This is a genomic window from Campylobacter fetus subsp. fetus (assembly GCF_900475935.1).
GTDB lineage: Bacteria > Campylobacterota > Campylobacteria > Campylobacterales > Campylobacteraceae > Campylobacter > Campylobacter fetus.
The window spans coordinates 516,135-631,477 of record NZ_LS483431.1 but is presented as its reverse complement, the minus strand read 5'-3'; the positions used below and the strand labels follow the sequence as shown (position 1 = coordinate 631,477).

Annotated in this window: 97 protein-coding genes, 10 tRNA genes, 3 rRNA genes and 2 pseudogenes (1 of these 112 only partly in view); 33 read left to right on the top strand and 79 right to left on the bottom strand. The window is 33.9% G+C overall.

The window, feature by feature from the left end; all coding sequences use genetic code 11:
* Positions 1-56 precede the first annotated feature (56 nt).
* The 4 genes from dapE to DQN38_RS03105 all read right to left on the bottom strand — a co-directional run bounded on the left by dapE (position 57) and on the right by DQN38_RS03105 (position 5,947).
* Positions 57-1,154 carry a succinyl-diaminopimelate desuccinylase gene (dapE, locus tag DQN38_RS03120; RefSeq protein ID WP_002849032.1) on the bottom strand — a complete coding sequence of 366 codons (1,098 nt, stop codon included), beginning with the start codon at positions 1,152-1,154 and terminating at the stop codon, positions 57-59.
* A 2-nt stretch (positions 1,155-1,156) separates the two neighbouring features.
* Positions 1,157-1,759, bottom strand: coding sequence for a LysE family translocator (locus DQN38_RS03115; RefSeq protein WP_002849031.1), 603 nt, complete (start codon positions 1,757-1,759; stop codon positions 1,157-1,159).
* A 9-nt stretch (positions 1,760-1,768) separates the two neighbouring features.
* Positions 1,769-3,589 (bottom strand): EAL domain-containing protein, encoded by a 1,821-nt coding sequence (locus tag DQN38_RS03110; protein ID WP_170117933.1) that lies wholly within the window; start codon positions 3,587-3,589, stop codon positions 1,769-1,771.
* A gap of 156 nt (positions 3,590-3,745) precedes the next feature.
* Complete coding sequence (locus DQN38_RS03105; RefSeq protein ID WP_011731883.1) at positions 3,746-5,947, bottom strand: endonuclease MutS2; 2,202 nt, start codon at positions 5,945-5,947, stop codon at positions 3,746-3,748.
* 201 nt (positions 5,948-6,148) lie between these two features.
* On the opposite strand from DQN38_RS03105, the gene DQN38_RS03100 reads away from it, so the two are divergent.
* The 5 genes from DQN38_RS03100 to DQN38_RS03080 are packed head-to-tail and all read left to right on the top strand — an operon-like array spanning position 6,149 to position 10,141.
* Entirely contained in the window at positions 6,149-6,679 is a 531-nt protein-coding gene (locus DQN38_RS03100; RefSeq protein ID WP_038453102.1) for an OsmC family protein, read from the top strand.
* Between the two features lie 17 nt (positions 6,680-6,696).
* Positions 6,697-7,761: an acyl-CoA dehydrogenase family protein gene (locus DQN38_RS03095; protein ID WP_065844108.1), complete on the top strand. Its 1,065-nt coding sequence runs from the start codon at positions 6,697-6,699 to the stop codon at positions 7,759-7,761.
* A complete protein-coding gene (locus DQN38_RS03090) occupies positions 7,758-8,675 on the top strand; it encodes an ABC transporter substrate-binding protein (RefSeq protein ID WP_002849026.1) in 918 nt (305 codons plus the stop codon). The genes DQN38_RS03095 and DQN38_RS03090 overlap by 4 nt, the downstream gene beginning before the upstream one ends.
* A gap of 1 nt (position 8,676) precedes the next feature.
* Entirely contained in the window at positions 8,677-9,414 is a 738-nt protein-coding gene (locus tag DQN38_RS03085; RefSeq protein ID WP_002849024.1) for an ABC transporter permease, read from the top strand.
* The gene (locus tag DQN38_RS03080; RefSeq protein ID WP_002849022.1) at positions 9,398-10,141 is read left to right on the top strand and encodes an ABC transporter ATP-binding protein; all 744 of its coding nucleotides are present in this window, start codon (positions 9,398-9,400) and stop codon (positions 10,139-10,141) included. The genes DQN38_RS03085 and DQN38_RS03080 overlap by 17 nt, the downstream gene beginning before the upstream one ends.
* Here the strand turns inward: DQN38_RS03080 and DQN38_RS03075 are convergent.
* The 9 genes from DQN38_RS03075 to ileS all read right to left on the bottom strand — a co-directional run bounded on the left by DQN38_RS03075 (position 10,138) and on the right by ileS (position 20,556).
* Positions 10,138-11,154 (bottom strand): oxidoreductase, encoded by a 1,017-nt coding sequence (locus DQN38_RS03075; protein ID WP_002849020.1) that lies wholly within the window; start codon positions 11,152-11,154, stop codon positions 10,138-10,140. The two genes, DQN38_RS03080 and DQN38_RS03075, sit on opposite strands and share 4 nt — an antisense overlap.
* Positions 11,155-11,157: 3 nt before the next feature.
* Complete coding sequence (locus DQN38_RS03070; RefSeq protein WP_010403977.1) at positions 11,158-11,499, bottom strand: hypothetical protein; 342 nt, start codon at positions 11,497-11,499, stop codon at positions 11,158-11,160.
* Positions 11,496-12,794 (bottom strand): UDP-N-acetylmuramate--L-alanine ligase, encoded by a 1,299-nt coding sequence (gene murC, locus DQN38_RS03065; protein WP_111738259.1) that lies wholly within the window; start codon positions 12,792-12,794, stop codon positions 11,496-11,498. Before murC ends, DQN38_RS03070 begins: the two co-directional genes overlap by 4 nt.
* Before the next feature lies 1 nt (position 12,795).
* Positions 12,796-13,602 (bottom strand): carbon-nitrogen hydrolase family protein, encoded by an 807-nt coding sequence (locus DQN38_RS03060; RefSeq protein ID WP_002849016.1) that lies wholly within the window; start codon positions 13,600-13,602, stop codon positions 12,796-12,798.
* Positions 13,595-13,792, bottom strand: coding sequence for an exodeoxyribonuclease VII small subunit (gene xseB, locus DQN38_RS03055; RefSeq protein ID WP_002849015.1), 198 nt, complete (start codon positions 13,790-13,792; stop codon positions 13,595-13,597). The genes DQN38_RS03060 and xseB overlap by 8 nt, the downstream gene beginning before the upstream one ends.
* Entirely contained in the window at positions 13,783-14,889 is a 1,107-nt protein-coding gene (metX, locus tag DQN38_RS03050; RefSeq protein ID WP_002849013.1) for a homoserine O-acetyltransferase MetX, read from the bottom strand. The genes xseB and metX overlap by 10 nt, the downstream gene beginning before the upstream one ends.
* The gene (guaB, locus tag DQN38_RS03045) at positions 14,889-16,340 is read right to left on the bottom strand and encodes an IMP dehydrogenase (RefSeq protein WP_002849011.1); all 1,452 of its coding nucleotides are present in this window, start codon (positions 16,338-16,340) and stop codon (positions 14,889-14,891) included. Before guaB ends, metX begins: the two co-directional genes overlap by 1 nt.
* A 4-nt stretch (positions 16,341-16,344) precedes the next feature.
* A complete protein-coding gene (gene gatA, locus DQN38_RS03040; RefSeq protein ID WP_002849009.1) occupies positions 16,345-17,706 on the bottom strand; it encodes an Asp-tRNA(Asn)/Glu-tRNA(Gln) amidotransferase subunit GatA in 1,362 nt (453 codons plus the stop codon).
* A gap of 99 nt (positions 17,707-17,805) precedes the next feature.
* Positions 17,806-20,556: an isoleucine--tRNA ligase gene (gene ileS, locus DQN38_RS03035; RefSeq protein ID WP_065844026.1), complete on the bottom strand. Its 2,751-nt coding sequence runs from the start codon at positions 20,554-20,556 to the stop codon at positions 17,806-17,808.
* Between the two features lie 118 nt (positions 20,557-20,674).
* Here ileS and DQN38_RS03030 point away from each other — a divergent pair, with 118 nt between their 5' ends.
* Together DQN38_RS03030 and DQN38_RS03025 are read left to right on the top strand one after the other, a co-directional pair.
* Complete coding sequence (locus DQN38_RS03030) at positions 20,675-21,289, top strand: hypothetical protein (RefSeq protein WP_167497335.1); 615 nt, start codon at positions 20,675-20,677, stop codon at positions 21,287-21,289.
* 16 nt (positions 21,290-21,305) lie between these two features.
* Complete coding sequence (locus tag DQN38_RS03025; protein WP_002849005.1) at positions 21,306-22,397, top strand: CinA family protein; 1,092 nt, start codon at positions 21,306-21,308, stop codon at positions 22,395-22,397.
* Between the two features lie 28 nt (positions 22,398-22,425).
* On the opposite strand, the gene DQN38_RS03020 is transcribed toward DQN38_RS03025, so the two are convergent.
* The 16 genes from DQN38_RS03020 to DQN38_RS02945 form a co-directional block, all read right to left on the bottom strand.
* On the bottom strand, positions 22,426-25,311 hold the full coding sequence (locus tag DQN38_RS03020; RefSeq protein WP_111738171.1) for a hypothetical protein: 2,886 nt from the start codon (positions 25,309-25,311) through the stop codon (positions 22,426-22,428).
* 36 nt (positions 25,312-25,347) lie between these two features.
* On the bottom strand, positions 25,348-26,505 hold the full coding sequence (locus DQN38_RS03015; RefSeq protein WP_002849003.1) for a GGDEF domain-containing protein: 1,158 nt from the start codon (positions 26,503-26,505) through the stop codon (positions 25,348-25,350).
* Between the two features lie 120 nt (positions 26,506-26,625).
* Positions 26,626-26,700: transfer RNA gene (locus tag DQN38_RS03010), tRNA-Glu, on the bottom strand.
* A gap of 21 nt (positions 26,701-26,721) precedes the next feature.
* Positions 26,722-26,797, bottom strand: a tRNA-Lys gene (locus DQN38_RS03005).
* 37 nt (positions 26,798-26,834) lie between these two features.
* Positions 26,835-26,911, bottom strand: a tRNA-Asp gene (locus DQN38_RS03000).
* An 11-nt stretch (positions 26,912-26,922) separates the two neighbouring features.
* Positions 26,923-26,998 (bottom strand) — tRNA-Val (locus DQN38_RS02995).
* 11 nt (positions 26,999-27,009) lie between these two features.
* Positions 27,010-27,086 (bottom strand) — tRNA-Glu (locus DQN38_RS02990).
* 19 nt (positions 27,087-27,105) lie between these two features.
* A tRNA-Lys gene (locus tag DQN38_RS02985) sits at positions 27,106-27,181 on the bottom strand.
* Between the two features lie 11 nt (positions 27,182-27,192).
* Positions 27,193-27,269: transfer RNA gene (locus tag DQN38_RS02980), tRNA-Asp, on the bottom strand.
* An 11-nt stretch (positions 27,270-27,280) separates the two neighbouring features.
* Positions 27,281-27,356, bottom strand: a tRNA-Val gene (locus tag DQN38_RS02975).
* 14 nt (positions 27,357-27,370) lie between these two features.
* Positions 27,371-27,446, bottom strand: a tRNA-Lys gene (locus DQN38_RS02970).
* Between the two features lie 255 nt (positions 27,447-27,701).
* Positions 27,702-28,076 carry a ComEA family DNA-binding protein gene (locus DQN38_RS09265; protein WP_065844094.1) on the bottom strand — a complete coding sequence of 125 codons (375 nt, stop codon included), beginning with the start codon at positions 28,074-28,076 and terminating at the stop codon, positions 27,702-27,704.
* A gap of 389 nt (positions 28,077-28,465) precedes the next feature.
* Positions 28,466-28,584: ribosomal RNA gene (gene rrf / locus DQN38_RS02960) — 5S ribosomal RNA — on the bottom strand.
* Between the two features lie 303 nt (positions 28,585-28,887).
* A 23S ribosomal RNA gene (locus tag DQN38_RS02955) occupies positions 28,888-31,918 on the bottom strand.
* Between the two features lie 569 nt (positions 31,919-32,487).
* Positions 32,488-32,564, bottom strand: a tRNA-Ile gene (locus DQN38_RS02950).
* Positions 32,565-32,680: 116 nt separating this feature from the next.
* Positions 32,681-34,195 (bottom strand): 16S ribosomal RNA (locus DQN38_RS02945).
* Together the 16S, 23S and 5S rRNA genes with 1 tRNA gene alongside form the textbook arrangement of a ribosomal RNA operon.
* Before the next feature lie 678 nt (positions 34,196-34,873).
* Here DQN38_RS02945 and DQN38_RS02940 point away from each other — a divergent pair.
* Together DQN38_RS02940 and murI are read left to right on the top strand one after the other, a co-directional pair.
* Positions 34,874-36,676: a menaquinone biosynthesis decarboxylase gene (locus DQN38_RS02940; RefSeq protein WP_065844242.1), complete on the top strand. Its 1,803-nt coding sequence runs from the start codon at positions 34,874-34,876 to the stop codon at positions 36,674-36,676.
* 3 nt (positions 36,677-36,679) lie between these two features.
* A complete protein-coding gene (gene murI, locus DQN38_RS02935) occupies positions 36,680-37,441 on the top strand; it encodes a glutamate racemase (RefSeq protein ID WP_002849001.1) in 762 nt (253 codons plus the stop codon).
* 176 nt (positions 37,442-37,617) lie between these two features.
* Here the strand turns inward: murI and yedF are convergent, their stop codons facing one another.
* The 4 genes from yedF to DQN38_RS02915 all read right to left on the bottom strand — a co-directional run bounded on the left by yedF (position 37,618) and on the right by DQN38_RS02915 (position 43,556).
* Positions 37,618-37,854 (bottom strand): sulfurtransferase-like selenium metabolism protein YedF, encoded by a 237-nt coding sequence (gene yedF, locus DQN38_RS02930; RefSeq protein WP_002848999.1) that lies wholly within the window; start codon positions 37,852-37,854, stop codon positions 37,618-37,620.
* Positions 37,854-39,071: a selenium metabolism membrane protein YedE/FdhT gene (gene yedE / locus DQN38_RS02925; protein WP_065844189.1), complete on the bottom strand. Its 1,218-nt coding sequence runs from the start codon at positions 39,069-39,071 to the stop codon at positions 37,854-37,856. The genes yedF and yedE overlap by 1 nt, the downstream gene beginning before the upstream one ends.
* A gap of 137 nt (positions 39,072-39,208) precedes the next feature.
* On the bottom strand, positions 39,209-41,026 hold the full coding sequence (glmS, locus tag DQN38_RS02920; RefSeq protein WP_002848996.1) for a glutamine--fructose-6-phosphate transaminase (isomerizing): 1,818 nt from the start codon (positions 41,024-41,026) through the stop codon (positions 39,209-39,211).
* A 10-nt stretch (positions 41,027-41,036) separates the two neighbouring features.
* Entirely contained in the window at positions 41,037-43,556 is a 2,520-nt protein-coding gene (locus DQN38_RS02915; protein ID WP_081303775.1) for a [protein-PII] uridylyltransferase family protein, read from the bottom strand.
* 109 nt (positions 43,557-43,665) lie between these two features.
* On the opposite strand from DQN38_RS02915, the gene mqnE reads away from it, so the two are divergent.
* The 6 genes from mqnE to DQN38_RS02885 are packed head-to-tail and all read left to right on the top strand — an operon-like array spanning position 43,666 to position 49,573.
* Positions 43,666-44,748 carry an aminofutalosine synthase MqnE gene (mqnE, locus tag DQN38_RS02910; RefSeq protein ID WP_002848987.1) on the top strand — a complete coding sequence of 361 codons (1,083 nt, stop codon included), beginning with the start codon at positions 43,666-43,668 and terminating at the stop codon, positions 44,746-44,748.
* A 9-nt stretch (positions 44,749-44,757) separates the two neighbouring features.
* Positions 44,758-46,089 carry an NCS2 family permease gene (locus DQN38_RS02905; RefSeq protein WP_002848985.1) on the top strand — a complete coding sequence of 444 codons (1,332 nt, stop codon included), beginning with the start codon at positions 44,758-44,760 and terminating at the stop codon, positions 46,087-46,089.
* A gap of 9 nt (positions 46,090-46,098) precedes the next feature.
* Entirely contained in the window at positions 46,099-46,542 is a 444-nt protein-coding gene (locus DQN38_RS02900; RefSeq protein WP_002848983.1) for a phosphoribosyltransferase, read from the top strand.
* A 3-nt stretch (positions 46,543-46,545) separates the two neighbouring features.
* Entirely contained in the window at positions 46,546-47,688 is a 1,143-nt protein-coding gene (locus tag DQN38_RS02895) for an MFS transporter (RefSeq protein WP_065844065.1), read from the top strand.
* Positions 47,675-48,883 (top strand): ArnT family glycosyltransferase, encoded by a 1,209-nt coding sequence (locus DQN38_RS02890; RefSeq protein ID WP_065844064.1) that lies wholly within the window; start codon positions 47,675-47,677, stop codon positions 48,881-48,883. Before DQN38_RS02895 ends, DQN38_RS02890 begins: the two co-directional genes overlap by 14 nt.
* 18 nt (positions 48,884-48,901) lie before the next feature.
* Positions 48,902-49,573 (top strand): prepilin-type N-terminal cleavage/methylation domain-containing protein, encoded by a 672-nt coding sequence (locus DQN38_RS02885; protein WP_002848975.1) that lies wholly within the window; start codon positions 48,902-48,904, stop codon positions 49,571-49,573.
* Between the two features lie 2 nt (positions 49,574-49,575).
* Here the strand turns inward: DQN38_RS02885 and DQN38_RS02880 are convergent, their stop codons facing one another.
* Positions 49,576-50,766 (bottom strand): ABC transporter permease, encoded by a 1,191-nt coding sequence (locus DQN38_RS02880; protein WP_029662474.1) that lies wholly within the window; start codon positions 50,764-50,766, stop codon positions 49,576-49,578.
* Between the two features lies 1 nt (position 50,767).
* The gene (gene secA / locus DQN38_RS02875) at positions 50,768-53,335 is read right to left on the bottom strand and encodes a preprotein translocase subunit SecA (protein ID WP_002848972.1); all 2,568 of its coding nucleotides are present in this window, start codon (positions 53,333-53,335) and stop codon (positions 50,768-50,770) included.
* Positions 53,336-53,468: 133 nt separating this feature from the next.
* On the opposite strand from secA, the gene lolA reads away from it, so the two are divergent.
* Positions 53,469-53,984, top strand: coding sequence for a LolA-like outer membrane lipoprotein chaperone (lolA, locus tag DQN38_RS02870; protein ID WP_002848971.1), 516 nt, complete (start codon positions 53,469-53,471; stop codon positions 53,982-53,984).
* Positions 53,985-54,029: 45 nt separating this feature from the next.
* On the opposite strand, the gene DQN38_RS02865 is transcribed toward lolA, so the two are convergent.
* Together DQN38_RS02865 and DQN38_RS02860 are read right to left on the bottom strand one after the other, a co-directional pair.
* The gene (locus DQN38_RS02865) at positions 54,030-54,500 is read right to left on the bottom strand and encodes a hypothetical protein (protein WP_002848970.1); all 471 of its coding nucleotides are present in this window, start codon (positions 54,498-54,500) and stop codon (positions 54,030-54,032) included.
* The gene (locus DQN38_RS02860; RefSeq protein WP_111738170.1) at positions 54,497-55,804 is read right to left on the bottom strand and encodes an ATP-dependent DNA helicase; all 1,308 of its coding nucleotides are present in this window, start codon (positions 55,802-55,804) and stop codon (positions 54,497-54,499) included. The genes DQN38_RS02865 and DQN38_RS02860 overlap by 4 nt, the downstream gene beginning before the upstream one ends.
* Before the next feature lie 57 nt (positions 55,805-55,861).
* Between DQN38_RS02860 and DQN38_RS02855 the strand changes: the two genes are divergently transcribed.
* A complete protein-coding gene (locus tag DQN38_RS02855; protein ID WP_065844063.1) occupies positions 55,862-57,802 on the top strand; it encodes a bifunctional C40 family peptidase/M15 family metallopeptidase in 1,941 nt (646 codons plus the stop codon).
* A gap of 17 nt (positions 57,803-57,819) precedes the next feature.
* Here the strand turns inward: DQN38_RS02855 and ftsZ are convergent, their stop codons facing one another.
* The 4 genes from ftsZ to DQN38_RS02835 form a co-directional block, all read right to left on the bottom strand.
* Positions 57,820-58,974, bottom strand: coding sequence for a cell division protein FtsZ (gene ftsZ, locus DQN38_RS02850; RefSeq protein ID WP_002848962.1), 1,155 nt, complete (start codon positions 58,972-58,974; stop codon positions 57,820-57,822).
* A 13-nt stretch (positions 58,975-58,987) separates the two neighbouring features.
* Positions 58,988-60,472 (bottom strand): cell division protein FtsA, encoded by a 1,485-nt coding sequence (gene ftsA / locus DQN38_RS02845; RefSeq protein WP_002848960.1) that lies wholly within the window; start codon positions 60,470-60,472, stop codon positions 58,988-58,990.
* Between the two features lie 5 nt (positions 60,473-60,477).
* On the bottom strand, positions 60,478-61,935 hold the full coding sequence (locus tag DQN38_RS02840) for a peptidylprolyl isomerase (RefSeq protein ID WP_002848957.1): 1,458 nt from the start codon (positions 61,933-61,935) through the stop codon (positions 60,478-60,480).
* Positions 61,936-62,055: 120 nt separating this feature from the next.
* A complete protein-coding gene (locus DQN38_RS02835) occupies positions 62,056-62,649 on the bottom strand; it encodes a class II aldolase and adducin N-terminal domain-containing protein (protein ID WP_002848955.1) in 594 nt (197 codons plus the stop codon).
* Positions 62,650-62,757: 108 nt separating this feature from the next.
* Here DQN38_RS02835 and rsmH point away from each other — a divergent pair, with 108 nt between their 5' ends.
* Genes rsmH through DQN38_RS02820 form a run of 3 tightly spaced genes read left to right on the top strand, consistent with a single transcriptional unit; the run spans position 62,758 to position 65,920 of the window.
* On the top strand, positions 62,758-63,681 hold the full coding sequence (gene rsmH, locus DQN38_RS02830; protein WP_002848952.1) for a 16S rRNA (cytosine(1402)-N(4))-methyltransferase RsmH: 924 nt from the start codon (positions 62,758-62,760) through the stop codon (positions 63,679-63,681).
* Positions 63,678-63,959 (top strand): hypothetical protein, encoded by a 282-nt coding sequence (locus DQN38_RS02825; protein ID WP_002848947.1) that lies wholly within the window; start codon positions 63,678-63,680, stop codon positions 63,957-63,959. Before rsmH ends, DQN38_RS02825 begins: the two co-directional genes overlap by 4 nt.
* Positions 63,959-65,920 carry an FUSC family protein gene (locus DQN38_RS02820; RefSeq protein ID WP_111738169.1) on the top strand — a complete coding sequence of 654 codons (1,962 nt, stop codon included), beginning with the start codon at positions 63,959-63,961 and terminating at the stop codon, positions 65,918-65,920. Before DQN38_RS02825 ends, DQN38_RS02820 begins: the two co-directional genes overlap by 1 nt.
* Here the strand turns inward: DQN38_RS02820 and DQN38_RS02815 are convergent.
* Complete coding sequence (locus DQN38_RS02815; protein WP_011731872.1) at positions 65,906-66,412, bottom strand: hypothetical protein; 507 nt, start codon at positions 66,410-66,412, stop codon at positions 65,906-65,908. The two genes, DQN38_RS02820 and DQN38_RS02815, sit on opposite strands and share 15 nt — an antisense overlap.
* Positions 66,413-66,507: 95 nt before the next feature.
* Between DQN38_RS02815 and DQN38_RS02810 the strand changes: the two genes are divergently transcribed.
* A complete protein-coding gene (locus tag DQN38_RS02810; protein ID WP_065844133.1) occupies positions 66,508-67,380 on the top strand; it encodes a D-amino-acid transaminase in 873 nt (290 codons plus the stop codon).
* A 57-nt stretch (positions 67,381-67,437) separates the two neighbouring features.
* Here the strand turns inward: DQN38_RS02810 and DQN38_RS09260 are convergent.
* The 14 genes and pseudogenes from DQN38_RS09260 to rpmH form a co-directional block, all read right to left on the bottom strand.
* Positions 67,438-68,049 (bottom strand): annotated as a pseudogene (locus DQN38_RS09260) (methyl-accepting chemotaxis protein); the annotation flags it as partial.
* A 249-nt stretch (positions 68,050-68,298) separates the two neighbouring features.
* Positions 68,299-68,892 (bottom strand): annotated as a pseudogene (locus DQN38_RS09255) (HAMP domain-containing protein); the annotation flags it as partial.
* Between the two features lie 227 nt (positions 68,893-69,119).
* Positions 69,120-69,401, bottom strand: coding sequence for a metal-sulfur cluster assembly factor (locus DQN38_RS02800; protein ID WP_002848937.1), 282 nt, complete (start codon positions 69,399-69,401; stop codon positions 69,120-69,122).
* Positions 69,398-70,579 carry a hypothetical protein gene (locus DQN38_RS02795; protein ID WP_065844132.1) on the bottom strand — a complete coding sequence of 394 codons (1,182 nt, stop codon included), beginning with the start codon at positions 70,577-70,579 and terminating at the stop codon, positions 69,398-69,400. Before DQN38_RS02795 ends, DQN38_RS02800 begins: the two co-directional genes overlap by 4 nt.
* Entirely contained in the window at positions 70,572-70,916 is a 345-nt protein-coding gene (locus DQN38_RS02790) for a hypothetical protein (RefSeq protein ID WP_002848932.1), read from the bottom strand. Before DQN38_RS02790 ends, DQN38_RS02795 begins: the two co-directional genes overlap by 8 nt.
* 199 nt (positions 70,917-71,115) lie before the next feature.
* A complete protein-coding gene (purH, locus tag DQN38_RS02785; RefSeq protein WP_065844131.1) occupies positions 71,116-72,648 on the bottom strand; it encodes a bifunctional phosphoribosylaminoimidazolecarboxamide formyltransferase/IMP cyclohydrolase in 1,533 nt (510 codons plus the stop codon).
* Between the two features lie 27 nt (positions 72,649-72,675).
* Entirely contained in the window at positions 72,676-73,416 is a 741-nt protein-coding gene (locus DQN38_RS02780) for a DnaJ domain-containing protein (RefSeq protein ID WP_002848930.1), read from the bottom strand.
* Complete coding sequence (gene purL, locus DQN38_RS02775) at positions 73,416-75,611, bottom strand: phosphoribosylformylglycinamidine synthase subunit PurL (protein WP_038453052.1); 2,196 nt, start codon at positions 75,609-75,611, stop codon at positions 73,416-73,418. Before purL ends, DQN38_RS02780 begins: the two co-directional genes overlap by 1 nt.
* Before the next feature lie 18 nt (positions 75,612-75,629).
* Positions 75,630-76,946: a tRNA uridine-5-carboxymethylaminomethyl(34) synthesis GTPase MnmE gene (gene mnmE / locus DQN38_RS02770; RefSeq protein ID WP_038453051.1), complete on the bottom strand. Its 1,317-nt coding sequence runs from the start codon at positions 76,944-76,946 to the stop codon at positions 75,630-75,632.
* Complete coding sequence (locus DQN38_RS02765; RefSeq protein ID WP_011731867.1) at positions 76,943-77,896, bottom strand: Jag N-terminal domain-containing protein; 954 nt, start codon at positions 77,894-77,896, stop codon at positions 76,943-76,945. Before DQN38_RS02765 ends, mnmE begins: the two co-directional genes overlap by 4 nt.
* On the bottom strand, positions 77,886-79,481 hold the full coding sequence (gene yidC / locus DQN38_RS02760) for a membrane protein insertase YidC (protein ID WP_038453047.1): 1,596 nt from the start codon (positions 79,479-79,481) through the stop codon (positions 77,886-77,888). The genes DQN38_RS02765 and yidC overlap by 11 nt, the downstream gene beginning before the upstream one ends.
* A complete protein-coding gene (gene yidD / locus DQN38_RS02755; RefSeq protein WP_223261879.1) occupies positions 79,481-79,849 on the bottom strand; it encodes a membrane protein insertion efficiency factor YidD in 369 nt (122 codons plus the stop codon). The genes yidC and yidD overlap by 1 nt, the downstream gene beginning before the upstream one ends.
* Entirely contained in the window at positions 79,816-80,142 is a 327-nt protein-coding gene (gene rnpA, locus DQN38_RS02750) for a ribonuclease P protein component (protein ID WP_029662475.1), read from the bottom strand. The genes yidD and rnpA overlap by 34 nt, the downstream gene beginning before the upstream one ends.
* 26 nt (positions 80,143-80,168) lie before the next feature.
* Positions 80,169-80,303, bottom strand: a complete 135-nt coding sequence (gene rpmH, locus DQN38_RS02745) for a 50S ribosomal protein L34 (RefSeq protein WP_002848923.1) — start codon at positions 80,301-80,303, stop codon at positions 80,169-80,171.
* A 206-nt stretch (positions 80,304-80,509) separates the two neighbouring features.
* Between rpmH and DQN38_RS02740 the strand changes: the two genes are divergently transcribed.
* From DQN38_RS02740 to DQN38_RS02720, 5 genes are all read left to right on the top strand, one after another.
* Positions 80,510-80,848, top strand: a complete 339-nt coding sequence (locus DQN38_RS02740) for a P-II family nitrogen regulator (protein WP_065844137.1) — start codon at positions 80,510-80,512, stop codon at positions 80,846-80,848.
* Between the two features lie 9 nt (positions 80,849-80,857).
* On the top strand, positions 80,858-82,141 hold the full coding sequence (locus DQN38_RS02735; RefSeq protein WP_002848919.1) for an ammonium transporter: 1,284 nt from the start codon (positions 80,858-80,860) through the stop codon (positions 82,139-82,141).
* Between the two features lie 66 nt (positions 82,142-82,207).
* Positions 82,208-82,681 carry a GNAT family N-acetyltransferase gene (locus DQN38_RS02730; RefSeq protein ID WP_002848918.1) on the top strand — a complete coding sequence of 158 codons (474 nt, stop codon included), beginning with the start codon at positions 82,208-82,210 and terminating at the stop codon, positions 82,679-82,681.
* Positions 82,682-82,720: 39 nt separating this feature from the next.
* Positions 82,721-83,362 carry a uracil-DNA glycosylase family protein gene (locus DQN38_RS02725; RefSeq protein ID WP_065843766.1) on the top strand — a complete coding sequence of 214 codons (642 nt, stop codon included), beginning with the start codon at positions 82,721-82,723 and terminating at the stop codon, positions 83,360-83,362.
* Positions 83,359-84,606, top strand: coding sequence for a hypothetical protein (locus DQN38_RS02720; protein WP_065843767.1), 1,248 nt, complete (start codon positions 83,359-83,361; stop codon positions 84,604-84,606). Before DQN38_RS02725 ends, DQN38_RS02720 begins: the two co-directional genes overlap by 4 nt.
* On the opposite strand, the gene DQN38_RS02715 is transcribed toward DQN38_RS02720, so the two are convergent.
* On the bottom strand, positions 84,546-84,941 hold the full coding sequence (locus DQN38_RS02715; RefSeq protein ID WP_002848915.1) for a YbgC/FadM family acyl-CoA thioesterase: 396 nt from the start codon (positions 84,939-84,941) through the stop codon (positions 84,546-84,548). The genes DQN38_RS02720 and DQN38_RS02715 overlap by 61 nt on opposite strands.
* A gap of 105 nt (positions 84,942-85,046) precedes the next feature.
* Here DQN38_RS02715 and DQN38_RS02710 point away from each other — a divergent pair, with 105 nt between their 5' ends.
* Positions 85,047-85,397, top strand: coding sequence for a hypothetical protein (locus DQN38_RS02710; protein WP_002848914.1), 351 nt, complete (start codon positions 85,047-85,049; stop codon positions 85,395-85,397).
* Here DQN38_RS02710 and DQN38_RS02705 read toward each other — a convergent pair.
* From DQN38_RS02705 to DQN38_RS02680, 6 genes are read right to left on the bottom strand one after another with little or no spacing between them, the layout of a single operon-like run.
* Positions 85,394-85,873: a DUF4149 domain-containing protein gene (locus DQN38_RS02705; protein ID WP_002848912.1), complete on the bottom strand. Its 480-nt coding sequence runs from the start codon at positions 85,871-85,873 to the stop codon at positions 85,394-85,396. The genes DQN38_RS02710 and DQN38_RS02705 overlap by 4 nt on opposite strands.
* A gap of 10 nt (positions 85,874-85,883) precedes the next feature.
* A complete protein-coding gene (gene prmC / locus DQN38_RS02700) occupies positions 85,884-86,669 on the bottom strand; it encodes a peptide chain release factor N(5)-glutamine methyltransferase (protein ID WP_065843768.1) in 786 nt (261 codons plus the stop codon).
* Positions 86,656-87,855: a M48 family metallopeptidase gene (locus DQN38_RS02695; RefSeq protein WP_065843769.1), complete on the bottom strand. Its 1,200-nt coding sequence runs from the start codon at positions 87,853-87,855 to the stop codon at positions 86,656-86,658. Before DQN38_RS02695 ends, prmC begins: the two co-directional genes overlap by 14 nt.
* Positions 87,856-87,903: 48 nt before the next feature.
* Positions 87,904-89,280 carry a sodium-dependent transporter gene (locus DQN38_RS02690; RefSeq protein WP_002848901.1) on the bottom strand — a complete coding sequence of 459 codons (1,377 nt, stop codon included), beginning with the start codon at positions 89,278-89,280 and terminating at the stop codon, positions 87,904-87,906.
* 9 nt (positions 89,281-89,289) lie between these two features.
* Positions 89,290-91,224, bottom strand: a complete 1,935-nt coding sequence (abc-f, locus tag DQN38_RS02685) for a ribosomal protection-like ABC-F family protein (protein WP_011731861.1) — start codon at positions 91,222-91,224, stop codon at positions 89,290-89,292.
* A 3-nt stretch (positions 91,225-91,227) separates the two neighbouring features.
* The gene (locus DQN38_RS02680) at positions 91,228-92,526 is read right to left on the bottom strand and encodes an MFS transporter (protein WP_002848899.1); all 1,299 of its coding nucleotides are present in this window, start codon (positions 92,524-92,526) and stop codon (positions 91,228-91,230) included.
* 201 nt (positions 92,527-92,727) lie between these two features.
* On the opposite strand from DQN38_RS02680, the gene DQN38_RS02675 reads away from it, so the two are divergent.
* The 5 genes from DQN38_RS02675 to gltS all read left to right on the top strand — a co-directional run bounded on the left by DQN38_RS02675 (position 92,728) and on the right by gltS (position 97,483).
* Positions 92,728-93,396 carry a response regulator transcription factor gene (locus DQN38_RS02675; protein ID WP_002848897.1) on the top strand — a complete coding sequence of 223 codons (669 nt, stop codon included), beginning with the start codon at positions 92,728-92,730 and terminating at the stop codon, positions 93,394-93,396.
* Complete coding sequence (locus tag DQN38_RS02670; RefSeq protein ID WP_002848895.1) at positions 93,390-94,262, top strand: sensor histidine kinase; 873 nt, start codon at positions 93,390-93,392, stop codon at positions 94,260-94,262. Before DQN38_RS02675 ends, DQN38_RS02670 begins: the two co-directional genes overlap by 7 nt.
* Positions 94,259-95,581 (top strand): MATE family efflux transporter, encoded by a 1,323-nt coding sequence (locus tag DQN38_RS02665; RefSeq protein ID WP_259459120.1) that lies wholly within the window; start codon positions 94,259-94,261, stop codon positions 95,579-95,581. Before DQN38_RS02670 ends, DQN38_RS02665 begins: the two co-directional genes overlap by 4 nt.
* The gene (locus DQN38_RS02660; protein ID WP_002848890.1) at positions 95,557-96,177 is read left to right on the top strand and encodes a M48 family metallopeptidase; all 621 of its coding nucleotides are present in this window, start codon (positions 95,557-95,559) and stop codon (positions 96,175-96,177) included. The genes DQN38_RS02665 and DQN38_RS02660 overlap by 25 nt, the downstream gene beginning before the upstream one ends.
* A gap of 91 nt (positions 96,178-96,268) precedes the next feature.
* The gene (gltS, locus tag DQN38_RS02655) at positions 96,269-97,483 is read left to right on the top strand and encodes a sodium/glutamate symporter (protein ID WP_002848889.1); all 1,215 of its coding nucleotides are present in this window, start codon (positions 96,269-96,271) and stop codon (positions 97,481-97,483) included.
* Positions 97,484-97,521: 38 nt separating this feature from the next.
* Here gltS and DQN38_RS02650 read toward each other — a convergent pair whose 3' ends face one another.
* The 12 genes from DQN38_RS02650 to DQN38_RS02595 all read right to left on the bottom strand — a co-directional run bounded on the left by DQN38_RS02650 (position 97,522) and on the right by DQN38_RS02595 (position 109,713).
* The gene (locus DQN38_RS02650) at positions 97,522-98,391 is read right to left on the bottom strand and encodes a carbon-nitrogen hydrolase (RefSeq protein WP_002848887.1); all 870 of its coding nucleotides are present in this window, start codon (positions 98,389-98,391) and stop codon (positions 97,522-97,524) included.
* A complete protein-coding gene (locus tag DQN38_RS02645; RefSeq protein WP_002848886.1) occupies positions 98,388-99,263 on the bottom strand; it encodes a cation diffusion facilitator family transporter in 876 nt (291 codons plus the stop codon). The genes DQN38_RS02650 and DQN38_RS02645 overlap by 4 nt, the downstream gene beginning before the upstream one ends.
* Positions 99,260-100,231 (bottom strand): agmatine deiminase family protein, encoded by a 972-nt coding sequence (locus DQN38_RS02640; protein ID WP_065843770.1) that lies wholly within the window; start codon positions 100,229-100,231, stop codon positions 99,260-99,262. Before DQN38_RS02640 ends, DQN38_RS02645 begins: the two co-directional genes overlap by 4 nt.
* A gap of 71 nt (positions 100,232-100,302) precedes the next feature.
* Positions 100,303-100,800, bottom strand: coding sequence for a TlpA family protein disulfide reductase (locus DQN38_RS02635; RefSeq protein WP_065843771.1), 498 nt, complete (start codon positions 100,798-100,800; stop codon positions 100,303-100,305).
* Positions 100,797-101,459, bottom strand: a complete 663-nt coding sequence (locus tag DQN38_RS02630) for an ABC transporter ATP-binding protein (protein ID WP_065843772.1) — start codon at positions 101,457-101,459, stop codon at positions 100,797-100,799. Before DQN38_RS02630 ends, DQN38_RS02635 begins: the two co-directional genes overlap by 4 nt.
* A 2-nt stretch (positions 101,460-101,461) precedes the next feature.
* On the bottom strand, positions 101,462-102,592 hold the full coding sequence (locus DQN38_RS02625) for an ABC transporter permease (RefSeq protein WP_002848871.1): 1,131 nt from the start codon (positions 102,590-102,592) through the stop codon (positions 101,462-101,464).
* Positions 102,579-103,823 carry an ABC transporter permease gene (locus tag DQN38_RS02620; RefSeq protein ID WP_111738168.1) on the bottom strand — a complete coding sequence of 415 codons (1,245 nt, stop codon included), beginning with the start codon at positions 103,821-103,823 and terminating at the stop codon, positions 102,579-102,581. The genes DQN38_RS02625 and DQN38_RS02620 overlap by 14 nt, the downstream gene beginning before the upstream one ends.
* A gap of 4 nt (positions 103,824-103,827) precedes the next feature.
* Entirely contained in the window at positions 103,828-105,192 is a 1,365-nt protein-coding gene (locus DQN38_RS02615; protein ID WP_065843774.1) for a Fe-S-containing protein, read from the bottom strand.
* Between the two features lie 172 nt (positions 105,193-105,364).
* Positions 105,365-105,886 carry an iron transporter gene (locus DQN38_RS02610; protein WP_002848867.1) on the bottom strand — a complete coding sequence of 174 codons (522 nt, stop codon included), beginning with the start codon at positions 105,884-105,886 and terminating at the stop codon, positions 105,365-105,367.
* The gene (locus tag DQN38_RS02605; RefSeq protein WP_002848866.1) at positions 105,883-107,796 is read right to left on the bottom strand and encodes an FTR1 family iron permease; all 1,914 of its coding nucleotides are present in this window, start codon (positions 107,794-107,796) and stop codon (positions 105,883-105,885) included. Before DQN38_RS02605 ends, DQN38_RS02610 begins: the two co-directional genes overlap by 4 nt.
* Positions 107,797-108,093: 297 nt before the next feature.
* Positions 108,094-108,882, bottom strand: coding sequence for a flagellar basal-body rod protein FlgG (gene flgG, locus DQN38_RS02600; protein WP_011731853.1), 789 nt, complete (start codon positions 108,880-108,882; stop codon positions 108,094-108,096).
* An 18-nt stretch (positions 108,883-108,900) separates the two neighbouring features.
* On the bottom strand, positions 108,901-109,713 hold the full coding sequence (locus DQN38_RS02595; protein ID WP_002848864.1) for a flagellar hook-basal body protein: 813 nt from the start codon (positions 109,711-109,713) through the stop codon (positions 108,901-108,903).
* A 156-nt stretch (positions 109,714-109,869) separates the two neighbouring features.
* Between DQN38_RS02595 and rpoD the strand changes: the two genes are divergently transcribed.
* Positions 109,870-111,741 carry an RNA polymerase sigma factor RpoD gene (gene rpoD / locus DQN38_RS02590; RefSeq protein WP_065843775.1) on the top strand — a complete coding sequence of 624 codons (1,872 nt, stop codon included), beginning with the start codon at positions 109,870-109,872 and terminating at the stop codon, positions 111,739-111,741.
* 6 nt (positions 111,742-111,747) lie between these two features.
* On the opposite strand, the gene DQN38_RS02585 is transcribed toward rpoD, so the two are convergent.
* The 4 genes in view from DQN38_RS02585 to DQN38_RS02570 are tightly spaced (at most 56 nt apart) and all read right to left on the bottom strand, a layout consistent with a single transcriptional unit that may run on beyond the window.
* Positions 111,748-112,725, bottom strand: coding sequence for an acyltransferase family protein (locus DQN38_RS02585; RefSeq protein WP_241201342.1), 978 nt, complete (start codon positions 112,723-112,725; stop codon positions 111,748-111,750).
* A 36-nt stretch (positions 112,726-112,761) separates the two neighbouring features.
* Complete coding sequence (locus tag DQN38_RS02580) at positions 112,762-113,514, bottom strand: flagellin (RefSeq protein ID WP_111738167.1); 753 nt, start codon at positions 113,512-113,514, stop codon at positions 112,762-112,764.
* Between the two features lie 56 nt (positions 113,515-113,570).
* Entirely contained in the window at positions 113,571-114,857 is a 1,287-nt protein-coding gene (hisD, locus tag DQN38_RS02575; RefSeq protein WP_111738166.1) for a histidinol dehydrogenase, read from the bottom strand.
* A 23-nt stretch (positions 114,858-114,880) separates the two neighbouring features.
* Positions 114,881-115,343, bottom strand: the 3' portion of a protein-coding gene (locus DQN38_RS02570) for a 1-aminocyclopropane-1-carboxylate deaminase (RefSeq protein WP_065844095.1). 410 nt of this gene lie beyond the right edge of the window; the window shows 463 of its 873 coding nt (coding positions 411-873); the start codon falls outside the window, past its right edge — the gene reads right to left on this strand; it ends in the stop codon at positions 114,881-114,883.

The following is a 115,343-nucleotide window of genomic DNA, read 5'->3' as shown; positions in this document are numbered from 1 at the left end:
GATTAGTATATATCATTTTAATTTAAAAAAATTTAAAAAAATATCATTAAAAAAATTTACTCAAAATTCTCAATTAAATCTTTAAATACAAGATATAAAGACTCCACCTCGCTTTGTAAAACTCTCTCGTTTATGGCGTGAATTCTATCATTCACTACTCCAAACTCTACAACAGGAACTCCAAAAGCCGCAAAATATCTAGCATCGCTAGTACCGCCGCTAGTACTAAGATCAGGTGAAATTTTGCAGATATTTTCAATGCTTTTTTGAGCCTGAATGACTATCTTTGAACTTTCATCTGTTAAAAACGGTTTTGAACTCTCTTTTAGACTTAAAGTAAAATCAAATCCATTAAAAATATGCTCAGTATATCTTTTTATATCTTCACAACTAGTTAATTCAGAGTTTCTTACATTAAACATAATTTTTACGCTTTTTGGCGTAACATTTACAACCTCCATACCTCCTCTAATATCAGTAATAACAATCTTGCTAGCACCAAAATACTTACTGCCGCTATCAAGTTCATATCCTGCAAAATCAGAAAAAACGCTAGCTAATTGATGTACAGGATTTACGCATTTTTCAGGATAAGCCGCGTGACCTTGAACTCCGTTTATTGTTACGACCCCGTTTACCGAGCCTCTTCGACCGATTTTTATAGTATCGCCAAATGTACTTGAAGATGTCGGCTCGGCAACTAAAGCAAAGTCCGGTAAATTTCCTCTGCTTTTTAAAAATTTAAGAGCTTCTAGAGTGCCATAAATACCGTCTCCCTCTTCATCACTAGTAAGGATTATACTAAGAGTTCCGTTAAATTTAGTAGCGTCTTTACATGCGCATAAAAAAGCCGCTACTCCGCTTTTCATATCTTGGGCGCCTCTTGCATAAACAAAACCATCTTTTAATTCAGGTTCAAAAGGATCACTATCCCAGCCGTCTCCGGCAGGCACTACGTCTATATGACCTGCGAAACATAGATGAACGCCATCTCCGAATTTCTTTGTCAAAATAAGATTTTTTATGCCATTTACATCAACGAAATCAGCATCAAATCCATCCATAAACATATTTATAAAATTCATAGCACCATCATCATCTGGAGTAATGCTTTTAAATTTCAAAAGCTCTTTTAAAATTTCTACAACTTCCATATTTAGCCTTTAAAAAATGTGTTAAAAAGTAACATAATAGCAAAAACCGCCATTAAACAGGCAGAAAAATATGCAAATATTTTTGCTACGCCTTGAGAAATAAAACGTTTTGAACGACTTACCGCAAAAGGAAGCCCCAAAATCCAAATTCCTATAGCCGCTATAAGACCCGCTAAACTTAAAGTCGTGCTAGAGCTTTTAGCAGCAAAACTAGATACCGATAGCCAAAAGCCTATTATATAAGGATTTATTAAATTTAAAAAAGCGCCTTTTACAAAGCAGCGGGTAAAAGAGTTCTCTTTTAAATTTAAATCCTGATTAATCAGTTTATCGGCACTTTTATAAGTTAAATACGCTATATAAATCAAAAATAAAGAGCCGAAAATCGCTAATATATTAAATAAAACGGGCTGGTTTAAAATTTGCAACACACCAAAGCTAAGTAGCACGAGATACAAAACATCAACACTCATAGCCCCAAGTCCGGTAGCTACTCCTAACTTGTATGATTTTAGAGCATAAGACATTATAAGTATATTTATAGGACCTACTGGCACGGCTGCGCCCCATCCAAAAAACAGTCCTTGAATAAAACTCTCCATCATTTTTCTCCGCTAATCTATAAATTTATCGTTTGGTTCTCCAAGATAAAATCCTTGAAACTCATCGACTCCTATTTCTATACATCTTTTAAATATACTTTCATTATATACAAATTCGGCTATAGTTTTGATACCTAATTTTTTAGCAAAAGCAACTATAGCAGAAACTACAATATATGAATCTTCTTGTGTGCTTACGCGCTTTATGATAGAGCCGTCTATCTTCAAGTAGTCCGGTTTGATTTTTAGTATATAAGAAAAATTACTATAACCGCTTCCAAAGTCGTCTATAGCTATCCTTGAGCCCATTCTTCTAACTTTATCTATAAAGCTTTTTACTCTATCTGGATCTTCCATATTTTCATCTTCTAAAACCTCAAAAACTATCTGTTTAGCAACTTGCATTTCGCTTAATTTTTCTATTATAAAAGCACTAACGTCCCCATCTATCATATCTCCTATGCTTATATTTACGGATATAACAACATTAGGATTAAGCTTGGCTTGTAAAAAGCATTTTTCAATGATAGTTTTTGTAATGTAAGCATATCTTTTTATCAGTTTTGAATCTTTTATAAATATACCAGGCAACAAAACTCCATCTTCGTTATTTACTATTCTAACTAGAGCTTCATATTTTATGACGTTTTTATCTTTATCGAAAATAGGTTGAAAATACGGAACTACTTGGTTATTCATAATCGCCTTGCTAATTATATGAGAATGTCTTTTGCGCCTTATATACTCTTTGGTAGTATCCATATAAGTAAAATAACAAAGATAATCTTTATGCTCTTGTTTAGCTCTTTTCAAAGCCATCAAAGCCTTTTTAATAGGATCTTTATAATCAAGACAAAAACCTATACTGCAGCAAATTTCTATAAGTATATTTTCACCATATTCATCATTTATACGTATAATATAGCCTTTAAATTTATCTATCAAGTCGTTTGCTATAGCCTCATATCTATCTATATCAAATTCGCTATCTTCTAAAAGCACAAACTTATCAAGTCTAAAATTATAAGCGCTAAGTCCGTTTATCTTTGCAAATTCTTTTATAGCGGACGATACTTCTATCAAAACTCTATTTGCAATCATATCTCCGTAATAGTCGCTTATATTGCTAAAATCATCTATGTCTATGACGATTATTCTTGGATGCTTTAAGTCCGCTATATCTCTTTCAAGCTTATATCTGCTTGGCATATTTGTAAGATTATCTATGTAAAGCTCTTTTTTTAAGGCTCTATTTTTAATCTCTAAAAGTCTATTTATACGCTTCATTTCTATGTTATCTAGTCTCATCGTCTTTTTCAGCATAAAATAGAACTTAAGCATTATACAAACCGCAGTTATCATAAATATAACTCCTGCGATAAGGCTAAAAAGCATATTTGTATAAAACCATTCTAAAAACTCTTTTGAATATATAGTATTTATTTTAAAAGGCATGATCTTTTCATACCCGATAGCTCTATTTTCATCTATTTTTTCAATATATGAAATTTCTACTTTATTATTTAAGAGTATTTTTTTAGCAAAAAACGGATTATTCGTGTTTTTTAACTTATCTTTTGCATCCGGGTACTCGCTTAAAACATCAAATTCGCTCAAATCATTTCCGAATTTATACTTAGTCTCAAATTTAGAACCGTTTATATCTAAAACCACACCTTTTAAATACAAAAAATCAAGACTTTTAAGTCTTTTATTTATACTATCTTCATCATTTGCGCCATCTATATAATTTTTTACGAACTCAATTGTACTTTTGCTATATTTATAGTAATTAGACGTACCGTTCGTATCATAAATTTCTACGAATTTCATATAAAAAAGGGCGAAATTCGCTATTAAAAAAAGAAAAATAATAAGAATTAAAGGCGCTATTAAAACCTTATTTGACATTTTATCCAACATTTTATTTATTAAATTCCTGCATTATATCTAAAAAAATAGGTTTTATTTGTGAAAATATACAAAACATTATAATTTCACGACCTTCGAGCCAAAACCGCCCTCACTTGGCGTACCGTCTTTATAGGCTTTTACGCTAGGATGGGCTTTTAAGAACTCTTTTACTGCGTAAGCAAGTTTTCCAGTACCGATGCCATGCTTTATCAAAACCTCGTCAAATCCCATTACAAGACTATCGGAGATAAACTTATCAAGCCTAGCTATCGCCTCTTCGCTTCTTAGTCCGTGCAGATCTATAACAACACTAGCATTTGTAGGTTTTTGTACTTTTACATTTATATTTTTTTGCGGAATATTAGGCTGATTTCCGCTTCTTTTTAACAAATTTATAGGAACTCGGAGCTTCAATCCATCACTTAATATAGTCGCCTCATTTTTATTTAAACTAAGTATTTCGCCTTTGATTTTTTCATATTTTACTCTATCTCCGATTTTTAAATTTAAAGGTTCAAGCGAGATTTGAGGTTTTTGTATATTGGAAACTAGCTCGTTTGCTTTATTTACGCTTCTTTGCTTATCTTTTATATCTTTTAAATTTATTCCTCTTTTTGCTTCGTTTATCGCTTTGTAATACTCTATTTCAAGATGATTTAAACTGCTTCTTAAAATTTCATCTGCTTTCTCTTTTTGATCTTTTAAACTTTGTAAAAGCGAGTTCAATCTCTCCTCTTTTAAATTTGCATCATGCAATTTGATTTTTAATTCCATTTCTAAATTTATGGTCTTAGAAATAACTTCATTTAAATTTTCTTTATCTTCCCCATAAGACTTTTTAGCTAATGCTACTAAATTTGAAGATATTCCATAGCGAACCGCTGTTTCAAAAGCATAGGATTTGCCTATAGTTCCAGCTAAAAACTCATACTTCGGACGAGAGTTTACTTCATCATAAAGTGCAGCTAGAAGCTCTACATCGCTATGTTTTGCAAGCAGCATCGCAAGACGTTTATGGTGAGTTGTTATGACCATTTTGATATCATTTTCGAGCAGTTTATCTATCATAACGCTATAAAGACTAGCAGCCTCTTCAAAATCAGTTCCCAGCTCTATCTCATCGATGCCTATAAGAAGAGATTTTTTACCAAAAAGTCCGCTAAAATGCAACATTCTTCCTGCAAACGTAGATATATCGTTTTTAGCGCTTTGCGGATCTTCTATAATTGTATCAAACTCTTTAAAAGAACCGATTTTGCTGTGCTGCGAATTTATACTCATAGGAAGTAGATATTTTGCTAAAATAGCTGCACTAAGTATACTTTTTAATAGCATACTTTTTCCACCGGCGTTCACTCCTGTTATGAGCAAAATTTTGCCTTTAAAACTCACGCTAACTCGTTTAGGATTTTTAAGTGCGGGATGAGCGAATTCATTTAAAACGATATCACTACTTCCGTCGCTTAAAACAAAATTTAAATCGCCTAGTTTTGCCATCATAACTCTAGCTATAAGAGCATCAACATGGTCAAAAGCAGAGTTTATAAATTTTAAAAACATAAGATTTTTGCTAAAAATAGAGCTTATTGTTTTCGAATGTTCAAATATAATCTCATCTTTTTTATCAAGCAAATCACGCTGCTCGATTTTTAGTTTTGAGATATTTGCCGGAAGCACGTAAAAATATCCACCGCTACTTCTAGCTATAACGCTGCCTTTTAAAACATGGTTAAATCCGCCGCGAACCAAAAGAGCTTCATTATCGTTTATAAAGTGAATTTGAGTATCGACGAGATATGGAACAATACTTTTTGTATAAATAAGCCTTTTTAATTCGCTATTTATCTCGTCTTTTTTGTTTTTAAAAGCCGCATTTATACCGACTAAACGCTCATCAATGCTCTCTTTAAACTCGCCTTCGTTATCAAAATACGAACAAATTTTAGATATTTGATTAGGAATTTCTATCTTATCTAGATAAGCTTGCATCTTATTTTCAAATTTAAGCTTCTTTAAGTATTCAAAATAGTCTATTATCTTAACAAATTCATAAATCTCACTGATATGCAAGATACCTTGCTTTGCGAGCCTAGCAAGCGCATCATCAAGATTTGCCACTCTATTTGGCGACTTTAAATTTAAAATAGATATTTCAGTTAATTTTTCGTAATTCAACTTGCTGTCTCCGCTCATAAAAAGCGGTTTTTCTCTAGCTAAAAGCGAGTTAAATTTCTCTAAATAATCATTTAAATCTAACTTTCTAAATAGTTCTTTCATTAAAATTTCCAAATTATTAATCATTTTTTTACTGATTATTTTATCATAAAAATACTTATGAAGCTTTGTGTAGCATATACTTTATATTTATATTATAAAATATAGTATTTAACTTTATATTGACAAGATATGATTTTACTGTTATAATTTCAGTATAAAAAAGATAGTATATCTTTTAAATATATTAATAAAGGACACAAAATGGCAAATTGCGCTATCAATTCTTGTACAAGACTAGACCCTATAGATAAGGCCGGTCTTGAAGCTCTTATCAAAGCCGGAAAAGAAAATCCGGATGTTATAAAAACGCTTAAATGTCGCACGGTTGCAGAAGGTAAGTTTCGCCACGCAAACTACATAAGAAATCTACCAGCATACATAGTAGACGAGCCGCCTACTTTACTTGGAGAAGACACTGCGCCAAATCCTAGCGAAGCTGTTTTAGCTGCTCTTGGAAGTTGTATAGCCGTAGGAATTCACGCAAACGCGATAGCGCAAAACATAGTTATAACAAAACTTGAAGTAGAGCTTGAAGGCGATCTAAATATAACTGCAGTTTGGGGAACGGGAGATTTAAGCGAAAAACCTCTTGGATTTACCGATGTTAGAGTAAAAGTTGATCTACAAAGTAATGCAGACAAAGCCGCAAACGAAGCTCTTATCGCTCACGCGCTTAAGTATTCGCCTGTTGCAAATACTCTGCTTAGAAACGTAAATTTAGAAGTTAAATAAATTTAAAAGGATTGAAAATGGCACTACAAAAATTAGCAAACCTTGCACCTCGCATCGACGCGGAGGGAATTTATGCGAAAGATATCATAAATGAACTCGGAACTAGCGGATATTTTAGCGTTTTAGATCAAAGAAATGATCTATTTAAAGCTATACTAAACATATCTAAAGTAGCTGAAATTTGCGGGACGACCGGATTTTGCATGTGGTGCCAATTTGCGCTTATCTGGTATCTGCTAAATAGCGACAACGAAAACCTTAAAAACGAACTTTTACCAAAATTAAAAAAAGCTGAAATTTTAGGCGGAACCGCACTATCAAATTCTATGAAAGCATTTGCCGGTATAGAAAAAAACCGGCTAAAAGCGGTAAGAACTAACGGCGGATATATCGTGAGCGGAACTCTTGCTTGGGTGTCAAATATCGAGCAAGGAAGCGTATTTGGAGCTATAGCTTTAGATGAAAACAAGCCTATAATGGGAGTTATAAGGTGTGATAAGAGAGTAAAACTCGGCGAACATATAAAATACAGCACGCTTGAGGGCTCAGCAACAAAATCAGTAACCCTAAAAGAGTACTTTTTGCCTGATAGCGATATCTTAACAAACGATATCTATAGCTATTTGATCAAGATCACTCCTGGATTTATCTTGCTTCAAGCAGGAATTGCAGCTGGTATCATAAATGCGAGTTTAGAAGTAATAGAGCGCTCAAACAAGACTCACTCTCATATAAACGCGTATTTACCTTTTAGCTATGAGAGTTTAAAACTTGAGCTTGACGAACTACTAAAAAAAGTTGAAAATGCGGCTTTTAATATAAATTTAGTAAACTCGCTTGAAATTTTACAACTAAGACTTGACGCGTCGCTTTTAACGCAAAAAACGACAAACGCAGCGGTTTTATTTAGCGGAACCAAAGGATATTTTAAAAACGCAAAAGCCGCCAGAGTGCAACGAGAGGGAAATTTCGTGCTTATAGTAACTCCTAGCATAAAACATCTTTTAAAAGAGATAGACGACATAAAAAACGGTAGCGGCTGCATAAAAAAATGGAAGCAGTTTTGTAAGGTCGCATCATGACAAGGAGATACGCACTTGGATTTTTGGCGAGTTTTTTGGCATTTCACACATCAAAAACTCTAGCGAGTAAACTTAAAATTCCTATAAAAGTAGGATTTTTGCCTATAACAGATCATCTTATTATCATAGCAAAAGAGCTTTACAAAAACGAAAAATATGAGATTATTCCGATTAAATTTTCAAACTGGGCTGATCTTAGCGAAGCGTTAAGGAGCAAAGCGATAGACGCAGCGTTTTTGTTAGCTCCGCTAGGACTTATGCTAAGAGCAAGCGGAGTGAAGATAAAAGCCGTCCTTGCAGCTCATAAAAACGGTTCGGCGCTCGTAGCAAGAAAAGATATATCAAATTTGGAAGACTTAAAAGGTAAAAATATAGGAATTCCCTCTCGTTTTAGTACACATTATTATTTACTAGATAAACTTTTGGAAAGTTCAAATTTAAAAAACAAGGTAAATATCATAGATATGGCGCCTACCGAGATGCCTTTTGCTCTGCTTAGCGGAAGGCTTGACGCGTACATAGTCGCCGAGCCTTTTGGTCAGCTAGCCGTATCTAAAAAAAGAGCTAAAAATTTGATTTTCAGTAAAGATATAGAAAAATCTCATATATGCTGTATTCTAAACTTTCACGAAGAGATACTAAATTTAAACGGCTTTGATGAAGTATTAGAAAGCTTTAAAAAAGCTGCTCATTTTATATCTAAAAACCATGATGAAGCAGCTGTTTTAGGCGGATCTCTACTAGGACAAAACCAAAAAATTATAAAAAATGTGCTAGATCAGGATATAGCTTCTTATGATGATTTGAGTATTAAAAAAGAGGATTTAGAGCGTCTTAAAGAGTTTTTAATAAAAAATGATCTAGCAAACGAAGCTCTTTTAAGCTTAAACATCGATAGCTATCTGGCGGTATAAAATGAAATATTTTTATCAAATTTTAACCGTTTTTGCCCTGCTTGTATTATGGCAGCTTGGAAGCGACGAGCTTATACCATCACCAAAACAGAGCTTTATGGCTCTATGCGAGATAGTGCAAAAAGGCGTACTTCAAATAGGCATTATAGACTCACTTTACCGCTATTTTTGGGGACTAGTCGCTGGACTTAGCGGCGGAATTTTCGTAGGATTTATTTTTGGATTATTTCCAAAAATAAGCATGGCTTTTGATCCTATCATAAACTTACTGCGCCCAGTATCGCCCATAGCTTGGGTACCGCTGGTTCTCATCATTTTTGGTATAGGAGATAAACCTACTATATTTATCATATCTTACGCAGTGTTTTTTCCGGTACTTTTACTAGCTTCAAAAGCAGTGCAAGACGTCCCAAAAGAGCTAATAATCGTATCAAAAAACTTTGGCGCTTCAAAGTGGCAAGTGCTTAGCGGAGTGATATTTCCCTCTAGTTTTCTTATGCTTATATCCGGGCTTAAATTAGCCGCTTCAATGGCTTGGATAAACTTAGTCGTAGGCGAAATGCTAGGAGCACAAACAGGACTTGGATATCTCATCATAGATGCTAGAAATCAGCTTCGAATAGACATAGTTTTAGCCGTGATCTGCGTCATAGGCGTAGTGGGCTGGGTGATAAATCAGCTGTTTTGTTTGATAGAAAAACAAATTTCAAGAAAGTTTGGATATGATAAAAATCTCTAATCTAAAAAAATCGTTCGGAACTACGCATATTTTGGATGATATAAATTTAAATATAGAAAAAAACGAATTTTGCGTGTTGCTTGGAGCTAGCGGTTCTGGAAAGACTACTTTGCTTAAGATTTTAAGCGGTCATAGCTCTTTTGATAGCGGTGAAGTAGAAATGAGCAGCGTCAAATTTAAAAAACAGATCGCCGCTCATAAATCCCGTCAGATCATAACCCAAAACTACTCTTTAATGCCGTGGATGAAGGCAATTGACAATATCGAATTTGCTCTAAAATGTTCAGGCGTAAAAGACAAAAACGAGCTTAAAAAGACAGCTAAAAAATTCTTAAATTTAGTGCATTTGGGTAGCAAAGAGAGCCTTTACCCGCACTCATTAAGCGGCGGTCAGCAACAACGAGTCGCCATAGCAAGAGCTCTTAGCCTAAATCCCAAAGTGCTATTTTTAGACGAACCGTTTTCTGCTCTTGATCCTATAACCAGAGCAAATTTACAAACCGAACTTAAAAATATAGTCGCGAACTCCACTGTGATATTTGTAACTCACGATATAGATGAAGCGCTGTTTTTAGGAGATAAAATAGTAGTTTTACATAGTGGAAAGATTATAAAACAGCTTAAAAATCCAAAATTTCAGCCAAACTCCGCGAAGTATTTTGAGATCAAAGCTGAAATTTTTAGACTTATAAATGGTGAAAACCAAGAAATAGAATATATTATCTAAAACGCTTTTTTATAAGAGAAATCTATAAGATCATTTAGCCCTGTGCTTGCAGCTGCATATAGGGCAAAATTCGGATTTCTTAAAAGCTCTCTGCCATAAGCTACTAAATCACAAAATCCATTATCCAAAAGATATTCTCCTTGCTCTTTTGTAGTTATAAGCCCGGCTGCGATGACTGGTATATTTATAACTTCTTTGATATCTTTAGCGTATTGCGCTTGATAAAGCGGTTTTATTTTTGGCATATGAGTAGGATTTTCTACTACTCCGCCGGCTGAAACGCTGATATAACTAGCTCCTAACTCTTCGCATTTTTTTGCTACTATTTTTATATCCTCAGTAGTATTGCCGCCATCTTCCCACTCGTCGGCGCTAAGTCTTACACCAAACGGAATGATATCTTTTAACTCTTCTATAATTAAATTTAAAAATCTCATTCTATTTTCTAAATTCCCGCCAAACTCATCTTCTCTTTTATTTGTAAGCGGACTTAAAAACTGATTTATTAGATAACCGTGAGCCCCGTGAATCTCGATTAAATCATAATCTGAATCTTTAGCTCTAATAGCTGCTTCTTTAAATTTAGTCACTATAGAGTAAATTTCTTGAGTATTCAAAATATCAGGAGTGCCGTACTCACCGCTAAATCTAACGCCGCTAGGGCTTATTATACCATCGCAAGTTCCTTTAGCACCTGCGTGAGCCAACTGCACGCTAGTTACTTTACAACTGTATTTTTTAATCTCATAGTTTAATTTTTTATGAGCTTCCACTTGTATATCGCTCCAAAGTCCTATATCGTTTTTGCTTATACAGCCCTCAGGAGAAACCGCAGTGGCTTCAACTATGATAAATCCAACACCGCCAAGGGATCTTGCTGGATAATGAAGCCTATGAAAGCATCTCGGAAGTCCTTGAAGGTCTCTACTTTTATATACACACATCGGAGGCATTGTGATACGATTTGGAATCGTAAAATTAGCTAACTTTAATGATTTAAACAGACTTGACATAACTTACTCCTTTATGCATTTTTGAACAGGAATTATAACTCCGTTCAAATTTGAAAATCCTCTTTTTGCTACAAAACTCTGAGTGCCGTACTCATAATTAAAATGTTTACTATCGACTTCGTATTCACCGCATTTTATGCTTTTTTCTTGCATAAAATCCTCAAGTAAACGCTGAACTCGATCTTGTCTTTCTTGCATTTTTTCATTATATATAAATGCAGCTAAAAACAGCGCTGCGCCGCAAAATAGTATAATAAGTTTCGATTTTAAGCTTAATTTATCTTTTGGAGATGCAAAAACTAATACAATAAATAAAATAAGTACTAAAAAAAGAATTATTTTCATGATTCACTCCTTAACTGATACGTTATATCTCCAGCGCCAAACCCTATTACTAATCCGCTGTCTAACCTATGCTTTACTCCAAAACTATCAAAAAACTCTATAGAATTATCTTTTCGTTCAACTTTTTCGGCAAAAATCGCCTTTTTAAATTCATCTTTCAAAACTATATTATTTGAAGCCTCGCCCGCACTAAAAACAGGTAAAATCACAAGCTCATCTACATCTTCAAAACATTTTTTAAATCCTTCTAAATTTGCTTTTAGTCTAGTATAACGATGAGGCTGAAATATAGCGGTGATTTTTTCTAATCCGAGTAATTTTGCATACTCTTTTGCGCTTTTTAGAGTTGCACAGATCTCTGTTGGATGGTGACCGTAATCATCTATAAGAGCAAAATTTTCATTTGCAACCAATATATCAAAACGCTTTTTAATCCCTTTAAAATTCTTCAAATTTTCCCTAATACTCTCAAGTCCTATCTCGCAATTTGCCCCAAGTATAGCAAGGCTAGCGTCTATAGCTATATGTTCGCCCATTCCCCATGCTTCAAATTTGCCAAGGCCTTTTAAATTAAAACTAGTATATGGCTCATAGTTTCTTAAAACCATTTTAAGATCAGTTATATCTTCTGGATAAAGTTTTATACAATCCATTTTTAAAGATGCCAAAAACTCATCACCCGCATTTATAACTCGAATTTTAGCACGCTCTAAAAATCCTTTGTATGCGGCGTGAAATTTATCCAAATCAAAATCGTAATGTTCCATATGTTCCGGTTCGGCGTTCGTAACTACTGCTAAATACGGATTTGAGTTTAAAAAACTACTATCGCTCTCATCGGCTTCAAATATAACATTTTGACTTGACTCGTATTTCATATTTGAGCCAAACTGTTTGCTTATAGCTCCTATGATAACGCTACCTTCTAAAAGAGCCGCAAGCATAGCCGAAGTCGTACTTTTACCGTGAGCTCCAGCTACTGCAAACACTCTTTTTCCTTCTAATATAAAAGGAAGTGCTTCTTTTCTAGATAAGCATTCTATACCTTTTTTTCTGGCCTCGACAAGCTCAACGTTATCACTTTTTATAGCAGCCGAATATACTACAAAATCAGGATCTTCTATCGCACTTTCACAATGAGGAACAGTGATTTTCATACCGCTATTTCTTAAATTTTTAGTTGTTTTACTCTCTTTTATATCAGAACCGCTTATAATAAAATCTTTCTCTTTCAAAAATCTAGCGATAGCAGAAATTCCTATACCGCCGATACCTATAAAGTGAACTTTTTGCATTTTATCCCTTAAATTCTTGTAAATAGCTGGATTTTTGACTAAATTTCCAAATACTCCTAGCTTCATTTAAGAGTTTTTTATCTAATTCGCAAACCAACATTCCTTCATTCGTATCAAGACTATCCATGATCTCTCCGTGCGGACTAATTAGCATAGAGTTTCCATAAAACTCTGAACTAACCTCATCAAATTTAGCCTTACCAAGTCTATTTGCCCTTAAAATATATACGTTATTCGTAAAAGCTCTCATTTTTAACAGCTCGTTCCATCTGTCTTTTGAGTTTAAAGTGCAAGCAGTAGGCACAAGCACGCAATCGATCTTCTTAGACATCATCTCTTGCCAAAGCCTATCAAAGTGTGTTTCATAACCAAACATAACTCCAAATTTGAACTTATCGTAAGCAAAACTCATAATACCCAAACTATCTTTTTTACTGCTTTTAAAAAATTTACTTTCATTCCAATGAGAATAATCTATAAAAATATTTTGCTCTTCGTACTTCACACTTTGAGGGCTAAATTTAGCTACAACTTTATATATATCTTTACCTTTTAAAAGAATAATCGGAGCAACTATGATGAGATCGTATTTTTTTGCTAAATTTAAAAGAGAAGCTCTTTTGTGTTCGCTCTGCTCTTTTATCATGGATTTAGGCATTTTGATTATTTCGGTAAAAAATGAGTTCAAAACATACTCACCGATCAGCACTAGTCCTGCACCGCGCTCTTTAGCCAACTTTAAATAGTAATCTATCCTAGAGTCGCTCATGGCAAGAGTATTTAGCTGAAGCACGCATATTTTAGCCATTATTTCCACCTATTTCTTGTATACTAAGCTTAGCATTTTCCAACATTTCTCTAGCTTCTTTTACTAATTTTGTACCGCTTTTGTATAATTCAACACTATCTAAAAGAGTCAAATTCTCATCATTTAGCTTGTTTAAAAGCTCATTTAACTTATCTATCTTACTCTCAAAACTCTCATTTTCTATCTGCATTCAAGCGCCTTTTTTATGTACATATCTATTTTATCCACCTCGACTAAAAATGCATCGTGCCCGTAACTGCTATTTATACATATATATTTAACTTGATTTTTTCTACCTATATCGCAATACGCATCATACATCTCTTTCATAAGATATGGCGGAAACAAAATATCTCCATCAAAAGATATTAACAAAACGTTAGCTTTTGTAAGACTCAAGGCCTCTTTTAAGCTATTATAATGACGAGTACAATCGAAATTATTCATCATTTTAGTTATATAAAGATAGCTCAAAGGATCAAATCTTTTTGGAAAATTATGTCCGTTATACTCCATATACCTATCTACTTCAAATCTACCTAAAAGTTCATAAAGACCGTCTGTTTGTACGTAATTTCGCCCAAATTTATCATCCATAGAACTAGGACTTAAAAAACTTATATGACCTGCCATTCTACCGAGCGCCATTCCGGTAAGTCCGTTTTTTAACACTTCATCTTTATCATAGTATCCGTTTTTAAAATCCGGATCTCTTACTATGCCTTCGATGGCTATCTTATTAAAAGCAATAGCCCACGCTTTTGTAGCATAAGTAGTAGCCAACATTATAACGTTTTTAGCGAAATTTGGAAACTCTATAGCAAAACAAAGTGCTTGCATACCGCCAAGGCTTCCGCCTATGACTGCGTGAGCTTGCTTTATACCAAGCCTATCAAATAGCCTCATCTGTGCTTTTACTACATCACTTATCACTAAAACAGGAAACCTTAAACGATACTCCTCTCCTGTGCTAGGCTCTATACTAAGCGGATTTGTAGAACCGAATGAGCTTCCTAAAATATTTACGCATATAACAAAAAATTTAGTAGTATCTATACCTTTATTATCGCCTATAAGAGCGTCCCACCAGCCGGCCTTACTATCGCCCTCATATCTTCCGGCTGCGTGATGACTTCCGGTTAAAGCGTGACATACTACTATCACGTTTGATTTGTCGGCGTTTAGCTCACCGTAAGTTTCATAAACTAAATCAAACTCGCTTAATATACGACCGCTTTCTAAATACAGCGGTTCGTCAAAATGAGCTTTACGAGTACTAATTTCCACTAATTAACTCTATAATTTGGTGCTTCTTGAGTTATTATAACATCGTGCGCGTGACTCTCTTTGAGTCCGGCGCTTGTTATCTCTACAAACTCGGCTCTTTCTTGGAAAATTTCGATACTGTCGCTTCCGCAATATCCCATAGAGCTTCTAAGTCCTCCAACTAACTGATGAACTACTTGTTTTATGCTTCCGGCGTATGGAACCCTACCCTCTATACCTTCTGGTACCAGTTTATCTTGAGCAGTTCCTTCTTGAAAATACCTATCGCTACTACCTCTTGTCATAGCTCCTATGCTACCCATACCACGGTAGCTTTTATACTGTCTGCCTTGAAAAGTAACTAGCTCTCCTGGGCTTTCATCGCAACCTGCAAGTAAGCTTCCTACCATTATACAACTGGCTCCGGCCGCTAATGCTTTTGCGAAATCTCCGCTATATTTGATACCGCCATCAGCTATTACTGGTATTTCAAATTTTTTAGCTTCATCAGCGCAGTCCGCTATAGCAGTAATTTGAGGAACGCCTACACCAGATACTATACGAGTTGTACATATAGATCCAGGACCTATACCTACTTTTATTCCATCGGCTCCGGCGTTTATAAGATCGATAACGGCTTTTGGATTTGCTACGTTTCCTACTATCACATCAACATCTTTAACATTTTCTTTAATGAGCTTTAAAGTATCTATTATACCTTTTGAATGACCGTGAGCTGAGTCCATAACCAAAGCATCAACACCTGCCTTGGCTAAAGCCACGGCTCTATCAAGCTGACCTACGCCCATAGCGGCCGCTACTCTTAGACGACCGAATTTATCTTTATTTGCATTTGGATATTCTTTTCTCTTTTTAAGATCTTTTATGGTGATCAGTCCTTCGAGTCTGCCACTTTCATCTACTATAGGAAGCTTCTCAACTTTATTTGTAGAAAATATCTTTTCCGCATCATCCAAAGTACAACCTTTTGGCGCAGTGATAAGAGGCGGCTTTGTCATTGCATCGCTTACTTGTTTAGTAAAATCATTTTCAAATCTCAAATCTCGATTTGTAAGAATTCCTATCAAAACATTATCATCATCAACTACGGGAACTCCTGATATCCTATATTCACTCATAAGTTCAAGAGCCTCTCTTATAGTAGCGTTTGGTTTTATAAATATAGGATCAATTATAACTCCGCTTTCGCTTTTTTTAACCCTTTTTACCTCTTTTACTTGGCTTTCTATATCCATATTTTTATGTATAACGCCGATGCCTCCTAGCCTTGCCATCATAATAGCGGTTCTATGCTCAGTTACCGTATCCATAGCAGCAGATACAAGAGGTATATTTAAATTTATATTTTTACTAAATTTAGAGGTTATATCAACTTGTTTTGGTAAAATTTCTGAATACTGCGGTACAAGTAAAACATCTTCAAAAGTCAAAGCTCTTTTAATTATCTTCATCTCTTTAGTTTCCTTTAACTAATTTTTCCAAACCAAATGCAGCGTCTAAGACATCTTGTTCTTTCCACGCACCGCCGATGAGCTGAGCTGAGATATTTAGCCCATTTTTATCACTTTGCACCGGTACTGTTATAGCAGGAAGTCCGGCCAAATTTACACCTATAGTATATATATCGCTAAGATACGCACTAAGCGGATCGCTTAACTCTCCAAATTTATAAGCTACACTAGGAGCTACTGGCATTAGCATTATATCGGCTTCATTTAATATCTCCTCATATTCTAGTTTTATAAATGCTCTTGCTTTTTGTGCTTTTATATAATAAGCATCATAGTATCCGCTACTTAAAACAAATGTTCCAAGAAGCATTCTTCTTTGCACTTCTACACCAAATCCCTCGCCTCTTGTTTTTGAATACATCTGCCCAAGAGAGTTTGAGTCCGCTCTCCTACCATATCTAACACCGTCATAACGACTAAGATTCGCACTAGCTTCTGCTGTAGCTATAATATAATAAGCAGCTATATCGTATTTTGAGTTAGAAAGATCTTTATAAATTATGTTATGACCGGCTTCTTTTAGCTTATCAACTACCTTATAAAGCGAGTCCTTAACATCTTGGCTAGCCCCATCAACATAGTTTTTTATAACCGCTATCGTAAGTTTTCTATCGCTGTTTAATTTATCCGAGGTGCTTATATTTTCTAAATTTGAGCTTGTGCTATCTTTTGGATCATGTCCGGCTATAATATCATAAAGAAGTGCGGCATCTTCAACGCTTCTTGTTATCGGTCCTATCTGGTCTAAGCTACTAGAATAAGCTCCAAGTCCATATCTGCTAACTCTTCCGTAAGTAGGCTTAAAGCCGACGCATCCGCAAAACGCAGCAGGTTGGCGTATGCTTCCTCCAGTATCGCTTCCCAAAGCAGCTATCGCTAGTCCAGCCGAAACTGCTGCAGCGCTACCGCCACTACTGCCTCCTGGAACTCTAGTATGATCAAGCGGATTTAAAGTTTTGCCGTAAAACGAACTTTCAGTTGTGCTTCCCATGGCAAACTCATCCATATTCGTACGACCAAACGGTGCAAGTCCGGCTTTCAAAAGCTTTTCTACGACCGTAGCGTGATATGGAGCTACGTAACCTTGCAAGATCTTAGAACAACTTGTTATGCTCCAATTTTTGACTTGAATATTGTCTTTTATAGCGATTGGAACACCTGCATACTCATCACTTATATCGCTATTAGTTAGCTGTTCTATATAAGCGCCTAATTGTCTATTATCTTTTATCTTATCTTTTAAATTTTTACGAAGCTTTACTATATCGCTACTACTTAGCTTTATCGCATCTTTTAAGCTTATCACCTGTTCTCCTTAAATCTATTAACTAAAAATATGCCGACACTTACCATACCGACTAATATAGCGATGGTAAGTACTATTAGCTCCATACTTACTGGTTCACTAAACACGTTTTAACACCTTAGCGCATCTTGGGCATAAATCATTGTCTATTTTAGCAGCATATTTCCAGCATCTCGGGCATTTATATCTATCTGCTTTTACTATTTTAAATTTATCATTACCCACTGCAAACTCAGCCAAACACTCATCACTTTCGATATTTCTTACAAAGCTAACCATATACCAGTCGATTATCTCATCAAGATCATTTGCTAAAATCTCATTTGAGCTAGTTTCTAGTATAACTTCTAACGTGGATTTGATTATTTTATCTTTTTTTAGAACGTCTATTATTTCGTTAAATTTCTCACGGCTGGAAGTAAGAAGCTCATCATCTATTTTAAATTCAAACACAAGCGGCTCATAAACTAGATCAAACGCGTCTTTTGCTCCATTTTTAATGATATCTGGAGCAAACTCTATAGCCTCATCTACCGTATATGTAAGAGTAGGAGCTATAAGGCTTAGCAGAGATTTTGCTATTATAGCCATAGCCGATTGAGATGAGCGGCGTCTTAAACCGTCTTTTTCGTCACAGTAAAGTCTATCTTTACAGATATCAAGATAAATTCCACTAAGATCCGTACTTAAGAAATTTAATAATATATTAAAACCTTTTGAATACTCATAGTTTTTAAAGCACTCAGATACCTCTTTAAAACTCTTAGTAGCACGAGCAAGTATCCACTTATCAAGAGTTCCGAAATGGCTGCTTATATCATCCAAATCATTTATATTCGCTAGTAAAAATCTTATTGTATTTCTTATTTTTCTATACTGCTCGGCAACTTGTTTTAGTATATCATCGCTGATTTTAAGATCGCTTGAATAATCGCTTAATCCTACCCAAAGACGCAAAATTTCAACTCCGTATCTCTTAGCAACATCTGAAGGAGCTATAACGTTTCCTTTGCTTTTGCTCATTTTGTTGCCGTTTCCATCAACGGTAAACCCATGTGTCAAAACACTTTTATAAGGGGCTTTTTCATTTACCGCGCAACTTAAAAGAAGCGAGCTTTGAAACCAGCCTCTATGCTGGTCGCTTCCCTCAAGATACATATCGGCTTGATATCCGCCAGCATCATAATCTCCGCTATTTAAAACTGCATTCCAAGTAGATCCGCTATCAAACCAAACGTCTAAAATATCGGTTACTTTTTCTAAATTCGCAGGATTTAAATTTGTTCCTTTAGGTAATAATTCGGCAATTTCCAAATCCCACCATGCATCAGCGCCTTTTTCATCAAATACCTTAGCGATATGCTCTAAAACATCACTATCGAAAATAGGCTCTTTTGTAGTAGCGTCTCTAAAAAAAGCTATCGGAACTCCCCAGTCTCTTTGGCGAGAAATACACCAATCAGGGCGATTTTCTATCATTGAGCCTATACGTTTAACTCCGGCTTCCGGATAAAACTTTACGTTATTTAAAGCTTCGAGTGCTGTTTGTCTTAGAGTTTTGCCGCTTAGTTTTGGCTCGTCCATAGATATAAACCACTGTTTTGTAGCACGATAAATCACAGGTTTATGTGTTCTCCAGCAAAACGGATAGCTATGCACGAATTTACTAACTTTTATAGCCGCGTCACCCAAAAGCTCTACTAATTTTTCATTCGCTTTAAATATATGAAGCCCTATAAACTCATTTAAAAGATGCTCGGGAAGTAGCTTTTTAACCCTTAAAGTCTCATCATAAAGCCCTGCTTCATCAACAGGCATTATAACCTCTATACCGTATTTCAAACTTGCAAAATAATCATCTTCGCCGTGCCCAGGAGCAGTATGCACTAGTCCAGTTCCGCCATCCATCAAAACATGTTCCCCAAGTATAAACCGAGAATCTCTGCCGTTTAAAGGATTGATAGCGCTTAAACCCTCAAGCTCACTTGAAGCAAACTCTTTTAAAATTTTTCCATTTATGATACCTTGATTTATAAGAGTTTCTTTTAAAGGAAGAGCTATTATATAACCTTCTTTTGTTAGGGCGTATTTTTCATTCGGATTTAAACTAATGGCTTGATTTGCTACTAAAGTCCACGGAGTAGTAGTCCAAATAACAGCTTTTGCGTCACTAACTCCTAGCTTTTTACAAGCAGCGTCGCTTAAGCAAAAAGCAACATACAAGCTATAATCCTCTTTATCTTCGTACTCTACTTCGGCTTCGGCTAGAGCGCTTCTAGCAGCCCAACTCCAAAAAACAGGTTTGCTTCGCTCGACAAGAAGCCCTTTTTTAGCTACTTCGCAAAGAGTTCTGTAAATATTTGCTTCAAATTTAAATTTCATAGTAAGATACGGATCATTCCAGTCGCCTATCACGCCAAGAGACTTAAACTCATCTTTTTGAACAGTTATAAACTCCTTAGCCCAGTTTCTGCACTCTTGTCTGATATCTGACTTACTCATACTCTTTTTTTTATCGCCGAGCTTTACTTCTACTTGCTGTTCGATAGGAAGACCATGACAATCCCAACCCGGAGTATATCTTATACCTTGACCAAAAAAGTAGTGTGTTTTTAGAATTATATCTTTTAAAATTTTATTTAGCGCATGCCCTATATGAAGGTGTCCATTTGCATATGGCGGACCATCGTGGATATTAAAACTAATAGCGGATTTCTCCCTTTTAGCTTTCATTTTTTCATAGACTTTTTGCTCATCCCATTTTGCGTACCGTGCCGGCTCACACTCAGGAAGATTGCCTCTCATAGCAAAATCCGTCGTCGGCAGCAACAGTGTATCTTTATAGTCCATCTAACAACCTTAAATTTTTAAATTTATGGATTTTATCAAAAATTTCATAAAACTAAGATTTATCTTGGTAGAATATGATAAAATAATAAAACCATTTAGCAAAGGAGAAAAAGTCAAAATGATAAAAAAAATCGCCATAATTTTAAGCGCATCTCTTGTATATGCAAGCGAATTTCAAAGTGACTTTTTAAAGCAAAATGGAGATAGCTTAATCCTAAAACCTTTTGAAATCAAAAATCAAATCAGCAGTGAAGTATTAGAAGCAAAACAGAGTAAAATAATATCGCCGAATTTTGAACTAAATAACGATAATTTCGATCTTAAAAGCATAGATTTGCTTAGTATCGACTCTTTAAATTTTAATAATCCGTATCTGGATAAATTTAAACTCAACATAGACAACAAGATAGATAAAAAAGATAAAAATTACTTTTCAAATAACTCCATGGGCATAGAATACGCAACTTCTTTTGCAAACTTTGATATAAAAACCAAACTCAACGCAACATATGAAAAAGATATCAAAAATAGCACAATAACGCCAAATATAGAAATCAGCAAAGAAATTTTCGACAAAACAAAAGTTGGAGCCGTCATAAATCAAAAAAATGGAGAGTATAGCAATGTTCCATATATCGATCTATCGTTAAACAAAAATATGAGTTTCAACGTTTCGTATGATGATTTTGAAAATTCACAAAATATCTATACTAAATTTAAAATTATATACTAAACATTAGGAGGTTTAAATGAGACATATCATCATAATAGTAGGCGAAGAATTACAGATAAACAAGCCTTTTTTAGACTATGTTTTTAGTAGCTACGAATCACATTTTGGTGAGCTTGGAATGGTATATTACATACAAAATAGCGATAAAGAACTGCCGTTTTATATAGAAAATCACTCTAAAAACTTCGATTTTATAACCATAATAGCAAACGATAGCAACTTTTATACTTTAAGCAAAATTCTAGCCACTCTTACTACCGACACTATAGAATTAAAAGATGAAACTCTGATTCCATCAAGAGCACAAATTTATACAAAAGATAGCTTTTTGCTGGATTTAAACTCGGCTTCTATAAATCTCATAAAAGCAGAACCGACAAAAAAACTTCCTCAAATTCTTATAAATATAGACTTAGAATCTCAATTTTTCAATATTTTAGATATAGACAAAGAGAGCGCTAGGATACTTTTAGAACCGCTTGCGACAACTTATAATGTAAATATCAGTCTTACTGAGCTACTATCTGGTCTTACTTACGTGAGAGCTGGAGCAAATAAATACGGTCAGATAAAAGGTTTTATCGATAGCGCTTCAAATTTATTTGCAAATAAAATCATAAACGACAAAAGCATAGTATCTTTTATAGCAAAAAAACTAATACAAAAAAATCAAAAAATTACCTTTGCAGAATCCTGCACGGCTGGGCTTTGTGCCTCAAAGATAGGCTCCGTACCAGGAGTAAGCAGCGCATTTGACGGTTCGGTGATAACTTATGCAAATCACATAAAACATAATTGGATAGATGTAGAAAATAGCATATTAGAAACATTTGGAGCAGTAAGCAAAGAGTGTGTGGAACAGATGTGTTTTGGAGCATTAAAACTTTGCGAATGCGATTATGCTATAGCTATAAGCGGTATCGCAGGTCCTGATGGAGGAAGCAAAGAAAAACCAGTAGGCACTGTATTTGTCGCAGTAGCAAATAAAAACGGCGACGTACAAACCTCAAGACTGCTTTTAGAAGGCGATAGAGACTATATAAGAGAGCAAAGCGCTTTGCACGCTTATGCTTTACTGCTTAGAGCAAATCCGTCTTTATTTATTTAAATTTAAAGCAACCGAGCAGAATACACTTTTACCAATCTATTCTGCTTTTTGATTTTATTAGTTCATTCTGCTTTTCTATACCCATAACATCGCCTTCATCGCCAAAACCTACCCATTTAGTTTTAGAATTTCTTATAAATTTTACTTTAAAACTACTATATTTAGGCTCTCCTCCTATGTAGTCTTTATCAAATATCATATAGTATGGTGTTTTCATAGATATAATAAATATATTTTCCGGATCAGTTTCACTATATTTCAGTTTCATCTTCCATTGGCTTGCGTTTATGGTGCCACGCTCATCTAAGACGCCAAGATCATTATATATTTCTAAGTTAGGACCCGTGTTTTGAGGTGTCGATTCTAATTTAGCAAACAGATCGATATCGGAGTTTAGTTTGTTAAAATACTTTACTCTATAGTAATTGTCCAAACCGCTTATTCCCGCGTAATTCGTATTTGTCGTATCGTCTGTGGTATTTATCGTATCTTTTACGAACTCGTATTCCTCGTCTACGCCTTGCTTGGCTTTACACTCATCACTGCAATATACTCCGTAGTACATATCATTCAAATCATAAATAACATTTTCGGTTTCTTTGATATCCGTGTTATCTGCATAAACTCTTCCGTAGAAATAATCCACAACTCTATTTTTATCATCGGCTAAAACAGTGATATCATTAATTGCACTATTTTTGTAAATACTATCTTTACCGCTGATTTTAAAATCGTTTGATTTGATTCGCAAAGGATTTTTAGTCGAATTATACTCTCTATCAAAATTTATCTTTAAGCTAACATTTGATTCTCCGGCGTAAAAAGAGTTTTTAGCAAGTTTAAATTTGCCGTCGTTTTTCTGCGCCCCGCTAGCATCTGAGTTTACAATTTTTATTAGATATGTTTCATTTTGATCCGGTCCCAAAGTCCTATCTGCTATACCGTAAAAACTCACATTGTTTTTAGCATTTTCAAGAGCTTTCTTTTCATCTTCGGTTTTATCAAGTTCAAAATTTATATCTATATCGTTTGCATAGCAGTTTTTACTATACAAGTTAGGCACGTTATCATCAGCTAGTCTAGCTTGTATATCAAGCTCGAACTTGCCTCCCATAAAATCAGTATAGTCAGTCTCACTCATACTATAATCCTTGCCAAATGCAAAAAACGTTATATTTCCATCATCGCTTATATAGCCATTTTTAAGCTCTTTTTTAGTTATTTGAAATTTTGTCGGTTTAAATTTAAAATAATCCGCTTCTAAAGCAACGTTGCAGCCTATTTTTCCATTTACTTTGTCATTTGAAGCGCTGCCCTTTATGCAGTCGCCTTCCATCTGATCTATCTGAGTCGTAGTGTCGTCTAAAATATATATCTTAGTATGTCCGATATCAGGATACTTGATATAATACTTATTATTCGCAGCTTCATAGTCCGTATATACTTTTCCTACTCCTTTATCAAATTTAGCAGTAGTTACCATAGGTACGTTTGAAAGTTTTTTGTCGTCATCCTCACTTCCGTCATACGAGCACCATGTTTTATCATTTTTCGTACCTCCGGCGCTCCTATCTAGGAAAATCATACCTTTTGATATAAATTTAGTGTTATAAGACTTAGCTGCATTATTTGATCCATCTACTGCAGTAACCTTAGTATACGTATCATTTCCATCTACGGACGCTTCATACTTTTCACCGCCGAATAATTCATTTGATAAATTTGCAGTTTGTAAAACTAACGCAGCAGGTCTAACACTGAAATAGTTTGATCTTATTTTGATATTTGAGTTTGTAATATTATAATAACCTTGAATTTCAAAAAATAGCTTATTGTAGTTTATATCGGTTCTATTCGCAGAAATAGTAAAATCATTTAAATTATAACTTATAGGATTTGTCGGACTAGCTCCTCGCATACCAGTTAAAGCATTAGCAAATTTAAAATATAAAGTTAGATCATCCATTTCCTTTTTACACCCATCATAAGGCGATGTTGGCATTAATAAAGACAAATATGTGCAATCTATGGGAACGATTTTCCCATTATCCAGCTCAGAAAATAAACCTGCATAATGAAATTGTCCTATATTTGCTTGATCAATAGTGCTTATAACTTGCACATTAAAAGATCTACCCACTAACTGAGTATATAAATTTGTATCTCCGGTAAAATCTCCGGCTGCATTAACGGCTCCGGGCGCTTTTACGTTGTATTGATCATTAACTACCATTAGTTTATTACTACTATAATCTGGTGAGGGTACTATCGGGGTTATGGTTATGGTTGCTTTGAATTTATATTTATTAAGAGAAGGTGTGAGCAATTTACTTTTTGCAAGCGCTTGATCTATCTCAAAAAGTATATTTACCGTATCATTGGATTTTACAAAAGTGTAAAACTCATCTTTTTCTTTTGTTCCGCTATATAAATTTCCTGCAGACTTATCAAACTGTTCTAATCTCTTTTTATAGCATACTCCACCATAGTTTTTATCGGTATCTACGGCTATTTCATCGGCGTAATCAGGCTTTAAAAATCTAAAATGAACATAGCTATTATCAATAGTAACGGAGCTTGCTGTTTTTACCTCGGTGATCTTTACTGAAACTTTACTGTTAGAATTTGGTTTTATCCTAAGTGAAGCTTGATCCCAGATATTAAGAAGATAATTAGCCGATATATCATCTACAAAAAGTTCATAAGTGTGAGTATTTCCGTCCGTAATCTCTAAAATCTCTTGTTTGTTAGTTCCGTCGGCATTTGTATTACTTTTAAAATTTTCTAATAAAACAGTAGAACCCTCTTTTAGATATGCGTCTTTTGAGGTTTCATTACAATATATACTGTTAATACCAAACAGCTCCGAATTCCCAAAAAGTATAAAAATAAACACTAAAAATATATTTTTCACAAAACCGCCTTTCTGCATAAATCCACTAATGCCGTGTTAATACATAAAACAGTTTTTACCCGACTGTTTTGCTTCATATACTTTATCATCGGCAAGTTTTATAAGTTTGCTATAATTTTTTATATCAGGAGACATACAGGCCAATCCGATACTAGCGCTTCCGTTCCACTCACAGTTTTTAGTTTTGACTTTTAAACTGTGTATATCTTTTAGCAGATTATTTGCAACTTGAATAGAGCCTTCTAGCATAGTATTTGGACAAATCACTAAAAACTCATCTCCGCCGAGTCTGCAAACTATATCATCAGTACGAACCGACTCTTTAAGAGTTCTAGCTACTAATCTTAATATATAATCCCCCGCATCATGACCGTAATTATCATTTACTTCTTTAAAATAATCCAAATCTATCATCAAAACAGACAAACCTCTATCGCTATCTAAATTCTCTTTCCATAACAAATCAAGGGTTTTCATAGCGTGGCGTCTATTTGGCATCTCTGTAAGCTGATCTGTCATAGAAAGCTTTTCTAAATTTTCATTTGCTTCGATAAGCTCTTTTGTTCTATCTTGTACTTTATTTTCAAGATCTTTTTTTAACTCAAGTAGTTCATTATTTACTATTACTAAGTCTTTGTTTCGTTTAGACATCATTTCTAAAAGTTTATTTAAAGTTCTTACAAGAGGCTGGATTTCTTCTGCTGAAGCTTTATTTCGTACCATATTATAAGCTTTTTTAGAAGCAATACCGCTTTTCACCATTTCAATCTGTCTAGCCATTTTTTTATCTTGTCCAAGAATGTGAAAAGCAAGCCAATTAATTAAAAAATTTAAAATATATTTAGCCGTTTTATCTAAATTTTCTTGATCATCTTCATCATCACTTTGCAATCCTGCAAATAAAATTCCAACTTCTTCTATAAACAATTTATGATTAAATACATGATCTTTTACAAACTCGGAATTAAGCTTATTTTCCGCCATAAGCTGCTCTTCATCGTGAAAATGGTATTTAGCATAGCCAAAAAGCTCAGTAAATAGCCCTATTAATTCATTTTTGCTCAGATTACTATTTGAAAGTTTTTTACTTAAATTATTTATAAGATTGACTAAATGATGATGTTGATCGTCTATTTTATCTAAGTTTGTTTCGAATTTTTTACTCCAGGCAAATATAGACTTATTATAATCCATTATCAACACTCCTAAATATAGCATAACCAACCATTTTTATATTGTATATAAAATAAATATAAAAATACCTTAAAAAGCATATAAATGAAATATAAAGCATGCAAGGAGTATATAGAAATATGGTGACCCCTACGAGACTCGAACTCGTGTTCCCAACGTGAGAGGCTGGTGTCCTAACCGCTAGACGAAGGGGCCGAATAATAAAAAATAACACAGTGGTGCCCCGTGTAGGGCTCGAACCTACGACCCCATCATTAAGAGTGACATGCTCTACCAACTGAGCTAACGAGGCAACATCATAATGGCGCGTATGCGTCGAAATATAAAAATGGCGCGGCGGACGGGACTCGAACCCGCGACCTCCGGCGTGACAGGCCGATATTCTAACCAGCTGAACTACCGCCGCAACCTAAATAATGGTGGTCGCTATAAGACTCGAACTTATGACATCCACCTTGTAAGGGTGGCGCTCTACCAACTGAGCTAAGCGACCAAAAAAATAAATGGCGACCCTTGTAAGATTTGAACTCACGTTTTTGCACAGAGAGTGCAACGTCCTGGGCCAACTAGACGAAAGGGTCTAAACCCTACTTAAAAAAGTGGTGTCCCGCGTTGGATTCGAACCAACGGCCACCTCCTTAAAAGGGAGATGCTCTACCTACTGAGCTAGCGAGACAAACAGTAAAATGGCGCGGCGGACGGGACTCGAACCCGCGACCTCCGGCGTGACAGGCCGATATTCTAACCAGCTGAACTACCGCCGCAACCTAAATAATGGTGGTCGCTATAAGACTCGAACTTATGACATCCACCTTGTAAGGGTGGCGCTCTACCAACTGAGCTAAGCGACCAAAAAAATAATAAATGGTGTCCCGCGTTGGATTCGAACCAACGGCCACCTCCTTAAAAGGGAGATGCTCTACCTACTGAGCTAGCGAGACAATATAAATATTTTTGATGTGAAATCTTTAATCAAAGAAAATAACAACACTTCAAAAAGGAAGTGAAATTATACAAAAATTAACTTTGTTTGTCAAGTAAAAATCATATATTTTAGTGATTTATAGCATATAAAATTGTAAAATAGCTATATTTTGAAACATTATCATCCCTTTTTTAAACTCTACTCAACTCCGCATTTAAAAAATAAAGCAGTAAATTTAATAGTTAATATAGCTGTAATTATTAGTTACTTATTACAGTTCTTCACTATTTTTTTCGGATTTAGTTTTGCTTTTAGTTTTATTAGTATTTTTTACTTTATCTTTATTTGATATTTTACTTTTTTTATCTTTTATATTAGCTTTTGATTTAATACTATTAATATCTGTATTACCTGTAGTTGCAAGATCGGCTTTTATAACATTAAATCTCTTATTGCTTATACCTTTAATGTTTTTTATCTCATCTATGCTTTTAAATTCAGTATGTTTTCTATACTCTATTATAGCATTAGCATTAATTTCTCCTATACCAGGAAGCGCCATAAGCTCCTCTTTAGTAGCAGTATTTAAATTTACTGCACAATAAGCCAAACTAGCAAGTAAAACTATTAAACTAAATAACCTCATAATAAACTCCTTAAATATAATATATTTCATTATAAGCTAGCAACCTAAAAAGCAAACTTAAATGTAATGCAAATATGATAAAAATATATATAAAGAGTATAATGGTAACACTACCTAATAATTTAATAAAATTTATCTATATAAATATATGATATAATATAAAATAATAAACTAACTATATTAAATTTAATTATAAAGATCTTATCAACCCGACAACAATTAGCCAAATTCATAAATATTTATATTGATTAAACTAATATCTGTTATTTGTCAATCATAAAACATTAGAAATAAGCTTTTAATTGATAAAACTTTTAATGAGAATAGATAGTTTGATTAATAATAAGTAGTTGATTGATTTAAATAATAAGAATTAAGCATAAACACAAAGCCCGCAGCGACCTACTTTTCCACATCCCAGTAAGAGAGAGTATCATCGGCCATGAAAAGCTTAGCTTCTTGGTTCGAGATGGAGCAAGGCGTTTCCTATTCACGTATAGCCACGGGCAGTGTTAAATAAAAGAATAAAAAATAGTTTAGCTATTCTCTTATTTAACACTGTTTGTTAAATAATCGTTAAAAGTCTTTTCGGTTTTAACTAGAGTAAAACTATTTTCTTTGCAAGGATCGTTTTAAGTTCTAAGATTAATTGAACTTTTTGCTAACTGTTTTTTTCGCTAGGCAAGGCAGATAAGTAAAAACAAAGGAGCGAACATAAAGTTCGTGACCGAAGTTTGAAACGTAATCTAACGTCGCATAGTAGAAAAAAGACAAAGCAAATTTATCCTTAACAAGGAAGTGATGCTTATATAAAGATAAGCAAACGAGCTATTAGTACTGGTCAGCTAAAGGACTTTCATCCATTACACACCCAGCCTATCAAACTAGTAGTCTACTAGAGCTCTTAAAAGAAGATTCATCTTGGAGTTGGCTTCGAGCTTAGATGCTTTCAGCTCTTATCTCATCCTAGCTTAGCTACCCAGCGATGCTCTTGGCAGAACAACTGGTACACCAGTGGCTAGTTCGACCCGGTCCTCTCGTACTAGGGTCAACTCTCCTCAATCTTCTTACGCCCACGGCAGATAGGGACCGAACTGTCTCACGACGTTCTGAACCCAGCTCGCGTACCGCTTTAAATGGCGAACAGCCATACCCTTGGGACCTGCTCCAGCCCCAGGATGCGATGAGCCGACATCGAGGTGCCAAACCTCCCCGTCGATGTGAGCTCTTGGGGGAGATCAGCCTGTTATCCCCGGGGTACCTTTTATCCTTTGAGCGATGGCCCTTCCACACAGAACCACCGGATCACTAAGACCGACTTTCGTCTCTGCTTGACGTGTATGTCTTGCAGTTAAGCTGGCTTATGCCTTTATACTCTACGAACGATTTCCAACCGTTCTGAGCCAACCTTTGTAAGCCTCCGTTACATTTTGGGAGGCGACCGCCCCAGTCAAACTACCCACCAGACATTGTCCTACCTAAGGATAACTTAGGCTAGTTAGCTACTCGAATAAAGAAGAGTGGTATCTCAACAATGGCTCACCATAAACCAGGGTCTATGGATCAAAGCCTCCCACCTATCCTGCGCATCTTTATCCAAATAGCAGTGTCAAGCTGTAGTAAAGGTCCACGGGGTCTTTCCGTCTTGCCGCGGGTAGGAGGAATTTTCACCTCCACTACAATTTCACTGGATCCCTCTTTGAGACAGCTCCCATCTCGTTACGCCATTCATGCAGGTCGGTATTTAACCGACAAGGAATTTCGCTACCTTAGGACCGTTATAGTTACGGCCGCCGTTTACTCGGGCTTCGATCAAATGCTTCGCATAGCTAACATCATCAATTAACCTTCGAGCACCGGGCAGGCGTCACACCCTATACATCCACTTACGTGTTAGCAGAGTGCTGTGTTTATGGTAAACAGTCGGGAGGGACTCTTTGTTGTAACCTTCTTTGCTTTGGGAGTGAATCTTAATACAAAGTTAGGCACACCTTATACCGAAGATACGGTGCTATTTTGCAGAGTTCCTTAAAGAGAGTTCTTCCACGCGCCTTAGAATACTCATCCCACCCACCTGTGTCGGTTTACGGTACGGGCAATTATTACTAAACTTAGAAACTTTTCTTGGCTCGATAGTATCATGGATTCTCAATCTACTCCGAAGAGCGTCATGAGCCTTTTAGGTCTCGGATAAAGAGTTACGGATTTGCCTATAACTCAACCTACACCCTTAGACTAGCACTTCCATCCGCTAGCTCCACTAACTTTAAGCGTCCTTCCATCGCACATAATAATTGGTATTGGAATATTAACCAATTTTCCATCGCATACCCCTTTCGGACTTTGCTTAGGACCCGACTAACCCTACGATGACGAGCATCGCGTAGGAAACCTTGGGTTTTCGGCGTTGATGATTCTCACATCAATTATCGCTACTCATGCCTGCATGCTCACTTCTATCCGCTCCAGCACTCCTTACCGGTATACCTTCAACGCTGAATAGAACGCTCTCCTACCACTTGCACTTAATTCTAATTACTTCTAATTATTTTAGCTAAACTATTTTCTCATAATTTAATTTATATGAGTGCAATTAAATTATGAGAAATATAACTTAAAAGCTCATAGCCAAATTTATAATTAGAATTAAGTGCAAGTCTAAAGCTTCGGTACTCATTTTAGCCCCGTTATATTTTCCGCGCAGAATCACTAGACCAGTGAGCTATTACGCTTTCTTTAAAGGATGGCTGCTTCTAAGCCAACCTCCTGGTTGTTTCAGTAACTCCACATCGTTTTCCACTTAAATGAGATTTAGGGACCTTAGCTGTTAGTCTGGGTTGTTCCCCTCTTGACGACGGATTTTATCACTCGCCGCCTGACTGCTGTGATTACGTTATAAGTATTCGGAGTTTGATAGGGTTTGGTACATTGGTATATGCCCTAGCCCATTCAGTGCTCTACCCCTTATAATTACGACACAACGCTATACCTAAATATATTTCGGAGAGAACCAGCTATCACGATGTTTGATTGGCCTTTCACCCCTATCCACAAGTCATCAGGAGCCTTTTCAACGGCCGTCTGTTCGGTCCTCCGCTGGCTCTTACACCAGTTTCAACCTGCTCATGGATAGATCACATCGTTTCGGGTCTGCAGCATCTGACTATACGCCCTATTAAGACTCGCTTTCGCTACGGCTCCGGGTTTCCTTAACCTCGCCAGACACCACAACTCGCAGGCTCATTATGCAAAAGGCAGTCCATCACACGTCATAAAGAATCGTGCTCTGAATGATTGTAAGCAAATGGTTTCAGGTTCTATTTCACTCTGATCACCTCAGTTCTTTTCACCTTTCCCTCACGGTACTTGTGCACTATCGGTCTAGTAGTAGTATTTAGGGTTGGAGAGTGGTCTCCCCAGCTTCAGACAGGATTTCACGTGTCCCGCCCTACTCAGGATACTGCTAAGTATAAACGCACTTTCATATACGGGACTATCACCCTCTATGGTCAACCTTTCCAGGTTATTCTATTAGTTTGTTTAAGTCTATGTTGCAGTCCTACAACCCCGTTAGTAAACTAACGGTTTGCCCTCTTACGCGTTCGCTCGCCGCTACTAGCGTAATCTCTTTTGATTTCTTTTCCTGTTGGTACTAAGATGTTTCAATTCCCAACGTTAGCTCCGCATTGCGGTAGTATATATCACTATATACTGGGTTGCCCCATTCAGAAATTCCCGGATCAAAGCCCCTTGACGGCTCCCCGAGACTTATCGCAGCCTGGCACGTCTTTCATCGCCTCTACTAGCCAAGGCATCCACCATTTGCTCTTAGTAGCTTACCTTTTTTAGTCTTCTCGCAAGAGCAAAGCTCTTGTTCCGATGGGAAGTGCAAGCACTCCCCCAACCGCCTAAAATACAACACAATAAAATATTGTGTTCATTTGCCTTAAAGACAAACTTAAATACTAAATTTGGTATTTCGGAATTGAGAAGTTTTTATATTTTTGTTTAGATTATTATTCTAATTTGCATCACTTCCTTGTTAAAGATAAAACAGATATATAAGATAATAAATTATTAAATTTAAAAGCTTAAATATTATGTTTGTTTTACAATATTTAAATATAGATTTATAAGACGGAAAGCATTAACTACTATTAAGTAAGTTTTAAAAGCTCAATAGCTTGTGATGTTAAATTTAATAATTAATCTATTGTAGTTATTGGGATAACAGATTTGGTGATTAATTACTTGCTAAAATTAGTCTATATTTAAAGCTTCAACAAGTCCTGTAAAATTGTTTTATTTTATTAAAACTTGATTGTGACTTTTAACAATGATATTTTAAATAACGTTTAGACTAAAGTCTAATTTAAGAACTAAATTTTTAATTCTTAAATTAAATTTTACCTGGTGGGCCTAACAAGACTTGAACTTGTGACCTCACCCTTATCAGGGGTGCACTCTAACCAGCTGAGCTATAGGCCCTAATAATAGAATAAAAATGTAAAACTTGTCAATCCCTCAAACCTAAACAAGTGTGATTGAGCTATCGTATCTTTCTTTTACTAGTAGCTGTGAGACTTACTAGTATTGTACTCTAGAAAGGAGGTGATCCAACCGCAGGTTCTCCTACGGTTACCTTGTTACGACTTCACCCCAGTCGCTGATTCCACTGTGGGCGGTAGCTAGTTTAGCATTCCGACTTCGAGTGAAATCAACTCCCATGGTGTGACGGGCGGTGAGTACAAGACCCGGGAACGTATTCACCGTAGCATGGCTGATCTACGATTACTAGCGATTCCGGCTTCATGGAGTCGAGTTGCAGACTCCAATCCGAACTGGGACATATTTTATAGATTTGCTCCATCTCGCGATATTGCATCTCATTGTATATGCCATTGTAGCACGTGTGTCGCCCTGGGCATAAGGGCCATGATGACTTGACGTCGTCCACACCTTCCTCCTCCTTGCGAAGGCAGTCTATTTAGAGTGCTCAGCCGAACTGTTAGCAACTAAATACGTGGGTTGCGCTCGTTGCGGGACTTAACCCAACATCTCACGACACGAGCTGACGACAGCCGTGCAGCACCTGTCTCAACTTTCTAGCAAGCTAGCACTCTCTTATCTCTAAGAGATTAGTTGGATATCAAGCCCAGGTAAGGTTCTTCGCGTATCTTCGAATTAAACCACATGCTCCACCGCTTGTGCGGGTCCCCGTCTATTCCTTTGAGTTTTAATCTTGCGACCGTACTCCCCAGGCGGTATACTTAATCCGTTAGGTGCATTACTGCCGTGACTAGCACAGCAACAACTAGTATACATCGTTTAGAGCGTGGACTACCAGGGTATCTAATCCTGTTTGCTCCCCACGCTTTCACGCATTAGCGTCAGTTGAGTTCCAGCAGATCGCCTTCGCAATGGGTATTCCTGGTGATCTCTACGGATTTTACCCCTACACCACCAATTCCATCTGCCTCTCCCTCACTCTAGATTATCAGTTTCTCAAGCAGTTTAACAGTTAAGCTGTTAGATTTCACAAAAGACTTGATAATCCGCCTACGCGTCCTTTACGCCCAGTGATTCCGAGTAACGCTTGCACCCTCCGTATTACCGCGGCTGCTGGCACGGAGTTAGCCGGTGCTTATTCGTTAGGTACCGTCATGGTTCTTCCCTAACAAAAGGAGTTTACGCTCCGAAAAGTGTCATCCTCCACGCGGCGTTGCTGCTTCAGGGTTTCCCCCATTGAGCAATATTCCCTACTGCTGCCTCCCGTAGGAGTCTGGACCGTGTCTCAGTTCCAGTGTGACTGATCATCCTCTCAGACCAGTTATGCGTCAAAGCCTTGGTAAGCCATTACCTTACCAACTAGCTGATACAATATAGTCTCATCCTACACCGAAAAACTTTCCCGACTTAACTTATGTTAAGAAGGAGTATGGAGTATTAGCAGTCATTTCTAACTGTTGTCCTCCAGTGTAGGGCAGATTAACTATACATTACTCACCCGTGCGCCACTAAGTATTAAAAGAGCAAGCTCTCTTAATACTCCGTTCGACTTGCATGTATTAGGCACGCCGCCAGCGTTCACTCTGAGCCAGGATCAAACTCTCCATAAAAAAATCTTCTCTAGCAGTTTAGCAAGCTAAACTTAAGAAGTAATACTAAAGACAAAGATTGCAAAAGCAATCTAAATTTAATGTTTTAGCTTAGAGCTAAAACAGATCTTTAGATAATTAATGATTATGAAGTTTTTAATCTAAAAAACTTTTTAATGTTTTTATATATTAATAAGTATAAAGATAATATAATTACTCTATACTAATATAGAACTAACTTTAAAATTAGTTCTGGCTCAATCGATCACTTGTTTAGATTTCAAAGATTGACTATAAAAATAGTTTAACATTTATAAATTTAAAAAACATCGAAAATAAAAAGGATTTCTAACTAGAAGAGTTAAAAGGTCTTTCCCGTTTCGTGAGTTGGAATTATACAAGAGTAGTGCTTAAAGGAGGCTTAAAATTATGAGTAAATTTGAGAGAGATGAAAAAAGTGGGGGGGGGTAAGTAAGTTAATTATATAAAATTTTATTGATAATAGATTTCATTATTAAGAATAATATAAGTATAATTAAAGTAAAATAAAACAATATCAAGCATAAAAAGGAGTTAAAAATGAAAGACTTTAATAAATGGATTGGTATAAAGACCAAATAAATAGATGAACAAGACCATTTTTAAACTAATACAAATCTATTTTTTGCTAATATAATTTAAAATTTCAGGTTAGGATATATGCAAAAATACATTGATTTATTGGATAAAAATGGTCTTTTAAAAATAATAGATAAACCTTGCGATATAGATATTGAGATAGCTCATCTAAGCTATATAGAAGTCAAAAAAGATAATTCAAAAGCTCTACTTTTCACAAATCCTATCGATAAAAACGGAAAAAAATTTGATCCTGTTTTAACAAATATTTTTGGAAGTTTTAAAGCTTTAAATTTAATATTCGGAAAAGATAGTAACGAAATAGCAAATGAGATAGAAAAGCTGCTAAAACCGACAAAACCTTCTACGCTTAAAGAAAAAATAGAGTTTTTTACCTATCTTTTAAGCCTAAAATCAGTATTTCCAAAACATTTAAAAACTAAAGGCATCTCCCAAGAGTGCGAATTTAAAGAACCGAATTTATATGATCTGCCGATACTCAAAACTTGGGAAGAAGACGGCGGAGCGTTTATCACGATGGGGCAAGTTTATACAAAAGATCTAAACTCAAACACGCAAAATTTAGGTATGTACCGCCTGCAAGTACATAGCAAAAACGAGCTTGGAATGCACTGGCAAATTCACAAAGACGCCGCTCATTTTTTTCATGAATACAAAAAAGCAGGTCTTAAAATGCCGGTCAGTGTAGCAATCGGGGGCGATCCGCTCTACATTTGGTGTGGTCAAGCCCCGCTTCCAAAAAATATTTTTGAGCTTATGCTTTATGGGTTCATCAGAAAAACTCCGGCAAAACTAGTTAAATCTCTCACAAACGACATTTTTATCCCGCACGACTCAGACTACGTCATAGAAGGATTTGTAGATACAAATAGACTAAAAAACGAAGGAAAATTCGGAGATCATACAGGATTTTACACACCGGTGGAGCCGTTCCCCGTTATGGAAGTTACGAAAATAACTCATAAAAAAAATCCTATTTTCCACGCAACAGTCGTCGGAAAACCGCCGCTTGAAGATAAATTTATGGGATATGCGACTGAGCGGATATTTTTACCGCTTTTAAAAACTACGGCTCCTGAGCTGGTTGATTATAAAATGCCTGAAAACGGGGTATTTCACAATCTAATTTTAGCTAAATTTAACGCACTTTATCCTGCTCACGCTACGCAGCTTATGCACGCATTTTGGGGAGTCGGGCAGATGAGTTTTGTAAAACACGCCGTTTTTGTACCATCAAGTGCACCTCATCTTGATGACTACGCAAATCTTACAAAATATATTTTAAACCGTTTTTCGCCGCAAAGCATGTTGATAACTAGCGGTGTTTGCGACCAGCTTGACCATGCTAGTCCAAATGCTTGTTTTGGAGGAAAGCTAGGAATTGACGCAAGTGTCGATAACTCATCAAGCGCACCAAATTTAATAAGTGACGACAAACTTCTATATAAATTTAAAAGCGTAAATCAAAATATCTTAGAGCTAAAGCAGTATTTTTTAGACACGAAAAGTCCTATTTGTTTTGTTAAATTTGACAAAGATAGACTCGTAAAACAGGTTTTTGATGAGCTTAAACCTTTTGATGAGCACTTTAAAATACTGATTTTCGTAGATGTTAGCTCAAGGCTTGAAAATCTATACATGCTTGTTTGGAGGATAACAAACAATATCGATGCAAAGCGCGATATTTTTGTACGCAACGAGCTTGTTTGCATAGACGCTACTAGCAAATTTGAGCTCGATGGCTACACTCGCGGCTGGCCAAAAGAGACAAACTGTTCAAAAGAAGTCATAGAAAACCTCATCAAAAAAGGCCTTTTAGAACGCGACGAAGAATTGTTTGAAAAATTTGAGATATTTGGATAGATGATGAAAATAGCGATTTTTGACTCGGGCATCGGCGGCCTTAGTCTTTTAAATGAAGCTTTGAAGCGCTTTAGAGGCGTGGAGTTTATATATTTTGCCGACAACAAAAATGCACCGTATGGCACAAAAAGTAAAGACGAGATAATCCGCCTTTGTTTGAACTGTGTTCAATTCTTGACTAATTTGAGCGTAGATATGATAGTCATAGCGTGTAATACAGCGACTAGTGCTGCTATAACTGAGCTTAGAAGCAGTTTTTCAGTGCCTATAATAGGAATGGAGCCTGCCGTGAAATTAGGAGTAAATGCTGGTGGCGACATACTTGTAGTTGCCACGCCTGCTACCATAAGCGGAAATAAATTATCGGATTTAATCCATAAAGTAAATTTAGAAAGCAAAACGCATCTCTTAGCCTTACCAAAACTTGTAGAATTTGCGCAAAATATGGAATTTGACAGTCTAGAGGTTTTGAAATACTTGAAAGATGAGATATCTAAATTCGATCTATCAAACATCAGTTTACTTGTACTTGGATGTACTCATTTTAACTATTTTAAAGATAGTTTTAGAGCTATTTTACCAAACAAAACCGGCATAATAGACGGCGTAAACGGCACGATAAATCAAATGATACGTAGACTTGGAGGAGTTAGCGAATTCGGAGATAAAAACTCTATAAGATACATATCTTCAACGGAAAATTTGAATGTAAAAAAGATAGAACCTTATCTAAAAAGGCTAGATATAATGAGAGAAATAAACTAAGTTCAGATTGTAAATATGCAAAAAATAATAAATAAACCGGCATAAAGCGATAAAATTGTTAAAAACAAAGCAGCGTTATACTTATACAAATATCTTACCGCGAATTTAAAAACAAAAACCGCACTACTAGATTTAAAAATTTGAGCTAAGACTAGCCCAAATTTGCTCATATCGATCTACGGTTTTCTTATGATAAATCTAAGAGTCGGACCGTCTTGCTCTACTGATAAAACTTCAAAACCGCGATTTTTCGCATCAACAGGGATAGAATTTATCGCCTGCGGACAGTCGCAAAGCACTTCTAAAACCTCACCTCTTTTCATAGTCGGTAACACTTCAAGCGTAGCAACAGCCGGCATAGGACAAGCCTCGCCTTGTATATCAAGAGTATAAGTTATCTCATAATTTTTCATTAGTATCCTCCTTTTGCAAAAAAGCGTTTTTTATAAAAGACGACCAGCAAGAGTGCTACCACAAATAGACTTAAATTTAAGGCCAAACCTCCAAGAGAGCCGAAAGCATCTAGTAAATTTATTTTCGGGCCGTCTTTAAACCAGTCTGGAAAACGGTCGTAATTAAGCGCCAAGATAGCAGTTCCTACAAAATTTGAGATACCTACTATCATAAAATGCATTTGCCCCTCAGTAGCTCTATAAGTCCAGCCGCACTCGCAGCCTCCTGCAAAAACGATACCAAAACCAAACAAAAACGCTCCTATAGCCACCGCCGGACTAAAACTTATAATTTTAGAGTTATAGCCATTTAGCATAAGCACGAAAACGATCAAAGTTGCTATTATCATACCAAAAAATGCACCTTTTGCGGCCGTATCGCGACCGAACAAAAACAGATCTCTAAAACAAGAAGTAAAGCAGACCTGCCCTTTTGAGATGATAAAACCAAAAGCGATGCCAAATATCAAGGCAAGCGGCGAAATACTGGCTTTTACTTTAAGATCGAAGCTCGGTACGTTTATAAAAAGATAAACTAACCAAATAATAGAAAACACAAGTATAGTAACGCCATAAGCAAAATGTCTATTCGCCCTATTTTTGTCATGTTCTATTCCTTTGCCATTTACTCCACATCTCTCCAGCACGACTTTCGGACGAAAAATTTTAAATTTTCCCACTTGCACTGCGCAATAAATTCCTATCACCATAAACACGGCAAATAACCAAGTATGAAGCGAGAAGTACGGAAGTCCTGTGAAAAAATTAGCTAGATTGCATCCAAAAGCAAGTCTTGCGCCAAATCCAGAAAGTAAACCACCAACTATGGCTTGAAATACACGAATACCGCTTACTGGAAGTCTAAATTTAACTTTATTTGCCATAAAAGCAGCAATTGAGGCACCTAAAAACATTCCGATAAGCATAATGCCCTCAAAACGAGTAAGCGGAGTGCCATTTAAATTTTGCATTTTATAGTATGAATAACTTGATAAATCCATACCAAAAAGCTCTAAAAACTCGCCGCCCCAGCGTGTCATCTCACCAGTAACCGCCCAAACACCACCGAAAATGCCGAAATAAACGGCACTCAAAATAGCAAGTGCTATCATAGCCTTGCCGACACCCCAAAAATTTACAATGTATTTTTGTTTAAAAGAGTTAAGAAGATTAAGCATTATAAGCCTTGTAAATTTGTAACGTGTCCAACTGACACCTTTAAAAGGCAAAATTATAATGCTTTAAAGTTTAATATCTAGTTAAATTTAAAAACTAACTTATAGTTTAAATTTACTCAGCTTGCTTTTTAAAACAATTACTCGACAGTAACGCTTTTTGCAAGGTTTCTTGGCATATCAACGTCGTTTCCTAAACGTACTGAAATTTCAAGCGCAAAAAGCTGTAAAACTATCATCATCTCAAAAAACTCGCTCATAGGATGATCGTATAAATTTGTTTGAATAAAATCGTCGCTAAGTTCAAAAGCTTCAGGACTGATAGCTGTTATAAAAGCGTCTCTTGCGGCTAGTTCTTCGACGTTTGATTTAGTCTTTTCATAAAGCAAAGTTTTTGGAAGCAAAGCGATAGTATAGAGTCCAGTATCTGCTAGAGCGATAGGACCGTGTTTCATCTCTCCTGCTGGATAACCCTCCGCGTGAAGATAGCTTATCTCTTTTAGTTTTAAAGCCCCTTCAAGAGCAAGAGGATAAAATATATCTCTACCAATAAAGAAAAATCCATGGCCATGCAAATAGTGTTTTGCTAATCGATAAATTCTCTCTTGCAAACTACTATCGAAATGCACAACACTAGGTATATTTCTAAGCGCTTTTATCTCATTTTGAAGATTGATTGTATCTATACTTTGTCTTAATTTTGCTAGTTTTAAAACCAGCATCCACAAGCAGATGACTTGGGTAGCAAACGCTTTAGTGCTAGCTACTCCTTTTTCTATACCTGCACGAGTCAATATAACTTCACTAGCAAGTCTAACTATGCTTGAATTATCCACATTACAAATAGCCATAGTTTTAAGTCCTGCATTTTTAGCAATTTTAAGGGCTTCTAAACTATCTGCCGTTTCTCCGCTTTGAGATATTACTATAAATAAAGAACTCTTTCGCAAAAGCGGCTCTTTATATCTAAATTCACTTGCGACCTCAACCTTAGCTCTTATCTTTGCTACTCTTTCAAATAGATAACTCGCGCTTAGCGCGGCGTGATAACTAGTACCGCATGCGCACAATACTATCTCGTCTATACCATCGAAAATAGAGTTATCGATATCAAGATTTATATCATCATCACCCACTCTTCCCATCAAACATTCGGTGATGACTTGACTTTGCTCGTAAATTTCTTTTTCCATAAAAAATCTAAAACCGTCTTTTCTGGCATACCCTTTGTCTTTTGGAAGCGGTGCAAAGCTTAAGTTTAACTCGTTTGCTTCTTTATCAAAAAGCTTTATCTCACCTAATTTTGCTACGCCAAAACTGCCATCCTCAAGATACATAGCATCTTTTGCAAGACCGATAAGAGGAGCATCCGAACTTGAAAAATATATTTCATCCCCGTCTTTTGCTATGATAAGAGGTGCTGCATTTTTAGCAAAGAATATCTCTCCGTAAGCTGCTTTTGTGATAAGAAGAGTCGCGTAAGCTCCTCTTAGTCTTGAAATAGTCTTTTTATATGCATCAAACGGAGTTTGAGCAGTTTTGTTGTAGTATTCAAAAAGATGAACGATGACTTCTGTATCTGTTTGGCTTATAAATTTAATACCTAAAGTTTCTAACTCGTCTTTTAGCTCTTTATAATTTTCGATTATACCATTGTGTATGACAAAACTATACTCGCCAATATGCGGATGAGCGTTTATCTCTGTAGGTTTGCCGTGAGTCGCCCATCTAGTGTGACCTATTGCCACGCCAAATTCTTTACTCGTAAAACTTTCCATTTTACTTACCAAATTTTCTAATTTTCCAACTGATTTAAAATAGTTTATATCACTGCAGCAATTTCCGCTCATTATAGCCATTCCTGCGCTATCATAACCTCTATACTCAAGCTCTTTTAAGCCGTTTATAATAATACTTTTTTTCTCTTTATCACCTATGTAACCTACTATTCCACACATAAATTTCCTTTTAATTTTTGGTAGTTATTAAATTTATAATACTACTATACTTTGTTTCTAAATTTTCATTTTTTTGTATCAAAAATAGATTTCTAGTTCTATTTTTTATAGTTTGAATTCTGGCATTAGCCACCTTTATATCAAAAAGTTCAAACACGCCTAAAATATACGCCATAAGCCCTCTTTGGTCTTTTGCATTTATATTCATTTTAGCATAAATTTTTGAATGATTTAGATCAAAATTTACCTCATTTTCTAAAATGAGCGGCTTTTTCGTAAGTGCTTTTTGTTTGTCACATAAAGCACCTATAATGAGAGTTTCCATATTTTTCATTTCGCTATCGCCGGCTTTTTGATTATATTCTAGTTTTATAAAAAATTTGCTATCAAAAAGCTCGAAAATCTCCATATAAGCAAGATCGAGATGAGCTAATTTATTTAAAACCATAGTTGTATTCCAACCTCTTTTGGCAATGATTTTAACACAGAAATTATCTCTATTTTCTATATCAACTGATATATTAGAGCAGTTTTGAGCCCATAAAAATATACGTATTATCTCGCTTGGCGGGTATTTGATAAAAAGTAAATTCGAAGATATAGAAAGAATTATATTTTGCTCGTCTTTAGATAGTTCCAAAAACTCTTTTTGTTTTTTTATAAGATTCTCTTTTTTAACTCTTCTAGCAGCTTCATCAAGTAAATTCTCATCGCTATTATCAAAACTTTTTAACGCTATTTCATAAAGCTCTCTAAGGAGCTTTGCATTATACGAGTTGTAAAATCCATCATTTGTAGCATTACTTATGCAATAAGTAAGTATATAAAGCAGCTTAAGAGCTTGTTTTTCTCCTATATGAGAGATAAAATTTAAGATAACTTGCTGGTTATAGATATCTTCTCTATTTGCGATATTATTCATAATAGTGTGGTTTTTTATTAAATTTACTCCCATATTTATAGCTTTTTGCGGCAGCCCTATCTTGTTTGCATAAGCTCTAAATATATTTGCTCCTATATTTGAATGATCTCCTACTAATCCTTTTCCAGCATCATGCATCAAAGCCACTAGTTTCATCAAGATTTTTCCATCTGCACAAAGATCGCTATGAAGGCTTTTTATAAAACTATCTTTGATATTTTCAAGATGATACAAGGCAAGTAAACTATACTCATCCACGCTATATTTATGATACCCGTCAAGCTGAGCTAGGTGCCTTGTATGTTCCATAGGTTTTAAAAGTAAAAACAGAAGCTCACTATCTAAAAGTGCTTTTAATATACCAAAACTTCTATCTCTATAAAGTAATTTTTTGAATTCTACCAAGGATTTTTCAATGGACTCTTTTTGGATAATTGTACGTTTTAAGTAAAAAATCGCTCCTATATCAAATTTCAAATCAATATCCGGAAGCATCAAAAGATCTCTCACTAAATTTAATATATCTTTTGGTTTTTTATGAATCGGAGCGTAAATAGTATCATTTATATTATAAAATCCGTTTTCAAGTCTTAAAACTCTTTTTTGAGTAAAATTTAAACCGCTATCAAAGAATCTTCTAAAAACAGTTTTAGCAAGATATCTTGAGTAAATATATATAGTATGCATAGACGATAAAGTCTTTACCATAAGCAAAACTTCGGCGCTAAGCATCTTTTTTTCTTTAGTCTGCATAACACTGCTTACTTCAGACAGATACTCGCTTTTAAGCTCATCATCTCCGCCACTTATTTGCAAAGCCGATCTTAGCGAACTGATAAAATCAACGCTTAAATTTAACTCGCTGATCTCTTTTTCACTTATAAATTTAAGCGCGTGCGACTTTGGACTATTTTCATCAACAGAATTTAAAAGCCAAAAAACTCTTTTAAAGTCATAAAATCCACCATAGCCGTTTTTAATATCTGGTTTTTGGCTTAATAATTTAATCTCGTCAAATGGAGTAAGTTTACTTAAATGAAATTTAATAAAATCATCTTTTTTATACTCTTTTAACTCAAAAATTTTATCTTTAGTCATCTTATAAAGCTGCTTTGATGCACATACATAACGCACTTGATAAAACATAGTTTTAAGTTCTAAATCGTCTTTTATAGCATCAAAAAGCTCGTCTATCTCATAATATACCGGATTAATATCTAAATTTATATCTTTAAGAAATTTAATATAACTTTTTACTATATCTTTTACATTGTAGCCAGCTACGTTTTTATAAGATATAAAAAAATCGATATCACTTCTAACGCTCATTTCACTTAAAGCGTAACTTCCAAGCGCTATAACAGATATAGGAAGCTGCTCATCATCGGGAGCAAATTCACCAAAATAGCTGATCTTAGTAGCCTCAAAAGCGCATTTAAAAAATTTATCTATCTCTTTGCTTTGATAAGCACCAAAGCTTCTACCACCTAATTTTATAAACTGCTTTTTAAGGGCTTTTTTGCACTTTAAAACTCCGTCTTTACAGCTAGCAAGTACGCTATCTTCGTCTTTGGATTTTAAAAATTTAATGCTGCTTACTCTACCCATTTTATTCCTTTGCCAAAATTTTATCAAAAATTTCCAAAAAAAAAGCTTTTTTAAGCCCTATTAGCATATAATTGTCTCTTAAATTTAAAAAAAGGTAAAATAAACATATATGAATCTACTAGATAAACTTCAAAACAAAAAGAGGTTGGGATTCGACGAAGGTTTAATGTTATATGATTTAGATCTTTTTACTCTTGGAAAATATGCAAATCAAATAAGACGGAAACTCAACTCTAACAAAGTTTATTTTAACATAAACAGGCATATAAATCCTACAAATTTATGCGCAGATACATGCAAATTCTGTGCATTTTCAGCTCATAGAAAAAATGATAACGCCTATACAATGACTCACGAAGAGATAATGAAAGCAGTAGACGAATCTGTAAAAAACGGCGTAAAAGAGATACATATCGTATCGTCTCACAATCCTTTTGTAACGCCGCAGTGGTATCTAGAAATATTTAAAATGATAAAACAGAAATATCCGTTTTTGCATATCAAAGCTATGACCGCAGCTGAGATAGACTATCTAAAACGAAAACATGGTCTTAGTTATGAAGAGACTATAGACAAAATGATAGAATACGGAGTAGATTCTATGCCAGGAGGCGGAGCAGAGATATTTGATGAAGATATCAGAGAACAAATATGCAAAGGCAAAGTAAGCAGTAAAAACTGGCTTTTAATCCACTCTTTATGGCACAAAAAAGGTCGTCAAAGCAATGCTACAATGTTATTTGGTCATATAGAAAGCCGCGCTCATAGAATTGATCATATATTACGAATACGGGATCTGCAAGATAAAGCCATCAAAAACGCTAATTCGGGCGGATTTAACGCTTTTATCCCGCTTGTTTATCAAAGAAATAATAACTACTTAAAAGTAGATGAATTTTTAGGTTCGGCTGAAATTTTAAAAACTATAGCTATAAGCAGAATACTTCTTGATAACATTAAACATATCAAAGCCTATTGGGCAACTTCTACTTTAAATTTAGCAATGGTAGCTCAAGAGTTTGGCGCAGATGATCTAGATGGAACTATAGAAAATGAGAGTATCCAAAGTAGCGCCGGAGCAAAAAGCAAACACGGAAAAAGTAAAAATGAATTTATAGAGCTTGTGCAAACAAGCGGATTTATCCCTGTACAAAGAGATAGTTTATACAACGAATTACAAATTTACAACTAAGGAGGCGAAGTGGATTATTTCAAGCTTAAAGAGAGTAACACTTCAGTAAAACAGGAATTTAACGCCGGACTTACAACATTTTTAGCAATGATGTATATAGTGCCGGTAAATATGCTAATTATGAGCGACGCCGGTATGCCAAAAGAAGCGCTTCTTACGGCTACTGCGGTTATAACGATAATATCTTCTATATTTAATGGATTTTGGGCAAATACTCCAGTTGCGCTAAGCGTAGGAATGGGATTAAACGCATATTTTACTTACGGGCTTGTTATAGGTATGAAAATACCTTGGCAAACCGCGCTTGGCGTTGTGTGTATAAGTGCGATTATATTTGTCATTTTGAGCTTTACTAATTTTCGAATTTGGATTATAAAAAATATTCCTATAGATTTAAGACGAGCCATAAGTGCCGGAATAGGTGCTTTCATCTGCTTCGTCGGACTTAAACAGATGGGTATTATAGTAGCTAGTCCTGCTACTTTAGTCGCAATAGGAAACGTATCTGATCCAAAAGTTTTTATAGGTATATTAGGTCTTGTTTTGATAGTTGCTTTTTGGGCTTTAAAACTAAAAGCCGGATTTATACTAGCCGTTGTTGCCACATCGATGATAGCATGGATATTTGGAGTTTATCAAGCTCCAAATGAGATATTTTCAGCTCCGGCTTCTTTATCTCCTATATTTGGCGAACTTGATATATTAAGCGCTCTTAAACTCTCTTTACTTCCTGCTATCATTACATTTTTTATCACTCACCTTTTTGATTCGATAGGAACTTTAACAGGAGTTTGCAATAGAGCAAATTTATTTAACGACCACGATGAGGAAGGAACTAAAAAACTTGCTAAAAATTTAGAAAGCGACGCGATATCTAGCGTAGTTGGCTCCATAGTAGGAACTAGTACGATAACTGCTTTTGCAGAAAGTGCTAGCGGCGTAGAAGCCGGCGGAAGAACAGGGCTTAGTGCAGTTTTTACTGGAATGCTATTTGTATTAACTCTATTTTTGTTACCTTTATTTGGTTCTATACCATCAAACGCTATTTATCCGATACTTGTTATGGTTGGAGTTCTTATGTTTAGTGAACTAGGAAAAGTGAATTATAATGATCCGGCTATATGCGTATCAACGTTTCTAACTGTTATTTTAATGCCTCTTACCTACTCTATAACCGTTGGACTTAGTATAGGTTTTATCTCATATTTTACAGTTAAACTAGTTCTAAGAAAATGGGAAGATATAAACTTAGGCATTATCACATTAACGCTTATAAGTTTTTTAGCATTTCTAGTTACGTCTGCTCCATCGTTTTTTGGCGAGCTTATCGGTATAAATTAAGGAGATTAAATGATATTTTATGACTATGAATCATTTGCAAAAGATATAAAAATAATGGCAAAAAATATAAAAAACGAATTTGATCCGGACGCAATTTTAGGTATAGCTAGAGGCGGTTTAACTCTTGCTCATTCTCTTAGCGTTGCATTAAACAATAGAAATTGTTTTAGCTTGAACTCGGTTCATTATGAAGATACAAAAAAGCTTGATACTATAAATATTTTTAATATTCCGGACCTTAGCAAATTTAAGAAAATTCTGATAGCGGATGATATAATAGACAGCGGTGAAAGTATGATCGCTATAAAAAAAGAACTTTTAAAAAAATATCCGAATTTAGAGATAAAAGTAGCAACTATCTACTACAAAACCAAAGCTCTTTTGCTACCTGAATACAGCGTAAAAGAGGCGCATGATTGGGTAGAGTTTTTCTGGGATATAAAGCTGGATTAAACTATGAATAAAGTAGAACTGTTAATTATGTACTTTTGCACAGGACTTACGCTTTGCGTGTTGTACGCAACTCAGCCTATAGGTCCGGTATTTGAAAAAGAACTGAGCATTACAAGAACACAAGCTACTTTATTTACAACTTCTATGATGGCGCCACTAGCATTTGCTAGTATATTTTATGGATATTTACTAGAAAAAATCGAGATAAAAAAACTGCTTGTAGTCGCATTTTTGCTACTTGGGGGAAGTGAGATAACATTTAGTTTTACAAGCTCATATTTTTGGCTTTTAAATATTCGCGGATTTCAAGGACTTATAGTACCTGTGGTTTTAACAGGAATCATGAGCTACATATCTCAAATTTCTACCAAAGAAAATGTTACAAGCGCCATAGGAGCATATGTCGGAGTCACTATAATAGGCGGATTTTTAGGTAGATTTTTAAGTGGATTATTTACCGATATTTTTGGGTGGAGAATCTTCTTCTTATTGGTTGGAATATTGCTTTTAATGGCTGCTTTTTTGGTTTTTAAATTTAGTAGTAACATAAGCGCTAGCCTTATAAAGCCAAAACTCAAAGATATAGCTCATATTTTAAAAATCAAACACAATTTATATATTTATCTTATGATATTTGGTATATTTTTCTCATTTCAAGCTATACTAAATTTTATACCGTTTGAGCTTGCAAATTTAGGCAATGAATATAGCGGCAGTAAAACAGGTATGATGTATTTTGGATACATCATAGGCGTATTAGTAGCATTTAATTCTAAAAAAATAATCGCTATATTAAAAACGCCTTTAAATGCGATGATAATCGGTATAATCATATTTTTAGCTGCACTTCAGATATTTAGATTTGAAAGCTTTTTAGTAATGTTTTGTGCAATGTTGGTTTTTTGTCTTGGAAATTTTATCATTCATTCCATAGCAAGCGGATTTATAAATAAATTAGCAGATTCGCACAAAGGTATCTCAAACGGTTTGTACGTAAGCTTTTATTACGCAGGTGGCGCTCTTGGAAGTTTTATGCCTAGTTTTTTATATATAGCGTATGGATGGGGAGCTTTTTTAAGCCTTATCAGTGTTATTAGCGCCGTATCGTTAATGTTTGTATTTGCTTTGCGACATGAAAAGTATTAGTATTTTTAAAAATGAGTTATTTTTGCTATTTAGCGCTATTATATTTAATATTTTACTACTCATTTATAGTGTTTCAAATTTAAGCATAAGCTACAACGAAGCAATTATTTATTTCCAAAAAACAAACTTCTTAACCATAGTTACAAATGCTTCTACTATGTTGTTTGGACGCAATGACTATGCTTTAAGACTTCCTTTTTTGATCTTACATTTTTTAAATATATTTTTGATATATAAAGTTTCAAAGCCTATATTAAAAAGAAAATCTGATAGACTTATTTCGGCTATTTTATATATGTTTTTACCAGGAGTATTGGCAAGTGCTATACTGATAAATGAAGCCGGATTTGTGATATTTATAACTTTGCTTATTATATATTTCGAACAAAATAAAATGTTTAAATCTTTTATTTTTACGCTTTTAGTATCACTTATAATAAGCGAACCTTTTATAAGTTTATATATAGCTATAATATTTTTTGGAATATTCAAACGAGATAAAAAATTAGCTATTTTCGGGCTAATATTTTGTTTAGCATGGTTTTGGTTAAACGGTATCGACGCTTATGGAAAACCAAAAGGGTATTTTATAGACACGATAGGCGTATTTGCGGCGGTATTTTCGCCATTAATTTTTATATATTTTATATATACGGTATACAGAATCGCCATAAAAGAGGAAAAAACTTTTCTTTGGTTTGTTGCTATAACCGCTTTTGGAATCTGCTCTATAATATCTATAAGACAACGCCCTAGCCTTGAAATGTTTCTACCTTTTTGCGTGATTTTTATGCCTGTCATGGTACGTACGTTTTTTAGCTCATATAGAGCTAGACTCCCTAAATTTAGAATAAAATACAAATTTATTACAATTATAGTATTGACAACTCTATTTTTGAACTCGTCTGCTACTATATTTCATAACTTTTTATATGTATTTTTAAAAGATCCGAAAGACCATTTTGCCTATAAATACGACGTTGCAAAAGAACTCGCTCAAAAGCTTAATGAACTTGGTATAAGCTATGTAAAAACGGATCAAAATTTAGCCGTAAGATTGAAATTCTATGGCGTATTAAAAGGTAAAGAGTATATTTTAACTAGGAGTAAAAATGATAACTGTGACCAAACCGTTATAAAAATAAAAAAACTCGGCAAACAAATCGACAAATTTTATCTCTGTAAAATAATATAATTATGCTATACTACTACTATGAAAAAAGCATTTACACTAATAGAAATTATTATAGTATTAGTCATAGTCGGTATAATGGCGTCTTTTACGATTCCTAAATTAAACAGAAATGATCTTCGTTTAGCAGCAGATCAGATAGTAAGCCACATTCGATACACCCAACATTTAGCTATAATAGATGATAAATTTGATACAAAAGATACAAACTGGTATAAAGGTAGATGGCAAATTTTTTTTACCAAAACCATTGAAACAAAAAATAAGCAAACATATAATATATTTAACGATATAATAGGCGATTCTGCTGGATTTCCAAATAAAACAGAGCTGGCAAAAAACCCTTTAAACCCATCAAAGTATATGTCATCAGGATACTCTGGTGCCATTGATTCTAATAGCCCAGAAGCTAGTAAAGAGTTAAATTTAGAAGATACATATAATATAATAAATGTTAAACTGCAAGACGGATGCTCAAAACAAGGATCTCCTACTAGAATAACTTTTGATGAATTAGGACGCCCATACAAAGGAAATGTTACAAGCAATACTAGACATTCTCAAGATCTTATTACAAAAATATGTACGATAAAACTCACTCATACTAATAATGATTGCATATTTATAAAAGTCACGCCGATAACCGGTTTTGCGTATGTTGAGCAACCTGCAAAAAAAGCCGATTGCAAATAGCTCTACTCATTCCTAAGAGTTGTTAATATATCTACGTTGCTTGCTTTTTTCGCAGGATAATACGATGAAAATGCGACTATAAAAATAGCACCTATAATTATCATTGATAAATCGCTCAAAGATAGCTCCATAGGTAGTTTGCTACTTCCGTAAACATCTGCTGGTAAATTTATTATATCAAAACTCCCGAGTAGCCATACGCCAAAAAGTCCTAGAGCAAGCCCAAACAAGATCCCGCTTCCGCCTATACATAATCCTTGAGTAAAAAAACTTTTTTTAATCTCATTTTTACTAGCACCAAGAGCAAGCAAAAGAGCTATTTCTTGTCGGCGGTTCATAACAGTCATTAAAAGAGAACTTATGATATTTAAACTAGCAACTAAGATAATAAGCATTAAAACTATAAAAAGTGCCCTTTTTTCAAGTGCCAAAGCACTAAAAAAATTACCGTTTTGCTCCCACCAGCCAACTGCTTTTTGACCCGGCGGCAAGATATCGTTCAACTTTATGATATCTTGTTTTGGATTTTGAGAGTATATATGAATGCCATCAAATTTATCATCATCATACCCAAGAACTTTTCTCAAAGCATTAACATCTGTGTAACTATACGCTTTATCGTAAGCGATAAGTCCTGAACTAAAGTCTGCTACAGCGTTAAATCGCTTCATAGTAGGAACTATAGCTAGTCCAGTGGGGCTGTTTTGCATAAATATAAGAGTAATTTTTTCATTTTCTCCTAGCATAAATTCATTTTTTATGCCTTTGCCGATAACTATCTCAAATCCAGTAGGAATACTATCTTTTATAGCGTCTTTTATAACTGAGTTTATCTCTTTTTCATCATTGAAATCCACTCCAAATACAAGTCCACCCTCAAGTTGAGAACCGTTTTTCAATATAGTTTGAGTGCTTATATATGGACTTAGTTTTAAATTCGGAAACTTTTGCCTTAATTCATCTACGTCTAAGTTTGAAATCGATCCTTTAAGATGACTTAAAATCGTTATAGGATAGTTCATAGTAAAAAGCTTTCTTTCAAACTCTTTATCGAACCCATTCATTATAGCCATAGCGACTATCAACACCATCAAACCTATGCTTACGCCTAAAAACGCCAAAATAGCAGAAAGCGTGATAAATGGCTGAGTTTTATCAAATCTTAGATATTTTAATAGTAGATATTTTACCATACTAGGCAAAAACTCCTTTTTTTGGACCGCTTTTTCCGCAACAATCTTTATATTTTTTTCCGCTTCCACACGGGCAAGGTTCATTTCTTGCAGGTTTTTTTTCAAATTTATTTTGCAAATTTGCTTCGTCTTGCATTTTTTCTAAAGCTCTATCCGTATTTTCATCATCCTCTGTTTTAAATCTAACTATCTGAAGTGTCTTAATACTCTCATTTTTAAGTCTATTAACAAGCTCCATGAATAGATTGTAACTCTCTTTTTTATACTCGGTAAGCGGATCTTTTTGATTATATCCACGAAGCCCGATACCAGTTTTCAATATATCCATTTGATACAAATGCTCTCTCCAAGCACCGTCTAAAACTTGCAAATACAGAACTTTTTCTATATTTTTTCTTTGTTCATCATCTATAACCGACATCTTCTCGTCATAATCTTTTGCAAGTTTATCTATTACTTTATCTGCTAAACTATGATAATCCAGTCCTTTTATCTCATCTTCGTCTATCTTAGTTCCGCTCTCGCCATATACAACTTCGCAAAGTCTTGATATATCAAACTCATCTCCAAGTCCGCCATCAAATATATTGACCTCATCTAGCAGAGTTTTTACGAAATCCTGTCTATTTGATATAATTTTATCTTTTAAGTCATAATCTGGATTTAGAAGCTCATCTCTATACTTATATACTGTTTTTCTTTGCTCATTTGCGACATCATCATACTCCAATATATGCTTTCTACTCTCAAAATGTAAACTCTCAACTTTCTTTTGAGCATTTTCAACAGCTCTTGTTACAAGTCTACTCTCTATACTTTCACCCTCTTCTATACCAAGCCTGTCCATTATAGCTTTTATCTTATCACTACCGAATATCCTAAGAAGACTATCTTCAAGACTAAGATAAAATCTACTAAGCCCCGGATCTCCTTGACGTCCGGCACGTCCTCTTAGCTGATTATCTATACGTCTGCTTTCGTGGCGTTCTGTTCCTATAATATAAAGTCCTCCAAGCTCTCTAACTTCATCGTCTATTCGTATATCGACACCGCGTCCAGCCATATTTGTAGCTATAGTTACGGCGCCTTTTGCTCCGGCTTGAGCTATTATTTCAGCTTCTTTTTCATGGTTTTTAGCATTCAAAACAGAGTGTGCTATTTTCTCTTTAACTAACATTTTGTGAAATATCTCACTCTTTTCTATACTTGCAGTTCCGACTAAAACCGGCTGACCTTTTATGTTTGATCTTTTTATCTCTTCTATAACGGCTTTAAATTTTTCATTTTCAGTTTTATAGATAAGATCATCTCTATCTACTCTTTTAATAGGAACATTTGTAGGTATAGATATAACTTCTAACTTATAAATTTGAGAGAATTCAGTAGCTTCAGTCTGAGCAGTACCGGTCATACCAGAGAGTCTAGAATACATTCTGAAGTAGTTTTGAAACGTAATATCTGCTAAAGTTTGGCTCTCTTCTTGAATTTTTACGCCCTCTTTAGCTTCTAACGCTTGATGTAGTCCCTCGCTAAATCTTCTGCCTTCACTAAGTCGTCCGGTAAACTCATCGACTATAATAACTTGCGAATCTCTTACAACATAATGAACATCTTTCTCAAATAAATTATGCGCTTTTAGTGCTTGGTCAAGGTGATGACTGAGAATAGCATTTTCTAAATTATACAGATTATCCACCCCAAAAAGTTTCTCGGCTTTTGCTATACCTGCTTCAGTTATCATTATCGTACGGTTTTTTTCATCTACTACAAAATCTCCAGTAGCTTTAGAATTCGGAACTCTTGGATCAGCAGCTTCGCCTCTTACTAACTGTTTAGCAACTACATCTGCTTGTATATAACCATCAAGAGTGCGATTTGTAGGACCACTTATGATAAGAGGCGTTCTAGCCTCATCTATCAATATACTATCTACTTCATCAACGATAACGAAATTATGCTCTCTTTGAACTTTTTGACCGACTTCAAATTTCATATTATCACGCAGATAGTCAAAGCCAAATTCATTATTCGTACCATAAGTTATATCGCTATTATAAGCGATTTTTCTTTTTTCATCATCATACTCGCCACTCAGAATTACACCTACGCTAAGACCCAAAAAGTTATAAATTTCACTCATTTGCGTAGCATCTCTTTTTGCAAGATAGTCATTTACGGTGACGACGTGAACACCTTTTTCATCCATAGCGTTTAAAACGACTGGAAGCGTAGCAACTAGTGTTTTTCCTTCGCCGGTTTTCATTTCGGCTATTCTTCCGTCATTTAAAACCATTCCTCCTATAAGCTGGACATCAAAATGGCGCATATTTAAAGTTCTTTTTGAAACTTCTCTGACTATTGCAAAAACATCATTTAAAATATCATCTTTTGTCACTTTTTTTGATAATAAATCGACCTTTAGCTTACTAAATTCACTCTTCAACTCATCATCGCTTAAATTTGAATATTTGCCCTCAAGAGCATTTATCAATGCGACACGTTTGAAATATTTTTTAATCTCTTTATCGTTTCTAGTGCCAAAAATTTTCTTTGCAATAGCTGTAATCATCTTTTAACCTTATTTCAAATTTAATAAACTGTTATTTTATCTAAAAACGGTTAAATTTATGCTTTATGCTTTTGTTAGCTTATTTTAGGTAAAATTATACCTTTTAAAAGTACTCAGACTCTAAGGGAAAAATATGAAAAAATTTATAATCATTTTAGCCATTGCCATCAGCGTTTTTGGAGCTAACGAACTTGATTTCAATACGCTTTCAAGCAACTTCACGCAAACAGTCACGAGTCAAAATAAAAAAATAACGTATACGGGATACTTTGTAGCACATAAAGAAATAGGCGCATTTTGGCATTATAAAACCCCTGCCACTAAACTTATATATTTTAATTACGGAAGAGTTACGATTTTAGAGCCTGAGCTAGAACAAGCCATACTTACAGACTTAAAAGACTCTCCAAATTTAACAGAAATTTTAAGGGCAGCAAAAAAAGTTTCTAACAACGAGTTCAAAGCAGTATATGATGACACTTCATATAATATTAAGGTAAAAAACTCACTGCCATCAGAGATAAGCTATAGCGATAAACTAGGAAATATAGTAAAAATAACTCTTACAAACACGAGGAAAAATGAGCCTATAAATACAGGAATTTTGGAACCCAATATCCCTGAAAACTTTGATATATTAGCAAACTAAGACTAGATAGTTTGCTAAGTTTAAATTTATAAATAGCAAAAATATCTAATTTTCTCCAAAATCTTTTCCAAAGTCTTTATTTAAATTTAAATTATAGTTATCTGTTTTATTCTTTGCTCCGTTATTTGTAGGGCAAAGATCTCTTTCTTTTATAGCTTTTATTATCTTTTCTATATCTATTTCGTTCAAAATCTTAAGACTTATTATATAAATTTCATCGATATCTAAAGAATATTTTTTTGATATATATTTTATAAGAGTTGTTTTAAAGCTCTCTTTTCCTCTAGAAGTCATAAGATCTTCGGCATAAAAACTACCAACTACAACATTCAAAGAATCATAAATAGCAGACTCATTTACATTCTCGTCTCTAGCTATAAACTCTAAACTCATGGAGATTTTTTTCATATTATTTGCTCCTGATTTTGAGTATAAATCGCTCTCAAAATTATCTATACGCAGAGTTCCTGCAATCATAGATACACAAAATAGAACAAAAAGAATCGGTTTTCTCATATGTTATTCTCCTTTATAAATTTGCTATTTCTATAAAAATCACTAACCTCATTGTCTATCTTAACCACTTTTTTTAAATAATCTGCGAAATCTATATTTTTTGTGTATTGTATATAAAGTCCATCTGCGCTAATAGCTCTTGAAAGTGCGACATATAGCTGACCGTTTGCAAATATATTATCCAAGTTACAGGCAAATTTTTCTATACTCATACCTTGAGATTTATGGATAGTAATGGCGTAAGCTAATTTCAAAGGAAACTGCATATAGTTGGCTTTTAAAGTTTGCGACAATTCTTCATCTTTCATATGATAATCATATAGCTCATAAGTATGTGGTTCTACTCCTATGACTTCTCCGCTATCTTTTTGCACTAAAATAATCTCAACTCCGTCATCTCCTTTTACAAACTCTCTTATAATACCCTGCTCTCCGTTATAATATTCACCCCATTTATTAGCTAAAAACATAACTTTAGCTCCCTTTTTTAGCCTAAGTTCACAAGGAGAATTCAAATTTGAAATCCATTTCTGTAAAGCAACGCTGTGCAGTGAGTTATCATAAATTTTAGTTTTAGCCACTATCGTCTCTAAACTAGAGTTTATCTCGTTTAAACGCTGTTCATTTAATCTATCGGCTTCATAATTTCTACCAAAAAGAGCAGTTATATTGTTTGGAATTTCACGCACCATTTTGCTTTTTAAAAAGTCGCAAATTTCATCGTCTATCACTCCTATTCGTATTTTAGATAGTATCTTATAAAAGCTGATATCTTTAGTTCTTTTTGAAACTCTAAGCTCTACATTTGTGAGATTTAGACTATTCCAAGCATTTGAGCTAAATGCGTAATTAAAGCTAAATAATAGATTTTGAACAGATTTTTTTACTGGCGGAAGTTGATAAAAATCCCCTACAAGCAAAACCCTGCCTCTAAATCCAGACCAAATAAGTCTTAAACTTATCATCTCCATAAGCTCAGCGCTTACCATGGAAATCTCATCGATGATTAATAAATCACAATTTTTAAGTATTTTTTTTAGCTCATTTAACTTTGATTTTTGCTTTTTATCAAGAAGTTTTAACTCTTCAAAATTCTCGCTAATTCCAAATTTAAAAAAACTATGACAACTAACACCTCCTACTCCAACAGCGCTTATACCGGTGCTTCCTAGCACAACTACATTTTTAAACCCGCTTTTATAGTGGCTAATTATCTCTTTGATAGTATAACTTTTTCCAACTCCGCCACCGCCGGTTAAAAATAGATTAGAATCATTTAAAATGTTTAAAATATCGTTTAACAAATCAAACCCTATTTTTGTTATAATTACTATATTATACTAAAAATTTGAGGAAATTATATGAAAAGACTTGTTTATTCTGTTTTAGTACTATTTTTTGTCGGGTGCGCTCCCAAAATAGATCAAATTCCGCAACCAGAACCTATACTTAGCCTTAAATTTGAGCAAAACGCAAGTATTTTACCAGATCTTGGTAAAAGTATCAAAGCTAACGAATTTGAGCTATTAAGTAAGTTTTTTAGCGTCTGGAACGATGAGATCAAAGAGAGTAAAAACGAGCTTATGTGGGCTTTTAACATATATAAAAACAGTCCAAATAAGAAGTATTACGGAGAGAGTAAACTCCCAAGAAGCGATGAGTGGTTTTTGGCTCAAAAAAATAATGCAAATTTTGATAAGTTCAAAAGCATTTTGCAGCCTGCTATTACAATTGCAAATACCGAAGTTAGGGATTTTCCAACTATAGAAAAACTATTTTTAGATCCATCTAAAGCCGGAGAAGGATATCCGTTTGATTACTTGCAAGAGTCTGTTTTAGGTGCTTTTCATCCACTTTTAGTATCTCATTTTAGTAAAGACGGTGCGTGGGCATTCGTAAAAAGCGACTCTTTGTGGGGTTTTGTTAGATCAAAAGATATCAAATTGCTAACAAAAAGTGAAGCAGATGAGTTTCAAAGATATAAATTTGCGGTATTTACAAAAGATAATGAAGCGATAAAAGATGAAAACGGTAATTTTCTGTTTTATTCTAGGATAGGATCGATATTTCCGTACGACTCTGAGGATTACTTCTCTTTTAAATTTAAAAATAACTTCACAATAAGCAAAGAGTATGCAAAACAGTTTCAAACAATAAATAGCCAAAATTTAAAAACAACATTAAATGAACTGCTTGGTCAAAATTATGGATGGGGTGGAGAAAACAAGCTAAGAGACTGCTCACTATTTATAAAAGATTATTTTAGCTCATTTGGTGTTTGGCTACCTAGAAACTCAAAAGCTCAAGGACAAATTGGCAGAGTTATAAATTTAAAAAATTTAACAAATAATGAGAAAAAAGATATGATAAAAAAATACGCAATTCCGTTTTTAACACTACTTTATATGCCCGGGCATATTATGATATATGCAGGAGATATAAACGGAACTTTAACATCGGTACATGACTCATGGGGGATAAAAACTAAAGATAACGGCAGGGCCATGATAGGCAAAATCGCCATAACCGATCTAGAGATAGGAAAAGAAAACGAAAGCATAAGCGATGAGGCTCTATTACTTTCTAAAATAACATCTATGAATATAATCATACAAGATGAAAAATCAGCATTTCAAAATGGTTATGGAGTGAAAATAGAAGACAATAAAGTAATTTTTGATGATAATTCTAGTATGATTTTTGATGATGGAAAACAAAAAACATATGATGAACTCATAAAGCGTCCAAGCATAAAAGATATGCTGGCTTATGATTATCCGCTGCTTGAGCCTCTTGATGCAAAACTTATAGATGCGGGGAGATTCAGAAATGAGCAATTTTTCTCAAAAATATATGGAAAAACAAAAAATGAAGTGCAATCAAATTTAATTGATGTCGTATGGCTTAAAAATTCAGTCAATAAAACATTTAAATTTAACTCAAAAAACGGTGCTGCAAAAGCACTGCAGAAAGTTAGCGACGAACTGGATTTTATGGTAAAAAACAATCCAAATTTATTAAAATACTTAGATAATCCAGCAGGAACTTTCAACTATAGAAAAATATCAAAAACCGATCTTTTATCGGCTCATAGCTGGGGTATAGCCATAGATATAAATGTCAATATGAGCGACTACTGGCAATGGAGTAAAGACGGGAAATATCATAATAATATACCAAAAGATATAGTAGAAGTTTTTGAAAAAAATGGTTTTATATGGGGAGGAAGATGGGAACATTTTGATACAATGCATTTTGAATATCGTCCGGAGTTTAGCCAAATATGGCTAAACAAAGGATAATAAGGGGGTTTAATATATTAATCTAATTTAAAACGGCTCACTGTTGGTATATCTAGATCATCTGAATTCACATTTACATCATATCCAGATGCTCTTCTGTAAGCACCAAATATATTTTGTTCTCTTTTTTCTTGAACTGCTTCAGGCACAGGAGCAGCCTCAGGCTGTTTTGTACTGTTTTTATCATAAAAACCAGTAGCTACTAAAGTTACTTGAACTCTTCCTTCTTCCATAGTATCATCAGTAAGAGTTCCAAAGAATATATCAGCGTCTGCGTCTGCACTATCTTCTACTATAAGCATGGCTTCACTTATATCACTCATAGGGCAGCTTGGGTGGAATCTAAAATGCACTAAAACTCCCATTGCGCCTTTGATATTCATATCATCAAGAAGCGGAGATTGGATCGCATTTTTAAGAGCCTCTTGTGCTGCTTCTTCACCATCAGCCTCTCCAACTCCCATAAGAGATAATCCTCTATGACTCATAGCAGTTCTAACATCGGCAAAGTCAAGGTTGATATCGCTTTTTCCAGAACTCAATACTATGGAACTCATACCGCTAACAGCGCGAGCTAATATATTGTCAACCTCTTTAAAGCTATCTTTTATACCAGCTTTTTTGTCTATTATTCCCATAAGTTTTTGATTTGGTATAACAACTATGCTATCGCACTCTTTTTTTAGTTCCTCTATACCTTCAAGAGCCAATCTCATTCTTTTTTTACCTTCAAAAGCAAAAGGAGTAGTAATAACAGCTACCGTTAAAGCGCCTACCTCTTTAGCGGCTTGAGCAATTATGGGAGCTGCCCCGGTACCTGTACCGCCGCCAAATCCAGACGCTATAAAAACTATATCAGAATATTCCAAAGTAGTTTTGATCTCTTCATAACTCTCAAGGGCAGCTTCTTTACCGACTTCAGGAACCATACCTGCACCAAGACCTCTAGTTTTTTTCTCTCCTAACTGTATTCTAGTTGTAGCCGAAGAGTCTTCTAATGCTTGAGCATCGGTATTTGCAGCTATCAAATCAACGGATCTCATTCCGTCTTGATTATTTATGCCTTCTCTTACAATATGATTTATCATATTGCCGCCGCCGCCGCCTACTCCAACAACTTTTATTTTGGCGCCATATATGTTTTTATTCTCTTCTACTGTGAAACCGCCCATATCATCTCCCTTATTAGAATAAATTTTTTAGATAATTAATAAACTTAGAAAACGGATTAATGCTATCTGCCATATCTATCCTTTTGGCTCCAACATCGTTCTTTATAGAATCGTCATTTTCTATCTTTAAATCAATACCTTTTAGGTCATTATTTTGAGTATTTATGCTAATTTCATCTTCAATACCTTCATATATCTCATAATCTTTATCAAATTTATCTTTAGTGTCACTGTGTAATACTTGATCACGCTTTTCATCCATTTCTTTTACAGATATTAAACCTCTATTTTTTATCATAGGTTCATCTTTGTATCTTAGTTTTCTTTCAGAGTCTATCTCATAAGGAGTAAAATAGCCAGCACCATACAAACAAAGCCCTATCGCACACGAATTTGCAGGATCTTTAAATACGTCTATAGAGCTTTCAAACTCTCTTGGTCTAGCTATTCTTACTGGCATGCTATCAAATACGGCTGAGGCTAACTCTCTTAAGCCGTCTAATTTTGTCATCCCGCCAGTTAGCACAACTCCTGCTCCTGCTAGATCTTTATAATTACTCTCGCTAAGCATCTTAGCAAGTATCATCAAAGTTTCTTCTACTCGCATATAAATAACTTTTGTAATTACGCTAATATCAACTTCGTGGCTTGAGTTTTCATCTCCCAAATCAGGCAACACGATAAGCTCGTTGCCTTGATTTTTAAGTGTTCCGTATTTAACTTTTATATCTTCTGCAACTGTAGGAGGAGTATGTAAAATAGTAGATAAGTCAATTGTGATATTTGATGAGCCTACACCTAAAAACTCATTATACCTAATAGAGTTACCAGAATGAATAACCATATTACAACTAGCTCCGCCCATATCTATAAGTACGGCTCCCAAAGCTTTTTCATCTTCATTCAAAGTAGCTATAGCTGAAGCATAGCCGGATAATACTATATTATCAGCTTTTAAACCAGCTTTTTCTATAGCTTTTCTTAAATTCATAACTGCTGATTTTTGTACTACGATAATGTGAGCTTGAACTTCAAGTCTAGTGCCGTTCATACCAAGCGGATCTTCTATATTGTCTTGTTCGTCTATTTTAAAATTATACGGTAAAGTGTGTATGATCTCATAATCATGCGGGATCTTTACCTTATATTCGGCTGAGCTTATAGCACGTTCAATCTGTTTTATATTTACTTCGCGTTCTGGTATGTTTATAACGTCTTTGCAGTCTATGTTTTTAGCATCTTTACCAGATATGGATACTATAACTTTATCAAATTTTGTTCCTGCTATTCTCATTACATCATTTACGACTGCTTTAATAGAGTTTGATGCTAATTCAATATTTGTGATAGAACCTTTTTTTAATCCTTGTGATTTTACAGACCCCATGCCTATCACTTTAATCGCATTATCTGATCTAGTGCTGCTATTCTCACATTCAGCCATAATAGCACAAATTTGTGTGGAGCCGATGTCTATACCAAGTATCTTAGTTCCCACGATTATTACCTTTTATAGTATTGTTCAATTTTGTAACGTTTTTGCAAAGCATCTAATAGATCTCGCTCTAATTGTCCATTTTTTATAGCACTAGCATTTTGAGAGAGTAGAGCATTATACTCTTTTACTTTATCTAAATTTAAAAGTCTCTGCTCTAAAATACTATACACAACAGCCTTTGTATCTAACATAACATATCCGTTTTTATTTGGACTTTCAAATAGCTTCATAATAAACGTTAAATACTCAGTTTCGCTAAGTCCGTCGATACTTTTTTTAGTATCTCTACTTACAAATCCTATATCTTTTCCACTAAAATTATTCAAAGATTGTTTTGCTTTTTCTTCGAGAAGTTTTTTACCTTTTTCATCCATATAAACCTTGGTAAGAGCATCCTTTGCCTCTTCATAGCTCATCACTTCTGGCATATTTTTGCCAACTAATTCTGCTATCATATATCCGTTTTTGTACTCAAACGGCTTTAAAACATCGCCTACTTTAGCATCTCTTAGCTCATTTATAGGAAAATCCTCATTATCTTCTAATACTGTTACTGCAGTAGTAGCGTTTGATTCTCCTTTTTTTATCTTTAAATACTCTTCAAGGGCTGTTTTTCTAGCTTGTTTTAGCTCATAATCGTATTTTACATCATCTTTTGCTTTGTCAAAAGTTAAAAGTTTATCAAAACCGTCTCTATAATTGCCTCTGTTTTCTTCAAAAAATTCCTCTAAAACGGTATCATTCACATCTATATTAGTTTGCGGTATAAATTTTGTTTGTAGCTCAAATTTGCTCTTAGTTAGATATCTATTTTTACTTTTTTCCCATAGATCTTTTAACTCGTTTTCATCTACTGAAATACTGTTTTTATCGGCTTTGATAATGTTTATAGAAACCTTATCTTCCATAAAATAACTAGAAGCCAAAATATCCAAATCCGTCTGATTTGTTTTTAAATTTATAGCATCAAAAAATTTGTTTAATAAAAGTTTATTCGTAAGTTCATTTTCAAAATCTTTTGGAGTGATTCTAGCTCTTTTTAATGTATCTTCATATCTGCTTTTATCGAATTTACCATCTACTTGAAAACCTTCATCCGACGTCAAAGCCGCTATAAGTTCCTCTTTGGAAACCATAAGTCCTATATCGTCAACATAATTTAAAAATAAATTTTCTTGGATTAATCTTTGTAAAGCGATTCTATCAAGCCCCATTTCATCAGCTTGTTCTTGAGTAAATTTACCCTCAGATAAACTCGAATAATAATTATATAAATTGCTATAAGTTTTTTGAAATTCTTGGATTGTAATATTTCTATTTCCTACTTTCGCTACCGAAGTTGCTCTATTACTATTAAGATCATAAGCACCCCAACCAACAAAACCTGCTCCGACAAATGCAATAGTGCTTATCCAAATAGTCACAACCAAATACTTTTTATGCTTCTGCATCCAAGTTAACATAATTTTCCTTTATCATAAATCGCAATAAACATCGCAATTCTACCAAAACTCTGTTTAAATTACCTTAAAATCATATGCTAAAATTAAATTTTGTAAAATTTTACTAACTTTTTTACTAATTCACAAACCTAAATTTAAATTTTGAAATCTGCTTGCATAATTTATCATTTTACAACTATTTTCTAAAAGAGCTACCGTCTTTGCCAGATCATACGCAGTTCTTTCATATACATAAACACCATATCCTTTTATAACCATGATATTGCTGTTTTTTTCTATCATATACCTACATATCTCAGATGGAGCTCTCTCATACCAATCATCAAATTGCTTTATATCATAAATAAATATATTATCAAATTTCATATATCCAAAGTAATCTCGCGGTTCAATAGTTATATGATCCATGCTGTAAGCTGTCAAATAAGGCGGCATCGCGTAACAAATATATTTTGCCTCGCCGATATTTTTATATATATTTAGATGTATATCGCTATCTATGCTAGCATCGTTCCATCTATAATCTTTTTTGGAATAAAGCAAAGTCAGATCATCGTTGCTAAGTCCATCAAATATCGCATCTTTTTTATTGATAACAAACTGATTATGCTCGATTCTAGCCGATATAGATCCATGGAATATACCGAAAAAATTCTTTTTAAACATAGATGCGGATATCTTTTTTATCTCACCCATAGAGTATTCAATATTCATAACTTTTCCTAAATTATTTGTGATAATTATAGCAAATATCCGGCTTTTATTACAACTTCAATAAATTTATGCTAACATACTAAAATAATCTTATATTAAGGAAACGTGTTGGATTCGCCTCATATACCGGTTTTGTTAAAGCCTGTTTTGAACTCTTTTAAAGATATAAAAAACGGTACTATATTAGATTGTACATTAGGGTACGGTGGACACAGCGAAGCTATTTTGATATCAAATCCAAATTTAAAAATCATAGCTTGCGATAGAGATAGCGAATCTTTATCATTTTGCAAAGCTAAATTTGAAAAATACTCAGATAGAATAAAAATTTATAAAAGTAATTTTGCAGGAATTTTAAATAAAATAGACCACGAAGATATAAGAGGTATCTTAGCCGATATAGGAGTTAGCTCACTTCAGTTAGATCTTGACGAAAGAGGATTTAGCATAAATAGCAACAATTTAGATATGAGAATGGATAAAAATCAGACTTTTAGCGCAAAAGAGTTGATAAACTCATATTCAAAAGATCAATTAGCGGATATTTTTTATAAATACGCAGAGCTTCCAAATGCAAAAAGTTTAGCTCAAAAAATAGTAGACGCAAGAGACAAATCTCCTATAAAATCAGCAAAAGAGTTATCTAGTATTATAGGTCGTTCAAATTTAAAAAACAGAAGCGTAAGCATAGCTATTTTGGCTTTTCAAGCGATACGAATAGAAGTAAATAAAGAACTTGACGAGCTAAATAATCTTTTAAATTTAATAAAAAGTTCAAAAATAAACAATGCAATTTTAGATATAATCTCATTTCACTCTTTAGAAGATAAAATAGCAAAATCAACATTTAAAGAGTGGGAAAAAAGCTGCATATGTGATAATTTTGTTATGAAATGCGAGTGCGGAAATAACCATTCAATAGGAAAAATATTAACAAAAAAACCGATAACTCCGAGCGAGGATGAAATAAAACAAAATCCAAGAAGCAGCTGTGCTAAAATGAGAATTTTTCATATACAGAGGAATGTATGAGCGATAAAGACGAACTGTTACAAAGGCATGATGAAGAGCTTAAAAAAGAGCATAATCTAAACTTTCAATCTCTCATGGCTGCATATTTTATGCTGCTCCTAATACTCTGCGTTACGATACCGAAAATTTACATCAGTAATGAGATCTACTACACTAGCCGTGATATAGCGGAATTAAAAAATAAACTAAACGTTCTTTTAGAAGAAAATAAAGTTTTAAAAGCTAAACTAGAAAAAATAAGATATAAAAACCAGATCATCGATAATATGAGCTATTGATGAACATAGCTATTTCTAAATTTATAAAAACATACGATCCGGCAAATTTTGCCTTTAGTTTTGCCCTTAAAGCGTCGATTTCTATGATAGTATGCGGATGTATGGCTTACTATTTTTTCGGTGTTTACGGAGCTATTTTTGCTGCAAATGCGTCTATGAATCTATTTTTTATCAACTCTCTTGATGGAAGCGATTTTACTAAGATTAAATATTTTTTCTTATATGTGGTTTTAGCTTCTATGTTTTTACCGTTTGCAAAATTAGCTTATGAAGCGAGCTGGCTGCTGTTTTTACCTACATTTATTTGGATGCTTTTTGTAGGATTAAGTAGTTTATTTAATCAAAATTTAAACAAAATACTATCTATAGTCAATATCTCAGGACTAGTAGCATTAATAGCTCAAAGCAGCGGTGATTTAGAAGTTAAAAACAGTATTTTCGGGATAATTATCGGCGGAATTATAGCTTCAATTTTTCGTATAATGCACATAGGAACATACGGAAAATTTACTAAAAAAACTTACAATCTTTTACTAGAAGATCTTATGGACATGAGCAAAAACCTATTCAATACAAAGAATTTTGAATACTCTAGCGCCGAGTGTGAGAAACATATAGAAGCGATAAAAAAGATATTTGCAAATCAAAGTTCAAATTTAAAAGACGAGAGGATTATCATACACCACGCAAGGGCGATATTTTATCTATATAAGTCAGAAGATATTTTTCACTCTTTGATCGCTATAAAGAGATACTTTGGAACCATAAAAGATGAAAATTTACTAAAAGAGATACAAGATGAAATCACACATAATTTAAAAGAGTTGAAAAATATATTTAACGACAAAAACGCATATATCAAAACAGATGCTATAGATAAGCTAAACGATACGCAATACCTTATATTTAGAGCTTCTTTGAATGTTTTATACTCCAAATTTTGGCTTATAAAAAATGGAGGAGAAGATAAAATAAAATTAGAAAATGCTAAAGAAAAAAGCATAAAAATGATAATTTCTGATATAAACTTAAAAAACCCGGCCGTACAAAACTCGATCAAACTAGCACTTGGCGTATCTATAGCTATATTAATAGCTCAATTAACGCAGATAAATCACGGAGTATGGATAGCTATCGGAGTACTTAGCGTAAGCAGAGCAAGTTCATATATGACGAAAGTTGTTGGATTTAATAATATAAAAGGAGCATTAATCGGCGTTTGTTTGGGGCTTGTTCTTATATACTTTTTCAAAACAAACTATATTTTTATACCTATTATTATCATTTCGATCTTTCTTACGTTTTATCTGAAAAATTTCCCGACCATATACTTTACATCTATGTTTATGCTGGCTTTTACACTAATTTTTTCTGTGATAAAAACTGATTTTATAGATTTGATAATATTTAGAGTAACGGATATTTTGATAGGATTTTTTGTAGCTTTTGGCGTAACTGTTCTATTTTTCAGAAGATCTACCGAGCTAAAATTAAGTTCAAATTTCGATACACTTATAAAAAAACTAGATATATTGGCAAAATCTATCTATAATCAAAAAGGCAAATTTGTAGTAAAAGAAAACTCGGTTCTAATTGCATTAAGCGGTTATAAAACAGCGGTTTTAGAAAATGACAGAAGTAAAAATTTTAAAATATATTTAGAAATTTATAAAAATCTTTATGAGATAAATAGCTTACTTATAAATTTAAAAGATTACATAAAATCGATACAAAATAAAGATAAATTTGATATCATAGAAGCTCATTTTAACTCAGATATGAATATCATAATAACAAGATTTGAGATGATAGGCAAAAAATTGAACAAACTTCCTTATTATTTCTATGACGATGTAGAGGATAAACTTATATGTAATGACGAAAAAATAAGCTATCTCTTAAAAATTATAGCTGAAAAGCAAGCAAAAATTATGGTAAATACGGAGTTATTTATCAGATGACACTCTAAGAACAAGCTGATCTAAAACATATTTTTCAAGATCTTTTCTTGGTATCTCTTTTTTGATGGCTTCATTATAAATTATCTCTATTTTTTGAGAGTATTTCTCATAAGGAAAATATGGAAAATGTATATCCCAAGCTTTTTTTATAAGTTCATGACTTATACTTTTTCTAGCCCAAACTTTAAAAAAATCAAATCCTATAAAAACAAGAGCCGTCATAATCATCGTGCCTATAATAGAGTAATGAAAGTCTATTTTTTCAAAAATTTTATGCAAAATGATAATCGCCGCAGCTAATATAATAAAGCATAAAATTCCATAAATAATATAAAGTCTACCGTCTCTAAATCTAAAATTTAACTTAGATGGATCAACTAGCATTCCTTCATTAAATAGGCAATTAGCCTCAAGAAGATCTTTAAATAATACAGGTTGCTTTGATACGATAAACAGTTTTTTAAATATAAATTTTCTTAGTTTTTCTAACATCTTTTTTTACTTTTTTTATTTTTTGAATAATATATTATATCAAAAATAAGTGAAATATGGATAAAATACTCGAAATTTTAATAGGAGTAGATATTATGGCAGCAGGTGACGCAGAAAACATCGTATATTTAAATGGGGCATTTTTAAATAAAAACGATGCTAAGATCAGCATATTTGATCGTGGTTTTATATTTGGAGACGGAATTTATGAAGTAGTTCCTATAATAAACTCAAAGCTAGTCGATAAAGAAGATTTTTGGGATAGATTTCAAAGAAGCCTTAAAGCAATCGAGCTTGAGCTGCCTATAGATAAAGATGAATTTGAAAAGATACTTTACGCATTGATAGAAAAAAACAGCGTGAAAGAAGGCGGTATCTATATGGAAGTTACAAGAGGCGTGAGCGAACGTGAGTTTAAATTTATAAAAGGACTAAAACCTACTGTGATGGCGTTCGTTTATCAAAAAGAGATATTTAACAACGAATATGCCAAAACAGGAATAGAAATAATAAGCACTCCTGATATCAGATGGAAAAGACGAGATATAAAATCAATATCTCTCCTAGCTCAATGTTATGCAAAGAATGAAGCGTATAAAGTAGGTGCTTATGAGTCTTTTATGGTAGAAGATGGATTTGTAACAGAAGCAAGTAGTAGCAGCGCATTTATAATAAAAGACGATACCCTTATCACTAAACCTCTTTCCAATGAGATCTTGCCCGGAATAAGACGAAAAGTTTTGCTAGCACTAGCAAACAAAGCCGGACTTAGAGTAGAACAAAGAAAATTTACTATGGATGAAGTTTATAATGCCGATGAAGTATTTATCAGCGCTGCCACTTTGATACTTCTACCTGTTATAAAAGCCGACGGAAAACCAATAAACAACGCAAAGATAGGAAAATACTCACCAAAACTGCGTGAATTATATATAGAGCGTTTGAAAAAAGAAGCCGGACTAATGTAGTCCAAAAGTATCCCCAAACAAATATTTGGAGATACTTTAACTTGCACAAATTTAAAATCAAGTTTTAAATTTGTTAAGATTATTCTCAAGATCCAAAGACACCTCTTTTAGACTTTGAGAAGCACTGATAAATTTAGAAGCTATCTTTGTATTGTTATCAAGTATTGTCACGGACTCTTTGGACTGTTCTAATAAACTCTCAATTTTACTATTTATATCAGTAGTTTTGTCTGCTACTTCATTTGCTAGTCTCATAGACTCAGATGTCGTACTTTGAGTAGTTCTAGCCATATCCATAAGGCTATTTGCTTCATCACTTAAAGATGCTATATGAACTGCATTTTCATTTAAAGATGAGCCTAGATCTCGAACAGCTTTTATCATATTTTGTGCATTCGAATCAATATCTTTTAAAGAGTCGTTTGTTCTTTCGGCCAAAACTCTTACCTCTTCTGCAACAACTGCAAATCCTCTTCCCATATCTCCTGCGCGCGCTGCCTCTATAGCTGCATTTAAAGCTAAAAGATTTGTTTGATCGGCCACTTCGCCTATCATATCAAGGATTTTTCTCATATCTTCAGTCTGCTTAACGACTAAATTTGTTCTTTCAGCTATCTCTTGCTCTTTGGTATTTGTATCATTTAGGCTGTTTACAACGTCATTTAGCGAATTTATCATATCATCTAGCTCATCGTATGACTTTTTATTTGCCGATGCGGCTTTATTCGCTATCTCTCTTGAGATATCAAGCTCGTCAGATACGCTCTTGCTTACTTCAAATGAATTCTTAGCTTGCAGTTTTCCTGCTTCTGTACTATTTGATAACATAGAAGCATTTGTATTTAAATTTATAGTTTCATTTTCAACGCTTTTTGCACTTCCTTGAGCCGCTTTTACTATGCCTTGTATTTTTTCTATAAAAATATTTATATTTTTGCAACTCTGCCCTATTTCATCATCGTTTTTTACTATTATTCTAGCACTCAAATCGCCATCTCCGCTTGCTAAATCTTTTGCTCTGCTTAAAAGCTCTAAAACAGGACATATAACTACTTTTTTAAGCACAAGAAGCACAACCAAAGTAGTAACGATAAGAGATACTACAAATATAAGTGAAAATATCAAGCTTTTATTTCTAAGATCTGCGTCGATCTCGTTAAAAGAGTATGAAAGATCCATCACTCCTAAAACATCACCCTCTTTTACCGTAGCGTGACAAGACAAACACTCTTGTTTTGCAACCAAAGGAGTGACTAGTCTTAATTTATGATCCCCTTTTTCTTTGAGATCAAAAGTTAGATTTTGAGGATTAGAGAACTGCTTTTTTATAATATCATCTTTTGGAACTACTTTTTCCAAACCAAACCCATCTGAAAGGTCATCTGATCTAAAAATTTCTATAGAGGAAACACCTTTTATAGTTCCGGCGTCCTTTACGGACTTTTCTATCATAACAGGATCGCCCGTATTCATAGCTGCTTGCACAGTTTGAAATATTGATTTGCTTAGCATATCTAAGTTATTTTTTGTAGTTTGTGTTGCGGAATTATTAAATTGTCCAACAATAATAAACTGCATAACAACAAAACTTATAAACAATACTGCAATCATACTAAGTGCAATTTTCTTGCCTATCGTATTTGTTCTCACATAACTCCTTTTTGAATTTGTGTCGTTAATGATACTGATTAAATACTTAATAAATCATAAAATAATACTTAATTTATCGGTATTTTCAATCATCCTAAAATTGCCTTTATTTCATCACTTGCCATATCAATATTCCATGCCGGCTCCCAAACTAGATCTATCACACACTCCTTTACTACTCTTAAAACAGCCTCTTCTACCCAGCTCAAAATCAGCTCATGTAAAGGGCAAGATTTGGTAGACAAACTCATTGTTATAACCGCTTTGTCTCCAGACACCTCAACATCGTAAATAAGCCCCAAAGAGACTATATCAAAGCCAATTTCGGGATCTATTATTTTTTTCAATTCGCCATATATTTTGTCTTTCATAATTTAACTCCGAAATTAATGTATCTTAAAAAATTTATCATATTAACTAGCACTAAAATAACACTAACAAGCATAAAAACCTGTGCTAAATACTCAAATTTAAAAAATATAAAAAATATAGCTAGCATATTAAAAATAAGTCCGAAATAAGCAGTTTTTTTCATAATCATATCTTCTAAATTCGGAATTTTTAGTTTTCCTACAAATTTTGATATATAGTGATACCAGATTAAAAATGGCATAATTTTATATATATGAGCCACGATAAAAGGATATAAAAAACCGAAAAATAGAGTAAAAACAGCTAAATTTAAATTCAAAAAAGAGTATGCAAATATCGAAAAACCAAGCATAAAAAAGCTAAAAATAAGATTCAAATTCCAATAATCATAAGCTCTTCTAACTCTATTTTTCAATATCAAAATCCACTGCAAAATCGCCAATACGGCTGCACTCAAAATAACTTTTAAAGCTCCATCCAGTAAAAACCAAATAAGAAAAAATCCAGATATATAAAGCGTAAAGCTTGCGTAAAATAGCCCGAAATTAACATTATGAGCCAAACTAAACATAGGTAAAAGTACACTAGAAGCCCCAATAACCGTAAAAAATATAAACCCAAAAACAAAATATAAGTGAAACCTAAGTATCGTTATAAAATCAACGTCCAACCAGCCAAACATAATTAGCACTAGAAGCATTCCAAGACAAATACCCATCAAAAACATTATAGCAGATACAAAAAGGCAGAGTTGAGAAAAACTACTTATCTTTAAATTTAAAAAACTCAAAAGATAGCAAATATCAAAATAAAGCAAACTTAAAAATAAAATAATAGAGCCAAGATATATAAGCAAAGTATTTTCAAAAAACATTCCGTTTAAAAACAATATAAGTGCCAAAGTATAAGCAAAAACATTGATATATGCACCTTTTAAAGTAAAAAATGCTCTATTTAGGATAACTGAACTAAGCTGATAAATTGAACCTTTGATAATACTAATAACAAATCCAACTAAAAATATGTGCAAAAAAGTAGCAGTTTGCAAATTCAACAAAACATCAAAATCACTAAATTTATATAAAAAAACCGAAAATATCGCAAATACAATAGAGATCACAAAATAAGCGCCGATTAGTTTAAAAGGCGGCGCAAACGTACTTAAAAGCTTAGCCATGACATTCACATTTTGTATCTAGCAAGGACGATTGAGCACCGTCTTTTAAGCTAAAAATCAGTCTTACGTTTCCATCTTCTAAACTCTCACTTGTATAGTCGAATTTATCTTCTATTTTCGGTATAAGACCTGCTGGAAATTTATGATTTATCATTACGACTTTTATATTTTTATCTTTTATAAAATTTAGAGCGATTACCGCATTTACCATAGGTTCTGGCGGGATGCATCTTGAAGAATCAAATCCTATAAGCTCGGTTTGATTTTCAGTTTTTTTATAAAAATCTAAACTTGCACCGTCTGCTTTTATTTTCTGCCAATTTTCAAAATAATTCATATTGACCCTTTTTAAATTTGATAGTATTATAGTATTATTTTTAGCGATAAACATTGATGGCAATCAATAGAAAAAGTTAAATTTAAGTTATTATAACAATGATATACGGTAATTTCAGATAATATTATAAGTAGAGTTTGCAAATATCAATAAAGATAAAAATGCAAAACTCTAATAAAAATCATTTCAAGCAAAAAATCTAATGCAAAAAGTGTCTGATACCAGTAAAGTACATACTCATACCTGACTCGTCAGCCGCAGCGATAACGTCTTCATCACGTATACTACCGCCTGGTTGAATGACGTTTTTAACGCCTACTTTACTAGCTATCTCTATGCTATCTTTAAACGGGAAAAACGCTTCGCTTGCAAGAGAAGAGCCTCTTAGATCTATACCCATATCATGAGCTTTTGTCACCGCTGCTCTAGCGGCATCCACTCTACTTGTCATACCCATACCTATAGCTAAAAGCATGGCGTCTTTTACATAAACTACGCAGTTTGATTTTGTAAGTGCAGCTATCTTCCAAGCGATCTTTAAGTCGTTTAGCTCACTAACGTCCGCTTGTTTTTTGGTTACTAATTTTGCATTTGCAACTTCATCATCGCTCACGTAATCTTTTTCTTGAAACACGAAACCGCCATCTATGTGTTTAAAATCCCATTTATCGCCTGATTGCACAAGGTATTTGTTATTTTGAGTAAAGATTTTTGTACGTTTTTTATCACTATAAATTTCTAAAACGCCGTCTTCAACGTTTGCAGCGATGATAACTTCTATAAATATCTCTTTAGTCTTAAGCGCAAGCTCTTTTGTGAGAGTTCCATTTATCGCTACTACTCCGCCAAATGCACTAACAGGATCACATTTCAAAGCTTTTTCATAGCTATCTAAAACATCTTTACCTATAGCAAAACCGCAAGGGTTTGCGTGTTTACAGATAGCTACCGCAGGAGTATCTCCAAAACTACTAGCGATAGAAACGGCTGAGTTGATATCTGTCATGTTATTGAAACTTGCTTCGCCTTTTAGCTGAGTAAAATTTAAACTCAAAAAGCTGTCAAACTCGTAAGCAGCACCTTTTTGATGAGGATTTTCGCCGTATCTACATTCAAACACTTTTGCCGCACTTATAAATCTTTTTTCGCCAAAACCACCTTTAAATCTATCGTTCATATAATTTGCTATCATAGAGTCGTAACTAGCGGTGTGCTCGAATGCTTTTATCATCATACCCAGTCTAAACTCATAGCTATCGCTGCTGGTTTTTAGAGCTTCTAAAACCGTGTCGTAGTCATTTACGTCCGTTACTATGATAACATCTTTAAAGTTTTTTGCCGCACTTCTTACCATAGCAGGACCGCCGATATCAATATTTTCGATGATCTCGCCAAAATCATCAGTTCGGATAGTGGTCTCTTTAAACGGATATAAATTTACGCAAACTAAATCTATGGCGCCGATACCAAAATCACCTGCTTGTTTTACATGACTAGCGTCATCTCTTTTATGTAAAATTCCACCGTGAATTTTTGGATGCAAAGTCTTTACGCGACCCTCAAACATCTCAGGACTTTTGGTATAATCACTGACTTCGACCACTTTTAAATTTGCTTCTTTTAATGTTTTATAAGTTCCGCCGGTACTCAAAATCTCAAAACCTAAGCTTTCAAGTCCTTTTGCAAAATGCTCGATCCCGCTTTTATCGCTCACACTGATAAGCGCTCTCATAAATCTCTCCTTTTTTAAATTTAATATCTATTTTCCAAACTTAGCTTTTAAATCCGCGTAAGCTTCATTTATCTCTTGAAGTCTCTTTGTAGCGTTACTAATGACTTTTTCGTCTGCCCCCATTAAGAAATCAGGATGATTTTGTTTAGCAAGTTTTCTATATTGTTTTTTTATCTCATCAAAACTAGCGTCTTTATTGATCTCTAAAACCTCATACGGATCTTTGTTAGTAGTATTTTGGTTACTTTGTTTATTTCTAAACTCGCTTTCAAAACGCTCAAACAGAGTATCTTTTATAAACTTACCGATACCAAATCCGTCACAAACTTCATTTAAGATCTCTTTTTCAGCGCTGTTGAACTCGCCGTCTATGTAAGCTAAATTTAGTAAAAACATAACTATATTTACACAAGCTTGCTCACTAAGCTTAAGCTTGGTCTTATACTCTAAAGCTATGCTAAATGCAGTATTTGAACTATTTTTTTCTATTTCGTAAGTTTCTTTTAATTCATATCTGATACTTGCATTTTTAAGTTTATTGCATATATCATCAAATATTAAAGATATATAATAAGCCTCTTCTTTAGATACAACTCCATCGCTTTTTGCAACTTTTGCTATAAGTCTTACGAAAAACTTAGCATCTAAAATATCAAAAGATCTATTATCAAAATTTCCGCCGAAATTTACGGTGGGTTTTTTTATATAACTCTTACTAAGAATATAAAAAATAGCAACAACAATCGCAATTATAATGAAAATATGCATCAATCTTCGCTTTTAATTATTTTAGAGAACTCATTAAAATATATATTTTTTAGTTCATTTAAATTTATTTTAATATCATTTAGTCTAAATATTTCTCCTGTGCTTAAGCCGATTTTTTCAAATTTGACAGAGTGTTTATCTGCTAATTCTTTAAATTTACTCTCATCTTTTACTCCAACAACGGCGCGTGAAAAACTTTCATCAAAAATCCATTTTGAATCATCAAATTTACATTCGCCATCAAAACCTAAATTTGAAACGGCGCTCATTTTGGCCAAAGTCATAGCAACTCCACCTACTCCTACGGAATTCGCAAACTCTAAAATACCTATTTTATTTGCCTCTATAACAAGGTCCCAAAGAGCTCTCTCTTTTTTATAGTCGATCTCCTTCAACTCGCCTTTGCAAACTCCATATAAGGCATTCACATATAAACTTCCGCCAAACTCTCCGCTAGTATCGCCTAGCAAATATACGGCTGTACCTGAGTTTTTAAAAATACTATTTAGGCTCTTGTCTGCGTTCTCATTTACTCCAACAGTTACTATAGCGGGCGTCGGTTGAACGCTTACTCCATCTGTTTCATTATATAAACTAACATTTCCGCTAACTACCGGGGTTTGCAAAGCGGCGCACGCTTCTTTTATACCCTCACAGCCATTTGCAAACTGCCACATAACTTCTGGATTTTGCGGATTTCCGTAGTTCAAACAATCAGTTATAGCTAGCGGAGTTGCGCCACTCATAGCAACTTTTCTGCCGCTTGCCGCGACTGCTGCTGCTGCACCGATTTTTGGATTTACGTAATTATGTCTAGTGTTGCACTCCATACCCATACTAATGGCTCTGCCGTTTTCTTTTATTCTTATAATAGCAGCACCTAGATTTCCCGGTTTTTTAATCGTATTTGTGCCGATATTTGCATCATATTGATCATAAATCAATGATTTATTGCTTATATTTGGATCTTTTAATAGCTTCAAAAATGCATCTTGATTTTTAAATTTAGGATAATTTTCTAAATTTAAATCCTTTATCTCGCCTAGATAAGCAGGTCTTTTGACGGCTCTATCAAGCACAGGCGCAGCCTCGCTAAGCGGATCTATAGGAATACTTCCTACTAACTCATCATGCCAGAATAACTCCATAATACCAGTATCTGTTACCTCACCTATGATTTCAGCCGAGAGATCCCATTTTGCAAATATCTCTTTTATCTTATCTTCGCAACCTTTTTTAGCGCAAATAAGCATTCTTTCTTGAGATTCACTAAGCATAAGATCATATGGAGTCATACCATCTTCTCTCATAGGAACTTTATCGAGATACATTTTCATACCACTGCTACTGTGTCCTGCCATCTCAAAACTGCTAGAAGTAAGCCCTGCTGCACCCATATCTTGAATACCTACTATATAATCTTGTTTAAATAACTCCAAACAAGCTTCCATGAGCAGCTTCTCAGCAAACGGATCGCCTACTTGAACAGTTGGACGTAAGCTTTTATTTTCTTCATTAAAACTATCGCTTGCCATAACTGCGCCGCCTAGACCATCACGACCTGTTTTTGAACCTACATAAATTACTGGATTTCCAACGCCTTCTGCTTTAGCGTAAAATATCTCATTTTTTTTACAAATTCCAAGGGCAAAAGCATTAACCAAAATATTTCCATTAAAACTAGGATCAAACGTGGTTTCGCCTCCTACAGTAGGAACTCCCATACAATTTCCATAGTGACCGATACCGCCTACAACGCCTTTTACAAGATATCTTTGGTGTCTATTTAAAGGATCCTCTCCTCTTATCTCACCAAATCTAAGAGAGTTTAAACTAGCCTCGACTCTAGCTCCCATAGTAAATATATCTCTGAAAATACCGCCGACTCCAGTCGCTGCTCCTTGAAAAGGCTCTATAAAGCTTGGATGATTGTGGCTTTCCATCTTAAATACGGCAGCCACGCCATCTCCGCAGTCAATAACTCCGGCATTTTCACCCGGTCCTTGTATAACCCAAGGAGCTTTAGTCGGAAAACCGTTTAGGTATTTTTTACTTGATTTATAGCTACAATGCTCGCTCCACATAGCTGAAAATATCCCAAGTTCAAGCAAATTTGGCTCACGGCCAAGAATTTCTAATATCTTTGCATACTCGCTATCACTTATTTTATGAGCTTTAACTATTTTTTTGTCCATTTTTCACCTCTAAAAAGATTATTTTCCTAAGCAAAAACTGCTAAACATCTTGTCTAATAATTCACTATTTTCCATAGGTTTTGTTATACTTCCTATATGTTTTAAAGCGATATTTAATTCATAAGCAAATAACTCTAACTCACTTTCATTTAACAATTCAAGTGCATTTTTAATCGCCTCGCTAGCTAACCTTGAAGCTTCTATTTGTCGATTTGAGCTTAGCATTATATCGTTTGTATCTTGTGAGTTTAAGTAAGACTCAAGCTCTTTACTAAGCGGAGTAGAGTCTAGCTTAGCAGATACTAAAACAGCATTTAAGCTTATATCAAATTTAAATTCCAAATCGGATTTGTTTAATACATAAATAGTTTTTTTATTTAAATTTGATATAAATTCCAAAATTTGCCTATCTTCTAAACTAGCTTTTTGTGAGCTATCAAATACACAAAATATAATATCGGCTTCTCTTGCGGCTCTTTTTGAATACTCTATTCCGGCGGCTTCTATACTACTATCAAACTCATCTCTAATACCCGCAGTATCGATGATACGAACCAAATGAGATCCAAATTTTATCTGCTCTTCTATAGTATCTCTAGTAGTACCGGCAGTCTCGCTAGTGATAGCTCTTTCATAGTGTAAAAGTGAATTTAAAATAGAACTCTTACCGACATTTGGCCTACCAATTATAGCTACTTTATATCCATCGATAAGACCTTTTTTTGAATTTGAAATATTTATAATATGCTCTAGTTTTTTGTAGGAATTTAAAAGTAGATCTTTTGAACTATGTAGAATGTCGCTAGGCAGATCATCATCAGCGTAATCTATGCAGGTTTCAGTATAAGCAAGTATTTTTATAAGCTCATCTCTTAATGAATTTACAAAAACGCTAAGCTCTCCATTCATTGTTCTAGCTAAAATCTTAGCCGCGCCCTCGCTTCTAGCATTTATGAGGCTTTGTATGCTTTCGGCTTTAACTAGATCCATTTTGCCGTTTAAAAAAGCTCTTTTACTAAACTCTCCGGGATTTGCCACTCTAGCTCCGAGCCTTAAAAGTTCATCTATAATTAAATTTGCTACAACAACGCCGCCGTGAGTTTGAAACTCCACAACATCCTCACCCGTAAAACTAAATGGAGCTTTATAATAAATAACTATGGCTTCATCCAAAAAAACCATATTTTCACAATACAATTTTCTTAGATGAGCATAGCGCGGAATAAGAGGTTTTTTACATAAATTTATCGCCAGATCATAAGCACCATCTCCGCTTAATCTTACTATCGAAATACTTCCAACGCCATAAGCGCTAGCAAGTGCGACTATATTCATTTTTTGTAAAAGTCATTTACGACTACATAGCGACCTTCATCGCCGCTTTTTATACCGACATATTTATTAGGAAATCTCTGTCTTAGCTGCTCAAGTGCTATCTTAACTAAAACTCCATCAAGAGGTTTTGTTTGAGCCCTTCCTGTAGTCTCTACTCTATCGATAACTCCTGATAAATATGCAGCTATCCCACTCTCTTGATTTTTTAAAAACTCGGCTATTTCTAAGCGAATTCCAAGATTGTATTTTGAGTTTATCCAGTTGAAAAGAAGGTATGATATAGCTTTATAACGATATCCCTCTTTGCCGATTAAAAGTGCAGCGTCAGCTCCATCTAGCTTAATAAAAAGTGTTTCATTATCAAATTCACTTACATCTGAAATTTCTATCTCAAAGCAGCTTGCTTTAAATAATTTTTCTAATCCGGATCTTATCTCGTCTATGCAGTCGTTTGGCTTTAGTTTTAACCTAGTAGGCGAATTTTTAGCATCATCGCTCTTATGAAAAGTATCAAAAATAGAGTGATCTATCTCTAGTCGTTTGGTTTTTGGTTCATGCAAGATCTCTTTAACCTCTTTATGAATTTCAAGAGGCTCTTTTTTATCTTCTAAATTTGATATATTTACAGGTTTTGTAGGTTTTTCTACTTTTTGTTTATCATTTTTTTCAAATTTATCGTTTTGGTATTTTGTAGAACGTTTTTTTCTATCTTTTTTATACTCAAAAGAGTCATTCTTAGACTCTTTAAAACTATTTTTAGAATCATGGTGTTTTCTTAGAGAGGAGCAATTAGCTTCTATAATGGCATCTTTTTTAAATAACCCAAAAAGACCTCTACTTGGATTTTGGATTATTTTTATATCTGTTAGATCAGTAACTGAACAATGGAGCTCTTCTGCAGCTTTTAGATAGGCGGATTGCAGATCTTTTGCCTCTATTTTAACGCTCATGATTTTTCTCCATAATAGCTTGCTCTTTCTGTTTTTTAAATATTTTATTTACCACAAGTTGCTGAGCAACCGAACAAAGATTATTTATAAACCAGTAAAGCGTAAGACCTGCAGGGAAAGTTACAAAGAAAAATGTAAATATCAAAGGTAAAAACTTCATGATTTTTTCTTGCATAGGGTCTGTAAAGTTTGCGGGAGTAATTTTTTGCTGAATAAACATAGTAGCACCCATCAAAACAGGAAGTATAAAATACGGATCCATAATCGCAAGATCTTTTATCCAAAATATCCAAGGAGCGCCTTTTAATTCAATAGCGTTTAATAATACTCTATAAATCGCAAAAAATATCGGAATTTGAATAAGTATCGGCAAACATCCCCCCATAGGATTTGCGCCGTTTTTCTTGTAAAGCTCCATTACATGAGCATTTAGCTTACTAGGATCGCCTTTGTATTTTGCTTGAATCTCTTTCATTTTTGGTGCTAGATCTTTTAATTTATTCATAGACACCATACCTTTATAGGTTAGAGGAAACAACACAATTCTTATCACGATAGTAAGAGCGACTATGGCAAAACCCCAATTCCCTATATAATTATGCAGCCAACTAAGTAGTAAAAACATTGGTTTTGCTATAAATGTAAACCATCCATATTCTATAACATCAACCAAATTTGGATCAATAGATTTTAAAATTTTATGATCTTTTGGACCTATATAACCTTTAGTGCTAAAACTACCCGAACTCTTTACGAATGATAGCGTATTTTCAGCACTATCGTTTTGTATATAAACATCTAGTGTTTTATCTACTTCATAAAATAATGTCGTATAGTATCTATCGCTATTAGCTAAGATATCTACGCCCGTAAATCTCTCGTCGCCTTTTGCTTTTTTATCTTCTATTATCTCAAGACTGCCGTCGCTTTTTCTCATTAATGTTCCATGAACGGTATATCCATCTACAACAACATTTGGTCTAAATCCAGGGGTGATAAAATAATCTTCGTTTTTACTAAGTTCTACTTTAAGATCATAAGCTCCGTCTGGATAAAAAGTAATCGTTTTAGTCAAAGTAACGCCGTTTAAAGCTTGAGTCAAAACCACATTGGCCGGAGACTTGGTAACATCTATAGTTTCTGCACTGCTAGTATAAGCTACTTTAAAAGCTTCTTCATTTAAATCTTTATTTGAAAATCTAATTTCTAGTGGAAGCGGAGAGTGATTTAAACTCACAAGAGAGATCTGTTTGTCGTTTTCATCTTTAAATTTGGACTCATTTAGTACAAAACTACTAATTCGTCCTAGTTCATCTATAGTTGCATTATATGTTTTTCCCGAAATTTGAACTATATTTTTACTAGCATTAGAAGTAACAGGAGCTGCGCTATCTGAAGCATTTATGCTATCTTGTGAAGCTGGAGCGCTATTTGCCGATGAACTATTTTGTTCTGCATAAGAAGCAGTTTGATTTATATCGACAGTTCTTTTAGGAATAAAAAAATAATCATAAGTTATAAAAAATAGTATGGAAATAACCGTAGCTATAAGAAGTCTTTTTTGGGTTGAAAGTTTATCTAACACTATGTTTCCTTTAATGAATCAAATACTTTTATCAAATAAAACCCACCTTTTCTATGAGGAACAAACCAAAAATTCATTTTACACGGTTTGTTTTTTGAAAAGATAGTATAAGGCGTAAATTTTCTTTTTACTAATGGATAATCTATGCCACCACGAAATAGTTGATTACACCTTAAAATCCTTAAAAAAATAGCAACTATAGAGTAAAAAAATCCATTATATCTTAGTTGCCATAAGGCATATTCTGAACAAGTTGGATAGTAGCGGCAGGATTTTGGCAGGATTGGCGAAATGTACTTTTTATAAAAAACAATAAAATTCCAAAAAATTACTTTCATTTTATGGAATCCACCTTTTTCAAAGCCCATTTAAGATTTTTTTCTACTTTATCAAATGGCATTTTTTCTAGTCCCGCCTTTGCTATTAAAATATAAATACCATCTTTAAGCTCGCTACTAAAGTTAAAAAAAGCAGACCTTAAAACTCTTTTTATTCTATTTCTTACGACTGCCTTTCCAACCTTTTTACTGGCGACTGCTGCAAATTTAGTAGTATCAGACTCTAAAAAATAGATAACTGCGCATTCAAAGTGCCACTTTTTAGCACCTTGATAAACACGTATAAACTCTTTGCTATCGCTAATAGAGCTGAACCTATCTATAATCAAGTTTGCCTATCTATAAATAACTATGCAGCTAGTCTTTTTCTGCCTTTGGCACGCCTAGCATTTATCACTTTTCTACCATTTTTGGTCTTCATTCTTCCACGAAAACCATGAGTTCTCTTTTTAGGAGTTTTATGTGGTTGATAAGTTCTTTTCATAACTTTCCTTTTGTCATAAATTAAGTCTTGGATTTTATCAAATAATTACTTAAAAAACCTTTTAAGTTTTGTTTGCTTTTAAATTTAGATCTCTTTTAATCACTTTAAAAGTTAATTTTAAATTATCTACTAATTTTTTATTATTTAAGTTTTATTTTATAATATTTTTTATACAATTTTAAAAATTTAATTTGAAAGGCAGAAAGATGAAGTTAGTTACAGCTATTATAAGACCTCATAAACTTGAGGACGTTAGAAGCGAACTTGATAAAATAGGAGTCTGCGGTATAACTATAACAGAGATAAAAGGTTATGGAAAACAAAAAGGACACGTAGAAAACTACCGAGGAACAGAGTATCTGATAAATTATATACCAAAACTAAAAGTGGAAATAGCCGCCAACGATCATGAAGTTAAAAATATAGTAAATGCAATTATATCGGCGGCAAAAACAGGCGTAACCGGAGACGGAAAAATATTTGTATCAAATTTAGATGAAGTTATAAGAATACGTACAAATGAGCGCGGCGAAGATGCTATATAGGAAAATAAAATGAAAAACTACTTATTTTTAATATCATTTACAGCTCCGCTTTTTAGTAGCGATTGGGTAGTTTCGTTTGATAAAATAGATAGCGGAAATACCGCATGGCTACTTATAAGCACGTCTTTGGTACTTTTTATGACAATACCTGGTATAGCACTCTTTTACGCGGGTATGGTAAGAAAGAAAAATATACTAGCAACAATGATGCAAAGCTTCACGACAGTAGCGATGGTAAGCGTACTTTGGATGATTATAGGTTATTCTATAGCATTTACGAATGGAAATCCTTTTATAGGAGGATTTGACCGTTTATTTTTAAATGGAGTAAGTGTAGTCTCAAGCGAGCAAACTCTCACAGTTCATCCAAACGCCAGTAGCATTCCAGAGTCTGTTTTTATCGTATTTCAAATGACTTTTGCTATTATATCTTGTGCTATAATTACGGGATCTTTCGCAGAGAGAGTTAAATTTAGCTCTCTTATGATATTTATAGCTATTTGGGTTTTAGTTGTTTATGCACCGACAGCTCACTGGGTGTGGGAAAGCAACGGTTGGCTTGCACATCACGGCGTACTGGACTATGCAGGAGGAACCGTTGTACATATAAATGCAGGGGTCGCAGGACTTGTCGGAGCTATTATATTAAAACCGCGCCTTGGATATAAAAAAGAAGTTATGCCTCCGCATAATCTAGTTTTAACGCTGATTGGCGTCGCGATGCTTTGGTTTGGCTGGTTTGGATTTAACGCAGGAAGCGCTCTAGCAGCAGACGCAAGAGCCGCAATGGCGATGCTTGTAACTCAAGTTGCAACCGCAATCGGAGCGATAACTTGGCTATTTTTTGAAATGATTCATAAAAATAAACCCTCAGCTCTTGGATTTGCTAGCGGAGCTGTGTGCGGACTAGTTGGCATAACTCCTGCAGCAGGATACGTAAATGCAAGCGGCGCTTTGGCTATAGGTATTATATCTTCGGGGGTTTGCTATTACGTCATAACAGTAATAAAAAGAAAATTTAACTATGATGATAGCTTAGATGCTTTTGGTATACACGGTATTGGAGGAATCATAGGAGCGATTTTAACTGCGGTATTTTGTGATGAAAGCATAAGCGCAGCTACGTCTAGTATAAAAATTCAAATAATAGGAGTAGCGATAACGGTAGTTTATAGTGGTATAGCGAGCTATATAATATTAAAAATTATAGACAAAACAATCGGCTTAAGAGTATCAAAAGATGAAGAAAGAGAGGGACTTGATATAGCAAGTCACGGTGAGAGACTCGGGTAAATTTTACTTACATTAATTAATATAATGATATAATTGTAGCCTTAAATTTAAACAAAAGGCTACAAAATGTTTCGTATCAGAGAAGCTGTAAAAGATGATTTGGATGATATTTTATCGCTCATAAAAGAGCTTGCACAGTATGAAAATATGGGCGATCAAGTCAATTGCACAAAAGATATATTCTATGAGTCGTTATTTATAAAAAAGTACGCAAACGCATTAGTCTGTGAAGCAGATAACAAGATAATAGGCTACGCTATTTATTTCTACTCTTTTTCAACATTTCTTGGGAAAGGCGGTATATATCTTGAAGATTTATATGTTAAAAAAGATTTTAGAAACAAAGGTATAGGTAAAGAATTTTTAAAATTTTTAGCAAAAAAATGTATAGATAACTCTCTTGGAAGGCTTGAATGGGAGTGCCTTGACTGGAATGAACCAAGCCTTGCATTTTATAAAAAAATAGGTGCAAAAACTCTTGATGAGTGGATAAGTCTAAGAGTAGATGGAGATGCTCTTAAAAATTTAGCAAAACTATAAATTTATATGAATTTAAAAACCTTTTAGATAGTATATTAAATGAGCAATAATAATATTTTATACCAACTATATTTTTATAAGGCAATTGGATATAAATTTATAAATAGAGCTGAAATTTCAGAGATTTTAACTCATAAAAATAATTTTTCAAATTTAAAAAGATTAGAAGAGCAGATAAAAAATTGCAATCTTTGCGAACTATGCAAAAGTAGAAATAAAGCTGTTTTAGGGGGTAAAGAAGCATCTTCTAATGTTATGTTGGTAGAGAATTTTCCTAGTTTTGATGAAGATAAAAACGGATCTGCTGCTTTTAATGATGAGTTAAAAGAGTGCTTAAATCTTGCTCAAATCGATATCCAAAAGCTATATTTTACTCATATGCTAAAATGCAGACCAAAAGATGACATGATCCTAAAAGATACGTGGTATGATCAGTGTTATTCTTACTTTGAGCAAGAATTTGATATAGTAAAACCAAAACTTATCATTAGTTTTGGTAAAGATGTTTTTTTTAGGATTACAAAAGATAGAAATTGCGCTTTTGAGAGTGTGCGAGGCGGTATTTTTAAATTTAAAGATAGTCTTATCATGCCGACTTATTCGGCTTTTTGGATCATTAAAAATCCTAGCCATAAACAGAAATTTATAGATGATTTAAAAAAAATTAAAGGATATTTATGAAAAAATTTATCACTATATTGGCTTGCGTAAGCATCTTATTTTCAAAAACTCAGATTATATCCGAAATACCTCCGGCTCAAATATTTTATATAAACTTAGAACCTCAAATTTGCAACACAAAATGTTTGCAAGATCTTATAAAAAACGAACTATATATAAGCTTTTTAGCAAGATACAATGAACAATATTCGACTAATGATTTGAGAAGTTTTTTTGATACTCTAAACGCTGAAAACGAGATATCTATGCAGCAAAATAGACGTATGGGAACAGAAGCAGACGTCAATATAGCCGTTTTAATACCGCAAAAAGTGATCAAAAGCTACTCTTTGATAGTTACAAACGCTATATTTTCTTACGTATTAAAAAGAGGTATAAATGCAAATATAAAATTTTTCTTAACAGATGACGAATCTGCTATAAAGTTATCAAACGGTATTTTAAATTTAAAAAAACAAGGATTTAAATATGTCATCGCTCCGCTGACAAATAATGGAATATCAACCATTTCAAAACCGCAATACTCTGATTTAGTATTTTATATACCTACTTTAAATACAAACTCGACTAGCATTAAAGCTGAAAATATATTTTTCGGCGGTATAGACTACAAAGATCAGATAGATAAACTACTTGAGTATTCAAACGCAAAGGTGGCTGTATTTTTTGACGGTAGCAGACTCGGAAATACTCTAAACAATTACATACTAAGCGTCAATCAAAATGCTTATATAAAAGAGATTAGCGGCAATAAATTAAATTTAAATCCGATTTTACAAAACAACTCTAGGCTGAAAAACGCATCTATTTTTCTAAATACTCCACTCATTAAAACAGCTCTTTTAAGCTCACAATTTCGTGTTTTTAACTTAGATCCGTATGCTATTTTATCAACACAGATAAATTACAACAACGCACTTCTTAGTTTGACTCAACCTCTTGATAGAAAAAATATGTATATAGCCAACTCGATATCTACTTTAGACGATGAAATAACTACTATAAATGAAATTTTAGGACAAAATATTACTTATGACTGGGTAGCCTACTCTACGATATTTGGTTTTGATTTTTTATATACTAATTTTATAAATACAGATGCGAATCCTCTTTTAAACGAACAAGTCATAGAAAATCAAGTTATTTATAATACGAAAATTATGAAAACAACTCAATTTGGATTTTATAGTTTAGATGAAAACAACGAAACCAGCTCAGGCTCGAGCCTGCCAAGTTTGCCATAGAGCATAAATCCAACCGTGATTTTTGCCGTAAAAAGCAGTTCGGGATCTTTTAATACTTGATTTATGCTTTCTGTTCTATATATATTTTGATTTAAACTTAAACTTGCCTTGCCTATGCTTTCAAGGCAAGTTTTGACTTCTAAAATATCACCCAAAACAGCCGGTTTTATGTAATTTGCAAGTAATTTTGTAACTACGAAATGTCTATCTTTGCTAAATTTGATACCGGCTTTAAAAACTATCTCGCTTCTAGCTCTTTCACAGAATTTTATATAGTTTGAATGATAAACTATACCGCCAGCATCGGTATCTTCATAATAAATTCTAATTCGCATAAGATTCCTTTTAAAATTTAAAAATTATACAAATTAGCAGCTTTAATAAAGCTTTTTATATTAAATTATATAAGCCTATGACGATTTACAATAAAAGGATAAAAAATGCGTATAAATACAAATTTAGCAAACAACTATCAAATTTCAAACGAAAATCGATCTAACATAAAGCTCTCTTTAAAAAACGAAAAAGAGATGACAACTAAAAACGTAAGCAGTACGACAAGCGATGAAAAAGAGGAGAGTACAACACAAAAACTCCAAAAACAGATAACAAAACTCAAAAATCAATTAATGAAAATAGAACAACAAATTTCGCAAATGCAAAATAGCAATAATCCGTATTCAAAAGATATGCTCCAATCATTAAATTCTCAAAAAGCAAGTCTGATGTCGAGGATACAAATAACTCTAGCTCAAATGTTAGAAGCTACAAAAGCAGCCTCTTCTAGCTAACGCTTAGAGTATGCTCTCATAAAAAACAGCAGAGCTTGAGCTAGCATCATTATTTTCATTACAACTTCGCTTACCTTATGAACACTTGCAAATGCCGCTGTTTGAGTAGCCTCGGCCCCCATATTTTGTGCATTTACTATATAATCCGTGAAGTAAAAAACAAATGAAGCACCTAATATAACATTTATCAAGCTCAACATAAAAGTACTAAATTTGAAGTTAAATACCTCGTCTTTATTTTTTATTAAATTTATAATCTCATAGATTACGCAAAATGCGCATACGATAAGCAACAAGATATTATACTTCAAAAAAACCTGAGTCATCAGCTGCCCACTTTGAAAGTGAGTAAGAACTCCCTCGCCTATATATTTTGTCGGAAAAAATACTATTGGAGCCAAAAAAGCCCCGATAGCAATCTCCACGCCTATGCAAATTCCAAGCAAAAATAGATATAAATCTTTTATTCTTTTCATTGTTTCTCCTTTATCTATAAGCTACAAATCCTCTATCAAATCCAGCCAAATCTTTATAAAACTCAAATTTAAAACCTGCTTTTTCAAGTTCATTTGATAAACTTGCTTTTTGGTCATATCCCATTTCGCAAACTAAAAATTTTGTTCTATCTTTTGCCAAATTTACTATTTTTTTAAGTATTTCGTCACCTTTTTCACCACCAAAAAGAGCTTGAGACGGTTCGCTCATGACCCATTTATCGAGTTTATAATCCTTTGCTATATATGGTGGATTTGAAACTATTATATCAAAATCACCCTCCACTCCATCTAAAAAAGACGTATTAAAAAGTTCTATCTGTACTCCAAATTTAGATATATTTTTCCTGGCATATTTTAGAGCATCTTCGCTGATATCAGTAGCTGTAAATTTACAGTTTTTTAGTATTTTAGCAAGACTAATACTTATCACTCCGCTACCTATGCCTATTTCGCATATACTTATATTTTCTAAATTTTTAGCAATACTCGCTACCTTTTCCACAAGTATTTCAGTCTCGTAACGCGGTACTAAAACTCCTCTTCCGACCTCAAACTCGTAATCTAAAAAATCACAAGATCTAGTTATATACTGCAAAGGCTCACCGTTTTTATATCTATCTAGTAGTATTAAAAACTCATCTACGAAATCTAACTTATCTTCTTTGTGTAAAAATATCCATTCTCTATCTTTTTTAAGGTGAAAACCCATCAGGCTAAAAGCTAAATTCGAACCTCCGAGCTCTTTTGCTCTTTGTAAAGCATCAGCTATTTTCAAGCTTTGTTATCCTCTCGTAAAGACTAGGATGCGAATGATAAACAAAGCTATAAACTGGATGAGAGATAGGAAAAGCTTTGTTTTCATTGCCTAATTTCTTAAGAGCTTGTATCATATCGTTTTTTGTAGTAGCTGACGCACCGAATTCATCCGCACCGAATTCATGAGACCTTGAAAATGCCGACATAATCGGCTCAAAAAACGCAGATACTATAGGAGAATACAAAAATAAAAATATAAAAAAGCTTCCGCCGCCGCTGTTTAGCCCAAGTGATGAATAAATAGAGTTTGGTATATTTCCAAATATAGCAAAAAGTAAAAATAACACTACGAACATAAGCGCTATATTTTTAAGAAGATCTTTATGCTTAAAATGCCCTAACTCATGTCCTAAAACCGCTATAATCTCATTTTGAGTTAATTTTTCTATCAAAGTATCAAATAAAACAACTCTTTTCGTGGCTCCAAATCCGCCGAAATATGCGTTTAAACGCTTATCTCTTTTGCTAGCATCTATCACAAAAACTCCACTACTTTTAAAACCGCATTTTGTAAGAAGCGAACCAATAGCCGATTTTAACTCTTCGTTTGCAAGCGGTGTTACTTTATTAAATATCGGAGCGATGATAGTAGGATATATTAAATTTATAAGCAAAATAATAGCAAAACTAAGTCCAAAAGCCCATATCCACCAGCTATTTCCAAGCCACTCAAAACATAGTAGTATAAGCCAAGACACCAATCCTCCAAAAATAACTATCATAATAAACGACTTTAGAGTATCAACAATAAATATCTTCCACGTGATATTTGAAAAACCGAGTTTCTTATCTTTTACAAATGAACTATACGCATCAAACGGAAGCTGTAAAATAGCGCTAGTAAGCAAAAAAACTACTACCAACAGCGTATTTTCAAATATACTGCCATTCGGAGCTATCATATTTTGCAAAAAAGAAGCACCCCAAATAGACCAGATAATTAACAAAATAGCCGAATATACGGTATTTGATATACTAAATTTCTGATTTATAATAGCAACTTTTGCTGCTTGTTTATAATCAGTCTCGCTTAATACTACTGCTTGTTTTTTACTATTAATATTTATAAAATTTATCTCTATTAGACTAAGAGTTATCTTGTAAATAGTATAAATCAGATAAGCGCCTATCAAAAATTCTAGCATGAAAAACCTCTTTTAAATTTTAATAAATATTATCATAGTTTAGTAAATTTACTTTATAAAATTATCATAAAAACTGCTTACAAATACGATTAAAATCAAAAACGGTATAATGTATTTTATATAAAAAAACCAGATATCGACTACTTTTTTATGGCTGCTTGTACCATAACAAATCTCTTTTTTTGCTTCATCTTTTAATACCCAACCAACAAAAATCGCACACAAAAGAGATGTAAGCACAAAAAATATAGTAGCGCTTATAGCGTCATACGCATCAAATATATTTTTACCAAAAATGCTAAATTCAGAAAGAATATTCGTAGCCATAAGAGATGGTATATTGCCAAGTATAAAGATAAAACTAAGAACAAATACGATAGCTTTTATGCGTTGAATTTTAAATTTTTCCTCTAAAACGGTTATTAAAACTTCATAAATAGGTAAAGACGTAGTAAGAGCGGCTATCATAAGCAAACTAAAAAACGCTATAGCAAAAACCTCTCCTGCAAACATATGGGAAAATACTATAGGAAGACTTTTAAACACAAGGCTAGGTCCGCTATCAGGAGATACTCCAAATGTAAATAGAGACGGAAATATCATAAATCCGGCAATAATTGCTATAACCGTATTTAACACTCCGGTGATAACTGAAGTTTTAATCAAATCTTCATCTTTTCTTACAAAGCTAGAAAGAGTTATCATAACTCCAAAGCCAAGTGAAAGCGCAAAAAATACTTGCCCCAAAACATCTATAAAAAGTTTAGTGTTGATTTTACTAAAATCAGGCGTTAAATAAAACCGAACTCCTTCTAGAGCGCCGTCTAAAGTTAAGTTTCTAATAACCATACAAATCATCAATAAAAATAGAATAGGCATTAGATATTTAGCCGCATTTTCTATACCGGCAACAGCGCCTCTTGCTAAAATAACATAGTTTATCAGTACAAAAATAATAGTAGCTATACTGATAGCAAAGGGTGCGTTGATGATATTTTTATCATAAAACTCAGCCGTAGTAATGGCATCTGTCACGCTACTTAAATTTAAATTACCTACTAAGATATTAAAAATATAATTAAGTACCCATCCGCCAATAACCATATAATAAGCCATAATTCCAAAAGCGCCGCAAAGCCCCATCCAACCTACTATTTTCCATGCTTTATGTATCTTTTTACCATTTGCCGTGCCTCCAAAGGCATCTACGGAGTTGATATGTAGTCTTCTACCAATAGCATTTTCTACTAAAATCATAGGAATTCCTATAACTATCATAGCTATACAAAAAGTTATAACATAAGCACCGCCGCCATTTTGTCCGACCAAATAAGGAAATCTCCAAGTCGCACCAAAACCAACAGTAGCACCCGCAACCGCTAAAATATACGTAAGCCTAGAACTCCACGTCTGTCTATCATTCACTTTTTATCCTTAATTTAGAGCAGAAAGCTCAAGCACTTCAAAATACTCATTTTCAAGCGAATTTAGCTCGCCTTTTTTCTCTTCTAACTCTTCAAATAACGTTTGAAGTCCTACTTTTTGATAAATTTCAGGAGTAGAAAGAGCATGATTTAACTCTTTTATCCTAGTTTCAAGAGCTTCGATTAAATTTGGATAAGTTTGTAGAATTTGATTTTGTTTATATGAGAGTTTTACAGGAGCTGTTTTTTGCTTTTCTTTGCTTTGTTCACTACTCAGCGAAAGCTCTTTTTCTATATCGTTTAACTGTTCTAATTCATCTTCTATATCCAGATATTCGCTATACTCCATATAAATTTGTTCTATTTTGCCGTTTTCATAAGCCCACAATTTATTTGTAATCTTATCTATAAAATACCTATCATGACTAACTATCAAAATAGCTCCTTCAAAGCTAAGTAGATACTCTTCTAAAATATTGATAGTAGCTATATCAAGATCGTTTGTAGGCTCATCAAGTATTAAACAGTCGTACTCTTTTGTAAATAAAAGAGCTAATGCAAGGCGATTTTTTTCACCTCCGCTTAAAACAGAAACTGGTTTATCTAAAAACTCTTTTGGGAACAAAAAGTTTTTTAAATATCCGTAAACATGATAATTTCTACCTCGAACCATTATATGATCGCCACCGTTTGGACAAAATAGTTCAATCAAAGACTTATCGTCATCTATACCGCGTCTTGTTTGATCAAAATAGCCTATTTTAATCTCACCGCGCTCTATGATGCCAGTATCAGACTCAAGCTCTCCGAGTAAAATTTTAAGCAAGGTTGATTTTCCGCTGCCGTTTCTACCGACTATGCCTATTCTCTCGCCTTGCAATACTCTAGCATTAAAATCTTTAAATAATATTTTATTATCTATGCTTTTTGATAGATTTTTACATTCGAAAAGCATTTTTTTTCTATTTTGATTTATTCCGCCTTGATTAAAACTTTTTGTAGCACGCTCTAACTCTAATTTTACACGCCTTATAAGACTTGGATTTTTCTTTGCTTCTTCTCTCATGGAAAGAACTCTTTGCTTTCTTCCTTCATTTCTTTTGAGTCTAGCTTTTACTCCGCGTCTTAGCCACTCTTCTTCGCTTTTTAACTGTTTTATAAGTGTTTCGTGAGTTTTGGCTAAAGATTTTAAAATTTCTTCTTTTTTTGTTAAATAATTCGCATATCCGCCTTCAAAATTTCTCAAACCTCCATCTTCTATCTCTACTGAACGAGTAGCAAGGCGATCTATAAAATAACGATCATGGCTTATAAATACGATGGTTTGGTTTGAACTTAAAAGCAGCTCTTCTAAAAATCTAACCATATAAACATCAAGATGGTTAGTTGGCTCATCAAGTAAAAGAACATCTGGTTTTTTAAGTATCAAAGCGCCCAAAGCTACGCGCCTTATCTCGCCTCCGCTAAGACTATTTATAGGGCGATTTTCATACTCTCTAAGTACAAAACTATCTAAAATTCGCTCAATTTTATTTTCTATGTTCCAACCATCTTTGCTCTCTATAAATTTAACCAGCTCATCTTGTTTAGATAACAAGTCTTTATTATCTGGTTCATCAGATATCAAATTTAAAACATTCTCATACTCGCTTCTAGCGTCAAATATCTCTTTCAATTCACTATTTAAAGCATCTTTAACGCTAAGCCCATCGCTAAATTTTGGAGCTTGAGAGAGCATCTGGATAGATAAATTATTTTGAGTGATGATCCTACCTTTATCTATTTCATAAGCGCCGCAAAGTATCTTCATAAGAGTGCTTTTACCGCCGCCATTTTTGCCTATAATGGCTATTCGCTCTTTTTCATTTACGCTAAAACTAGCGTCTTTTAATATCTCTTTATCGCCAAATCTTTTACTTACTTCTATTAGATCTATTAGTGCCATGATTTAGCCTTTATTTATATCTTCTCTAAATTTGATAAACCATAACGCACATAGTACGGATACGACACCTAAAATAACCATATAATACCCAAGATACATAGGATTAAACCTATGAACCATAGCTACAGCAAACGGCGGAGTAAATCCTCCAGCAATAGCATAAGCTATATTGTAAGAAAATGATATTCCGCTAAATCTAATTTTATTTGGAAAAAGTGCGGTCATAAAAAATGGAGCTCCGCAAGGTCCGATAGCGCCAAAAAAACCGGCTATCAGATACGCAGATAAAACCGCATTAAAGCTTCCGCCGTTATATAATATATAAAAATACGCAAAAACAGACACTATAAATATAGCCGAAAATAAAATAGTAGTCTTGCTAACTCCAAATTTATCACAGGCGCTACCGTAGATAAAACATCCCGCACACATAAATACTATACACGCCATCTGCATATATATAGTAGTTAATCTGCCTACTTCTAAACCGCTAGCTTTGAACGCTTCTGGCATAAAGTTTGGCATCAAAAGTATCATTACGACTATGCAACCGGTCAAAACCCAGCTTACGAACATCGACATAATGCTATCTATTTTATGCTTTTTAAAAACTGTTTTTATAGGCATTTTATCTATATCGTTTAACTCCTGCATTTTTTTAAATATAGGAGTTTCACTAAGATAAGTTCTAAGATAAATAGAAATTATCCCAAAAATTCCTCCTATTATAAATGGTACGCGCCACATTCCGCCTTGTATAGCATCATCGCTCCAGATATTTTTTACTATCATAGTTACGATACTTCCAAGAAGTATCCCGGCAACTACTGCTGAAGTAAGAACTCCTATACTAAAATATAAATTTTGCTTTGGAGCATGCTCGCTTATAAAAACCCAAGCCCCAGGAAGCTCACCGCCTATAGCGATACCTTGGAATAAACGAACCAATATCAAAAACACGGGAGCAGCGTAACCGATACTTTCAAAAGTAGGCATAAGACCTAAAGCAAAAGTAGGTATAACCATAAGCAAAATAGAGAGCATAAACATATTTTTACGTCCGTTTTTATCGCCAAAATGAGCCATAATTATCCCACCAAGAGGTCTAGCAAGATAACCAGCAGCAAATGTACCATAAGTATTTAATAAAGCCCAAAACGGATCAAGAGTGGGAGGAAAAAATAGATGAGAGATATAAGAAGCAAAAAATACGAATATGATAAAATCATAAAACTCAAGCATACCGCCAAGCGACGAAAGGCTTAGAATTTTTAGATCATCCCTACTAAATCCCCTTGACATAAACTTTCCCTTAATACCAGAATTTTAAGTTGTCAATTATACATAAAGTTTTATAAGTGTTTGATTAAATGGCTGATAAATCGTAACTTTAATCTACTTGAATTTAAAATATTTTTTAAATTTAAAAAATTATACTATTTTTTAAATTTAGATATATTTTGTATGGTAAAAGTTTAATAATATTTTGATAAAATATACTTTATGAATCAAAATATTAGCGCAAATATAATTGTCATAGACGACGAAATAGATCTTTGTGAGCTTTTGGAATACAATTTAAATAGAGCTGGATTTAACGTAACGACCTTTTTAGACACAAAACGAGTTGAGCAGTTTTTAGACGAAGAAGATACAGATCTTCTTATCGTGGATAGAAATTTAAACGGCATAGAAGGATCTAAATTTGTAGCGTCTCTAAGAGCAAAAGGATATAATGAACCAGTTATTTTTCTAACCGCAAAAAGCTCAAACAAAGACAAATTAGACGGTTTTGATAGCGGTGGCGATGATTATATAACAAAACCCTTTGAGATAAATGAACTCATTGCTAGGATAAATGCTCTTCTTAAGCGCTCGAATAAAACGGCGTCCATTTATAAATTTAAAAACATAATTCTAAATTTAAAAACAAACGAAGTAAAAGTAGACGGAAAGACAAAAGAACTTACGAAACTTGAGTTTTGCTTGCTTTATGAGTTTATGAAAAATAGAAATATCTTGCTTACTAGAGACTATTTTTTAGAAGAAATTTGGAAAGAAAACGCCAACGATAAAACTATAAATATCGCCATTAAGCGTCTTCGCTCAAAGCTAGAAGATGCAGGAGAATATATAAAATCAGTTCGCGGCGAAGGCTACAAACTTTGCTAAAAATACAAGCTTTATACGCTGTTTTTATAGCGCTATTTCTGTTTTGTTTTTGGCTAGTACTTGGCGTGGAATTCATAGATAAAATTTATATAGTAATCACGGTAAGCCTTTTTTTATCGATAATTTTAATATATATATCATACGAACTTTCTATGTATAAAACAAGACAGATAAAAGAACTTCTTAATAAAAAAGATAAGAAATTAAAAAAACAATCTGTTAAAATCAGGTTAAAAAATACACAGCTAGAAAATCTGCTAAGCGGCATAAGTCATGAGTTTAAAAATCCGATTTCAGTTATCAAAATGTCTGCTCAAACAATACTTGATGATGATGTAAGCAAAGAGATAAGAATTAAATTTATAAACAAAATAATATCAAATAGCGATAGATTAAACAACATATTAAACAAGCTAAGAATAGTATTTGGCGGCGATATTACCCCGAATTTAAGCGTATTTGACGCAAGAAAACTTTGCAAAGAAGCGATAAGCAATCTAGAACAAAAATACCCAGATCAAAAAATCAAAATAATAGGAGAAAAATCCCTAAAAGCAGATTATGATATGATATATCAAGTAGTTTTAAATTTATGCGAAAACGCTCTTAAATACTCAAAAAAAGATGTAGAAATACTGCTAAATGAATCCGGAATTTTCATAAAAGACGCAGGAGAGGGAATAGAAGAAGCCGAACTAAAGCTGATATTAAAAAAATTTTACAAATCACAAGACTACGACTGGAACAGTTCGCTTGGGCTTGGACTTTACATCGTTAAACTCATTTTGAAACTTCATAATTTTGAACTCATAGTAAGTTCGCAAAAATGTGTAGGCTCGACTTTTGGCTTTAAGGATAAAGAGTGAAAGAACTAAATTTAACGAGATTGGCAGCTCCGATATTTTTCGATATGCTACTTCGTACTTTAACTCTTATTATAAATACGATTATGGTAGCAAAAGTAGATGTAAATTTAGTAGGAGCTATGGGAGCCGGAAATCAAATTTTCAACCTTTTTGTAACCGTTTTTAGCTTTCTTAGCGTAGGCTGTAGCGTAGTAGTAGCACAAAGTTTAGGAGCAAGAAAAATAAACTTAGCAACAAGAGCCATTCATATCAGCCTTAGTTTTAACGGTATTTTAGGGCTTATATGTGCCGCATTTATATTTTTAAACACGCACAAAGCCTTAGAACTTCTGCAAATTCCAGTAGGAGTCATAGAAGATAGTTTCAAATACCTTCATATACTATCTTTAGCACTGTTTTTAGAAGCCCTTGGTATAGTCATAGCTGCAATTGTAAGAGTGAAAAATTATGCATTTGCTATAATGCTTATATCCGTATTTATGAACATTTTAACTATCTTTGGAAATGCTATAGCGCTTTTTGGACTATTCGGGCTTCCGAATTTTGGATTAAGCGGAGTTGCTATATCTACTATATTTGCTAGAGGCGTGGGAATTATACTTTTAATGTATGTTTTAGTAAAAATAGCCAAAGTGCATATATTTTTTGGATTATTTTTTAAATTTAGTTTAGATATACTTTCCAAAATCTTAAAAGTAGGACTGCCTAGCGCCGGAGAAAATTTGCTTTGGATAGGTCAATATATGGTAGCGTTTAGTTTTGTAGCAAGCATGGGGGAAACGAGCCTTAGTGTACAAACCATATATTTTCAGATGTCTATGTTTATATTTTTAGCCGCTACATCAATAAGTCTTGCAAACGAGATAATAATAGGTCATTTAGTAGGAGCTTGCGAGTTTGACAAAGCTTATAAAAGAGCTTTTAAAAGCTTGAAAATCGGGGCGCTCATTACTTGGATAGTGCTTTTTATATTTTATTTGAGCCGTGAGGAGATAATGAATAGTTTAAATTTAACCGAGGAGCTAAAATCCATAATGCGGCCTCTTTTCACGCTTTCTTTAGTGCTTGAAAGCGGCAGAACATTTAATATTATAATGGTAAATTCGCTAAGAGCTAGCGGAGATGCCAGGTTTCCATTTATAATGGGAGCACTTTTTATGTGGGGAGTTTCACTTCCTATAGGATACTATCTTGGTATAATTTTAGAATATGGAATAATCGGTGTTTGGATAGGATTTTGCGTAGATGAATGGGCAAGAGCTTTTGCAAATACTCTGCGCTGGAGAAGTAAAAAATGGCAACTAAAACGTCTAGTTTGAAATTTGGTAAATTTGATGTGACTATAAACTATAAACCTGTAAAATATCTACGTCTAAAAGTCGCTCCAAACGGCGATATAAGTATATCCGCTCCTTTTTTTACCTCGAAAACAAATATCTTAAATTTGCTTAGTAAAAACGAAAATTGGTTAGAAAATACTCTTGCAAAGATAAAACCCAAAGACGACAAAATCAAATTTTTAGGAAATGCTTATGAACTTAAATTTGATGAAAATATCAAAGAAGTTTTAGTTTTAGGCACTCAAATTTTAGCTCCTTGTAAAGCACAGTTCGATAAATTTCTACGCTTAAAAGCCAAAGAGATATTTCAAAAATACATAGAATTTTATCAACCAAAAATATCCAAAAAAGTAACTCACGTAAGCATTAAAAAAATGACTTCTCGCTGGGGCAGTTGCAACTCCAAAAAAGGCTATATAAACTTAAATTTAAATTTAATAACAAAAGATGAACGCTTTATCGAGTACGTCGTACTTCACGAGATGACACACCTACTCTATCCGCATCATCAAAAGAGTTTTTACGATTTTATAGAAAATCTAATGCCCGATTTTAGGGCTAGAGAGAGACTTTGATATTTTTTGGAGTGATTTTTTGTATTTTTATTAAAATATTTCTGGCATAATTATTATATATAAATAAAATTATAATAAAAAAGGAATATCAATGCAAACTATAAATATAGATTCGTACTCCACATTAGTAGTTATGGTTTTAGTGCTGCTTCTTGGCTCTTTTGTGATAAAAAGAGTAAAGTTTTTGCAAGACTATAATATACCAGAACCTGTTGTAGGCGGTATTATAGCGGCTGTATTGTTTTTGTGCTTATATGTTTTTGCAAATATACATTTAGCTTTTGATTCATCTCTCAAAGATCCTTTGATGCTGGCGTTTTTCTCAAGCATAGGGCTTTTGGCTGATTTTGCATCCCTTAAAAAAGGAGGAGTAAAACTCGTTATATTTTTATTTATTATAAGCGGATTACTAATTTTGCAAAACGCAGTCGGCATAGGAGTGGCCTTAGGTCTTGGAGAAAATCCTCTTATAGGACTGCTTGGAGGATCTATAACTATGAGCGGCGGTCACGGTACTGGCGGAGCTTGGGCGAACGAGTTCATAAAAGCGCCTTATAACTTTAGTGCAGCATATGAAGTAGCAATGGCAAGCGCTACGTTTGGACTTATAGCAGGAGGTGTTATAGGAGGTCCTGTGGCTAAATTTCTTATAACTAAATACAAGCTAAAAACACCAGATACAAATGTGGAAGACAAATCCGCTATTTTAAATTTTGAACAGCCCGGAAAAGAAAAGCTCATCACTCAGCAATCTTTTATAGAGTCTTTAGCACTTATATCTTTATGTCTGTTGATAGGAAACTTCGTATCAGATTACGTAAAAACGCTAAACGTGAATTTTACTCTACCTACGTTTGTATACTGTTTATTCATGGGAGTTATCCTTAGAAATTTACTTCAAGCATTTAAAATTCATGAAGTCTTTGACAGAGAAGTATCCGTTATAGGGAATGTTAGCCTATCTCTATTTTTGGCATATGCTCTTATGAGTATAAATCTTTGGCAGCTCGTGTCTTTAGCGCTTCCTATCGTTACTATACTTATCTCTCAAGTTGCACTTATGGTATTTTATGCTATTTTTATAACTTTTAGATTTTGCGGACGAGACTATGATGCTGCGGTTTTGGCTGCTGGACACTGTGGATTTGGCTTAGGAGCGACTCCAACAGCAATGGTAAATATGCAAACAGTCACAAATCACTACGGTATGAGCCATATGGCATTTATCATAGTTCCGCTTTGTGGAGCATTTTTCATAGATTTAGTTAATGCTCTTATTATCAATGGATTTTTACTATTTTTTTGAATTAGTAAACTGAGTTACTTAGATAACTCAGTTTATAATTAATCTATAAATCGTTTTAAAAGTCCTTCATACGCGTCTATTCTTCTATCTCGTAAAAACGGCCACCATCTTCTTACTTGCTCACATCTTTTTATATCTATATCAACTATATCGGCAAGCTCATCTGTGCTATTTGAACGAAACAATTCCTCTCCTTGAGGTCCAAAAACAAAACTATTTCCCCAAAATCTAATACCGCCATTGCCATCTGGAGCAGCTTCAAAACCTACTCTATTAACAGTAACTACTGGTAGTCCATTTGCTACTGAATGTCCTCTTTGTACAGCAACCCATGCTTCTAATTGTCTGGATTTTTCGTCTTCACTATCGCCATCAAACCAACCTATAGCCGTTGGATATATAAGTATCTGAGCTCCTTTTAGCGCCATAAGTCTAGCAGCCTCTGGATACCACTGATCCCAACAAACCAAAACTCCGAGTCTGCCTATGCTAGTATCTATAGGCTCAAACCCAAGGTCTCCTGGAGCAAAATAGAACTTTTCATAAAAATTCGGATCATCTGGAATATGCATTTTTCTATATTTTCCGGCTATTCTTCCATCATTATCAAACACAACAGAAGTATTATGATACAGTCCTGCTGAGCGCTTTTCAAACAAAGAAGTAACTAAAACTATTTTAAACTCATGGGCCACCTCAGCCCAATAAGCTATATCGCTTTCAAAGTCATTTGCCAACTCAAAACTATCAACGCTTTCATCTTGACAAAAATAACTGCCTTGATGAAGCTCTTCAAGCACGATAAGCTCTGCACCCTTGTTGGCTGCTTCTTCTATAAGTTTTGTAGTACGTTTTATCGTATCTGGTTTATTTCCATAAAATTTATGTGCTACTAATGCTACTTTCACAACTCCTCCTTATCTCTATCGTCTTCAGTATCAAAATGCATATCAAAAACCCATTTATGTCTATTAAATTTAGATCTTATTTCACTTTCTATATCGTCTGCTACTGAGTGCGCTTTACTAAGAGATATGCTAGGATCAAATACCAAATGTACGCTAAAATAGTACTTTTCTCCGCTTATACGACTTTTTAGATAATGATAACTTTTTACTTCGTGTTTTAAATTTATAATATCTATTATCTCACTTACCATACTTTCAGGCAGCGCTCCATCAAGTAAGATATAAACGCCCTCTTTTAGCAACTTAAACGCACTAAAAACTATATAAACGCTAATACCAATACCAAAAAGAGCGTCTATAATATCATATCCGCTAAGCCATATAGCAAACAAAGCCGCTAAAATAGCCGCATTTGTCACAAGATCTGTTTGATAATGAAGCGCGTCGGCTTTTATTATTAAATTTCCGGTTTTTTTATACTCGCGCTGCAAGTAAAACACCAAAGCTCCAGTAAGGATAATAGATATAATCATAACTATCATACCTGCGCCGACTTCGATTGATTTTTCTGGATTTATTATTTTCGTTACACTTGAATAACAGATAAAAATGCCTATCCCTATGATAAAAGCACCTTCAAAAAGAGCCACTAAAGCCTCTATTTTGCCATAACCAAAATTAAATTTAGAGTTTGGATCAGAATTTGATTTTCTAAGCGCAAAATAGTTCAAAGCCGATACAAGGCAGTCTAAAAGCGAATCTATAGCGGAGCTCAAAACAGCCATAGAACCGCTAGCCAAACCTATAGCAAACTTTATGATAGCCAATACTACGGCTACGCTTCCTGCTACTACTGGAGGATATACTCTCATCTATCTCCCTTAAATCTATTTTGACTAGAGCAGTGTAGACTGCCGTTTTGCCTGATAAATACCGTGCTATCCACTCCTATTATATCTAAATTTAAAACTTGCTTAAGCGTACTTAAAGCAAGCTCATCGCTTTTTTTATCACCGTAAGTAGGAACTATAAGAGCGCCATTGACAAATATAAAATTACAATAAGTAGCTCCGAGCCTGCGTCCCTCGAACATAACAGGCTTTGGAAGCTCAAGAGGAACTAGATTAAACCCTGTTTTTTTAAGCTCATTTTCCATTTCTTTAAGAGGCAAATAATGTTCATCGTTTTTATCTGTGCAAGATGCGTAAGCTATAGTATCTTTTGATATAAATCTAGCAAGAGTATCGATATGGCTATCAGTGTCATCGCCTTTTATAAAACCGTGTTCTAACCAGATAATTTTTTTTAGCCCAAAAAGCTCTTTTAGTCTGATTTCAAGCTCATTTTTACTAAGCGAGTTTCTATTATCATTTAAAAGGCAGTTGGTTGTAGTTAGAAGTACACCATCACCGTTAAACTCTATGCTGCCGCCCTCTAAAATAAGCGGAATGCTTACAAGCTCGCCTTTTAAATGCGAAAAGAGTTTCTTATTGACGTCATTATCTAAAGAACTTTCAAATTTACCGCCCCATGCATTAAATTTGAAATCATAACTAATGGTTTTCAAACCGCATTTTACATCAATAGCACCGTAATCTCTTATCCAAGTATCATTTGTCAAGACTTCTAAAAACTCTACATTTTTAAATTTAGAAAATCTATCAAAGTCGCTTTTTTGAGGCGCTATAAGAAGTAATTTTTGATAACTGCTAACAGCGCTTATCAACTCTTCATAGCTAGTTAAAATATCATTTAAATAAGGCTTCCAGTCGCTATTAGAATGCGGGATACTAAGCATCAATAGCTCTTGCTCATCCCATTCGGCGTAAGTTTGTATCATAATGCCACCTTTGAAACTCTAAATTAGAAGTTTGCAAGGATAGCATATAACCATTTAATATTTTATAAAACCTAGTTTAAAAGTAGTTTTAGTTCGTTTTCAAGAGCGGATTTAGGATATAAGCCTAAAAATTGTTTAGATATTTTTCCATTTTTATCAAAAACGTAAGTAACCGGCGTTCCCATAATTCCTCCAACGATATTTGAAAAATAATCTACGGATTTTTTAGTTGATACACTCATAAACTCAACGCCTTTATCTTTTAAAGCCATCATATCGCCATCAAACCCGAGAGAATTTCCCATAACTCCTATAACTTTTATCTTTGAACCATACTCTTTTACAAGTTCATTTAAAGCCGGTACTTGAGCCGTGCAAGCTCCACACATAGTAGTGAAGAAAAATAGTATATAAGGTTCGTTCCAATTTGCTATTTTAAGCTCTTTGAGAGCCGGATCGTAAATAGTGTCAAATCCGTCTTTATCATTTAAAGCCATATGATGTTTAAGTCCGCTTCCGCATCCTGCTAAAATCAGTGCAAATACCGCCACAAAAACTATATTTTTCATTGTAATTTCTCTATTCTATCAAGTTTTCCATGTTTTAGATATACTACTTTATCTGCATATCTGCCAAGCTCTTCATTGTGAGTGATGAGCAGTAGAGTTTTACCGTCATTTTTAAGCTCTTTAAAAAGCTCTAAAACTATTTTTTCATTTGCCTCGTCTAAATTTCCCGTCGGTTCATCGGCTATTATTATATCTGGATCATTTATAAGAGCCCTTGCTATGCAAACTCTTTGTTGCTCTCCGCCGCTAAGCTCACTTGGTTTGTGCGCGATTCTATGAGCAAGTCCGACTTTTTCTAAAGCTTTTTTAGCACTAGCTTTATCTATGCAGCTGTGATAATACTGACTTAACATTACGTTTTGGATAGCACTTAGATAAGGTATAAGATGAAACTGCTGAAACACAAGCCCTATTTTCTTACGTCTAAACTCCAAAATTTGATCATCATTTAGATGGCTTGCATTTTCACCGCCTAATATCAGTTCGCCGCAAGTAGGACTATCCATAAGACTAAGTATATTTACAAGCGTACTTTTACCGCTTCCGCTTGGCCCCATTATACTGATCCATTCACCTTTATTTACACTAAAATTTATATCATCAAGTGCTTTAACTTCGTTGAAATACTTACTTATATTTTTTAAATTTAAAACTTCCACTTCTACTCCCTTAACAAGTCTGCAAGATTTTGATTTAACGCTTTTTTGACAGGATAATAACTAGCGATAAATGCAAAAACAAGACTTAAAATAACAGAAACAACAAGACTAACAAACCTAAAATCAACTCCGCTAGAAAATATCAAATTACCAAGAAAAATAGCCAACAAATAGCCGACTAAAGCTCCTAAAAACGATCCAGCAATGCTAATAACCAAAATTTCGGAAAATATTATTTTTAAAACATCTCTTTTGCTAGCTCCGATAGCCCTTATAAGCGCAAATTCTTTGATTTTCGATAGCAAAATAGAGCTTAAACTAGTATTTATACAAACCGATGTTATAAACAAAATAGTAACTCCTATAAGAGCCATCAAAAGCTTTATTTTATCTAATATCTGACCTTGAGCCTTTGAAACTTTGCTGATAACTTCAAATTTAAACTCGCTAGTACTAAGAGATGAGCAAAGAGATTTTATACTATCGTAACTACCGCTTATAGCGGCTTCGGCGTAGTTTATTAAATTTGGTTTATCTAAAATTTCTTGAGCCAAGCTCAAAGATATAAGAAGCAAAGAGTCCTCTTTTTGCCCATCATAAACGATACCTTTTATCCTAACTTTATAAACTTCATTTGAGTTTGGAGAGCTGATTTCTATGATATCACCGACTTTAACGCCTGTTAGTTTTGCTAGATCCTCACCTATAAGTGCATTTTTATCATCAAAATCAATATTTATAAACTCGCCGCTTTTTATATCTAAAAACGGCATAATTTCTTTTAAATTCGAGAAATTAACGCCCATTATAACCGCTCTTGTAACGCCTATATTTACACTACCAAAAAGGTATTCGTTTTTAGCTTTTAACTCTTTAATGCCGCTTAGTTTTGCATCTAAATCAGCCATTTTTATATATCCGTTTTCTAAGCTTAACGGACTTATGATAACATTTGGACCATAGCTATTTAACTCGCTAGTAACTTTTTTGTCTATATCTGCATATATATTTATAAAAGCTGCACAAACAGCACTTCCAAGCAAAATAGAGATAAATATCACAAAACTTCTAACTGCGCTATTTGCTATACTTTTAAATATAATTTTTCTAAAAAACGCTCTATTTTCTACCATATAACACCTCGGCTGGAAGTAAATTTATAACACTTCTTAATGGAAGTATTCCGCCTAAAATACAAATAAGCATTCCAAAAACAATGCTGATAGGCAGCACCATAAAACTAACTCCGATAAAACTTCCAAATATTTGATAAGCTATAATGAAGCTTAAAGCATATCCAGCCAAACTTCCAAGTAAAGAAGCGGCTATACAAACTATAAAAACTTCGGCTGCAAACTGAGCATAGATGATAAACCCGCTTGCTCCAAGTGCTTTTAACAGACCGATCTCTTTTTTGCGCCTATGAATTTCGCTACTCATTAAACTCGTAATAGCTATACTTGATACGATAAGCGATATCACGCTCACGACTCCCATTAAATTTTGAATCTTTTTTGTAATGCCACTTTGAGCTTCGCTAACACTTAAAACAGCCTTTGCAGAAGCATTTGGATACTCTTCGCTGATCTGATAAGCTATAGAACTAACATAAGCGGAGCAGTACCATTTATCGTAAGCAACGCTATCAAGACTCTCAAGATCCCTCCTAGCCTTCAACGAAAGATCATTTTCTGGTATCGTCATAGCGGCGACTTCGGCTTTGTTTATCAAATTTGGCTTATTCGCGATATTTTGAGCTAGTTTAAGACTCGTAACTAGTTTCGCACTCTCGTCTTGAGCTCCTTTTAAAACTCCAACGACTTTTACGATATAGTTATTTAAATTTAAAACATCTCCGACTTTAAGACCTAACTTTTCTCCTGCTAAAACCTCATCTAAGCTATCATCAATCGGATATCTTCCATCAACTATCCAAAACGGATATAAACTTTCTACGCCGCTTCTAAAGTCCGGCTCTCCTTCTACATTTGCATCTTTGCTAAAGTAAGTACCAACTATATCGTAATTACCGGCTTTAGCGGCTAAAAACGGTGCAAACGCTGTTATATTATTTCTCCAAAATATCTCTTTTATCTTGTGTAAATCACTCTCTTTTAGATAATCCTCATTTTTCAAAGGAGAGTAGTTTTTGCCTGCTATTTCTATATTTAAGCTATCTGATTTTGGAAGTACTACAATGTTTGAACCATAACTTCTTAACTCTTTTGCTACTTCATCTCCTATTTTTAAAGTTATATTCAGCATGCAAGATATCAATGAAACAGACAAAAATATAGTTATAAAAGCTAGGATTTTACTCTCTTTAGACCCTGTTATAGAAGATTTTATCAAATTTAAAAACATTTATTCACTCCTTTAATTCGCCAGAAGTAGTAACGTAATTTTCCGGATTTTCTTCAAACAGCATTTGATTATCATGGTTTTCAAAAAAATACGTCCTTCCGTAATAAATATAATTGAACTTAGAGCTATTTGAAATCTCTTTTTTACTAACTGGATCAACAACCTTTTTTTCGACAATTTTGCTAAAAAATGTTGCACCTTTTTGTATCTCTTGCAAACCTATAGTAACGTTTTTGCCGTCGTATTTATAATCAAAGGGTATAGGATTGCAGCCTCCTGCTTTACCTACGCTAGGAAGAAATATTCTTACATTGCAACTAATACATATAAGATTATCGCCGCTTTTTATATATCCCATATCGCCACATATCGCGCACGCATCAAAAACAGCAACAGGAGCTAATTTATCTTTAAATCTATTTATAAGAAAAAACCTAACTTCATGTCCGTCATCGGTGATATAAGCATATCTATGGAGTTTTCCATCAAGCAAAGCTGCAGCGTCGAATTTAAACTCGCCGTTTATCGGCTCTACTATAATAGGAGTACTTATAGAAGGCGGTCTTGAAGATACTAATATATAAAATAAACTAAAACATACTATAATCGCTCCAAGCAGCCATGCAAAAAAAGCATTTCTAAATCCCTGCGTTCTAGCGGCATTTATGATTCTAAACTCAACAATATCTTTATAAAGGGCTTTTTTAGGAAGCTTACTTAAACTAAAAAGAGCTAAAATAGCTAAAAATAGTGAAAATACAATAGGTAAAAAACTATCGAAATAAACTATTTTTGCGACCACCGAAAGAGTATTGGAGTAAGTAGGAACGGTTCCGTTTTGCATTAAGCCAAGAGTTAAAAATCCAGCTCTATCCACTATCAAAATCACAGTGCTAAAAATAGCAAAAAACAGCCTAACAGACTTACAAACTAGACTTAAAACAGATCTTAAAATAAAATATGCAAGCAGTAAAACCACAAGAGCAAAACAGATCAAAAATAGATTGCTAAGACTCAAACTATCTAAAATTTCACCGGCAAAAATAGTGAAATTCATACTTATATAACGGTAATCAAATCCGTATCCGACTGCGAGTAAAAAGACGGTTAAAGATACAACATAACTATTTTTAAATTTAAAACAAAATAAAAATAAAACTAGAGCCACCAAACAAAGCGTATCAAAAAACAATTTTACATCATCTGCGATAATAGCAAATTTAGTTATCCCAAATAGTATAAAACCGACGAAAATACCGACAACAGCTGGTAAAAATATATTTTTAATATGCTCTTTTACATCTAAAAATGAGATTATAAAACTAAACCCAAATAGAGCCAAAACAACTTGATAAAAGAAAATTGCCATCATAGCACCTTTTTAAATTTAAAAAATCACTAGCCGATAAATTGCGCAATTTTATAGTTCATTTTAAACGGCGCAAAATTTATTAAAACTCAAGCAGAGATCTTTTAAATTTAAAAATCCAGCCAAAAATCAGCCGGACTTTTTAAATTTATACTTAAGCCAAACTGCTTGATTACTCTTTTGGAGCACCTGTATATTTAAATGTATATTTTGCATCAAACGGCGCCCACCATTTTGCAACTCCCGTTGCTTTGTCTGCGTGGCGTCCAAAACCTTGAGTACTTGGATTATCTATATGAAATGTAAGTTCATAGTTACCAACTCCGGCGGTCATTTTTAAATTTGCGCCGTAGTGAGGACCGTCGCTTGCTACCATAGGCATAAGAGTTCCTTGCAGTGTTTTACCGTTGTCTATGTTTTTTAAAGTATAAGCTATCTTAAGATAAGGCACCCATTCACCCTCGCCAAATCCGTTTGCATTTCCTTTTATAGCATGGATATCTGCTTCAAGATGGATATCTGCTAAACTAGGAGCTAAGTCTATACCTTTTGGCTCCATATCTATAGGTTGAAGATAAACAGCGGCTATTTCCATACCGTTTTTCTCTATCGGCTCACCAATAGGCTGCTCAGCTGCCATAGTAATAACTGCTGCAAGGCTTAGTGCCAACATTCCTGAAAGTATTTTTTTCATACTTGTTCTCCTTTATTAAGATTGATTTGTTTTTGCTTTATTATATATACTCCTATTATAAGAGCTAGTATCATCAAAAATTGAGGTATCAAACTCTCATAGTACGGATAAATTCCCAACCAAGTTATAGTAGGAATAGACTCTATAACGTTTGGAACAAATAATTTTCCTTCCACAAGCTCCATTACGCCTTTACCCACAAATACTATCGACATATAAAATATAATAGCCGAAGTAGCTATGAAAAATGGTTTTATAGCTATCTTTAATGAGAACGCTTTAATGATAAAATATAGTATAAAAAGTATTACTATACCAGCAACAAATCCAAGTCCGACCATACCAAGAGCGCCGTTTGAACGTGCATCAAATATAAGAGCTTGATAAAATAGCACGGTTTCGGCTCCTTCTCTATATACTGCTAAAAACAGAGTCCACCAAAGCGCTTTACTATCTCCGCTAGTAAGGCTACTAGTGATGTGTCCTTGTATATAATGGTTCCATTTTTTAGCTCCGGCGTTACTAAGCAGCCAAAATCCGACATAAAATAGAAGTCCGACTGCTATAAGCATAACAACACCTTCTATTATCTCTCTGCTTTGTGCAGCCATATTTGAGCCAAATATTAAATTTACGGCCCACGCTGTAGCAAAACTAAGCAATATAGCCACTATCATCGAGCTATAGACGATATTTAGATGTTTACTATTTCCGGTTTTTATAAGATAAGCTACTACTGCGGAGATAATTATGAGAGCTTCAAATCCTTCTCTTAAAATTATACTAAGCGCATATATAAAAAGAGCCCATCCGCTAAGATCGGTACTACTTTTTTCAAGGCTGGTTTCTAGCAAAGAGAATAGATTGTATTGCTCTGCCGATACTTTATCGCTACTAACTCCGCTTTTCATAAGAGAAACTATCTTGCTAAAACTAGCCTCAGTTGCAGTTTTAAGCGTGATATCTATAGCCCCTATTTTACTCTCCATACCGCTTGCTTCATACTCATCAAAATATATATCTCCGGCCTCGCTTATAGCTTCTTTTATACTACCGCTTTTGTATAGAGACAGTACATTTTGCATTTTATCTTTTATATTTTGCACAGTAGGAGTAAAATCTACTACTTTTTTTTCTTCTACTTCTATTTTAGGAGCTAAAACATAAGACTCTTCTGGAAGTTTATTGATAGCGCTGCTTATAAGCTCGTCGATATCTTTTATAGACTGTTCAAATGCATTTTTTTGCATATTTACATTTTCTGATATCACGTTACCCATAATCTGCTGTATCATTTGATCTAGCCTTTGAGTGGCATATCTTCTAACGGCTATTTCAAGCTCCATATTTCTATAATAATTAAATTTAGCTTTATTCATAGCATTTTTAAGAGCTTCGCCGTCTTTTTTGTCATAAGCCAAAATAGCATCATCTAAACTAGATTTTATATTTTCATAAACGCTACCCCATGGATTTGACTCTAAGACAGAAGAGCTCATTCCAGCAGCAGCCAAACCGCCGTCATCGCTCTTTTGGGCTTGGAGCTTCACGCCGCTACTTATAGTAGGCAAAACTTCTTTTATCTCGGTATTTAAATTTGCTATCATAGCTTCTATTTTAGCGACGTCTTGACCCGCTTTGATAGCTTTTCTTATATCTCCAAACTGTTTTTCCATAGAGTAAGCTTTTTTTTGACCAAGATTTATTCTAATACCGCCTTCTAAATTTTCAAAATGCCCGAAATACGCAGTTTGAGTAAGCTCTCTAGCTTCAGTATCCTTACCGTTCTTATAAAGTTCTATAACTTGAGTAAATATCTCTTCTATGCTTTTTGCCTCTTTTTCATAATTTGCAAAAAGAACAGTAAAGGGTATAAGTAATATAAAAAGAATTTTAAGAATTATTTTCATAAATTTAACCTTAATTATAAGTTTGTTATTGACAATTATTTTCATAATGGAATTGAAAGTCTACAATGAGCTAACTTAAAAAACAATAAAATTTTATATATTATTTGAATATTGTTATCATTATATTTTTTATTATTTAATAATTTTTTTGATTTATTAAATAAATTATTTTAACTTTAATGAGTGTTTTATAAATGCTTATTTTTAAATTTAAACTGTATATTTCATAATTTCACTCCATTGCAATTATACAAATGGAGTGACGCAAGGAGGAGAAAATTAAAAATTATTAGCTAATTATCGTTTTAGCTGATTTACTGTTTGAAGCATCTCGTCTGCTGTTGTAATCGCTTTTGAATTTGCCTCATAGGCGCGCTGACCGGTTATAAGATCGGTCATTTCTTCAACTAATTGCACGTTACTCATTTCAACAAAACCTTGTTTTATTTGACCAAAACCGTCAGTACCGCCGTTTCCTATATTTGGAGCACCGCTTGCGGCAGTTTCTAAGAAATTATTATCGCCCATAGCGTGAAGTCCACTTGGATTTATGAAATTTGCAAGCTCAATCTGACCTATTTGAGTCATCTCTTGATTTCCTGGTTGAAGCACGGATACCGTGCCATCGACTCCTACAGAAATTTGAGTTGCGTCTGCTGGTATATTCATCTCTGGAAGAAGCCTATAACCATCACTATTAACGATATTTCCGTCTCCATCAAGCTTAAATGCACCATTTCTAGTATAAGCAGTAGTACCATCAGGAAGCTGAATTTGGAAAAAACCGTTACCGGCTATAACCATATCTAGATTATTCCCTGTTTCTTTAAAATACCCTTGACCAAATACTTTAGTTATAGCAGTAGGACGCACTCCAAGACCTACTTCCATACCAGTTGGACTCATAGTTGTCGTACTTGTCGGTGTTCCTGCGTACTGCATAGTTTGGTACATCAAGTCGGCAAATTCTGCACGATTTTTCTTATATCCAATTGTATTTACGTTTGCTATATTATGCGATGTGGTATCTATCTGGGTTTGCTGAGCTACCATTCCAGTAGCTGCCGTATAAAGTGAGCGTATCATCTATCTATCCTTAACAAATTAAACTTTTGGTGAAGCAAGTTTAGTAATTGCTTCTTGATTTATATCATTCATATGTGTCGACATAACTCTTTGATACATATCGACAAGACGATTTGTTTCTACTAAATTTACCATCTCAATAACAGGATTTACGTTTGAAATTTGAGAGTATCCTTGAGCGACGGAACCGCTATTTTCTACATCATTTAACTCGTTTAAATTTGGAAGCACAAAGAGATTATCACCCTCTTTTTGCAAATTCCTAATCTCTCTTGGCTGAGCTATAAAAAATCTACCAACATTTTCGTTATTTGAGTAAATATTTCCATCTTTATCTATAGTTACAGGAGCATCTTGAGGAATTTGAATACCTCTGACTTCTTCTGGCTGATTTTCATAATTATTTGGAAGCACTCTATAACCTTCTTTTGTCACAATGTAGCCTTCATTGTCCAAATTTAAAGCACCGTTTTTTGTAAGTCTTACTCCATTTGGCGTATCAACTAACAAAAATAGATCGCTTTTTCCTATAGCTACATCCAGAGGGTTATTTGTCATTTTAAGTCCGCCGACATTAAAGTCAGTGTAAATTTCATTAATCTGCGGAACTCGATCAATGGTTCTATTTAGAAATTTAGCGGCGTCTCTTGTATGATTTTCCAAAGGTAAGATATCTCTAGTTTCTTTAAATATTCGTTCAAAATCAGCTATAACGACATCATCTCTTTTATAGCCGATTGTATTTACATTTGCAAGGTTATTTGTGATTACATCAAGTCTATTAAACTGCGTAACCATCGCGCCCGTAGCTTGATAATAGCCGTTTTGCATATGTTCTCCTGCATTAAATTTAGAAATAATAAAGCAAGTTTTGTTCCATGTTTTTGAAAAGCATTTCAAAATCTGCATTTATATAGATTTAATTATTTTTTAGATATAATCCTTAATTTTAACAAAAACAGATAAATAAATTTTAAGGAGCTTTATATGAGTGCAGCAAAAGAGACTTTTGCACAAATAGAAGAGTTATTTAAAGAGAACTCAAAAGGTTATGTTACTTTTGAAAAGCTTGTAAGATTGTTTGACAAAGCTCCAACGGTTGCTACCATAAAAAAAGTCGAAACTCTAGCCGAACTCTATAAAATACAGCTGATAAGTGCTGTAGAAGCGGCAAAGATAAAAAATATACAAGAAGCTAAAAAATCAGAAGAAGACAAGCTAAAAATCATAGATACCGCCTTAGAAGAGGAATTTGATCTAACTAGTGAGAATGATCTTTTAGAATGGTCACGATCAGACAGCCCTGTGAGAATGTATCTTAGAGAAATGGGTCAAATTTCACTTCTAACAAAAGAAGAAGAGGTAGAAATCAGTAAAAAAATCGAGCTTGGAGAAGATATCATCATAGATGCTTTTTGCTCAGTGCCGTATCTTATTGATTTTATTTTAGATTACAAAGAGCCTCTTATAAATAGAGAACGCCGAGTTAAAGAGCTTTTTAAAAGTTTTGACGAGGAAGAGAGCGAAGAAGAGGAAGAAGAAACAACTGAAGATGAATTTGAATATGATGAGAACAAAGAAGATAGCGCTACAGCAAAAAAACAGCCAAAAAAACTTGACAAAAGAGCAGAAAAAGTAATAGAAAGCTTTAAAGCTCTTGAAAAAGCCAAAAAAGAATGGATGAAAATAGTAGCAAAACAAAATATATCTATCGAAGAAGAAGCTGATCTAGTAGCAAAGTTAAATTTAACTTTTAAGAAAAAAGTTTTGAAAGATAAATTAATGGATCTTGGACCTACAAGCAAACTTATAAATGAAATAGTAAAATCCATGGAAACGGCTTTAAAAAGCGATGATGACTTTGATAAAGAGCTAAAACGCCTTGAATATCGTCTTCCTATGTTTAGTGCCGAACTCAAAAAAAACCATCAAGGCATACTAAAAGATATAACAAAGCTTTCAAAAGAAGATATCATATCAAGAGTTCCTGAAGCAACTATGGTATCAACTTATGTAGAGATAAAAAAGTTATTTCAAACAAAAGAAGCTAGCAAAACTGGATTTAATCTAGAACCAAAAGAGCTAAAAATAGTATTAGATCAGATAAAACGCGGTAAAAATATAAGTGACGATGCAAAAGCTAGAATGGCAAAATCAAACCTAAGGCTAGTAGTTAGTATAGCTAAGCGATATACAAATCGCGGACTTCCGTTTTTGGATCTTATTCAAGAAGGAAATATTGGTCTTATGAAAGCAGTTGATAAATTTGAATATAAAAAAGGTTATAAATTTTCAACATATGCTACATGGTGGATAAGACAAGCTATAAGTCGCGCTATAGCTGATCAGGCCAGAACGATACGCATACCGATCCATATGATAGAAACTATAAACCGTATAAATAAAATCAATAGAAAATATCTACAAGAAGAGGGAAAAGAGCCAGATGTAAGCATCATAGCAAGAGAGGTAGGTCTTAGTATAGATAAAGTTAAGCAAGTTATCAAAATTACCAAAGAGCCTATAAGTCTTGAAGCTCCAATCGGCAGTGAAGATGATGGCAAATACGGCGATTTTGTAGAAGATAAAACAACTCTTAGCCCAATGGAACAGATACTAAAAGGCGACTTAAAAGAGCAGATAGATGAAGTATTAGATCAGCTAAACGATCGTGAAAAAGCGGTTATAAGAATGCGTTTTGGTCTTTTAGAAGATGAAAGCGATAGAACATTAGAAGAGATAGGAAAAGAACTAAACGTGACAAGAGAGCGTGTCAGACAGATCGAAAGCTCAGCCATAAAAAAACTAAAACATCCAAAAGTAGGTAGAAAACTCAAAAATTACATAGAGGGAAATTAAGTAGAACTAGTTTCTACTTAATCTATATTTTGTTATAGGTCTTTCACATATAAAATATACTAAGAGGCTTATGAATATACTTATTACGGTAACCGCAAATAAATTATCTTTACCAAAAATATATCTACATGACCATATGCCAAGAAAATGTGACAAAAATAGTATGTAAGACAATGAACCAAATATATTATTAAAAGGTAGTTTGATTTTTAATCTTTCGTGCATACTAATAATAATTACACCAATTAGATAACCTAAGCTTATTTCTACTGAGAAAAAGTAAATTTTATCAGCAATCAATACGTATAACAACATGATAAATACAATAGAGCAAAACAAAATAACCGTTTTAATTTTATTTTGATATATAAGAAATCCTGTATAAAACATAAAAAATACACCAAATATTAGCCTATACCCGAAAATATCTGGATGCAGTATATTTAAATTTGCTATAACAAATATTAAAAGACTTATCATAGCTAATAGAATTCCAAGTTTTTTATAAAAGATCGAAAATACAAGTACTAAATAAGCTTGAACTTCGGCACCAAGCGACCATGCCGGAGGAAGCACAAAATTTAACCCAACAGGAGCATTAATAACGGACAGATCAATAAAATAAAAATAATTAAGAGGAATCAATAAAAAATTCAATAAAATATGAAATAAATTAAACTCAAATTCAGAATAATTTGTAAGCATCAAAAAAATAAGAGCCAATGAAGAAACAGTAAAAAAAGCTGGATAAATACGTAAAAACCTATCGATAGCAAAGTATTTAATATTATATGGAGATATTTTAATTATAATTTTAGATGTTACTAATCCAGCAATTATATAGAATATTACAACTGCAAAAACTCCAATATTTTTACCAAAAAAAGTGTAATTCATATGGGATAAAACAACAAAATATGCCAAAACAAATCGTATATACCCAAACAAAAAACTACCTTTAAGTTTAAAACATTCTAAAAGCACAAGATAAATAACCTTGTGCTTGCATTATCTAAAGTACTATCCTAAAAGTCCAGATACTTGACGTTGAAGTGTTTGCATATTGTGTGCAGCTGCCATAGTTGAGCTGTTTACCAACAAATTCGCATTGTTGTAGTTAGTCACATTATTTGCTAGGTCGTTATTTTGCAATTGAGATTCGCTAGCTTTCGTTGAAGTAACCGCGGTTAAACTAGCATTTATTCCGCTTATAAGACCATTTTGTAAACTTCCGATATCAGTTCTAAGCGAATTTACGCTCTTTAAAAAGTCACTTATAGTATTTTGATTAGATATGTCCAAAGAATTAACATTTGGAGCTGTTAAGTTTATGCCGACTTCTCCGTTTCCTGTTTGGAAACTAAGCGAATTACCAAAAATATTTTTACCATTAAAGCTGGCAGAGTTTAAAGAGTCTTGCATAGATGTTTTTAGAGCATTTGCTTCTTTATTTAAAGCACTAATTTGCTCTGGTCCGTTTATTGCACTATTTGCTCTAACAGAAAGCTCATTTAGTCTATCTGCCCCTTTGCCTAAATTTTGCAAAGTAGCATCAGCTATCTGAAGTACTCCAATGGCGTCATTTGCATTATTTACACCTTGCGAAATCGAACTTGCACTGCTACGCAAAGAGTCTGCTATAAGCAAATTTGAACTATCGGTACCGCTTAATGCTCTTTGAGCAGATATATTTTCAAGTGCTTTACTTGCATTTTTTTGAGCACTATCTAAATAGTAATTTTGGTTACTATTTGTATAATCACCTATTTTCATAACTACCTCCTTTGGTAGATTTTATATATTTTACATCAATAATATTGAATTTTGTCTTAACTCTCATATCTCACCTTTACAGAAAGCTCATGAGCGCCGAGACCTTCGGCTTTTGCTAGGCTCATACAGGCTTTTCCAAGCTCATTTATAGAGCTTTTATTCATAGAAATAATCGAACTTTTTTTCACAAAATTACTCACTCCGAGAGGTGAGAAAAATCTCGCACTTCCTCCAGTAGGCAACGTGTGATTTGGACCTGCTAAATAATCTCCGATCGCTTCTGGAGTATAATGACCTAAAAATATCGCTCCAGCATGTTTAATACGCGCAAGATACTCAAACGCATTATTCGTGGCGATTTCTAAGTGTTCTACAGCTAAATCATTCATCAAATCTATGCACTCATCCATATCTTTTGCTACTATGATGGCAGATTTATTATCTATACTAGCTCTTGCTATCTTTTCTCTACTTACAGTTGGCAAAATCTTATAAATTTCGTCTTTGACGCTATTTGCAAATTTGTCACTAAAAGTTATCAAAAAACTACTTGCTATTTCATCATGCTCAGCTTGACTAAGCAAATCTATAGCAATATGATGTGGATTAGCACTGTCACCCGCTATAATACCTATTTCGCTAGGTCCTGCTATCATATCTATATTTACATCTCCAAAAACAAGCTTTTTAGCAGTTGCAACATATATATTTCCCGGCCCAGTTATAACATCTACTTTTTTTATGGTTTTCGTACCATAAGCCATAGCCGCAATAGCACTTGCTCCACCAACTTTATAAGCATATTCTATACCAAGAAGATGCATAGCGCTAAGCAGAAGTTCATTTACATTTCCTCCTACAGCAGGTGTGCAAACCACTATATCTTTGACTCCAGCAACTATAGCAGGGGCAGCATTCATCAAAAGCGAACTAGGATATGCCGCTTTACCTCCTGGTATATAAAGACCTGCTCTATCTACAGGAGTTACTTTTTGACCTAAAATACTCCCGTTATCTTCGAAACTCAGCCATGTTTTTTCTAGCTGTTTTTCATGGTATATTTTTATGCGTTCATATGCGATACTTAGAGATTTTTTAAGATCTGGATCTAGATTATTATATGCATTTTCCATATCGCTGCGCTCTATTTGCAGATCGCCATTGACTTTCCACTTATCAAATTTAAAAATCTGCTCGTTTAAAGCTTCATCCCCATGCTCTTTTATATCAGAGATAATGTTATTTACCGTTTCCATTACGTTTTGCATATCTAAATTTGAACGATTTACTAATTTATCAAAATCTTGTTTGAAATTACTATCGTTGCTATATAAAATTTTCATAATCTATTCTCTCCTTTATTTAATTATACCATATCTAGTTTAAATTTACGTTTGTAACGCTCCAAAAGACTTTCATTTCCTATAATTCCACCTTGATGAATATATAAAATTTTATTTTTAAATTCAGTTAAATTATAGAGTAAACTAAGCCATCCAACACTATCGTAAAGCAGCTCAAACTCAACATTTGTTGAGTCTTTAAGCTCTTTATAAATATCAAAAAGCTCACGCTTTAAATTCCCAAAATGATATTTTTTTGGCGGATTTAAAATATTCAATTTTGAATCTTTATCTAAATTTAAAACCATAGAAGCAAGATAATCTCTATCGCCCACGCAAGGCGTAGTATATACTTTCATTTGGCTTAAATTTTTAGCTAAATACGCCGCACTAGCACCAGTGCCACTAGGCAAAAATATATCAAATTTAAATCCGATTTGATTAGAAAAATCCTCTATAAGCTTAGCTTGAGTTTTAAACCCATAC

Bases quoted from the DNA above. Each gene is read 5' to 3' on its own strand.
- DQN38_RS03100 (WP_038453102.1), top strand. From the start codon at position 6,149: ATGGCAAATTGCGCTATCAATTCTTGTACAAGACTAGACCCTATAGAT.
- DQN38_RS03090 (WP_002849026.1), top strand. From the start codon at position 7,758: ATGACAAGGAGATACGCACTTGGATTTTTGGCGAGTTTTTTGGCATTT.
- DQN38_RS03070 (WP_010403977.1), bottom strand. From the start codon at position 11,499: ATGAAAATAATTCTTTTTTTAGTACTTATTTTATTTATTGTATTAGTT.
- DQN38_RS02610 (WP_002848867.1), bottom strand. From the start codon at position 105,886: ATGAAAAAAATACTTTCAGGAATGTTGGCACTAAGCCTTGCAGCAGTT.
- DQN38_RS02675 (WP_002848897.1), top strand. From the start codon at position 92,728: ATGAATCAAAATATTAGCGCAAATATAATTGTCATAGACGACGAAATA.
- DQN38_RS02730 (WP_002848918.1), top strand. From the start codon at position 82,208: ATGTTTCGTATCAGAGAAGCTGTAAAAGATGATTTGGATGATATTTTA.
- DQN38_RS02900 (WP_002848983.1), top strand. From the start codon at position 46,099: ATGATATTTTATGACTATGAATCATTTGCAAAAGATATAAAAATAATG.
- DQN38_RS02615 (WP_065843774.1), bottom strand. From the start codon at position 105,192: ATGGCAATTTTCTTTTATCAAGTTGTTTTGGCTCTATTTGGGTTTAGT.
- secA (WP_002848972.1), bottom strand. From the start codon at position 53,335: ATGATTACAGCTATTGCAAAGAAAATTTTTGGCACTAGAAACGATAAA.
- DQN38_RS02865 (WP_002848970.1), bottom strand. From the start codon at position 54,500: ATGAGAAAACCGATTCTTTTTGTTCTATTTTGTGTATCTATGATTGCA.
- rpoD (WP_065843775.1), top strand. From the start codon at position 109,870: ATGAGTGCAGCAAAAGAGACTTTTGCACAAATAGAAGAGTTATTTAAA.
- DQN38_RS03030 (WP_167497335.1), top strand. From the start codon at position 20,675: ATGATAAAAAAAATCGCCATAATTTTAAGCGCATCTCTTGTATATGCA.
- DQN38_RS02825 (WP_002848947.1), top strand. From the start codon at position 63,678: ATGAGCGATAAAGACGAACTGTTACAAAGGCATGATGAAGAGCTTAAA.
- DQN38_RS02940 (WP_065844242.1), top strand. From the start codon at position 34,874: ATGCAAAAATACATTGATTTATTGGATAAAAATGGTCTTTTAAAAATA.
- yedE (WP_065844189.1), bottom strand. From the start codon at position 39,071: ATGCTTAATCTTCTTAACTCTTTTAAACAAAAATACATTGTAAATTTT.
- DQN38_RS02790 (WP_002848932.1), bottom strand. From the start codon at position 70,916: ATGAATTATTTTGAAAATTGGCAGAAAATAAAAGCAGACGGTGCAAGT.
- hisD (WP_111738166.1), bottom strand. From the start codon at position 114,857: ATGAAAATTTTATATAGCAACGATAGTAATTTCAAACAAGATTTTGAT.
- DQN38_RS03110 (WP_170117933.1), bottom strand. From the start codon at position 3,589: ATGAAATTCGTAGAAATTTATGATACGAACGGTACGTCTAATTACTAT.
- DQN38_RS02810 (WP_065844133.1), top strand. From the start codon at position 66,508: ATGGCAGCAGGTGACGCAGAAAACATCGTATATTTAAATGGGGCATTT.
- flgG (WP_011731853.1), bottom strand. From the start codon at position 108,882: ATGATACGCTCACTTTATACGGCAGCTACTGGAATGGTAGCTCAGCAA.
- DQN38_RS02840 (WP_002848957.1), bottom strand. From the start codon at position 61,935: ATGTTAACTTGGATGCAGAAGCATAAAAAGTATTTGGTTGTGACTATT.
- abc-f (WP_011731861.1), bottom strand. From the start codon at position 91,224: ATGGCACTAATAGATCTAATAGAAGTAAGTAAAAGATTTGGCGATAAA.
- DQN38_RS03025 (WP_002849005.1), top strand. From the start codon at position 21,306: ATGAGACATATCATCATAATAGTAGGCGAAGAATTACAGATAAACAAG.
- DQN38_RS02895 (WP_065844065.1), top strand. From the start codon at position 46,546: ATGAATAAAGTAGAACTGTTAATTATGTACTTTTGCACAGGACTTACG.
- DQN38_RS02890 (WP_065844064.1), top strand. From the start codon at position 47,675: ATGAAAAGTATTAGTATTTTTAAAAATGAGTTATTTTTGCTATTTAGC.
- DQN38_RS02595 (WP_002848864.1), bottom strand. From the start codon at position 109,713: ATGCAAAACGGCTATTATCAAGCTACGGGCGCGATGGTTACGCAGTTT.
- rpmH (WP_002848923.1), bottom strand. From the start codon at position 80,303: ATGAAAAGAACTTATCAACCACATAAAACTCCTAAAAAGAGAACTCAT.
- mqnE (WP_002848987.1), top strand. From the start codon at position 43,666: ATGAATCTACTAGATAAACTTCAAAACAAAAAGAGGTTGGGATTCGAC.
- murC (WP_111738259.1), bottom strand. From the start codon at position 12,794: ATGCAAAAAGTTCACTTTATAGGTATCGGCGGTATAGGAATTTCTGCT.
- DQN38_RS02780 (WP_002848930.1), bottom strand. From the start codon at position 73,416: ATGCATATTTTCATTATAATTGCGATTGTTGTTGCTATTTTTTATATT.
- DQN38_RS02740 (WP_065844137.1), top strand. From the start codon at position 80,510: ATGAAGTTAGTTACAGCTATTATAAGACCTCATAAACTTGAGGACGTT.
- DQN38_RS09265 (WP_065844094.1), bottom strand. From the start codon at position 28,076: ATGAGGTTATTTAGTTTAATAGTTTTACTTGCTAGTTTGGCTTATTGT.
- lolA (WP_002848971.1), top strand. From the start codon at position 53,469: ATGAAAAAATTTATAATCATTTTAGCCATTGCCATCAGCGTTTTTGGA.
- DQN38_RS02735 (WP_002848919.1), top strand. From the start codon at position 80,858: ATGAAAAACTACTTATTTTTAATATCATTTACAGCTCCGCTTTTTAGT.
- DQN38_RS03015 (WP_002849003.1), bottom strand. From the start codon at position 26,505: ATGGATTATAATAAGTCTATATTTGCCTGGAGTAAAAAATTCGAAACA.
- mnmE (WP_038453051.1), bottom strand. From the start codon at position 76,946: ATGAATATAGTCGCACTTGCTAGCGCTTATGGCGTTGGAAGTATTTCG.
- DQN38_RS02705 (WP_002848912.1), bottom strand. From the start codon at position 85,873: ATGAAAAGAATAAAAGATTTATATCTATTTTTGCTTGGAATTTGCATA.
- yedF (WP_002848999.1), bottom strand. From the start codon at position 37,854: ATGAAAAATTATGAGATAACTTATACTCTTGATATACAAGGCGAGGCT.
- DQN38_RS03115 (WP_002849031.1), bottom strand. From the start codon at position 1,759: ATGATGGAGAGTTTTATTCAAGGACTGTTTTTTGGATGGGGCGCAGCC.
- DQN38_RS02835 (WP_002848955.1), bottom strand. From the start codon at position 62,649: ATGAATATTGAATACTCTATGGGTGAGATAAAAAAGATATCCGCATCT.
- DQN38_RS02680 (WP_002848899.1), bottom strand. From the start codon at position 92,526: ATGTCAAGGGGATTTAGTAGGGATGATCTAAAAATTCTAAGCCTTTCG.
- purL (WP_038453052.1), bottom strand. From the start codon at position 75,611: ATGGACAAAAAAATAGTTAAAGCTCATAAAATAAGTGATAGCGAGTAT.
- ileS (WP_065844026.1), bottom strand. From the start codon at position 20,556: ATGGACTATAAAGATACACTGTTGCTGCCGACGACGGATTTTGCTATG.
- DQN38_RS02620 (WP_111738168.1), bottom strand. From the start codon at position 103,823: ATGTTTTTAAATTTGATAAAATCTTCTATAACAGGGTCTAAAGAGAGT.
- DQN38_RS02715 (WP_002848915.1), bottom strand. From the start codon at position 84,941: ATGCGAATTAGAATTTATTATGAAGATACCGATGCTGGCGGTATAGTT.
- DQN38_RS02855 (WP_065844063.1), top strand. From the start codon at position 55,862: ATGAAAAGACTTGTTTATTCTGTTTTAGTACTATTTTTTGTCGGGTGC.
- yidD (WP_223261879.1), bottom strand. From the start codon at position 79,849: ATGGGCTTTGAAAAAGGTGGATTCCATAAAATGAAAGTAATTTTTTGG.
- DQN38_RS02915 (WP_081303775.1), bottom strand. From the start codon at position 43,556: ATGGGTAGAGTAAGCAGCATTAAATTTTTAAAATCCAAAGACGAAGAT.
- DQN38_RS02710 (WP_002848914.1), top strand. From the start codon at position 85,047: ATGCGTATAAATACAAATTTAGCAAACAACTATCAAATTTCAAACGAA.
- DQN38_RS02765 (WP_011731867.1), bottom strand. From the start codon at position 77,896: ATGAGCGTTAAAATAGAGGCAAAAGATCTGCAATCCGCCTATCTAAAA.
- DQN38_RS02625 (WP_002848871.1), bottom strand. From the start codon at position 102,592: ATGGTAGAAAATAGAGCGTTTTTTAGAAAAATTATATTTAAAAGTATA.
- DQN38_RS02720 (WP_065843767.1), top strand. From the start codon at position 83,359: ATGAAAAAATTTATCACTATATTGGCTTGCGTAAGCATCTTATTTTCA.
- DQN38_RS02885 (WP_002848975.1), top strand. From the start codon at position 48,902: ATGAAAAAAGCATTTACACTAATAGAAATTATTATAGTATTAGTCATA.
- DQN38_RS03075 (WP_002849020.1), bottom strand. From the start codon at position 11,154: ATGTCAAGTCTGTTTAAATCATTAAAGTTAGCTAATTTTACGATTCCA.
- DQN38_RS02660 (WP_002848890.1), top strand. From the start codon at position 95,557: ATGGCAACTAAAACGTCTAGTTTGAAATTTGGTAAATTTGATGTGACT.
- xseB (WP_002849015.1), bottom strand. From the start codon at position 13,792: ATGCAGATAGAAAATGAGAGTTTTGAGAGTAAGATAGATAAGTTAAAT.
- DQN38_RS02795 (WP_065844132.1), bottom strand. From the start codon at position 70,579: ATGGCTAAGCTTTTAAGTACGTTTGCGCCGCCTTTTAAACTAATCGGC.
- DQN38_RS02605 (WP_002848866.1), bottom strand. From the start codon at position 107,796: ATGAAAATAATTCTTAAAATTCTTTTTATATTACTTATACCCTTTACT.
- DQN38_RS03085 (WP_002849024.1), top strand. From the start codon at position 8,677: ATGAAATATTTTTATCAAATTTTAACCGTTTTTGCCCTGCTTGTATTA.
- DQN38_RS02580 (WP_111738167.1), bottom strand. From the start codon at position 113,514: ATGAAAATAGGTGATTATACAAATAGTAACCAAAATTACTATTTAGAT.
- DQN38_RS02815 (WP_011731872.1), bottom strand. From the start codon at position 66,412: ATGTTAGAAAAACTAAGAAAATTTATATTTAAAAAACTGTTTATCGTA.
- dapE (WP_002849032.1), bottom strand. From the start codon at position 1,154: ATGGAAGTTGTAGAAATTTTAAAAGAGCTTTTGAAATTTAAAAGCATT.
- DQN38_RS02725 (WP_065843766.1), top strand. From the start codon at position 82,721: ATGAGCAATAATAATATTTTATACCAACTATATTTTTATAAGGCAATT.
- DQN38_RS03060 (WP_002849016.1), bottom strand. From the start codon at position 13,602: ATGGCTAAAATATGCGTGCTTCAGCTAAATACTCTTGCCATGAGCGAC.
- DQN38_RS03105 (WP_011731883.1), bottom strand. From the start codon at position 5,947: ATGAAAGAACTATTTAGAAAGTTAGATTTAAATGATTATTTAGAGAAA.
- ftsZ (WP_002848962.1), bottom strand. From the start codon at position 58,974: ATGGGCGGTTTCACAGTAGAAGAGAATAAAAACATATATGGCGCCAAA.
- DQN38_RS02695 (WP_065843769.1), bottom strand. From the start codon at position 87,855: ATGCTAGAATTTTTGATAGGCGCTTATCTGATTTATACTATTTACAAG.
- DQN38_RS03095 (WP_065844108.1), top strand. From the start codon at position 6,697: ATGGCACTACAAAAATTAGCAAACCTTGCACCTCGCATCGACGCGGAG.
- DQN38_RS02645 (WP_002848886.1), bottom strand. From the start codon at position 99,263: ATGAGAGTATATCCTCCAGTAGTAGCAGGAAGCGTAGCCGTAGTATTG.
- DQN38_RS02800 (WP_002848937.1), bottom strand. From the start codon at position 69,401: ATGAAAGACAAAATATATGGCGAATTGAAAAAAATAATAGATCCCGAA.
- purH (WP_065844131.1), bottom strand. From the start codon at position 72,648: ATGAGAGCGCTTATCAGTGTGAGCGATAAAAGCGGGATCGAGCATTTT.
- DQN38_RS03080 (WP_002849022.1), top strand. From the start codon at position 9,398: ATGATAAAAATCTCTAATCTAAAAAAATCGTTCGGAACTACGCATATT.
- murI (WP_002849001.1), top strand. From the start codon at position 36,680: ATGAAAATAGCGATTTTTGACTCGGGCATCGGCGGCCTTAGTCTTTTA.
- glmS (WP_002848996.1), bottom strand. From the start codon at position 41,026: ATGTGTGGAATAGTAGGTTACATAGGTGATAAAGAGAAAAAAAGTATT.
- DQN38_RS02820 (WP_111738169.1), top strand. From the start codon at position 63,959: ATGAACATAGCTATTTCTAAATTTATAAAAACATACGATCCGGCAAAT.
- DQN38_RS02635 (WP_065843771.1), bottom strand. From the start codon at position 100,800: ATGAAAAATATAGTTTTTGTGGCGGTATTTGCACTGATTTTAGCAGGA.
- guaB (WP_002849011.1), bottom strand. From the start codon at position 16,340: ATGAAGATAATTAAAAGAGCTTTGACTTTTGAAGATGTTTTACTTGTA.
- DQN38_RS02880 (WP_029662474.1), bottom strand. From the start codon at position 50,766: ATGGTAAAATATCTACTATTAAAATATCTAAGATTTGATAAAACTCAG.
- DQN38_RS02640 (WP_065843770.1), bottom strand. From the start codon at position 100,231: ATGATACAAACTTACGCCGAATGGGATGAGCAAGAGCTATTGATGCTT.
- gltS (WP_002848889.1), top strand. From the start codon at position 96,269: ATGCAAACTATAAATATAGATTCGTACTCCACATTAGTAGTTATGGTT.